The sequence below is a fragment of the Oscillospiraceae bacterium genome, from assembly GCA_015068525.1.
Taxonomy (GTDB): Bacteria; Bacillota; Clostridia; order UMGS1840; family HGM11507; genus SIG450.
Map to the genome: position 1 here is coordinate 1 of SVKJ01000005.1, position 103,301 is coordinate 103,301.

General features: G+C 30.3%; 97 protein-coding genes and 1 other RNA gene. 17 read left to right on the forward strand and 81 right to left on the reverse strand.

Going from position 1 to position 103,301, the window contains the following annotated elements; genetic code table 11:
• From E7419_02530 to E7419_02575, 10 genes are all read left to right on the forward strand, one after another.
• Nucleotides 1-126: hypothetical protein (locus E7419_02530; protein ID MBE7014067.1), on the forward strand; the 126-nt coding region annotated here is incomplete at its 5' end.
• Between the two features lie 12 nt (nucleotides 127-138).
• Nucleotides 139-771 carry an ATP phosphoribosyltransferase gene (locus E7419_02535; protein ID MBE7014068.1) on the forward strand — a complete coding sequence of 211 codons (633 nt, stop codon included), beginning with the start codon at nucleotides 139-141 and terminating at the stop codon, nucleotides 769-771.
• Nucleotides 764-2,038, forward strand: a complete 1,275-nt coding sequence (hisD, locus tag E7419_02540; GenBank protein MBE7014069.1) for a histidinol dehydrogenase — start codon at nucleotides 764-766, stop codon at nucleotides 2,036-2,038. The genes E7419_02535 and hisD overlap by 8 nt, the downstream gene beginning before the upstream one ends.
• Before the next feature lie 2 nt (nucleotides 2,039-2,040).
• The gene (locus E7419_02545) at nucleotides 2,041-3,114 is read left to right on the forward strand and encodes a histidinol-phosphate transaminase (protein MBE7014070.1); all 1,074 of its coding nucleotides are present in this window, start codon (nucleotides 2,041-2,043) and stop codon (nucleotides 3,112-3,114) included.
• Nucleotides 3,101-3,688: an imidazoleglycerol-phosphate dehydratase HisB gene (hisB, locus tag E7419_02550; GenBank protein MBE7014071.1), complete on the forward strand. Its 588-nt coding sequence runs from the start codon at nucleotides 3,101-3,103 to the stop codon at nucleotides 3,686-3,688. The genes E7419_02545 and hisB overlap by 14 nt, the downstream gene beginning before the upstream one ends.
• Nucleotides 3,688-4,302 carry an imidazole glycerol phosphate synthase subunit HisH gene (gene hisH, locus E7419_02555; GenBank protein ID MBE7014072.1) on the forward strand — a complete coding sequence of 205 codons (615 nt, stop codon included), beginning with the start codon at nucleotides 3,688-3,690 and terminating at the stop codon, nucleotides 4,300-4,302. The genes hisB and hisH overlap by 1 nt, the downstream gene beginning before the upstream one ends.
• 3 nt (nucleotides 4,303-4,305) lie before the next feature.
• Complete coding sequence (gene hisA, locus E7419_02560; protein ID MBE7014073.1) at nucleotides 4,306-5,022, forward strand: 1-(5-phosphoribosyl)-5-[(5-phosphoribosylamino)methylideneamino]imidazole-4-carboxamide isomerase; 717 nt, start codon at nucleotides 4,306-4,308, stop codon at nucleotides 5,020-5,022.
• Nucleotides 5,019-5,777 (forward strand): imidazole glycerol phosphate synthase subunit HisF, encoded by a 759-nt coding sequence (gene hisF / locus E7419_02565; GenBank protein MBE7014074.1) that lies wholly within the window; start codon nucleotides 5,019-5,021, stop codon nucleotides 5,775-5,777. Before hisA ends, hisF begins: the two co-directional genes overlap by 4 nt.
• A gap of 2 nt (nucleotides 5,778-5,779) precedes the next feature.
• Nucleotides 5,780-6,430, forward strand: coding sequence for a bifunctional phosphoribosyl-AMP cyclohydrolase/phosphoribosyl-ATP diphosphatase HisIE (locus E7419_02570; GenBank protein MBE7014075.1), 651 nt, complete (start codon nucleotides 5,780-5,782; stop codon nucleotides 6,428-6,430).
• Entirely contained in the window at nucleotides 6,427-7,212 is a 786-nt protein-coding gene (locus E7419_02575) for a histidinol-phosphatase HisJ family protein (protein ID MBE7014076.1), read from the forward strand. Before E7419_02570 ends, E7419_02575 begins: the two co-directional genes overlap by 4 nt.
• Before the next feature lie 684 nt (nucleotides 7,213-7,896).
• On the opposite strand, the gene E7419_02580 is transcribed toward E7419_02575, so the two are convergent.
• The 33 genes from E7419_02580 to E7419_02740 all read right to left on the reverse strand — a co-directional run bounded on the left by E7419_02580 (nucleotide 7,897) and on the right by E7419_02740 (nucleotide 42,641).
• Nucleotides 7,897-10,803 carry an S-layer homology domain-containing protein gene (locus E7419_02580; protein MBE7014077.1) on the reverse strand — a complete coding sequence of 969 codons (2,907 nt, stop codon included), beginning with the start codon at nucleotides 10,801-10,803 and terminating at the stop codon, nucleotides 7,897-7,899.
• Nucleotides 10,804-10,847: 44 nt separating this feature from the next.
• Nucleotides 10,848-11,843 carry a DNA replication protein DnaC gene (locus E7419_02585; GenBank protein MBE7014078.1) on the reverse strand — a complete coding sequence of 332 codons (996 nt, stop codon included), beginning with the start codon at nucleotides 11,841-11,843 and terminating at the stop codon, nucleotides 10,848-10,850.
• A gap of 14 nt (nucleotides 11,844-11,857) precedes the next feature.
• The gene (locus E7419_02590; GenBank protein MBE7014079.1) at nucleotides 11,858-12,802 is read right to left on the reverse strand and encodes a DnaD domain protein; all 945 of its coding nucleotides are present in this window, start codon (nucleotides 12,800-12,802) and stop codon (nucleotides 11,858-11,860) included.
• 2 nt (nucleotides 12,803-12,804) lie between these two features.
• Nucleotides 12,805-13,404 (reverse strand): recombination protein RecR, encoded by a 600-nt coding sequence (gene recR / locus E7419_02595; protein ID MBE7014080.1) that lies wholly within the window; start codon nucleotides 13,402-13,404, stop codon nucleotides 12,805-12,807.
• A 12-nt stretch (nucleotides 13,405-13,416) separates the two neighbouring features.
• Nucleotides 13,417-13,767: a YbaB/EbfC family nucleoid-associated protein gene (locus E7419_02600; protein MBE7014081.1), complete on the reverse strand. Its 351-nt coding sequence runs from the start codon at nucleotides 13,765-13,767 to the stop codon at nucleotides 13,417-13,419.
• A 12-nt stretch (nucleotides 13,768-13,779) separates the two neighbouring features.
• A complete protein-coding gene (gene dnaX, locus E7419_02605; protein ID MBE7014082.1) occupies nucleotides 13,780-15,600 on the reverse strand; it encodes a DNA polymerase III subunit gamma/tau in 1,821 nt (606 codons plus the stop codon).
• Between the two features lie 35 nt (nucleotides 15,601-15,635).
• Nucleotides 15,636-15,899: signal recognition particle sRNA large type (gene ffs / locus E7419_02610), an RNA gene on the reverse strand.
• 89 nt (nucleotides 15,900-15,988) lie between these two features.
• A complete protein-coding gene (locus E7419_02615) occupies nucleotides 15,989-17,506 on the reverse strand; it encodes a 2,3-bisphosphoglycerate-independent phosphoglycerate mutase (protein MBE7014083.1) in 1,518 nt (505 codons plus the stop codon).
• Between the two features lie 19 nt (nucleotides 17,507-17,525).
• The gene (locus E7419_02620; protein MBE7014084.1) at nucleotides 17,526-18,275 is read right to left on the reverse strand and encodes a triose-phosphate isomerase; all 750 of its coding nucleotides are present in this window, start codon (nucleotides 18,273-18,275) and stop codon (nucleotides 17,526-17,528) included.
• Between the two features lie 17 nt (nucleotides 18,276-18,292).
• Nucleotides 18,293-19,480, reverse strand: coding sequence for a phosphoglycerate kinase (locus E7419_02625; protein MBE7014085.1), 1,188 nt, complete (start codon nucleotides 19,478-19,480; stop codon nucleotides 18,293-18,295).
• Nucleotides 19,481-19,593: 113 nt separating this feature from the next.
• Nucleotides 19,594-20,082 (reverse strand): tRNA (uridine(34)/cytosine(34)/5-carboxymethylaminomethyluridine(34)-2'-O)-methyltransferase TrmL, encoded by a 489-nt coding sequence (gene trmL, locus E7419_02630; protein MBE7014086.1) that lies wholly within the window; start codon nucleotides 20,080-20,082, stop codon nucleotides 19,594-19,596.
• A gap of 5 nt (nucleotides 20,083-20,087) precedes the next feature.
• Nucleotides 20,088-21,182 carry an aminotransferase class I/II-fold pyridoxal phosphate-dependent enzyme gene (locus E7419_02635; GenBank protein MBE7014087.1) on the reverse strand — a complete coding sequence of 365 codons (1,095 nt, stop codon included), beginning with the start codon at nucleotides 21,180-21,182 and terminating at the stop codon, nucleotides 20,088-20,090.
• A 92-nt stretch (nucleotides 21,183-21,274) separates the two neighbouring features.
• Nucleotides 21,275-21,766, reverse strand: a complete 492-nt coding sequence (locus E7419_02640; protein ID MBE7014088.1) for an Lrp/AsnC family transcriptional regulator — start codon at nucleotides 21,764-21,766, stop codon at nucleotides 21,275-21,277.
• Nucleotides 21,767-21,782: 16 nt separating this feature from the next.
• Entirely contained in the window at nucleotides 21,783-23,219 is a 1,437-nt protein-coding gene (locus tag E7419_02645; GenBank protein ID MBE7014089.1) for a nicotinate phosphoribosyltransferase, read from the reverse strand.
• Nucleotides 23,212-24,972: a fibronectin/fibrinogen-binding protein gene (locus E7419_02650; GenBank protein ID MBE7014090.1), complete on the reverse strand. Its 1,761-nt coding sequence runs from the start codon at nucleotides 24,970-24,972 to the stop codon at nucleotides 23,212-23,214. Before E7419_02650 ends, E7419_02645 begins: the two co-directional genes overlap by 8 nt.
• Before the next feature lie 11 nt (nucleotides 24,973-24,983).
• Complete coding sequence (locus tag E7419_02655) at nucleotides 24,984-26,264, reverse strand: transcription termination factor Rho (GenBank protein MBE7014091.1); 1,281 nt, start codon at nucleotides 26,262-26,264, stop codon at nucleotides 24,984-24,986.
• An 18-nt stretch (nucleotides 26,265-26,282) separates the two neighbouring features.
• Nucleotides 26,283-27,206 carry a magnesium transporter CorA family protein gene (locus E7419_02660; protein ID MBE7014092.1) on the reverse strand — a complete coding sequence of 308 codons (924 nt, stop codon included), beginning with the start codon at nucleotides 27,204-27,206 and terminating at the stop codon, nucleotides 26,283-26,285.
• A complete protein-coding gene (locus E7419_02665) occupies nucleotides 27,203-27,883 on the reverse strand; it encodes a hypothetical protein (protein MBE7014093.1) in 681 nt (226 codons plus the stop codon). Before E7419_02665 ends, E7419_02660 begins: the two co-directional genes overlap by 4 nt.
• An 8-nt stretch (nucleotides 27,884-27,891) precedes the next feature.
• On the reverse strand, nucleotides 27,892-29,040 hold the full coding sequence (locus tag E7419_02670; GenBank protein MBE7014094.1) for a hypothetical protein: 1,149 nt from the start codon (nucleotides 29,038-29,040) through the stop codon (nucleotides 27,892-27,894).
• The gene (gene truA, locus E7419_02675; GenBank protein MBE7014095.1) at nucleotides 29,033-29,770 is read right to left on the reverse strand and encodes a tRNA pseudouridine(38-40) synthase TruA; all 738 of its coding nucleotides are present in this window, start codon (nucleotides 29,768-29,770) and stop codon (nucleotides 29,033-29,035) included. Before truA ends, E7419_02670 begins: the two co-directional genes overlap by 8 nt.
• Before the next feature lie 15 nt (nucleotides 29,771-29,785).
• A complete protein-coding gene (locus E7419_02680) occupies nucleotides 29,786-30,604 on the reverse strand; it encodes an energy-coupling factor transporter transmembrane protein EcfT (protein MBE7014096.1) in 819 nt (272 codons plus the stop codon).
• A complete protein-coding gene (locus tag E7419_02685) occupies nucleotides 30,594-31,463 on the reverse strand; it encodes an energy-coupling factor transporter ATPase (protein ID MBE7014097.1) in 870 nt (289 codons plus the stop codon). Before E7419_02685 ends, E7419_02680 begins: the two co-directional genes overlap by 11 nt.
• Nucleotides 31,464-31,465: 2 nt before the next feature.
• Nucleotides 31,466-32,305 (reverse strand): energy-coupling factor transporter ATPase, encoded by an 840-nt coding sequence (locus tag E7419_02690; protein ID MBE7014098.1) that lies wholly within the window; start codon nucleotides 32,303-32,305, stop codon nucleotides 31,466-31,468.
• Nucleotides 32,306-32,347: 42 nt separating this feature from the next.
• On the reverse strand, nucleotides 32,348-33,220 hold the full coding sequence (locus E7419_02695; protein MBE7014099.1) for an SAM-dependent methyltransferase: 873 nt from the start codon (nucleotides 33,218-33,220) through the stop codon (nucleotides 32,348-32,350).
• Between the two features lie 97 nt (nucleotides 33,221-33,317).
• A complete protein-coding gene (rnr, locus tag E7419_02700; GenBank protein ID MBE7014100.1) occupies nucleotides 33,318-35,423 on the reverse strand; it encodes a ribonuclease R in 2,106 nt (701 codons plus the stop codon).
• A 64-nt stretch (nucleotides 35,424-35,487) separates the two neighbouring features.
• On the reverse strand, nucleotides 35,488-35,733 hold the full coding sequence (secG, locus tag E7419_02705) for a preprotein translocase subunit SecG (protein MBE7014101.1): 246 nt from the start codon (nucleotides 35,731-35,733) through the stop codon (nucleotides 35,488-35,490).
• A 90-nt stretch (nucleotides 35,734-35,823) separates the two neighbouring features.
• Complete coding sequence (locus E7419_02710; GenBank protein MBE7014102.1) at nucleotides 35,824-36,483, reverse strand: ComF family protein; 660 nt, start codon at nucleotides 36,481-36,483, stop codon at nucleotides 35,824-35,826.
• Nucleotides 36,484-36,541: 58 nt separating this feature from the next.
• Complete coding sequence (locus E7419_02715) at nucleotides 36,542-38,770, reverse strand: ATP-dependent RecD-like DNA helicase (protein MBE7014103.1); 2,229 nt, start codon at nucleotides 38,768-38,770, stop codon at nucleotides 36,542-36,544.
• A complete protein-coding gene (locus E7419_02720) occupies nucleotides 38,764-40,404 on the reverse strand; it encodes an ABC transporter ATP-binding protein (protein MBE7014104.1) in 1,641 nt (546 codons plus the stop codon). Before E7419_02720 ends, E7419_02715 begins: the two co-directional genes overlap by 7 nt.
• Nucleotides 40,401-40,859 (reverse strand): hypothetical protein, encoded by a 459-nt coding sequence (locus E7419_02725; protein MBE7014105.1) that lies wholly within the window; start codon nucleotides 40,857-40,859, stop codon nucleotides 40,401-40,403. The genes E7419_02720 and E7419_02725 overlap by 4 nt, the downstream gene beginning before the upstream one ends.
• Nucleotides 40,852-41,118: a PqqD family protein gene (locus E7419_02730; GenBank protein ID MBE7014106.1), complete on the reverse strand. Its 267-nt coding sequence runs from the start codon at nucleotides 41,116-41,118 to the stop codon at nucleotides 40,852-40,854. Before E7419_02730 ends, E7419_02725 begins: the two co-directional genes overlap by 8 nt.
• Before the next feature lie 19 nt (nucleotides 41,119-41,137).
• Entirely contained in the window at nucleotides 41,138-41,989 is an 852-nt protein-coding gene (locus E7419_02735) for a hypothetical protein (protein ID MBE7014107.1), read from the reverse strand.
• Entirely contained in the window at nucleotides 41,979-42,641 is a 663-nt protein-coding gene (locus E7419_02740; GenBank protein ID MBE7014108.1) for a hypothetical protein, read from the reverse strand. The genes E7419_02735 and E7419_02740 overlap by 11 nt, the downstream gene beginning before the upstream one ends.
• A 185-nt stretch (nucleotides 42,642-42,826) precedes the next feature.
• Here E7419_02740 and E7419_02745 point away from each other — a divergent pair, with 185 nt between their 5' ends.
• Entirely contained in the window at nucleotides 42,827-43,843 is a 1,017-nt protein-coding gene (locus E7419_02745; GenBank protein MBE7014109.1) for a glycosyltransferase family 2 protein, read from the forward strand.
• Nucleotides 43,844-43,899: 56 nt separating this feature from the next.
• Here the strand turns inward: E7419_02745 and E7419_02750 are convergent, their stop codons facing one another.
• The 18 genes from E7419_02750 to E7419_02835 form a co-directional block, all read right to left on the reverse strand.
• Nucleotides 43,900-44,256, reverse strand: coding sequence for a hypothetical protein (locus tag E7419_02750; GenBank protein ID MBE7014110.1), 357 nt, complete (start codon nucleotides 44,254-44,256; stop codon nucleotides 43,900-43,902).
• Between the two features lie 40 nt (nucleotides 44,257-44,296).
• Nucleotides 44,297-45,040, reverse strand: coding sequence for an amino acid ABC transporter ATP-binding protein (locus E7419_02755; protein MBE7014111.1), 744 nt, complete (start codon nucleotides 45,038-45,040; stop codon nucleotides 44,297-44,299).
• Nucleotides 45,041-45,055: 15 nt separating this feature from the next.
• Nucleotides 45,056-45,700, reverse strand: a complete 645-nt coding sequence (locus E7419_02760) for an amino acid ABC transporter permease (protein MBE7014112.1) — start codon at nucleotides 45,698-45,700, stop codon at nucleotides 45,056-45,058.
• Nucleotides 45,701-45,994: 294 nt separating this feature from the next.
• A complete protein-coding gene (locus E7419_02765) occupies nucleotides 45,995-46,753 on the reverse strand; it encodes a transporter substrate-binding domain-containing protein (GenBank protein ID MBE7014113.1) in 759 nt (252 codons plus the stop codon).
• 139 nt (nucleotides 46,754-46,892) lie between these two features.
• Complete coding sequence (ligA, locus tag E7419_02770) at nucleotides 46,893-48,875, reverse strand: NAD-dependent DNA ligase LigA (protein MBE7014114.1); 1,983 nt, start codon at nucleotides 48,873-48,875, stop codon at nucleotides 46,893-46,895.
• An 11-nt stretch (nucleotides 48,876-48,886) separates the two neighbouring features.
• Nucleotides 48,887-49,900 carry a DNA polymerase III subunit delta gene (gene holA / locus E7419_02775; GenBank protein MBE7014115.1) on the reverse strand — a complete coding sequence of 338 codons (1,014 nt, stop codon included), beginning with the start codon at nucleotides 49,898-49,900 and terminating at the stop codon, nucleotides 48,887-48,889.
• Nucleotides 49,897-51,897 carry a ComEC/Rec2 family competence protein gene (locus E7419_02780; GenBank protein ID MBE7014116.1) on the reverse strand — a complete coding sequence of 667 codons (2,001 nt, stop codon included), beginning with the start codon at nucleotides 51,895-51,897 and terminating at the stop codon, nucleotides 49,897-49,899. Before E7419_02780 ends, holA begins: the two co-directional genes overlap by 4 nt.
• A gap of 77 nt (nucleotides 51,898-51,974) precedes the next feature.
• The gene (locus E7419_02785) at nucleotides 51,975-52,856 is read right to left on the reverse strand and encodes a hypothetical protein (protein ID MBE7014117.1); all 882 of its coding nucleotides are present in this window, start codon (nucleotides 52,854-52,856) and stop codon (nucleotides 51,975-51,977) included.
• Nucleotides 52,857-52,981: 125 nt separating this feature from the next.
• Complete coding sequence (locus E7419_02790; protein MBE7014118.1) at nucleotides 52,982-53,506, reverse strand: cysteine hydrolase; 525 nt, start codon at nucleotides 53,504-53,506, stop codon at nucleotides 52,982-52,984.
• A gap of 1 nt (nucleotide 53,507) precedes the next feature.
• Entirely contained in the window at nucleotides 53,508-54,038 is a 531-nt protein-coding gene (locus tag E7419_02795; GenBank protein ID MBE7014119.1) for a flavodoxin, read from the reverse strand.
• Nucleotides 54,039-54,056: 18 nt separating this feature from the next.
• Nucleotides 54,057-55,103 (reverse strand): DUF3048 domain-containing protein, encoded by a 1,047-nt coding sequence (locus E7419_02800; protein ID MBE7014120.1) that lies wholly within the window; start codon nucleotides 55,101-55,103, stop codon nucleotides 54,057-54,059.
• 5 nt (nucleotides 55,104-55,108) lie between these two features.
• Complete coding sequence (locus E7419_02805; GenBank protein ID MBE7014121.1) at nucleotides 55,109-56,137, reverse strand: galactose mutarotase; 1,029 nt, start codon at nucleotides 56,135-56,137, stop codon at nucleotides 55,109-55,111.
• Nucleotides 56,138-56,148: 11 nt separating this feature from the next.
• Nucleotides 56,149-56,682 (reverse strand): prolyl-tRNA synthetase associated domain-containing protein, encoded by a 534-nt coding sequence (locus tag E7419_02810; protein ID MBE7014122.1) that lies wholly within the window; start codon nucleotides 56,680-56,682, stop codon nucleotides 56,149-56,151.
• A gap of 5 nt (nucleotides 56,683-56,687) precedes the next feature.
• Nucleotides 56,688-57,569 carry a hypothetical protein gene (locus tag E7419_02815; GenBank protein MBE7014123.1) on the reverse strand — a complete coding sequence of 294 codons (882 nt, stop codon included), beginning with the start codon at nucleotides 57,567-57,569 and terminating at the stop codon, nucleotides 56,688-56,690.
• 18 nt (nucleotides 57,570-57,587) lie between these two features.
• Nucleotides 57,588-57,869 carry a hypothetical protein gene (locus E7419_02820; GenBank protein MBE7014124.1) on the reverse strand — a complete coding sequence of 94 codons (282 nt, stop codon included), beginning with the start codon at nucleotides 57,867-57,869 and terminating at the stop codon, nucleotides 57,588-57,590.
• A gap of 36 nt (nucleotides 57,870-57,905) precedes the next feature.
• Complete coding sequence (locus E7419_02825) at nucleotides 57,906-58,175, reverse strand: hypothetical protein (GenBank protein ID MBE7014125.1); 270 nt, start codon at nucleotides 58,173-58,175, stop codon at nucleotides 57,906-57,908.
• 21 nt (nucleotides 58,176-58,196) lie between these two features.
• Nucleotides 58,197-58,358, reverse strand: coding sequence for a binding-protein-dependent transport permease (locus tag E7419_02830; GenBank protein ID MBE7014126.1), 162 nt, complete (start codon nucleotides 58,356-58,358; stop codon nucleotides 58,197-58,199).
• 26 nt (nucleotides 58,359-58,384) lie between these two features.
• Nucleotides 58,385-58,903 carry a nitroreductase gene (locus E7419_02835; protein ID MBE7014127.1) on the reverse strand — a complete coding sequence of 173 codons (519 nt, stop codon included), beginning with the start codon at nucleotides 58,901-58,903 and terminating at the stop codon, nucleotides 58,385-58,387.
• Between the two features lie 132 nt (nucleotides 58,904-59,035).
• Between E7419_02835 and cadA the strand changes: the two genes are divergently transcribed.
• Nucleotides 59,036-61,486: a cadmium-translocating P-type ATPase gene (gene cadA, locus E7419_02840; GenBank protein ID MBE7014128.1), complete on the forward strand. Its 2,451-nt coding sequence runs from the start codon at nucleotides 59,036-59,038 to the stop codon at nucleotides 61,484-61,486.
• Nucleotides 61,487-61,622: 136 nt separating this feature from the next.
• Nucleotides 61,623-62,294, forward strand: coding sequence for a peptidylprolyl isomerase (locus E7419_02845; GenBank protein ID MBE7014129.1), 672 nt, complete (start codon nucleotides 61,623-61,625; stop codon nucleotides 62,292-62,294).
• 51 nt (nucleotides 62,295-62,345) lie between these two features.
• Here E7419_02845 and E7419_02850 read toward each other — a convergent pair whose 3' ends face one another.
• The 3 genes from E7419_02850 to serC all read right to left on the reverse strand — a co-directional run bounded on the left by E7419_02850 (nucleotide 62,346) and on the right by serC (nucleotide 65,128).
• The gene (locus E7419_02850) at nucleotides 62,346-62,804 is read right to left on the reverse strand and encodes a CYTH domain-containing protein (GenBank protein MBE7014130.1); all 459 of its coding nucleotides are present in this window, start codon (nucleotides 62,802-62,804) and stop codon (nucleotides 62,346-62,348) included.
• 68 nt (nucleotides 62,805-62,872) lie between these two features.
• Entirely contained in the window at nucleotides 62,873-64,027 is a 1,155-nt protein-coding gene (locus E7419_02855) for a 3-phosphoglycerate dehydrogenase (GenBank protein MBE7014131.1), read from the reverse strand.
• Nucleotides 64,028-64,045: 18 nt separating this feature from the next.
• On the reverse strand, nucleotides 64,046-65,128 hold the full coding sequence (gene serC, locus E7419_02860; GenBank protein ID MBE7014132.1) for a 3-phosphoserine/phosphohydroxythreonine transaminase: 1,083 nt from the start codon (nucleotides 65,126-65,128) through the stop codon (nucleotides 64,046-64,048).
• Nucleotides 65,129-65,293: 165 nt separating this feature from the next.
• Between serC and E7419_02865 the strand changes: the two genes are divergently transcribed.
• Entirely contained in the window at nucleotides 65,294-65,737 is a 444-nt protein-coding gene (locus E7419_02865) for a nucleoside deaminase (protein MBE7014133.1), read from the forward strand.
• A gap of 7 nt (nucleotides 65,738-65,744) precedes the next feature.
• Here E7419_02865 and hemW read toward each other — a convergent pair whose 3' ends face one another.
• From hemW to lexA, 12 genes are all read right to left on the reverse strand, one after another.
• The gene (gene hemW / locus E7419_02870) at nucleotides 65,745-66,842 is read right to left on the reverse strand and encodes a radical SAM family heme chaperone HemW (GenBank protein MBE7014134.1); all 1,098 of its coding nucleotides are present in this window, start codon (nucleotides 66,840-66,842) and stop codon (nucleotides 65,745-65,747) included.
• A complete protein-coding gene (gene lepA, locus E7419_02875; GenBank protein MBE7014135.1) occupies nucleotides 66,839-68,641 on the reverse strand; it encodes an elongation factor 4 in 1,803 nt (600 codons plus the stop codon). Before lepA ends, hemW begins: the two co-directional genes overlap by 4 nt.
• Before the next feature lie 83 nt (nucleotides 68,642-68,724).
• On the reverse strand, nucleotides 68,725-70,482 hold the full coding sequence (locus E7419_02880) for a Na/Pi cotransporter family protein (GenBank protein ID MBE7014136.1): 1,758 nt from the start codon (nucleotides 70,480-70,482) through the stop codon (nucleotides 68,725-68,727).
• Nucleotides 70,483-70,517: 35 nt separating this feature from the next.
• Complete coding sequence (locus E7419_02885) at nucleotides 70,518-71,240, reverse strand: DUF4886 domain-containing protein (GenBank protein ID MBE7014137.1); 723 nt, start codon at nucleotides 71,238-71,240, stop codon at nucleotides 70,518-70,520.
• Nucleotides 71,241-71,354: 114 nt separating this feature from the next.
• Entirely contained in the window at nucleotides 71,355-72,104 is a 750-nt protein-coding gene (locus E7419_02890; protein MBE7014138.1) for a SigB/SigF/SigG family RNA polymerase sigma factor, read from the reverse strand.
• Nucleotides 72,083-72,508, reverse strand: coding sequence for an anti-sigma F factor (locus E7419_02895; protein ID MBE7014139.1), 426 nt, complete (start codon nucleotides 72,506-72,508; stop codon nucleotides 72,083-72,085). The genes E7419_02890 and E7419_02895 overlap by 22 nt, the downstream gene beginning before the upstream one ends.
• A gap of 14 nt (nucleotides 72,509-72,522) precedes the next feature.
• Nucleotides 72,523-72,828, reverse strand: a complete 306-nt coding sequence (locus tag E7419_02900) for an STAS domain-containing protein (GenBank protein MBE7014140.1) — start codon at nucleotides 72,826-72,828, stop codon at nucleotides 72,523-72,525.
• 90 nt (nucleotides 72,829-72,918) lie between these two features.
• Nucleotides 72,919-74,136: a bifunctional folylpolyglutamate synthase/dihydrofolate synthase gene (locus tag E7419_02905; protein MBE7014141.1), complete on the reverse strand. Its 1,218-nt coding sequence runs from the start codon at nucleotides 74,134-74,136 to the stop codon at nucleotides 72,919-72,921.
• Nucleotides 74,133-76,745: a valine--tRNA ligase gene (locus E7419_02910; protein MBE7014142.1), complete on the reverse strand. Its 2,613-nt coding sequence runs from the start codon at nucleotides 76,743-76,745 to the stop codon at nucleotides 74,133-74,135. Before E7419_02910 ends, E7419_02905 begins: the two co-directional genes overlap by 4 nt.
• 305 nt (nucleotides 76,746-77,050) lie before the next feature.
• A complete protein-coding gene (locus E7419_02915; GenBank protein ID MBE7014143.1) occupies nucleotides 77,051-78,436 on the reverse strand; it encodes an ROK family protein in 1,386 nt (461 codons plus the stop codon).
• Nucleotides 78,417-79,559, reverse strand: a complete 1,143-nt coding sequence (gene nagA, locus E7419_02920) for an N-acetylglucosamine-6-phosphate deacetylase (GenBank protein MBE7014144.1) — start codon at nucleotides 79,557-79,559, stop codon at nucleotides 78,417-78,419. Before nagA ends, E7419_02915 begins: the two co-directional genes overlap by 20 nt.
• 367 nt (nucleotides 79,560-79,926) lie before the next feature.
• Complete coding sequence (gene lexA, locus E7419_02925) at nucleotides 79,927-80,559, reverse strand: transcriptional repressor LexA (GenBank protein ID MBE7014145.1); 633 nt, start codon at nucleotides 80,557-80,559, stop codon at nucleotides 79,927-79,929.
• 88 nt (nucleotides 80,560-80,647) lie between these two features.
• On the opposite strand from lexA, the gene E7419_02930 reads away from it, so the two are divergent.
• Nucleotides 80,648-81,130 (forward strand): superoxide dismutase family protein, encoded by a 483-nt coding sequence (locus E7419_02930; protein MBE7014146.1) that lies wholly within the window; start codon nucleotides 80,648-80,650, stop codon nucleotides 81,128-81,130.
• A 23-nt stretch (nucleotides 81,131-81,153) separates the two neighbouring features.
• Here E7419_02930 and E7419_02935 read toward each other — a convergent pair whose 3' ends face one another.
• The 3 genes from E7419_02935 to E7419_02945 form a co-directional block, all read right to left on the reverse strand.
• Entirely contained in the window at nucleotides 81,154-81,879 is a 726-nt protein-coding gene (locus E7419_02935; protein MBE7014147.1) for a hypothetical protein, read from the reverse strand.
• 398 nt (nucleotides 81,880-82,277) lie between these two features.
• Complete coding sequence (locus E7419_02940; protein ID MBE7014148.1) at nucleotides 82,278-83,414, reverse strand: chromosome condensation regulator; 1,137 nt, start codon at nucleotides 83,412-83,414, stop codon at nucleotides 82,278-82,280.
• Between the two features lie 1,096 nt (nucleotides 83,415-84,510).
• Nucleotides 84,511-85,266 (reverse strand): hypothetical protein, encoded by a 756-nt coding sequence (locus E7419_02945; protein MBE7014149.1) that lies wholly within the window; start codon nucleotides 85,264-85,266, stop codon nucleotides 84,511-84,513.
• Between the two features lie 175 nt (nucleotides 85,267-85,441).
• Between E7419_02945 and E7419_02950 the strand changes: the two genes are divergently transcribed.
• Entirely contained in the window at nucleotides 85,442-85,741 is a 300-nt protein-coding gene (locus tag E7419_02950) for a LysM peptidoglycan-binding domain-containing protein (protein ID MBE7014150.1), read from the forward strand.
• A 30-nt stretch (nucleotides 85,742-85,771) separates the two neighbouring features.
• On the opposite strand, the gene malQ is transcribed toward E7419_02950, so the two are convergent.
• The 6 genes from malQ to glgB all read right to left on the reverse strand — a co-directional run bounded on the left by malQ (nucleotide 85,772) and on the right by glgB (nucleotide 95,473).
• Nucleotides 85,772-87,205: a 4-alpha-glucanotransferase gene (gene malQ, locus E7419_02955; protein MBE7014151.1), complete on the reverse strand. Its 1,434-nt coding sequence runs from the start codon at nucleotides 87,203-87,205 to the stop codon at nucleotides 85,772-85,774.
• Between the two features lie 15 nt (nucleotides 87,206-87,220).
• Entirely contained in the window at nucleotides 87,221-89,626 is a 2,406-nt protein-coding gene (locus E7419_02960; GenBank protein MBE7014152.1) for a glycogen/starch/alpha-glucan phosphorylase, read from the reverse strand.
• Between the two features lie 15 nt (nucleotides 89,627-89,641).
• Nucleotides 89,642-91,063, reverse strand: coding sequence for a glycogen synthase GlgA (gene glgA, locus E7419_02965; GenBank protein MBE7014153.1), 1,422 nt, complete (start codon nucleotides 91,061-91,063; stop codon nucleotides 89,642-89,644).
• 162 nt (nucleotides 91,064-91,225) lie between these two features.
• Nucleotides 91,226-92,344, reverse strand: a complete 1,119-nt coding sequence (gene glgD, locus E7419_02970) for a glucose-1-phosphate adenylyltransferase subunit GlgD (GenBank protein ID MBE7014154.1) — start codon at nucleotides 92,342-92,344, stop codon at nucleotides 91,226-91,228.
• Nucleotides 92,345-92,356: 12 nt separating this feature from the next.
• Entirely contained in the window at nucleotides 92,357-93,568 is a 1,212-nt protein-coding gene (locus E7419_02975; GenBank protein ID MBE7014155.1) for a glucose-1-phosphate adenylyltransferase, read from the reverse strand.
• A gap of 18 nt (nucleotides 93,569-93,586) precedes the next feature.
• Entirely contained in the window at nucleotides 93,587-95,473 is a 1,887-nt protein-coding gene (glgB, locus tag E7419_02980; GenBank protein MBE7014156.1) for a 1,4-alpha-glucan branching protein GlgB, read from the reverse strand.
• 186 nt (nucleotides 95,474-95,659) lie between these two features.
• On the opposite strand from glgB, the gene E7419_02985 reads away from it, so the two are divergent.
• Nucleotides 95,660-97,495: a glycoside hydrolase family 13 protein gene (locus E7419_02985; GenBank protein MBE7014157.1), complete on the forward strand. Its 1,836-nt coding sequence runs from the start codon at nucleotides 95,660-95,662 to the stop codon at nucleotides 97,493-97,495.
• Between the two features lie 319 nt (nucleotides 97,496-97,814).
• Here E7419_02985 and E7419_02990 read toward each other — a convergent pair whose 3' ends face one another.
• The 6 genes from E7419_02990 to E7419_03015 all read right to left on the reverse strand — a co-directional run.
• Complete coding sequence (locus E7419_02990; protein ID MBE7014158.1) at nucleotides 97,815-98,579, reverse strand: YdcF family protein; 765 nt, start codon at nucleotides 98,577-98,579, stop codon at nucleotides 97,815-97,817.
• Between the two features lie 280 nt (nucleotides 98,580-98,859).
• On the reverse strand, nucleotides 98,860-99,795 hold the full coding sequence (locus E7419_02995; protein ID MBE7014159.1) for a tyrosine recombinase XerC: 936 nt from the start codon (nucleotides 99,793-99,795) through the stop codon (nucleotides 98,860-98,862).
• Complete coding sequence (locus tag E7419_03000; protein MBE7014160.1) at nucleotides 99,788-100,345, reverse strand: hypothetical protein; 558 nt, start codon at nucleotides 100,343-100,345, stop codon at nucleotides 99,788-99,790. The genes E7419_02995 and E7419_03000 overlap by 8 nt, the downstream gene beginning before the upstream one ends.
• A gap of 37 nt (nucleotides 100,346-100,382) precedes the next feature.
• Nucleotides 100,383-101,300 (reverse strand): glutaminase A, encoded by a 918-nt coding sequence (gene glsA / locus E7419_03005; protein MBE7014161.1) that lies wholly within the window; start codon nucleotides 101,298-101,300, stop codon nucleotides 100,383-100,385.
• Nucleotides 101,301-101,338: 38 nt separating this feature from the next.
• A complete protein-coding gene (locus tag E7419_03010) occupies nucleotides 101,339-102,976 on the reverse strand; it encodes an alpha-amylase (protein MBE7014162.1) in 1,638 nt (545 codons plus the stop codon).
• Nucleotides 102,977-103,104: 128 nt separating this feature from the next.
• Nucleotides 103,105-103,301, reverse strand: a 197-nt coding sequence (locus tag E7419_03015) for a putative sulfate exporter family transporter (protein MBE7014163.1), incomplete at its 5' end; no start/stop codon positions are given.

Sequence of the window (103,301 nt, forward strand, 5' to 3'; positions counted from 1 at the left end):
TTTATAAATGGTGTACCTGAGGGAGTTTTATCAGGTGGCCAATATGATAAACTTATGAACAAAATGGGTAAAAAATCTAATGCAATTGGATTTGCAGTATATCTTGATGTTTTAGACAGGATTTAAGGAGAATTTAATATGTTAAATATTGCTTTGCCTAAAGGTCGATTAGGCGAGAAAGTATATTCAATGTTTGAACAGTCGGGATATGATTGCCCGTCTATAAAAGAAAACAACCGTAAGCTTATATTTGAAAACAATGAATTGAAATTAAGATTTTTCTGGGTTAAACCGTCAGATGTTGCCATATATGTTGAACGTGGTGCTGCGGATATAGGTGTTGCCGGTAAGGATATTTTACTTGAATATACCCCTGATATATATGAACTTTTAGATTTAAAAATCGGTAAATGTAAAATGGCAGTTGCCGCTAAAAAAGATTTTTCTTACGAAGATAAAAAAACTATACGTGTTGCTACAAAGTTTAAAAATATTGCTAAATCTTTTTATTCAAAAAAAGGAATGGATATTGACATAATTCATCTTAATGGTTCGATAGAAATTGCACCTATTCTTGACTTGTCCGATGTTATTGTTGATATTGTTGAAACAGGTACAACTCTTAAAGAAAATGATTTATGTGTTGTTGAGGACATTATTCCGATTAGTGCAAGACTTATTGCAAATAAGGCAAATTTTAAATTCAAAAATGAAATAATAGAAAAAATAACCGCTTCCTTAAAATCTCTTACGGAGGAAAAAAATGATTAAAATATTAGAATATAACAAAGTATCCAAAAATGAAATATTTTCCAGAACTACTGATACTGTTGACGTGTCACAAATTGTAACTGATATTATTAATAATGTTAAAGAAAACAAAGATAAGGCTTTATTCTACTACTGCGAAAAGTTTGATAAAGCAAAATTATCTTCTTTAGAAGTTACAAAAGAAGAAATTGAAGAAGGTTATAATAATGTTTCTAAAGATTTTATAGATGTACTTAAAAAAGCAGCAAAGAATATTACTAAATTCCATTCAAAACAGGTAAGAAACGGTTTTATTATAAATGATGAAGATGGTATTGTGATGGGGCAAAAAATTATTCCTGTTGACAGCGCAGGCTTATATGTTCCGGGTGGAACTGCAGCTTATCCATCTACTGTTTTAATGGATTCAATTCCTGCTAAAATTGCAGGATGCAAAGAGGTTGTTATGGTAACACCTCCTGATTTAAATGGTAAAATAAACCCTGTTATACTTGCTGCTGCTAAAATTGCAGGGGTTGACAGGATATTTAAAGTAGGTGGAGCACAAGCTATTGCCGCTCTTGCATATGGTACAGAAACAATACCAAAAGTTGATAAAATAGTGGGACCGGGTAATGCTTATGTTGCCGAAGCTAAAAAACAGGTTTTTGGTATGGTATCAATCGATATGATTGCAGGGCCAAGCGAAATTTTAGTAATTGCAGATAAAAACAGTAATCCATCTTATGTTGCAGCAGACCTTTTATCTCAGGCAGAACATGATAAACTTGCCAATGCTGTTTTAATAACCGATTCAACAGAACTTGCAAAAAAAGTTCAGGAAGAAATTGAAAAACAACTTACATTTCTTACAAGGGAAGAAATTGCAAGAGAATCAATAGAAAATTATGGTAAAATCATAGTTTGCAATGATTTAGCATCTGCAATTGAATTATCAAATGAGATTGCTCCTGAACATCTTGAGTTATGCGTTGATAATCCTTTTGATTATCTTGATAAAATACGTCATGCAGGCTCAATTTTTATGGGAAGATATTGTCCTGAAGCATTAGGTGACTATTATTCAGGCGCTAATCATACTTTACCTACAAGTGGTACTGCTAAATTTTCAAGTCCGCTTTCAGTTGACGATTTTATTAAGAAAACACAATATACATACTATACTAAAGATGCACTTAGCAGGGTATATAAAGATATATCTTTGTTTGCACAAAAAGAAGGTCTTACTGCTCATGGTAAAAGTGCTTTAATAAGATTTGAGGAATAAAAATGAGTAAATTTTTAAGTAAAAGATTTGAAACACTTTCTCCGTATGTTCCGGGAGAACAGCCGAAAATTAACAATCTTATAAAATTAAATACAAATGAATCTCCGTTTAAACCATCAAAAAAAGCGAGTAAGTTTGCAAAAAAAGAACTCGACAAATTAAATTTATATTCAGATCCTGAATGTTCTTTTCTTGTAAAAAAACTATCTGAAGTACTTGGTGTTAAGGATGAGAATGTTATTGTTACGAACGGTTCGGATGAAATATTAAATTTTGCTTTTATGGCTTATTGTGATAGCAAAACTTCGGTTGTGTTTCCTGATATTACTTACGGATTTTATAAAGTTTTTGCAAAACTAAATGGAATAGATTTTTTAGAAATTCCATTAAAAGAAGATTTTTCAATTGATATAAAAGATTATTTTAATTTATCTAAAACTATTTTTATTGCTAATCCTAATGCGCCGACAGGTTTATATCTTACACTTGAAAAAATTGAAGAAATATTAAAAAACAATAAGGATAATATTGTTGTAATAGACGAAGCATATATTGACTTTGGTAATGAAAGTTCAATTAAACTTATAGATTATTATGATAATCTGCTTGTTACAGGTACATTTTCTAAATCAAGGTCTATGGCGGGTGCAAGGCTTGGTTTTGGTGTGGCAAGTAAAAAAATAATTGAAGATTTAAATATGATAAGATATTCGACTAACCCCTATAATATTAATCGAATGACGATGGCAGCAGGATATGGTGTTTTATGTGACGAGAAATACACAAAAAAGAATATTGAAATTATCTGCGAAAACAGGGAATATCTTAAAAATCAATTAGCTGATTTAGGTTTTTCTTTTCCTGATTCAACTGCTAATTTTATATTTGCAAAGCATAATGCTATAAGTGGAGAAACTCTTTATAACGAACTAAGAAAAAGAAATATACTTGTAAGGCATTTTAAAGATGAAAGAATTAGAGATTATTTAAGAATAACAATCGGAACGAAAAAAGAAATGCAAATTCTTGTTTGTAATATTAAAAAAATCCTGGAGGAGCAAAATGAGAACAAGTGAAATTATAAGAAATACAAATGAAACAAAAATTTCATTAAACTTAAATTTAGATGGTACCGGAATAAGCAACATCGATACAGGATGCGGTTTTTTAGATCATATGTTAACACTGTTTGCAAGTCATGGTAAATTTGACCTTACCATAAAATGCGATGGAGATACTTATGTTGATTATCACCATACAGTAGAAGATGTCGGAATTTGCTTAGGTGAAGCATTTAATGAAGCATTATCTGATAAAAAAGGAATATTAAGATATGGATATATGATACTTCCTATGGACGAAAGTCTTATTCTTTCTGCAGTTGATTTATCTGGACGTGCATATTTAGGATATGGACTTTCTATTCCTTCTTTAAGAATTGGTACTTTTGATACTGAACTTGTTGAAGAATTTTTCTTGGGATTTGTAAGGTGTGCAAAATGTACATTGCATATTTCACAGCTCGATGGTAAAAACTCTCATCATATTATTGAGGGCGCTTTTAAATCAGTTGCAAGAAGTTTAAGAAAAGCAGTTTGTTTGAGTAAAAAATATCGTGATGAAATTCCTTCAACGAAAGGGGTTTTATAATGATAGTTATAATTGACTATGGTGTCGGAAATTTATTTTCACTTAAAAGTTCTCTTGATTCAATCGGGGCAGAAACTGTAATTTCGGGCGATATAGATGTTATAAAAAAAGCATCAAAAATTATTCTTCCCGGAGTTGGGGCATTTTGTGATGCAGTAAAGAAATTAAAAGATTCTTCCTTGTTTGATTTAATAATTGAGGAAGCTAATAACAAAAAGCCGATTCTTGGTATTTGTCTTGGAATGCAAATGCTTTTTGAAAAAAGTTTTGAAAATGGAGAATATGAAGGACTGGGACTTATTAAGGGCGAAGTAAGACCTATAAAAGAAATAATTCCCGAAGATTATAAAGTTCCTCAGATAGGATGGAATTATTTAAAATTTAACAATGAAAAACATCCTTTATTTAAATATATTAAAGAAGAAGATTATGTATATTTTGTTCATTCATATTACGGTGCTTTTTGCGACTCAGTAATTGCATATACTGAATATGGCGCCCCCATTACTGCCGCTGTTGCCAAAGATAATGTAATGGGATGTCAGTTTCATCCTGAAAAAAGCGGTGATGTAGGTCTTAATATTTTAAAGGCATTTTGTGAATGGGAGGTATAAAAAGTGAACATTTTTCCTGCAATAGATTTATATGATAAAAAAGCAGTTCGCTTATATAAAGGCGATTATAATAATATGACAGTTTATAGTGATAATCCTTTATCCATTGCAAAAGATTTCGAAAACGAGGGCGCAAAATTCGTTCATATTGTAGATTTAGAAGGCGCAAAGGACGGAAATACACCAAATATTGGAATTATAACTGATATAGCAAAAAATACAGATTTATTTATTGAAGTAGGTGGGGGAATAAGAAGTATTTCAGTTATTGATAAATATATTTCTTCGGGTGTTAACAGAGTGATACTTGGAACTTCAGCAGTATGTGATGAAGAGTTATTAAAAAATGCAGTTTCAAAATATAAAGAAAAAATTGCTGTTGGAATAGATATTAAAGACGGTTTTGTGGCAATAAAAGGCTGGACCGAAAAATCTCAGTATACTATAGATGTGTTTATAGAAAAAATGATTAATTTTGGTGTAACTACATTTATTTGCACAGATATTTCTAAAGATGGAGCAATGCAAGGGACTAATTTAGAACTGTATAAAGATTTATCTTTAAAATATAATGCGAATATTATTGCTTCGGGTGGTGTATCATCAATTGATGATATTAAAAAACTATCTGAACTTGATATATACGGAGCAATCATTGGTAAAGCATACTACTTAAAAGCAATTTCACTAAGAGAAGCAATTGAGGTGGCAGCAAAATGATTACAAAAAGAATTATTCCTTGCTTAGATGTTCGTGACGGGCGTGTTGTAAAAGGTGTTAATTTTGAAGGAATTTCAGACGTTTCTTCGCCAATAGAACTTGCAAAGTATTACAGTAAATCTGGTGCTGATGAACTTGTTTTTTATGATATAACTGCATCTTTTGAGGGCCGAAAACTTTTTACTGATATTTTAAAAGAAGTTGCAAGAAATATTTTTATTCCTTTAACCGTAGGTGGAGGTATAAATACTATTGATGATTTTGACAGGGTTTTAAAGTGTGGCGCTGACAAAGTCAGTGTAAATTCGGGTGCGATAAAAAATCCTGATCTTATTAAAGAGGCAGCTAAAAAATATGGGAGTCAGTGTGTTGTTATATCTGCTGATATAAAACGAGTTGATGGAAATTTTAAAGTTTTCGCTAAAGGCGGAAGAGAAAATACAGGACTTGACGGAATAGAATGGATAAAAAAATGTGTTGACTTTGGGGCAGGGGAAGTAGTTGTAAATTCAATAGATACGGATGGCGTTAAACAAGGATTTGATTTAGAACTTTTGGATAAAGTATGTAATAATGTTTCGGTTCCTGTTATTGCATCAGGAGGTGCCGGAAAGGTTTCTCACTTTACAGAACTTTTTCATAATGTACCTAAAGTTGATGCCGGTCTTGCTGCTTCAATTTTCCATTTTAAAGAAGTAGATATTAAAAATTTAAAAGAAGAACTTAGACGAAATAATATAGATGTGAGGTTATAAAAATGATAAATATAGATAATTTAAAGTTTGACGAAAAAGGGCTTATTCCTGCCATAGTAGTTGATGAAGTAACAAAAAAAGTACTTACATTAGCGTATATGAACAAAGAAAGTCTTAAAATATCAATGGAGAAAAAATTAACTTGTTTTTATTCCCGTTCAAGAAATGAATTATGGTTAAAAGGCGAAACAAGTGGGAATTATCAACATATTGTATCTATTACTGCAGATTGCGATAATGATGCTTTAGTTGTTGTTGTAAACAAAGATGGTCCTGCGTGCCATTTGGGAAATGACAGTTGTTTTGAAAATGAAATTTATAAAAATGAAGAATTATCAGATTTCTCTTTAACCAGTCTTCTTGAACTTTTAAAATCCAGAAAGGCAGAAAAAAAAGAAGGCTCTTATACAACCTATCTTTTTGAAAAAGGAATTGATAAAATATTAAAAAAAATTGGAGAAGAATCTACTGAAGTAATCATTGCAGGAAAAGCAAATGATAAAAAAGAAACTATCTATGAAATAGCGGACCTTGCATATCACGTTATGGTTCTTATGGTAGAAATGGGCATTTCTTATGAAGATATTCACAAAGAACTCGCGTCCAGACATATTATCGACCATAAAGTTAAACAGGAGAAAATGACAAAATGATTTTACAGGATTTTCATATTCACAGTACAGCATCTGACGGGAAAAATATGTTGGAAGATATTGTGAAAGCGGGAATAGATCTAAAACTTCAAAAAATAGGTTTTTCTGACCATAGTTATACCGAATTTGATTTAAGTTATTGTGTACCTTTGGATAGATTGCAGGAATACAAAGAGGAAGTAAAAAGACTTAAAAGTAAATATAAAAGTAAAATTGATATTTATCTTGGTATTGAAATGGACTATTATTCCGATATCTCCAAAGATGATTTTGATTATATAATCGGTTCTTGTCATTATGTGTATAAAGATAATAAATACTTATCAATTGATTATAAAAAAGAATATACAATAAATTTAGTAAAAGAATATTATCATAATGACTATTTGTTATTTGCTGAGGATTATTATAACAATATGGCTGATATTGTAAATAAAACAGGCGCAGATATTATAGGGCATTTTGATTTAATAACAAAATATAATGAAAATAATGAGTTGTTTGATATGAGAGGGGAAAAATACCTCTCTATTGCACGAAATGCTATCGATAAGTTAATTTCCTATAATAAGCCTTTTGAACTTAATACAGGGGCAATTTCAAAAGGATACCGCACAAATGCTTATCCTGACTTACCACTTCTTGAGTATATATATAAAAGGGGAGGAAAGGTAATTTTATCAAGTGACAGCCATAGTAAAGATAATTTATGTTATAAATTTGATGAATATGAAAATTTAATTAAAAAAATAGGTTTTAAAGATTATTTATTTAAGATTTAAAACTTAAGTAATCTTTTAAAATAGAAATATTGTGTGAACGCCACCATTGTTAAAAAAATAACAATGGTGGCGTTTGCTATATATAAACATTAATTTTTTAGATAGTAGTATTGCTTATTGTGTTCGTTTACGGTAAAAAAAGAAAGAAAGTAAAATACAGGGCAGTATGATAACAACATAAAATATTATTTTATATAATAATTGAATGATTAAAAATGTTTAATTATATAAAAACTGATTTAAATAAAAAACAATTAAATCAGCAATTACATCTAATAAAAGGAAATAAAAAATCTGTTTTAAATTTTTTCTTAAATACCAATGGTTATTAAAAATTTTTTTATTTAAATTTTTTAATATTAAATTGTTACACATAAGTTAAAATTTATTTTAATTATATAAATATTAAATAAATTTTATCACTAAATTTTTAGATTTAATTTTATATCATAATAATATGTTATGAAAGGAAAGAATTATTTTTAGTACTATATTAAATGATTTATCTATATTATTTCAAAGGGAATTGTGTTTTCTTTAATATAAATTTTTATACAAAATAAAAATTTTGTATAAAAATATTAAAATGAAAAAATAGATTTAATATTAATATTAGAATATATTAAAAACAGCCTGAATATTATTTTCAGGCTGTTTTTTAAAAATATCAGTTATAGATTACAATTAGTTATTTGTTTTGATAACATAAACTGCTTTTAATGATTCATCAACAATATATGTGAACACATAATCCCATTTATCAGGATGATCTTTATAAGAAAGAATTGTTCCTAATACATTATTATCTTCACCTGAACCTTTAGTTGCAGTAATTTCATTTGAACTATTGATTGTGAAGAACATTGTTGACGATGATGCTGTTAAGTTAATTACATCTGGCTTATCATATACATTATCACTATCTAAATCATTATTAAATCCATTTTCGCCAGGAATTAATTCAGTTATTTCAAGTCCTGTTTCTGAAATGCTATAAGGTGTAGCAAAGATATACGCATATATGCCGTCTATTAATGAAATTGATCTATCGGGATCATAATAGGTGTAAGATGAACTTAACATAACTTTTCTAAGTGGATACTCAGAAGTTGTAGTTAATTTTTCCTTATCTGTATTTGTGTGACCTGTAATAAGCTGTGGTGCATTTCCTGCTTTTGCTTCGCTTATATCAAGATAAACATATACATTTTCATTAATATCGCCATTTGTTTCTTTACCAAATCTAATTACATCACCTATATCAACATTTGCAATATAAGATTTATTTGCTACAGGACAATATGCAGTCGCTTCATTTCCGTTCTGGAAGTTGATTAATGTTAACTGAGTTTTTAATTCATCACTTACTAAAACATCTTTCATGTCTTTTACAATATATGTAGGTGTTGAATAGTTAACATCTTTTTCAACATTAGGTTCATAAGCAATAACAATATTAGCAGCTCCTGATTCACTTTCACCGATTACTAAAACGTCATAAGTAAAGTTGTTTTTAAAGTTTGAATATGTACGTTTTGCATAATCATTTGCTGAGAATCTGTCATTAGGTACTTCAAATACAATTGTTTTAGAATCAACTAATTTGTTTCCACTATCTAAACTAAAATATTTATTTGTAGAATTATATTTTGCTTCGCCATCATTATCCTGATAAATAATATTCATAGATTTATCAGTAGCAGAATTAACTGTTATAATTTCAATGATTTTACCCTGATTATTAAGTACATATTTAATTGGCTGTGCATATGTGTAATTTGCAGCATCAGAATTATAACCAACAGTTGTTGCACCGTTTATTAATGCAGTCATAACGTCTTGCATATCTGTTGTAGGAGTTCCGTCAACAGTTACTCTTTGATAAAAGTCGTATAATACAGATGAACCTGAAGTATAATCAAATAGTCTGATATTTGCTTCATTTCCGTCACCTGATGTTTTTATACCTGCATTTATTACATAACCGTATTTATATGTATTACCTGTAGAAAATTCAGCATAAGCAATACTGTCAAAAGCATCTATATAAAATGTACCGCTTGCGTTATAAACAATTTTATTTCCTAAATCTGTTCCCTGAATAAATGGAGATATAGTATATTGTTTAGAATCTAAAACAACATAATCTGTACCTTCTTCAGTAATTTTACCGGTTTTTTTAGTATCTGAAACTAAAATTCCAATATTCTGAATACCTGCTTGTAATGTTGGTATAGTTTGTTTTACTGAAATAATATTTCCTTTTTTGATACCTGATAATGTTAAATTACTTGTTCCCTTTTTAATTGAAACTACATAATCTAATTTGTCATCAACAGGAACTTTAATTGAAGAAACATTTGTGTCCCCTACTGTATTATCAACATATACTAAGTATTCTGATGTATCAACAGATTTTACAAGATAGTTTTTATAACTTTCAATTTCAACATAATCATATCCTGAACCTGAGTCAATTATTTTTATTGAACCGATTGTTGGAATATGTAAGTTGTTAGAAAACAAATCATTTTTTGCGATATTTTTTCCGTTATACATATAAACCGCATTATCACTTAATTTATAATTTATTGTTCTACCGGTAGTTTCATTTGTAACAGAAATATTTGCGGCATTAAAAATATTTACGTCTTTTGGAGCAATAACTACTTCATTAAGTTCAGATTTAGACATAAAATGTTGAATAACCTGGTTAACATTATATTCATCATATTTAACATACGCAATTACAGATAAACCAACCATATCTTTAATTTCTTCGAAATTACCTACTTTATAGTCTTTAACAATTCCGCCAGATGTAATTTCGATTTTATCTTCAGGAAGTTGGCTTTCGTTGTTATCAAGTCTGGTAGTTGAATTTGCTGTTACCATACCTGTAACTTTTGAAATTTTCATATAATCAGTAAGTAAATTGTGACCTTGATTTATATAATAAGATTCTTCACCATTTTTCTTTTCCATTAAGTCAACTTCAAGTGCATTATAAAGAATTTGTGCTATGATTTTTCTTGGTGCAGGCTGAGTTTGTGCCATTTCTGCATTTTTAATAAGTCCTAAATCTCTGCCTTGTGTTACATAACCTTCAGGCCATCCACCTTTATCTATAGCAACACTTTCGTAACCAAGCATTGCAACAACCATTTTAACTGCCTGTTCAAAAGTAACAGGTGCTTCAGGTCCAAAAGTTCCGTCACCAAAACCTTTAATTATACCCATATTACTTGCTGTTTTAATATCATATACTGCCCAATGATTATTTGCAACGTCAGTATAACCTGAGTCAGCAACTTCTGTGCCTGTTATACTTAAGTTTAATAATCTCATAAGTAAAGATGTTAATTCAGCTCTTGTAACCTCTTTGTCAGGTTTGAACTGTCCGTCTTCGTAGCCTTTAATAATTCCAAGTGATGATAAAACGTCAATTGCTTCGCCGTTGTTGTTATCTTCTGCTACATCTGGAAAATTAAGTGCAAAAACCTGCATCGAGAAGAATAGGCTTACGCATAATAGAATTGATAAGAATTTTTTTGTTTTTTTCATATTGATCCTCCTTTGTATGTAAGTCATATTTATATGATATCATATAATACAGTATTATTCAATATATTTTTTTATTGATTATTTAGAAAATTTTTCATTCTTAAATCTTCACCAATAAATTCTAAAATATCAAATTCTCCTATAAATCTTGAAAACAATCTTTCGCTGTAAATATCTTTTAGTTCAATTATAGACAGATTTGTTGATATTATGGTTTTTTTGTTATTTACAATTCTGGAATTAATCAGTTCAAAAATCGCAGTCAGTGTGTATGATGTTTTGAATTCTGTACCAAAATCATCTATTATAAGCAAATCAATATCATAAATATCCCTAACAATATTAATTGTATCGTAAATGGCATTTTCTCTGTTAAATTTATATTCTTCTAATATTTCACATAATTTAGCAGAAGACTGATAAAGAACATTCTTTCCTTTATCAAGCATTTTTTTTGCTATACAACTTGAAAGATAAGTCTTTCCTACTCCTGTGCTTCCGGTAAATAAAAGAGATTTTGTGCTTATATTATCAAAATTATCTATAAATTTTTTAACAAAAGATAATATTTTTTTCATATTTTCTTTTGGTGAAATATCATTTTTAGAAGATATTTTATCAGAATATATATCAAGGTTAAAATGCTCAAAATTCTGTTCGTCTATCATATAAGAAAGACGTGATTCTTTTTTTGCAATTTCATTTAAAATCTTAATTAAACAATCACATTGTTTATTATTTATATATCCTGTATCTTTACAATCCGGACAATCATATATAGATTCAAGATAGTTTTCATTATATCCGTTATCTTTAAGAATTTTTTTTCTTTCGAGTTCACATTGCTTAATTTTTTCTTTAATTTCTTCAGTTTGTTCTTTAGAATATGTACTTGAATTTTTCATATAACCATTAAATAAAGACAAGGTTTTGTTTTTTACTTCTAAATACTGGGGTAATTTATTTGTAATTTCTTCTCTTCTTTTTTCAAGTAAATATTGATTTTTTTCTCTTTTGTTTTCTAAAACGGTTTTTGCCATTTGGTATATTTTACTATTGTATGGCATTAAAACACCTCTTTTTAACTATTTTGTTTTTTTCTTAAAGCAGATAAAACATCAGAAGAATCATACTCTCTTTCTGTAAAGTTATTTAATTCATTCTTCTTTTTGGTTTTATTTATTTTGACTTCTGTATTTTCGTTTGTAAGTATTGAATTCATATATGGAAAAGATAATTTTCCAGTATTTAAAATAGTTGATTCAAAAGCTTTTTTAATTTCATCAAGAGTTTTATTTTTATTATAGTACCAATCGTCAATATATTTGATTTCTACATCAAAAAAATCACGTGATAGTTTAAACATAAGTTTAAGGTTACGGTAAAGATTTTCATCTTTAATGTTTTCATTTGAAATATATTTTTCGCAACTTTCATAACTTGTTAATCCCAGTTCTTTCCAGTTGATAGCAATTTTTGATATATAATTGAAATTTTTTATATTTTTTGAAATAGAATATTCTATTGCACAAATCAAAACATCATATGGTACTTTATGTGAATTGAGAATTTCATAAATATCAAGCATATCATTCTGAGTTAGTTCTTTACCATATATATCTTCTATAAAACTTATTTTCTTTTTTAATTCTTCATCAAGTTTTATATTATTTACCTTGTCTTTTATTTCGCTTTTTGATTCCCCTAAAGATAATTTTGAATAATTTTTATAAAATTCTCCAAGATTTACAAGTTCAAAATCAGAAGTTTCTTTATTTAAAACCATTAAATTATTTTCTTTAAGTTCGTTATAACAATATGTAATATCCTTTTTTGTTAAGGAAAGTTTTTTTGCAATTTCTGTTTCATTTATTTCCACTTCGCCAAGCGTACAAAGATATGTAAGATATAAATAAACTTTAATAGTTTCAGGAGAAAGTTTCTGAAAATGGTTTTCAAAAAAATCAAAAGGAAGCTTTAAAAATGATATAGATTTACTTTTTCCAAGTTTAATTTTTGTCTGCATTTTTAAACCTTTCTCCTTCCTTCATAAGCGTTAAGAAGAGTCCCTTCATCTGCATATTCGATATCAGAACCAACAGGTAATCCATTAGCCAGTCGTGTAATATTATTGCAGAAATTTCCTAAAAGTTTTGCAATATACATTGCTGTTGTTTCCCCTTCTACATTAAGATTGGTTGCAAGGATTATTTCTTCGACATCTCCTTTTGCAACCCTGTCAACAAGTTCCTTAATCTTTATATCATCAGGACCTATTTCGTTAAGAGGGCTGATAACACCATGTAAAACATGATATACGCCTTTAAATTCATTTAAGTTTTCCATTGCAATAACATCTTTTGGATTTTCAACAACACAAATTACATTTTGATTTCTTTTAGGATCGTGGCATATATCACATATTGTTTTATCAGTTACATTAAAACATTTTTCGCAAAAATTAACTTTTTCTTTAACACAAAGTAATGCATCGGAAAAGTTTTTAACATAAGAATAATCTTTTGATAAAATGTAAAAAGCAAGTCTTTGTGCTGATTTCTTCCCCACTCCGGGTAATTTATTGAATTCATCAATAAGTTTTGCAAGCGGTGCTACAAAATAATTCATATTTCCCCCAAATTAGAATAAACCGCCCAAATTTCCCATTCCGCCGGTTAATCTGCCTAATTTTTCTGTTTTTTCTTTTTCAACTTTTTTTACTGCTTCGTTAAATGCACTCATTATAAGGTCTTCTAACATCTCAACATCATCAGGATCAACAACATCAGGGTTAATTGAAATTTTTGTTATCTGGTTATTTCCGTTGATTGTTAAGTTTACTGCTCCTCCGCCTGTTGAAATATCATAGGTGGCTTCTTCAATTTCCTGCTGTGCTTTAATTAAGTTTTCTTGCATTTTTTGTGCTTGTTTTATCATATTATTCATATTTCCTCCGGGCATTCCACCCATTGGGAATCTTCCTTTTGCCATAGTAATTCACTCCTAATCTTCTAAATTAAATATAATTTGATTTTGTTCTGCAAGTTTGAATAAATCGTCAATAGGGTCTTCGTTTTTTACATCTTCTTTAACAAGTGTAAGACCTTGAAACTTAACAGAAACGTTAATATTATATGTATCGAATATTGCCTCTTTTATTATAATATCATATTTATTATTACTTGCAATATCCAATTTTGTTTTATTATCAAAAATAAATATTAAACCTGTTTTGTCAACTGTAATTTTAGTTGATAACATTATATTATCAAAAGCAATATCTTTTTTTGATATATTAACACTAAAATCTTTAAAGTTAAGTTTAATATATGATAAAATATCATTGTTGTTATTTTCTTCTGCAGGTTCTTTGATTTCTTCTTTTATCGTTTCTTTTTCTTCTTCAAGTGTTATTTTTTGAGGCTCGTCTGTAATATTTACATCTTCATAATCTGGGAAAGAAAAATCAGGAATAGAATAACCTTCTATACTGTTTTCATCTTCCTCATACTCTGAAGAAAAATTATATTCTTCCTCTACATCATTTTCAGTATTTTTAATATCCTCAAAGATAAAGCCATCGTCTTTATCATTTTCCATAGTTATACCGGTTTCTTTTATTTCAACCTCTTCGGTTTTTATTTCAGGTTGAATGACAAAACTATTTGAAGTTAGTTTTTTAATTTTTTCTTCAAGAACAGAAATTCTTTCCAGTAAAGAATTTATATCCGTGTCCGTATTTTTAGAAGCAATTTTTAAAAGAACAGTTTCAAATGATAGTTTTGGAGATGCAGAGTATTTTGCAATATTCTGGCCTTCAAATAATATTTCTATTATTTTAAGTATTCTTGGCAACGTAAGTTTTTCGCATTGTGATTTATACCTATCTAAAACTTCTTGTTCATTGTTTATTATAAGAGAGTAATCATCAGATGTTTTAATCATCATAAGATCTCTGAAATAATCAATAACATCTGTATAAAGCCTTAAGGTATCAATCCCCATGTTTATACCGCTATCAAGCATTTTAAGCGCTTCTCCTAATTTTTCATCTATAATCAAATCACAAAAATCTGATAAAAATTCGGGATCGGAAGCACCAATTATATTTGCAACATTTTTATAGTCTATTTTAGATATACCAAGAGCAAGACATTGATCTAACTTACTAAGACCATCTCTTAAAGAGCCATCTGCCGCTTTAGCAATAAGTTTAACTGCGGACTCAGTTACATCAATATTATCAGCCTCTGCAACTTTTCTTATACGCATTGCTGTATCGTTATATGTAATTCTCTTAAAATCGAATTTCTGGCAACGGGAAATTATAGTTGCAGGTATTTTATGAAATTCAGTTGTTGCTAAAATAAAAATAACATAATGAGGAGGTTCTTCTAAAGTTTTTAAAAGTGCATTAAATGCTTCAGTTGTAAGCATATGAACTTCGTCTATAATATAAACTTTATATTTTGCATTTGCAGGAGGATAAACTACTTCATCTCTTATATTTCTTATATCGTCAACTTTATTGTTTGATGCACCGTCAATTTCAATAACATCAAAAATACTGTTATTTAAAATACCTTTACATGTATCACATTCGTTACAGGGATTTCCGTTTACAGGGTTTTCGCAATTAACTGCTCTTGAAAAAATTTTAGCAGTAGAAGTTTTCCCTGTTCCTCTTGAACCGCAAAATAAATAGGCATGAGCAATTTTCTTATTATTTATTTGATTTTTTAATGTTTCTACAATATGGTCCTGACCGACAACATCTTCAAAAACAGACGGTCTCCATTTCCTGTATAAAGCCTGATATGCCATATTTACCTCCCATATGAGTATATTAATATAAAAAACCGTACAATCAAAACTCGAATATCAATAATATGCGGAACTTTTGCAGCCGGCTCGGATTCGGCAACCTTAGGGCACATACTAAAAATTGCTTATCGCTGCTTCGTTCCCGACCTGACGAGGTTCACAACATAGTATTGCATAAGACCAAATCTTCATCACTACTTACAAACACCAGCCACACTATTAATACCCTCATAATGATATTCACCCCTGCTATAGCGGATTGCAGGTACAGGGCACCGCTAACTCCCCAGCTAGTACGGAATGGTATATTAACCTAATAAAATTAGGATAATATCATATTATAATTATACTATATATATAATATTTTTACAAGTTATTTATTAAAAAATTATTTAACAATTAAGGAAGTTCCTGTCATTTCTGCAGGTTTTTCAATACCCATTATATCAAGCATTGTAGGGCATAAATCAGAAATTCTTCCTTCTTTTAATTTTATATTATCTTCACCAATGATAATAAGTGGCACAGGATTTGTTGAATGGGCAGTAACAACTCCCTGTTCTTCGTTCCACATAAGATCAGCATTACCATGGTCAGCTGTAATTAATGCAACTCCACCTTTTTCGATAATTTTATCAATAACCTGACCAACGCAATCGTCGACTGCTTTTACAGCTTTTACCGCTGCATCAAAATCACCTGTATGACCAACCATATCACAGTTTGCAAAATTAAGAATTATAACATCATACATATCTTTTTCAATACGCTCAATAACATTATCCTTAACTTCATACGCAGACATTTCAGGCTGCATGTCATAAGTTGCAACTTTAGGAGATGCAATAAGGCACCTGTCTTCCCCTTCGTAAACTTCTTCTTTACCACCGTTAAAGAAGAAAGTTACATGTGCATATTTTTCGGTTTCTGCAATTCTTAATTGCTTCAAACCTTTTTTACTTACTATTTCACCGAATGTATTAATAAGTTCTTCAGGTTTAAATGCAACTGAAACATTAGGCATCGTTGCATCATACTGTGTGAAGCAAACATACTTTACAGGGAAAAATCCTTTTTCTCTTTTAAAACCATCAAAGTTTTCGTCAACAAAAGTTCTTGTAATTTCTCTTGCTCTGTCAGGTCTGAAATTAAAGAAAATAACAGAAGAGTTTTCTTCAATTGCTTCAGCGCCATCAATTACACAAGGAATAACAAATTCGTCCACCACTTCATTTTTATATGAATTTTCAATAGCAGTTACTGCATCAGGTGCGTTATCTCCTTTTAAAAGCACCATTGCATCATATGCTTTCTGAACCCTTTCCCATCTGTTGTCACGGTCCATAGCATAGTATCTTCCCATAATAGTTGCTATTTTACCTACGCCTGTTTCTTTAATTTTTTCTTCTAATTCTTTAATATAATCAATTCCACTTGAAGGAGGAACATCTCTTCCGTCAAGTAAAGCGTGAACATATACTCTTGTAAGGCCATTATCTTTTGCGAGTTTTAAAAGTCCATAAAGGTGTTGGTTATGAGAATGAACACCGCCGTCTGATAAAAGACCTATTAAATGAAGTGCAGTATTATTATCTTTACAGTTTTTTATTGCATCTAAGAACTCTTTCTTCTCAAAAAAATCGCCGTCTGAAATAGATTTTGTTATTCTTGTAAGTTCCTGATATACAACTCTTCCTGCACCAATATTTGTATGCCCTACTTCAGAGTTACCCATTTGACCATCAGGTAGTCCGACATCCATACCGCTGGCAGATAATAATGTATTAGGATACTTTTTTAAATATCCACTGATGTTACCTTCTCCTGCGGCAAAGATAGCATTTCCCTTTTCAGTTTTATTATACCCATATCCGTCAAGGATAAGAAGTGCTATAGGTTTTTTCATATTAATTTATCCTTTCAAATTAACAAAAGTCCACTATATTAGAAAAATCTTCTGATTTTAATGATGCTCCGCCAATCAAGCCACCATCGATATCAGGTTCTTTCAATAATTCATCTGCATTTTTAACATTCATACTGCCGCCGTAAAGAATTTTGATTTCATTAGCAATTTCTTCGTTATACAGATCTTTTACACATTCTCTGATATATTTGCAAACTTCATTTGCCTGTTCACATGTAGCAGTTTTACCTGTTCCTATAGCCCAGATCGGTTCATAAGCAAAGACTACTTTTTTAATATCTTCTATAGATACGTCTTTCAGTGCTTTTTCAACCTGACCTTTAACTAATCCAAGAGTTTCGTTGTTTTCTCTTTGTTCTAAAGTTTCACCAACGCAAACAATAGAAATAAGATTTTTTTCAATTGCTTTTAATACTTTTTTATTAACTGTTTCATCGGTTTCATTATAATATTCTCTTCTTTCTGAGTGACCGATAATAACATAAGTTACGCCAAGTTCTAAAAGCATATCTGCTGAAATCTCACCTGTATATGCTCCGTTATCAAGAAAATGCATGTTTTGAGCACCTACTTTAACAGGTGTTCCTTTTGTTAATTTTACAGCATCTGATATACTTGTATATGGTACACATATAACAACGTCACAGTTAGGTTCAGTAACTTTTTTTGTAATTTCCTCAACTAAAGTAACAGTTTCACTAACTGTTTTATTCATTTTCCAGTTTCCTGCAATTAAAATTTTTCTCATGGTTTTATTCCTCCGTCTTATTTGTCATTTAATACATCAATTCCAGGAAGAACTTTACCTTCTAAGAATTCCAAAGAAGCGCCTCCACCTGTTGAAATATGGGTCATTTTATCAGCAAAACCAAGTTGTTCAACTGCAGCAGCAGAGTCACCGCCTCCGATAATTGTTACAGCATCTGCTTCAGCCACAATTTTAGCAATTGATTTTGTACCATTTGCAAAATTAGAAAATTCAAATACGCCCATAGGTCCATTCCATATAATAGTTTTAGCATCTTTTAATGTTTCTTCAAATAAAGCAACTGATTTTTCGCCAATATCAAGTCCCTGATATCCGTCAGGAATTTTACCTGCATCAGCAAGTACAATTTCAGTATCATTGCTAAATTCTTTACCGCAAACATTATCAACTGGTAAAAGAAGTTTAACGCCTTTTTCTTCTGCTTTTTTAATAAGTTCTTTTGCAAGTTCAACTTTATCGTCTTCACAAATTGAATCTCCGATATTACCACCTAACGCTTTAGAGAAAGTATATGCCATACCTCCACCGATAACAAGTGCATCAACTTTTTCAATTAAGTTTGTGATAACACCGATTTTATCAGAAACTTTTGCTCCACCTAAGATTGTAACAAAAGGTCTTGCAGGATTAGATAAAGCTTTACCCATAATATCAATTTCCTTTTTAATTAAGTAACCGCATGCTGAAGGTAAAAATTCGGCAACACCTGCTGTTGATGCGTGTGCTCTGTGCGCTGTACCAAACGCATCATTAACATATAAATCAGCCATTGATGCTAATTCTTTTGAGAATTCTTTGTCATTATCAGTTTCTTCTTTGTGGAATCTGACATTTTCTAAAACAAGAACTTCTCCTTCTTTTAGTTCATTTGCAAGTTTCTTTGCAGAAGGACCGATAACATCTTCAGCAATTTTAACATCTTTGCCTAAAAGTTCAGCCAGTCTTTTTACTACAGGTTTTAAACTGTATTTTTCATTAAATTCTCCCTTTGGTCTTCCTAAATGACTGCAAAGAATAACTTTTGCATTATTATCAATTAAATATTTAATTGTTGGTAATGCACCGACAATTCTATTATCGTCAGTAACATTTTTGTTTTCATCAAGCGGAACATTAAAATCTACACGTACTAAAACTTTCTTTCCGCTAACCTGAAGGTCTTCTACTGATTTTTTGTTTAACATAATATCACCTCATAAATTTTTCTTTATTTAAAAATACATTTTTATCACACTTTTAATATTTTACTATATTTTTTCAAAAATTTCAACAAAATATGTTAAATTATTAACACATTTTAATATTTTGTCAATTTTCCGGTATTTTTAAGTTCCTTAAAATTATGCTGACGCATTGCTTCATAAGCAATAATTGCAACTGAGTTTGATAAATTAAGGCTTCTTGCATCAGAAATCATAGGTATACGCATTGCATATTTCATATTATCAAAAAGCAGTTTTTCATCAAGTCCTTTGGTTTCCTTACCAAATAAAATAAATGAATTGTCTTCATATGAAATATCACAATATGTTTTATCTGCTTTTGTTGTTGCGAAATACATTCTTTTATCTTTATTTATTTCCATAAACTCGTCAATGTTTTCATATACTTTAATATCAAGTAAATGCCAGTAATCCAGCCCTGCTCTTTTAACATGCTTGTCGTCTATAGAAAAGCCAAGCGGTTTTACAAGATGAAGTGTTGCTCCGATTGCTGCACATGTTCTTGCGATATTTCCTGTATTCTGAGGAATTTCAGGTTCAACGAGTACAATATTTATAGCCATATTTTTTACCTTACTTCCTGTTTAATATAGTTAACAAAACTTTCTATTTTTTTAAGTGCTTTCTTGATTTTGTCAAGTGAATATGCATAAGAAATTCTAACATAACCTTCTCCGCACTCACCAAATGCATTTCCCGGAATAACTGCCAGTTTTTCCTTTTCCAAAAGTTTTTCGCAAAATTCATTTGATGAAAGACCTGTTGATTTTATACATGGAAATACATAAAATGCCCCTAACGGCTCAAAACATGAAAGACCAAGTTTATTAAGCCCATCAACTAAAACACGTCTTCTTATATTATACTCTCTTTTCATCATTTCAATATCGCCGTCTCCGTATTTTAACGCTTCGATTGCTGCATATTGACTTGTAGTTGGAGCAGACATAATAGCATACTGATGTATTTTAATCATAGCAGCTATGATATCTTTGTTGCCAAGCGCATATCCTAATCTCCAGCCTGTCATGGCATAAGATTTTGAAAATCCGTTAATAACAATGGTTTTTTCTTTCATTTCAGGAAACTGTGCAATAGATGCATGTTCTTTTTCGTATGTAAGTTCTGAATATATTTCATCAGATATTACCATTATGTTTTTATCTTTTATTACTTCTATAATTTCCTCTAAGTCTTCTTTTGTCATTATAGCACCAGTCGGATTGTTTGGATATGAAAGAATAAGAAGTTTTGTTTTATCTGTTATTTTTTCTATCAGTTCTTCTTTTGTGAGTTTAAAATTATTTTCCTCTTTAGTAGTTATTGTAACAGGTGTTCCTCCTATAAGATTAACACAAGGTTTATAACAAACAAAAGAAGGTTCAGGAATTAAAACTTCATCACCCGGTTCAATTAATGCTCTTATTGCAGCATCAACTGCTTCACTGCCTCCAACTGTAACAAATACTTCATTTTTAGGATTGTATTTTATATTATATTTCCTTAAATAGCAATTAGCAATTTCTTCACGAAGTTCCATTAATCCCCAGTTGGATGTGTAGTATGTATGACCATCTTTTAAAGATTCAATCCCTGCATTTCTTATATGCCAAGGTGTAACAAAATCAGGTTCTCCAACTCCTAAAGAAATAGCATCCTCCATTTCATTTACTATATCAAAAAACTTTCTTATTCCTGACGGAGGTATATTTTTTACAACATTTGAAAGAAAGTCTTTTGGTTCTTTAATATTGCTCAAAGCGAAATCACTCTTCTTTCATCAGTCTTTTTTTTGTTTAATACTATTCCATCTTGTTTATATTTTCTTAAAACAAAATGTGTTTTTGTTGAAATAATTCCCGTCATTGGAGAAATTTTTTCAGCAACAAAGAGGGCGATATCTTTCATACTGTTTCCATCAATTTCAACTAAAATATCAAAACCACCCGACATAAGAGTCACAGATGAAACCTGAGGAAATTCTCTTATAATATTATCAGCAATTTTTTCAAACCCCATACCCTGTTCAGGAGTAACATTCAGTTCTATATATGCAGTAACTCTGTCATCTCCTATTTTATCCCAGTCAATTAAAGTTTTTGAACCGAAAATAATTTTTTCTTTTTCAAATTCATTCATTATTTCTTCAACAGTTTTTTCATCTGTTGCAACCATAACTGCAATTTCTTCATTAGTAAGTTTAGCATCTTTTTCAACAATGCTTAAAATTTGTTTTTTTAGTTCCATAATATTTACACTCCTTTTATTTTGAATTTTCTTCTAAAAGATTTTGTTTAATTTTCCATAAGTTTTGAGATAAGTCTACATAATACTTATGAGGATTTTCAAATCTTTTAACTTCATCCCAAATCTTAGAAAGTTCATTTATACTATATTCTCTTATATCATCAAGTTTGGGAACATCATATATAAGTTTACCCTTATCCATTATTTTTACAAGCAATTTTTCTGCTTTGAAATCAACTATGGTTTTTTTCTTCCATGTATATTCCGGATCAAATAAAACATAAGGTGATTTTTCATCTATAACTTCGTCATGAAGTGTTATAACATCAGCTATTGCATTTTTTGTTTTATTGTCGTAAAGTCTGTAAAGATTTTTAAAAGAAGGATTTGTAATTTTACCTACATTTTCGCTGATTTTAATTTTCGGGATTTCTTTACAATCCTTAAATACTGATACTAATTTGTATACACCGCCAAAAACAGGTTCTGACTTTGATGTAATAAGCCTTTCCCCAACACCAAATGTATCAATTTTAGCTCCTTGATCTAAAGTGTCCCTTATAATTATTTCATCAAGAGAATTTGACGCAATAATTTTCACATCATAAAAACCATTTTTGTCAAGTTCTTCTCTGATTTTTTTACTTAAGTATGTTATATCTCCGCTGTCAATTCTGACACCTTTGGGTCTATATCCTTTTTTAACAACAACTTCATTAAAAACTTTTATTGCATTAGGAAGACCTGATTTTATGACATTATAAGTATCAATAAGGAGTGTGCAATCATTCGGGAAAATATTTGCGTATGTTTTAAAAGCCTCATATTCACTGTCAAACATTTGAACCCAACTGTGTGCCATTGTTCCAAGCGCAGGAATATTAAACATTTTATCAGTTATTGAACAGGATGTTCCAACACAACCCCCAATGTATGCTGCTCTGGCTCCGTATATTGCACCGTCTTTTCCCTGAGCACGTCTGGAACCGAATTCCATAACTGCCCTGCCTTTTGAGGCTCGTACAATTCGTGATGCTTTAGTCGCAATCAATGATTGGTGATTAACAGTTAAAAGCAGCATTGTTTCAATAAGTTGAGCCTGAATGACAGGTCCCCTTACAACAACTAATGGTTCGTTAGGAAAAACAGGAGTACCTTCTTTAACAGCCCATATATCACATTCAAACTTAAAATTTTTAAGATATTCTAAAAAACCTTCACTGAATATCTTTTTACTTCTTAAGTATTCTATGTCATCATCTTCAAACTTTAAATCTGAAAGGTATTCAATAAACTGTTCTAAACCTGCAAAAATAGCATATCCGCCATTATCCGGCACTTTTCTGAAAAACATATCGAATGTAACAATAGTATCTTTATGTCCGCTGTCAAAATATCCTTGCGACATTGTAAATTCATAAAAATCTGCAAGTAATGTTAAATTCTTAATCATTTAAATCTTCTCCGTTTTTCTGGTTTTGTTTTTTAGATACAATTATTGTTTTATAATTAGTATATGTTACCATCCCGGGTTTTCCTCCGGGAATCTTTTTAACATATTTTATATTGGTATAATCAACTGTTATTTTATCATTAGAATCTTTTGAAAAGAAACCTGCATATTCTGCAGCTTTTAAAATTGCAGATTCTGAAAAGTCACAACCTTTATATTTTAAAAGTACATGAGAACCGGGATAATTTTTTACATGAAACCATAAATCATTTCCTTTAGATAGTTTGAATGTGATATATTCATTCTGTTTACTGTTTTTACCTACTAAAATTTCAAAACTATCTTCGGTAATAAAGGACATTATATCTAATTTTTCCTGTTTTTTTCTCTTATTTATATTCTTTTTGTTAGTTTCTATATATCCCTCATTTGATAATTCATCTTTTATATCATCAATATCTTTTTGTGACTGAGCTTTTTCTAAGAAAGCAAGTTCGCCTTCAAGATATATCAATTCATTTTTTGATTTTTCTATTTGTAAAACTGCTGTTTCTATTGCCTTTTGCCCTTTTTTATATAGTTTATAATATTTTTCAATATTTTTTGATGGCGAAAGTTTTTCGTCAAGTTCTATTGTTATATCTTCATTTGAATAATAATTATAAAGGTTTACAGACTTTTCTCCTCCTTTTAACATATATATGTTAGCAGATAAAAGTTCTCCTTTCAACTTATATTCATCATACTTATCTTTATTTAGAATTATATCGTTGTGTATATCAATTTTTTTCTTTATTTTTTCTATATGGTTATTTATAAGTTTAGTTAAATTCTGACTTCTTATTTTGATCTTTCGTGAAAAATGAAGTTCATTATAAAAATTATCAATCATTTCACTTGGACTGTCAAAATAAACTCTTTTATAAAGTTCTCCGTATTGTTCAAGTTTTATTACTGAAAAAAACTTCGGTGTACCAAATGAATCATATAATATGTTAGGTGTATAGTTATTGTTTTTAAATTCAGCTAAAGACATTTTTATTTGATTAAATAAGGTTGCTTTCTTTATAAGGTCATTTTTTAAAAGAATTTCTTTACAAGAGTTTAAACCTTTGTACGCGATTTCTCGCGAAACAATGGGAGATATTCCAACAAAATTATCAATCATAAATTTATCGGCATTAATCTCATTGTCTGAATATAATATATCTCTTATTTCATCTTCGTTATATTCACTGAAATATTTTTTATCCTGCTCGGGTGCGTTTTCATATACAAGTCCCGGCAACAATTGCCTTTTAGATGACACAGTAAAGTCAATATGCTTTACACAATCAATTATAGTATTATCACTATTTAAAAGGATTATATTACTGTGCCTTCCCATTATTTCTACAACAAGATATTTTGTTACAGCATCGCCAAGTTCATTATAAGAACTTATGCCAATTTTTAATACTCTGTCAGTTCCGGCTTGGGTAAATGATAAAATTTTCCCCGATGAAATATGTTTTCTAAGGAGCATACAAAAAAGCGGAGGTGTGTCAGGATTTACATAACTGTTTTTTGTTAAATTTATTCTTGGATAATTAGAATCGGCACTAATGAACAATTTATAGTTTTCCTTATAACCTCTTAGTGATAAAACTATTTCGTCTTTTTCGGGCTGATAAATTTTATCAATTCGTAAGTCTTTTAATTTTATATTAAATTCATTTATCAGCGCTTTTAAAACCAAACCGTCAAATGCCACTTTGTTTCTCCTTATAAATTAAAATTTTTGTTAATTTCTAAAACCATTTCCTTATTGTCTTTTGAATTGATAATTCTATTGATTAAATTTTCAGTTACATCAAAAGAATTTTTATCACTCATAGCTTTTCTTAAATTCCACATAGCCTGCATTTCATCTTTATCAAGCAACAAATCTTCTCTTCTTGTGCCTGATTTAGTTATATCTATTGCAGGGAAAATTCTTTTTTCGGAAAGTTTTCTGTCAAGATGAACTTCCATATTTCCTGTTCCTTTAAATTCTTCAAATATAACATCATCCATTCTGCTTCCTGTTTCTATTAAAGCAGTAGCAAGAATTGTTAAAGAACCTCCGTTTTCTATGTTACGTGCTGCACCAAAAAACTTTTTAGGTTTATATAAAGCAGCAGGATCAAGACCTCCCGATAATGTTCTTGCAGAAGGTGTTATGGTTAAATTATAAGCACGTGCAAGTCTTGTCAGACTGTCAAGAAGTATAACGACATCTTTTTTATGTTCTACAAGACGCATTGCTCTTTCCAAAACCATTTCGGAAACCACGGTATGATTTTGAGGAAGTTCATCAAAAGTTGAATAAATTACCTCTGCATCAATACTTCTTTTTATATCTGTAACTTCTTCAGGTCGTTCGTCAATTAAAAGAACAATCAAAGTTATTTCAGGATTATTTTTTGTTATACTGTTGGCAATATCTTTTAAAAGCGTTGTTTTACCTACTTTAGGAGGTGCAACAATCATTCCCCTTTGTCCTTTGCCAATTGGTGCAATAAGGTCAATAAGACGCATTGGATATCCATTCTTAGATACCTCTAATTTTATTTTTTCATCAGGAAAAATTGGTGTCAGAGAATGAAAATCCTGTCTTTTTATAGCTGCAACAGGAGAGTCGTTGTTTATTTTATCTATATATATAAGAGCAGCAAATTTTTCTCCTTCTCTTTGCATTCTTGATTTTCCTAAAATCCAATCCCCTGTTTTTAGGTTGAATTTTCTTATAAAGGTAGGAGAAACAAAAACATCATTTGGTCCTGATAAATAGTTATCACTTCTTACAAACCCATAACCATCCTCTAAAACTTCTAAAATTCCTTCAACATGAGAAGAAAAATCATTTTCGTTATTTTGTTGTGGTGTTTTTAATTCCTGTGCTTTTAATATTTCTTCTATAAGTTCTGCTTTCTTATATTTTGAAATATTTTCAATAGACAATTCTTTCGCATATTCTTTTAAATCACTAAGTTTTCCGTTAAGTAATTCACTTTTTGTTTTCATTTATTATTCCTTTCTTTATTATAACATACCTCGTTTATTTAAGAAAAGTGCAACTATAACTGTTGTTGCAAGCGATAGTCCAAATGGAAACCAAAAATTTGCTAAAGGTAAATTAACAACATTCATTCCGTAAAAAGATGCAATCATAGTTGGAACAGCCATTAAAATTGTAATTGATGTTAAAACTTTCATTACAATATTTAAATTGTTTGATATTACCGAAGCAAAAGCATCCATAGTTCCGCTAAGAATACTGCTGTAAATGTTCGACATTTCGATAGCCTGCTTTGTTTCAATTAAAACGTCTTCAATAAATTCCTGATCGTCTTCATACATTTTGATATATGAACCTCTTTGAAGTCGTTTAATGGTTGATTCATTTGCTTTTAATGATGTTGAAAAGAACACAAGGCTCTTTTCTAAATCAAGCAGTTGAATTAATTCTTTATTTTTTAATGATTTATGAAGTTCTTTTTCAATATTTGATGATCTTCTGTCTATTTGTTTAAGATAAAAAAGAAATCTTGTTGACACTTTATAAAGAATTTGCATAATAAAGCGTGTTTTTAAATTTGTATAAACATTTCTTACAGTTCCTGAGATAAAACTGTTTATGGAAGATGTATCTTTAATGCAAACAGTAACAATACACTGAGGAGCAGTTATTATTGCCAGAGGAATTGTTCCGAAAATAACTTTATTGTCTTCATTTTCCAAAGTTGGAACGTCAATAAGAATAAGAGTTTGATCATCTTCTGACTCAACACGGGAAGTTTCTTCAATATCCAATGGAGCACTTAAAAATCCCATATCGAGATTATAACTGTCATTTAAAAAAAGAAGTTCTTCTTTAGTGGGTTCAACCACGTTTATCCAACATCCATTTTCAAAGTCATTAATTTCTTCAATTTTTAAATCTATTGTTTTGTAATACTTAATCACTTAAAATCACCTCTTATAATCGGATATGTTGGTTTAAAACCTAATATATCAACATTTTCATTATACATTATTTTACAAATATATGATTTTTCCATATCTTTTCCCACAAAATCGTATATTTTTGTTGTCGGAAAATACGAAATAACCATAATTATAAGATAACAAATAAATATACCTTGTACAAAACCGAAAAAAGCACCTAAAATCATATTTATTGGGCCTATAATAATTATTTTATTTATAAAAGTCCCTAATTTCCGAACAAAGAAAGCAAGTATCGACAGACCAATAAATAGAATAATTATACTTATAACATTTACTGTCAAGACAGCAAGTGCGTCTGTTGCCGTTGATAGAAGATTATCTATAGCATTTTTTGAAGATACAACAATTGACTCTTTTAAAAATGACGGAAGTTCAGAAAGAAATTCGGGTATTGATGTAAAAAGAAGATTGTTGTTTTGCAAAGTAGAACTAAGCCAGTTATGTATTATATCATATAAAGAAGTAGAAATTAAAAATTTCGATACAGTTGGATACAAAAACCAGGTCAGAATTCCAACAATAAAAAACGAAAGCAAATCAAATATTGCTTTTACAAGACCTATTCTCAGACCTCTTATTACAAAAAATGCTATAATAAGTATAATTATTATACCAATAAAAGATACATTCATACTATCACCTAATTAACAATTCTTATTTCTGAGTTTCCTATCAAAACAAATTTATTTTTTAAAAAGAATGCTTTTTGCAAATCTTTATTATAGTCGATTTTTCGAAGTAACATTCCGTTTTTTGATAGCAAAATAACTTCTCTTAAGCTACATATTAAAATATTTCCGTTGTCAGAATCAATATTTAATATATCATATTCCGATTCATAGGAACCAACTAAATTTCCTTTGTTGTTAACGACCTCAACAACGGTACCGTTACCACTTTTACTTCCAAAAGAAAGTGCTATGGAACCATTACTTAATTGTTTATAACAAGTAAGCATTTTATTGTTAAAATTATATGAATTAATAAGTTCTCCGTTTACATTAAAATAGTATGTTCCTACATCACTAAGAACTATAATATTATTTTTGTTATAAAAATTTATATTAGTGAAAAAAGTATTTTCAAAAGTCATTTCACTATAAGGATCAGCATTTGAAATATCAAAGAAAATAATTTTTGAGTTAAAAATACCGGTTGATAATTCAGAGGTAACTATGACAAGTTTATTCGTTGCAGCAGAATATGTTGCATCTAAAATGTTATTAACGCCCGAATGCCATTTGAATTTTTCTTTACCGTCATAAGAATATAAAATTACCTGGTTTTTTGCATTTGAATCTTCAGCAATAACCAAAAACTCTCCATTATTAAAAGGTTTGGCAAAAATGATTTTGGAATTTATATTTATTGTTGCAGTTATTTTATTGTTATTAAATACAATTGCTCCCACGCCACCTTTATCATATGCAATAACATAATCGTCACATGCTTTTAAATTAAGATTATTATAATGGGAAACTGAAGCGGAAATAGTAGAAAATTTATTAAATTCTACCTGTTCGCCCTTTATATTGTAAGCTGTAATATTATTTCCTGAAGTGGTTATGAGTACATTTTTAAACCTTATAAATTTTGGAGAAATACTTTCATTTAAAGTAATTATAGGATTATTATCAGATATTGGATTGCCTGCTTTATAATATAAACCTTTAATAAATTGATTATTAACGAGAAAATATCCTATTAGAACAATAAATATAATTAAAATAATACTGATTATTCTCTTTTTCCTTTTTTTCAGTCTTTTTGCTCTTCTTTCACTAATCATAAACAACCTCTTTTAAAAACAAACCATGAGCCGGAACTGTCATACCGGCAAGTTCTCTGTTTTTATTTAGTATAATTTTTTTTATGTCATCAGGATTAAGTTTGCCGTTTCCGACATTTACAAGAGTACCTACTATTATTCTTACCATATTATATAAAAATCCGTTTCCGCAGACCTCTATTTCAATAAATTCATCTTTTACTATAATGTCTATATTATATATAGTCCGGACTGTATCAATAATAGGACTTCCCTGTGCCATAAAACATTTAAAATCGTGTGTGCCTTCAATGAATTTTTTTGCAAGAATCATTTTTTCAACATCTAATGGAATTTTATAATGATAAGTAAATCTATTGTAAAAAGGATTTTTGATTTTAGCAGTGCTTATTATATATTTATATGTTTTATTTTTTGCAGAAAATCTTGAATGAAAATTTTCATCAGCCTCAGTACAAGTCAGAATTGATATATCAGGAGGTGTAACAGTATTTAGCGCAACAGGAAATTTATCGCATGGAATACTTGAGTTTGTTTTAAAGTTAAATGTATAACATATAGCGTGAACACCCGCGTCGGTTCTTCCGCAACCAATTATATCAACATCTTCTTTGGTAAGTTTAAAAACTCCGTCTTTTAGTGCTTTTTCAATTGTAATATCCTCTTTTTGAATTTGAAAACCATGATAATTTGTACCGTCATAAGACATGGTAAATTTCAAATTTCTCATAATATTACCCTTTCTTTAAAATCCTTTGAATTCAAATGGAGTATATCCTATATAGATAGCAACACCCATAAATAAAATAAATATAAGCGATGCATATAAATCTCTTATTCCAGGTTTAGAAGTACGAAGTCTTGTTCGGTTTACTCCGCCGTTATAACATCTTGACTCCATAGCCACAGCAAGTTCGTCTGCTCTGCGAAATGCGCTGATAAAAAGCGGAACAAGAACAGGGATAACTGCCTTTCCCCTTTTAATAAGTCCTCCTGATTCAAAATCAGAGCCTCTTGCCTTCTGGGCTTTTATAATTTTATCAGTTTCTTCAATTAAAGTAGGAATAAATCTTAAAGCAATGCTCATCATCATTGCAAGTTCATAAGCAGGTACACCTATTTTAACAAACGGTTTTAAAAGTTTTTCTATACCGTCAGTAAGCATAATGGGTGATGTGGTATATGTTAAAAGAGAACTTCCGATTACAAGAAAGATAATTCTCAGTGCCATAAAAAGCGATGTAAAAATACCTTCATAAGTTACATCCCATATAATAAAAGTGAATGCTTTTTCTCCTCCGGTCATAAATAAATTTAAAATAACCGTGAATATTACAAAGAATAAAATCGGTTTTATACCTTTTATTAAAAATTTAAAAGGAATGTTAGAACATTTTACTGTTAATATCAGAAATATTAAAATAATTAAAAATCCAACAAAACCTTTAATAAAGAAAACTGAAATCATAAAAAGCAAAGTTAAAATAATTTTAATTTGGGCATCTAATTTATGAACAATAGATGACACAGGATAAAATTGCCCTAGTGTAATATCAGAAATCATTTGATTTACCTCCTTTTTTAAGAAGGTCTTTTATAACTTCTTTGGCTCTTTCTACAGTATAAACATCATCGGGAATATCGTATCCTTGTTTTTTAAGTTCTAAAAAAACTTTTGTAACAGTCGGGATACCTAATCCTATTTTATTTAAATCATAAGCTTTTGAAAAAATATAGTTGCGAGGGCCATCCATTACTACTTTACCTTTATTCATAACAATAATTCTTTCAACATTATTTGCAATATCTTCCATACTGTGAGATACTAATATAACTGTCATATTAGTTTTTTTATGAAGTTCTTTAATACTCCTTAGTATATTTCTTCTTCCTCTAGGATCCAAACCTGCTGTTGGTTCATCTAGAATTAATATTTCAGGCTTCATAGCAAGAACTCCTGCGATAGCAACTCTTCTTTTTTGCCCTCCTGAAAGATCAAAAGGAGATTTTTTTAAAAGTTCTTCTTTAACGCCTGAAAGTTCAATGGCCTCATAAACTCTTGAGTTTATCTCCTCTTCATTGAGTCCCATATTCTTAGGGCCAAAAGCAATATCATCAAAAACAGTTTCTTCAAAGAGTTGTGATTCGGGATACTGAAAAACAAGACCAACTTTAAACCTTAAATCTTTCAAATCATTTTTCTTGTCAAAAATATTTTTACCATCAACTAAAATTTCACCCTGAGTGCCTTTTAAAAGGCCGTTAAGATGCTGAATTAAAGTTGATTTTCCTGAACCGCTATGACCAATTAAGCCTATAAATTCTCCTTGTGAAATTTTTATATTTATATCAGATATTGCTTGTTTAGAAAAAGCAGTATCCGGCATATATGTATGGGATAGATTTTTGATATCTAAAACCACTTCTATTCCTCCAGTAATTTCTTAAGTTCTAAAACACATTCTTTAACAGTTAAATTTTCAAACGATACTCTGATACCATCTTTATACAGTTCATATAATAACTCTGTTGTTTGAGGAACATCTAAACCAATAGATTTAATCAGCGTAACATTTTCAAAAATTTTTTTTGGAATATCATCAAGTAAAATCTGACCGTTATCTAAAACAACAACTCTATCCGCTAAAATTGCTTCTTCCATATAATGTGTAATAAGAACAATGGTAAGCCCATATTCTTTATTTAATTTAATCAAAGTATCAATAACTTCTTTTCTTCCCAAAGGATCCAACATTGCTGTTGGTTCGTCTAAAACAATACACTCGGGTCTTAATGCGATTACTCCGGCAATAGCAACTCTTTGTTTTTGCCCACCCGATAATTTGTGAGGGGCATCTTTTCTATAATCAAAAAGACCAACAGATTTAAGAGCATAATCAACTCTTTCTCTTATTGTTTCAGGTTCAACTCCTAAATTTTCAAGTGCAAAAGCAACATCATCTTCTACAATAGTAGCAACAAGCTGATTATCGGGATTTTGAAATACCATACCAACATTTTTTCTGATATCAAAAATTTTTGATTCATCTTTGGTATCTATTCCATTAACATAGCAAGTTCCGCCTGTAGGTAATAATATTCCGTTAAAATGTTTAGCCAAAGTAGATTTACCGGAACCATTATGCCCTAAAATACACAAAAATTCGCCTTTTTTCACACTAAGATTAACGTTGTCTAAAACAAGTTGTTTTTCTTCTTTATCATAAATATAAGATAAATCATTGGTTTTAATTAAATTGCTCAACTAAAGTCCTCCAAAATTATTACAAAAACTATATATAGATTATTAATTCACAGCTTCCCATCTTCCTGTAGAGCCACAAGGAAGTATATATGGACTGTTTTCAACAGGTATTCCTAACTCTTCTGCAGTAACTTTGCCTTTAAATTTTTTATTAACCGTCATAGATAAAATATTATATAAAACGGTGGGGGCAAATCCTGTAGTATAAGAATTTACAATAAAGAACAAAGGAGTATCGGACAATACATCTGTAAGTAAATTAACAAGGTCGTATATTTTATCTTCAAGTTTCCATATTTCACCGTTAGGACCTCTGCCATATGACGGAGGATCCATTATTATAGCATCATATTTATTATTCCGTCTTATTTCTCTTTCAACAAATTTAACAGCATCATCAACTATGTATCTGATTTTTTTATCTTGAAAATTATTGGCATAAACATTATCTTTACACCAGTTCATTATTCCTTTTGATGCATCAACATGACACACTGATGCACCTTTTGATAAAGCAGCAATAGTAGCTCCGCCTGTATATCCAAAAAGATTTAATACTTTAATTTCTCTATTGGCATCTGATATTTTATCCATTATAAAATCCCAATTTGCCGCTTGTTCAGGAAATAAACCTGTATGCTTAAATCCGGTAGGTTTAACAATAAACTTAAGATCTTTATAAGAAATTGTCCAGTTATCAGGCAATTTCTTATTCTTCATATCCCAATTGCCCCCGCCTTTATTACTTCTTATATACCTTCCGTTTGCATTTTTCCATTCTTTTTCATTGTGTTTAATTTTCCATATAACCTGAGGGTCGGGGCGCACAAATATATAATCTCCCCATTTTTCAAGTTTTTCACCGTCACATGTATCAAGTATTTTATAATCTTCCCAATTATTTGCTAACCACATATTTATAACCTCATAAAAAATACAAATACTTTATAATATATCTTCAAAATATTATAACATAAAAAAGCCTTAATTAAAAGGCTTTTTTTAAAAAATATTATACTTTTTTTACAAGTTCAAAATTTACTTCCATAAGTTGAGGATTAGCATCTTTTACTTTTACTAAAACATTATCTCCGATTGTATATTTTCTTCTGAATTTTTCTCCTGAAGCAACATAATTTTTTTCATCAAAAATATAATAGTCATCTCTTAAATCTTCGTATCTTATAAGTCCTTCGACAGTATTTTCAAGTTCAACAAATATACCGAAGTTAGTAACCGATGATATAACACCGATAAATTCTTCACCTATTTTACTCATCATATAAATTGCCTTCTTAATATCTTCGGTTTCCCTTTCAGCATTTTCTGCAATTCTTTCTCTTTCTGATGTGTGATAAGATGCTTTATCAATATACGAGATGTATTCTTCGGTTATATCCTCGTCAAACTCATTATTTAATATCATTTTAAGAATTCTGTGAACTATTAAATCAGGATATCTTCTTATGGGTGACGTAAAATGACAATAAAACTTACTTGCTAACCCAAAGTGACCTTTGTTTTCAATTGAATATTTTGCTTTCATTAAAGAACGGAGCATAATTGTCTGAATAATTTTTTCGTTCTTATCCCCTTTTATTTTATCCAGCAGTTCAAGTAATGTTTTAGGATGAATACCGTCATTTCCTCCTTTAAGAGTATATCCCATATTTTTTATAAAAATTTTAAACTTATCCATTTTTTCAGGATCCGGTTCTTCGTGAATACGATATATTAAAGGTTTATTCTGCCAATATACGTATTCTGCAACGGTTTCATTAGCAAGGAGCATAAATTCTTCAATAATATAATTTGATACAGATAAAGTATATTTCGTTATTTCAACAGGATTGTTGTTTTTATCATAAATTATTTTACATTCGGGAAAATCGAAGTCCAGACTTCCTCGTTTTTGCCTCTTCTTCCTTAAAATCATAGCAAGAGATTCCATGTTTAAAAGAAGTGAATTTAATTTTTTGTCACACTTTTTATTTTTTGTAAGAATTTCTGTTACTTCATTATATGTTAATCGGTATTTAGAATTTATAACAGACTCTTTAAAGTCATAATCAAGAATTTCTCCTTTTTTATTTACGGTTATAAAAACAGACATAGTAAGTCTGTCAACTCCTGGATGAAGACTGCATATTCCGTTTGACAACTCTTTAGGAAGCATCGGGACCACCCTGTCTGCAAGATATACACTCGTTCCCCTTAAATATGCTTCTTTATCAATATTTGTGCCTTTATGAACATAATGGCTTACATCAGCGATGTGAACACCTAAAATATATTTATCTTCTATTTTAAAAAGTGAAATGGCATCATCTAAATCTTTTGCATCTTCACCGTCAATAGTTATAACAAGTTTATCTCTTAAATCGAGTCTGCCCGTTAAATCCTTTTCGGAAATAGTTTCACTAAAAGAATTTAATTCATTTAAAACTTTTTTAGGAAAAATATAAGGTAAATCATATTTTTTTATTACAGACAAAACATCATTTCCATCTTCAAAAAAATTTCCTAAAACCTCAGTAATTTTACCTTCAGGTTTTTTGTCATAATTACCGTAACTTAATATTGAACATACAACTTTATCGCCATCTTTAGCAGTCAGCCAATTTTTCTTTGAAATAAAAATATCTTTATCAAATTTTTTATCATCAGCAATTACAAAACCAAAATTTTTATTTTTCTTAAAAGTTCCTACGACGGATATATTTTTTCTTTCAAGAACATCTGTTATAACTGCTTCGGCACGTTTATCGGCAGTTTTTTCTTTTACAATCTTAAATTTTACTTTATCGCCGTTTAATGCATTTTTCTTTGACTCTTTTGCAACAAAAAAATCATACTCAAAATCGCTTGATGATATAAAACCAAACCCTTTATCATGACCTATAAATTCTCCCTCATATAAGTCGGCATTGGTATTATATTTATATCTTTTCTTCTTGGTTAAAATTATTTTCTTTTCAGAAAGCAAAATACCAAGTAATGTTTCTAGTTCAGTTATATCTTCATCTTTTACATCAAGCATTATAACAAGTTCATTAAATGAAAAGGGTGTAATTTTATTTTCTTTTATAAAATTATATAATTTTTCCTTACGTGTCATTTTTTCTCCTTATAAATTAAAAATCTCGCCCAGCAGGACGAGACTTAATATTATGACATATAAATTAATATTTAGATACAAAAGTAAGCACTAAAGATAAAACAACAAATAATACTGCTGAAATCTTAGTAATTGTTCTAAGTATGCCATTTAAAGTTCTGCCTTTACCTTTGCCGAAAAATGTTTCAGCACCTCCTGCAATACTGCCGGATAAACCATAAGAATTGCCTTCCTGCAATAATACAGTTACTATAAGTACTAAACAAACTAATATTTGAACTACATATAAAACAGTTTTTAATGTTTCCATTATATTCCCTCCATAATTTTTTTCAACTTAGATCATTTTACCACATATTTTTTAAAATTACAAGTAATTTTTTAAAAATTTATAAAAACCTCATTTAACTATACATAGTGTAGATGAAATAACAGATTTTGCACCACTTAATTTTAACATTTTTGCACACTCATTAACTGTTGCTCCTGTTGTCATAACATCATCTAAAAGAAGAATTTTCTTTCCACTTATAGTTTGTTTATAACTATTGTTAATTCCAAAAACTCCTCTTACATTTTTATATCTTAATTTTCCTGATGTCAGACTTTGTTTATCATTTTCTCTGGTTTTATAAATGCAGTTTTTAAGCATTTTAATATTTAAAAGTTTAGACATATCTTTGGATATAAGTTCCATTTGATTATATCCTCTTTTATAAAAAGTCTTCTTATTTACCGGAGGGTATACTATGTAATCAATGTCAGAAATTTTATCTTTAATATTTTCATACATCAGTTTGGCAAATGGTTTATAGTACCACATTTTCCCGGCAAACTTAAACTTTTTTAGTGCTTCTTCAATGTTTCCGGAATAAGTAAAAGCGGGATAATTTACATCAATATATGTTTTATGTGTTCTGCATGATAAACATATTTTATGTTCGCCATAAATTTCTCTTCCGCAAATAAGACAAACTTTATCTTCTGTAAACGGAAGCTTGTAGTAACATTTTTTACAATAGTATTTATTGTTATTATCTAAAGGTTCATTGCAAAACATACATTTTTTTGGATAAAAAATATTTAAAATAAAATTCAGCAAATTATATCACTCATTTTTAAAATATTTTGTTATTTATCAATTTATCTTTAAGGGATGTAAATCTTTTGGTTTCAGTTTCATTATCAACCATATTTTTAACAACATCATTGCTCCCAACAATAACCACAAGACTTTTTGCCCTTGTTATAGCAGTGTAAAGAAGATTTCTGTACATCAAAGTTTTAGGTCCGTAATATGAAGGAATTATAACTGCATCAAATTCACATCCTTGACTTTTATGTACAGTTATAGCATATGCAAGGTCCAAATCTTCAAGACGGGAAAATTCATATTCTGCAATTTTTCCGTCATAAAACTCTATGGTAATATATTTTTCTTTATTGTCTATACTTTTTATTACACCTGTATCGCCATTAAAAACGCCAATTCCCTTTTCACCATTTGAAGTTTCCCAGTCTATATCATAATTATTTCTTGTCTGAATAACTTTATCACCTTCACGAAAAGTATATAAACCCCAATGCTTTTCTTTTTTATATCTACTTGGAGGATTAACTTCGTTTTGTATAATATTATTTAAAGAAATGGTTCCTAAGCCTGTTTTTTTCATAGGAGATAAAATCTGAATTGAAAGGTCAGATTTGTTTTCGAAAAAAGCAGGTAATCTTTCTTTATAAAGAGAGATTATTTCATTAAGAATTTCTTCAGTTCCAAGTTTTTTTATCATAAAATAATCAGAATGTACGCCCGAACTTTTCGGATATTCACCTTTTAAAATTCCATGTGCATTATTTACAATCATACTTTCTTTTTCCTGCCTGTATATCTCATCAAGATATATACAAGAAAACTTTTCGGAATTTATTATATCTTTTAAAACGTTTCCTGCGCCAACCGAAGGTAATTGGTTAACATCTCCGACAAGAACTAATTTCGTGCCTGTTTTTACTGCTTTTAAAAGTGAGTTGAATAATAGCACATCAACCATACTCATTTCATCAACAATAATCATATCGCAAAAAATAGGATTTTTGTCATTTTTTGAAAAATTGTCATGGGATAAGCCACCGCCAAAATTAACTTCTAAAAGCCTATGAATAGTTTTTGCTTCTTTTTTGCAAACTTCTGCCATTCTTTTTGCTGCTCTTCCGGTAGGAGCAGTTAATATTACTTTTTTCCCCATTTTCTCCATAACTGAGATTATAGAATTTATAACAGTTGTTTTTCCTGTTCCAGGTCCTCCTGTTATAACAGTAATTTTATTAGTAAGAACTTCTTTAATCGCTTCTTTTTGTTTGTCATTTAGAATAATATTGTTTAGTGAAAAAATATCGTTATACACATTGTTGTAAAATAGATTTTTTCCACTATTTACATTCATAAACAGCAGTTTAGTTGCGATTTCATTTTCTGCACTGTAATATAAAGGTAAAAAATATATTTCTTCGTCTTTAATCTCTTTTATAATCTCGTTTTCATCAACAAGTGTTATAAGAGCGTTCTGAATTTCCGTTTCTGATACATTTAACTGATTTGTTCCGTAAGAAAGAATTAACTCTTCATTTAAATATGTATGCCCATTTAACGCACCCTTATGGAAAATATACTTTATTCCTGCTTTTATTCTTTTTATGTTATTATTGCTAAATCCCATATTCTTAGCAATACTGTCAGCTGTGACAAAAGAAATCCCATCAATTTTTTCACAAAGAATATATGGATTTTCTTCTATTCTGTTAACTGAACCATTTCCAAGCGCTTTGCTTATTTTCATAGCAAGATTTATAGAAATATTATATTTTTGTAGAAACATTACAATATCTGTAACATTTTTCTTTTCTTTATAAGACTCTCCGATTTGCAATGCTTTTTCGTAAGAGATGCCTTTTATTTCAGAAAGAAGTGCAGGATTTGATTCTATAATATCAAGTGTGTTTTCCTCAAATTTATCAACAATTTTTTTGGCAGTAGCAGTTCTTATACCTCTTATTATTCCTGAAGATAAGAAAGCATAAATAGAACTTTTTGTTTTAGGAATACTTCTTTCATAATATTCAACTTTTAGTTGTTCGCCATAATCAGTATGGTTAGTAAAATAACCGTATATTTTAAGACTTTCGCCTTCGTAAATATACGGCATTATACCAACTATTGTAACAGTTTCATCTATGGTTAAAAAAGATGCAACTGTATATCCGTTTTCTTCATTGGTATATATGATTTCATCAACAATACCTTCAAATTCTTCTAATTTTCTGTCATTCAAAATATCACCTGTTAAAATTCAATTGTTTTATCGCAAATATCAAATGCAGCCTGTTTATGCGAAACAATTAAACAAGTTCTTGTTTTAATATTTTTAATACTTTCCAAAAATTCTTTTTCAGTTTGTTCATCAAGTGCAGACGTAGATTCGTCTAAAAGTAATAACGGAGAATCACAAATAAGCGCACGTGCAATTGCAACTCTTTGAATTTGTCCTTCGGAAAGTCCTACACCTTTTTCACCTATAATAGTTGAAAGACCATCAGGAAGTTCTTTGATAAAATCATAAATACGTGCAATTTTACATGCTTCAAATATTAAATCATCCGATACATCTTTTTTGAAAAATTTAATATTATCTCTTATAGACCCTGATAAAATCATATTCCCTTGCGGTACATAAGAAAATAACCCTCTGGTTTTTTCATCAATTTTTATTTTTTTGTTGTTATTTAATTCAATGTAAATTTCACCGCTATCAGGTTTAATTACACCTAAAAGTAATTTTAATAAGGTGCTTTTACCTATTCCTGAAATACCTCTTATAGCGATAAAATCTCCTTTTAATATTGTATACGAGAAATTGTTCACAACAACATTCCTGTCGTCATATTTAAAGGAAACATCTGAAAATACAATGCTTTTCATATCTGAATAAATATCAGATAAGTATTGGTCGTCATACCCTTCCATATCTTCCTTTAAATTTTCAATTTCAATTATTCTTTCAGTTGATGCTATAGCATGATAGAACTGAGGAATAATTGATGAAATTCCTCTAAATGGTGTTTGAACTTGCGACACAAGTTGAAGCATCGCAGTTAAAGTACCAACTGTTATATAACCGAAAGATAATTTGTATGCACCCCATCCCAGTGCAAGATAATATCCGAAAGTAAATGCAATATACACTAAAATATTTGCAATTATACTTATAGTATTTCTCTTTATTTTGAAATTAAAGTTTATCTTTTGTAAGTTATAAGTTTCGTTTGCAATTGCCTCTTCGTTTTTAAATGCTTTTATAACAAGAATATTCGAAAGTGCTTCCTGTATGTACGATTTAACTTTGCCGTCAGATTCCTGGCATTTTTTGTGAAGTGATTTCATTTTCCTGCTGTATATCTGAGTAACTAAAATAAATACAGGCCCAAAAATTAAATATATTAAAGCAAATGAAGGATCTAACCAGAATAACATTGAAAAAGCACCGATAAGTTTTGTGATAAGTGAAACCACAACAGGCACAATAGATGTAAAAGCAGTGGTAACAACAACAACATCACCGGTTAATCTGTTTAAAAGTTCTCCCGTATGATATTTATATATATCCGAAATATCTTTTTTTAAAAGTCTGTTAAAAACACTTGTTTTAATAGACATTTCCATTTTACCGCTTAACTTTATATTTAAACGGCTATACACAACTTGCAAAATTAATTCAAGTATAATAAAAAATGCAAGAAGTATTATTTTGTCCCAAAACGCTCCATGATATGCTCCGGTTGCTATATCAACTATTTGCTTTCCCAAATATGTCAAAGCAACAAGACACAATGACATAAATGCGCTTATAACAGTAAGCAAAATTAAATATGGTAGTGTTTTTTTGGAATTAGAATATATCCATTTTAAAGAAGATAAACTTTTCACTTTTTAATTATCCTCCAAATTTTTAGTGCAAATATAAGTAATGGTTTTCTGATTTTAAGACTTAAAACCCAAAATCTTGCATAAAACATACTTAAAAAAGAATTAAAATCATAAACCTTCCCTTTTCGCGTAAATGAAACTACCTTTCCAATTACCTGATTCGGATATATAGGATATTCAATCAGAGTCTGGTTATCTCCACATAAATAAAATTCATTATTTTTTACTTTCACAATTCTATGTAAAACAAGATCTCCGTTGTTTCTTACATACAGTATAATATCATATTTTTTATATTCATTAAATTTTTTTACAGTAACAGAATCTCTTAAATGAGAAAACAAAGGGAACATACTGTTCCCTGTTACTGTAAGATTAACCTGTTTATCTTTATTTATCATTTCTTGAATAAACGGAGTTAATTCTTTTGTTGTTTTAAAAATTCTATTATTCACAGATTGCTCCTATTGTTTTTAATTTTTCAACAAACTCATCAATATCAGCGCTGACAACTTCTCTTTCAACGTCATATTCTTTTAAGAAATCTTCTATTAATTCATCTTTTGTAATATCATTTTGAAGTTTATTCCACATGAAATTTCCTGTTTCATTAAGTGTTATCATACCGTTTAAATCAACAGTTTCGGTTCCTGTAGGGATGACAATATAACTTCCGCCTATTTCACTTAAAATAAATGAATCTTTAATTTTCATTTTGTTCTCCTTTTATCTATCACAAATTTAATTCTTTTTTAACTACCTTAGGGGCTTCTTCTGATATGGTACATCTTAATCTATATATCGGAACATCCTCTACTAATTTTGAAATATTAGACATAACTTTTTGTGCCAGTTCTTTATATGCTGGTAAAAAAGTCTGCTTTATAATTCTTAATACTGAGTCAGGAGCATATATTCTCTCAATCTCGTTAACCTTTCCTCTTTCTAAAAACACCAACGCTTTTAGAGGAACAGATACATTAGCGTTAATTTCACTTTTACCACTCCACGGACATCCGAATAAATGCCATACATCATCAACTTTTTTAATTACAGGCATATCATCATTAACAATTGTTACATCATCAAAAACTTTTTGCCAAAGTCTTGTATGTGTTGACTTGCCTGTACCTGAATCAGCAGAAAACATTACACCGTTATTTTTATATGATAACGAGGAAGAATGAAGAGACATTCCGTAAGAATTAAGCATTATATATTTGATAACAAAGCCTATCATATTAAATTGCCTTATATTTAGTGATGCACCGCCTAAATCTTCTACATCCATAAGTTCACATTTAATATTTGCCCACTCTTTATCCGAACTGATTATTGCAGAACATTCATTTTCTTTTAACAAATCATACTGATAATACGTATCTTCTGTTTCTCCGTATATTCTAAAATTATCTTTTTTTACAATATCACATAACGGAACAGGAATAGATTTTTTTTCTTCGCATAATATTTTCACACTGCATAAAGCATCATCAGGAATAGTATAATTCCTTACTCTATATTTAAAGTAATCATAAATCGTTCCCTGAACATCAATATTGATGCCACCAATACTAATCTTCATTTTTGAGTTCTCCGTTTTCGTCAATTGACATCATTGGATTTTCTCCTTCTTTAAGTGCCTGGTCAAATTTCTTTTCAGCTGTTTCAACACAGAATATACCAATTATAACAAAAACTTGTGATACCATGGTTGAAACCAAAAGAGTAATATTATATTCATTCGATTGAGATTCAACGGCAATCTGAATACTTAAGCCAACAAGAATAATAACCAGTACAATACAAATACGGATTAAAACATCTAACTGGTATAATTTATCCGCATATTTTTTTTCTCTTAATGCAAATCTTTTCTGGTTTATAATACTTGATATTAAAATAAGTACAAGTAATGTTGAAACCGACTGGAACAGTAAGTAATATGCAATTTCTTTATCAAATATCAAAACAATTATACTTACAAATATAAAAGGTATAAGATATTTTGAAAAAGTTCTTGTAGATTTGTCATACTCATATCCAAATGCAAAATATAAACACCATATAATTAAAAATATTTTAGAAATCAGGCAAGGAACAAGAACCTGAGTTACATAATAAAACTCTAACCTTATCATACCTGTACCAATACTTAAGAGTAAGAAATTAGTTAAAATCGTTGTCACGCAGGCTAATATACCTGATATTTTGTTTACCTTTTTTAAGAACTCCATAACATTACCTCTCCAATACATAATAAAACAGTTTCAATTCAGATTAAATAAATAATCAGCATTATTATAACATTAATTTTATTATTTTTCAATATATAAAACTTATTTTATTTACTAAAATTGTTGAAGATTTTTTTATATTGTGTTAAAATGTAATAAAATTAAAATTAAAGGAGAATTAATATATGAAAATCAGTATTATAGTACCTGTTTATAATGCTGAAAAAAGCATTCATAAATGCATAGACTCAATACTAAATCAAAATTATAAAGATTATGAAATTATACTTATAGATGACGGCTCAACTGATAAAAGTGGTATGATTTGTGATGAATATACTATGAAGGACCTTAGAGTTTCGGCCGTTCATATTCGTCGAAACGAAGGATTGTCAAACGCAATTAAAACGGGCATAAAAAAAGCGCAGGGTGATTTAATAACAATAGTTGACAGCGATGATTTTTTAGACAGATTTTATTTAGAAAGAATGCATAACGCATTTGTTATGAATAATGCAGATATGGTTTTTTGTGACTATGTTAAGCATGATGGTACAAGAAACATAAGAACACATTTATCTTTGCTTGAAAGTGGAAAATACGAGAAAGAAAGAATACAAAAAGAAGTAATTCCAAAAATGCTTAATACTTCTTTAAACACATACAGCCCTGTTATAAGTACTAAACATTGGGCGAAAGTTTTTAAAGCGGAACTTTTAAAATCTGCTTTAAGAATATACTCAAGGCATTCTATAAACGATATTTCTGATTTAATAACAGTTTCTGTACTTCTTAACAGTGAAAGAGTTGTTTATTTAAAAAACGAGTATCTTTACTACTATAGATTAAGTCCTATTCTTTTCGAAACACAATTTTACGAAAATAAAATTACATACTATAATAATTTATACACTATATTAAGCAAAAAAACAGATCTTGACAAAGAATTTTATTATTTTAAAATCAACATAATTACAGATTCCCTACTCCATTTAACTAACTACGTCGAAACTATAAGTAAAAGAAGAATTATAAATAAAATCAAAGAAATTAAAGAATCATCCTTTTATAAGGAATTAAATATCAGTAAATTAAATCCCTTAAATAATAAGCAGAAAATTTATCTTTTTTTACTAAAACACAATATGCTTAGAACAATATACTATATTTTAAGATATATATCTAAAAAGAAAAAATATTAAAATTAAATGCGTCTTATTTAAAAAATATAAGACGCATTTAATTTTAATAAAAAATTTCATTTTATGTTATCAATTTCTTTTAAGAATTCTTCTTTGGTATAAATATTAAGATGAGGTTTATCGCGTTTTAAAATTGTAAGTATCTGAGAAGTATTGTCAGTCGACCCTAAATCAACTATCCCTACCCTGTTGTCATAAGCACCGTTATCATCTTTTAAAACTTTTAAAAGCAATGAATTGGCAATTCCTTCTATTCTGTCGCTATCATTTTTTACAAAAGCAATAGTATATACTCTTTTATCTTTTAAAACTCTGCTTTCCCCTATGTACGCAAAAACATTAAGTATTGTCTGAACCAATCCGTAAATTGCAAAAAAACTCAAAAAGATTCCTACAAAAAAATCTGATAACATAAAAAACACCTCCATATTCTAATATATGAAGGTGAAAAAATTAAGTTACTCTTTTTAAGAATTGTCTTGTTCTTTCATTTTTAGGGTTATCAATAACTTCTGATGGTGTTCCTTCCTCTATAATATTTCCTCCATCCATAAATATAACCCTCGTTGCAACTTCTCTTGCAAAAGCGATTTCATGAGTTACAACCAGCATTGTATTCTGCTCTTTTGCAAGTTTAGTCATAACATTTAAAACTTCCCCTGTAAGTTCCGGATCAAGTGCGCTTGTAGGTTCGTCAAACAAAAGTAATTTTGGATTCATAGCCAAAGCTCTTGCTATTGCAACACGTTGTTGTTGCCCTCCTGACAACTGTGATGGATAAGCCTCGCTCTTATCACTAAGCCCGACACTTTCAAGTAATTTTTTCGCGTTATTAATTGCTTCTTCCTTAGGCACATTATTAACCACCATAGGAGCATCTATTATATTGTCTAAAACCGATTTATGAGGAAACAGATTAAATTGCTGGAATACCATTCCCATATTTTTCAATAATGGTCTTAGTTCTTTATCAGTTTTATAAACCCCATTTTCAACAATAGAATCTTCAAATAAATAAATGCTGCCATCGTCAATTTTTTCAAGTTTATTAAGGCATCTTAAAAAAGTACTTTTTCCTGACCCTGAAGAACCAATTATAGCGATAATTTCTCCTTCCAAAACAGTCATATCAATTCCTTTTAAGACTTCTAATTTACCAAACTTTTTCTTTATATTTTCAACCTTTAAAATACTCATTGGTAAACCTCCTTTTTACTGATAATAGTCTAATTTTTTCTCAATATAATTGAAAATGACCGTAACTATACCACATAAAATAAGATAAAACAGCCCTGAATAAAATAGTGGCCACAATATATGTTCGCTATTCATCATTCTTTTTGCATTCCATGTAATTTCATAAATCATAATTGTATTAGCCAAAGAGGTATCTTTAATCAGCGTCAAAAACTCATTTCCCATTGGCGGAATAATTCTTTTTATTACCTGCGGAAGAATTATTCTCATAAAAATTTGAATTCGAGTATAACCTAAAACTGCACCTGCCTCATATTGCCCTTTTGATATGCTTTCTATACCTCCTCTGAAAATCTCAGCAAAATAACAAGCATAATTAAGCACAAAAGCAATAATTACAGCAAGAAACATATCCATTCCAACAATTCCGATAAGACCCGGTCCAAGACCAAATATGATAAGCTGTAACATAAGTGGTGTTCCTCTGATAACCCATATAAGCATTTTCAAAGGAAATTTAATGACTTTAAATTTACTCATTGCACCAAGAGAAATTAATAATCCAAGCGGAAGTGCCATTAAAAGTGTCAGGGAAAATATTTTCATTGTAGTGCCAAGTCCCTGAATTAAACTCATTGTAACTTTAACAAATAATTGCATATCTACACCTATAATTAAAAACTTATTAAAAAGGCAGATAAAATCTGCCTTTTTAGATGATTTTATTGTGAATTAACACAACAAGGTTCTCCGAAAATCTTAAGCCTTTGGCTTTTAGATTTTCGTGAGGTTCTTATTGCGGGTTAACGCAACAAGGTTCTCCGAAATTCTCGAGCTTTAGTTCGTTAGAATTTCGTGAGGTTCTTATTGCGGGTTAACGCAACAAGGTTCTCCGAAATTCTCGAGCTTTAGTTCGTTAGAATTTCGTGAGGTTCTTATTAATTAACTATTTTATTATAAAGCAAGTGTTAAACCATATTTCTTAGCTAATTCAGTTAATTTGCCTTCAGAATTAAGTTCATCAATTGCTTTGTTAACAGAATTTAAAAGTTCTGTATCTTCTAATCTGAAACCAATACCATACTCTTCAGATGTAAGTTCAACCAAATAACCATATTTTTCATAACTTGTTCCTTCTGCAGTTGAAGCCTGAGCCATTGTAATATCAATTACACATGCATCAGCCTGACCCCCTGCTACTGCAAGTAATGCATCAGTCTGAGCTGCTACCGGAGTATATTTTTCATCTAATCCATTATCTTTTATAGCGGTTTCTCCGGCAGAACCTGCTTCGGCAGCAAATCTTAATCCCTTCATACTTGCCGCATCTTTATATGTATCTAATTTATCCTTAGCCATTACAACTACCTGTGCATTTTTTACATACGCTTTGGAAACTGCACAATTCTTTTTAACTTCATCTGAAATTGTCATACCATTCCATATACAGTCAATTTGCATTGCATCAAGTGTAGGAAACTTTGTATCCCAGTTGATTTCAATAAATTCAGGAGTTTTTCCTAATTTTTCACAAACTGCTTTTGCAAATTCTGTATCAAATCCTGTAAGTTCTCCATCAGCATCAAGGAAATTCATTGGCTCATAAATTGTATAACCAATCTTAAGTGTATCGGAATTTTCACTGTTATCCGCACATCCTGCAAATCCAAGCACTAACGCTAATGATAAAATAATAGCAATAATTTTTTTCATTTTAACAACCTCTTTCATTATTTTATAGTTCTATTATACTTTATCAATTTAGCAAAGTAAAGTATTATTTTGTTTTTTTGAAATTTTTGTAAAAAATGCACAAACATAAATTAACAGTTTGTGCATTTTAGTTGAAAAATTATTTAATCATTTCCATAAACTCTTCTTCTGATATAATATTAATTCCTAATGTTTTTGCTTTTTCAAGTTTACTGCCTGCTTCCTCTCCCAAAAGAACATAATCTGTTTTTTTAGAAACCGAAGAAGATGTTTTCCCTCCAAAACTTTCTATAATTTTAGAAGCCTCGTCTCTTTTTAATGTTGGTAGAGTTCCTGTTAGGACAAAAGTTTTTCCTTTAAATCTCTCATCAATAATTTTTTCGAGCGATTGCATATTGACATTGGCACTTTTAAGTTTTTCTATAAGCAATATATTAGAATTATCTTTAAAGAAATCAATAATACTTCCTGCAACCTTTTGACCAATATCATCAATACTTATCAAGGTTTCATAATCAGCTTTTATAAAATTATCCATTGATTTGAAATGCTTTGATAAACTCTTTGCAGTTTTCGCCCCTACAAAACGTATTCCAAGACCAAATATAAGTTTTGATAAATCATTTTGTTTTGATTTTTCTATTGCATCAATAATATTTTTGGCTGATTTGTCACCCATTCTTTCAAGATGTGAGATATCTTCTGCATTTAAATAATACAAATCAGAAAAAGATGAGATGATATTGTTATCTATAAGCGCTGAAACAACAGCAGGTCCCATGCCTTCAATATCCATTGCATCTCTTGATGCAAAATGTATAATGGTTCGCATAAGTTGAGCAGGACATGAAGAATTTATACATCTTGTTGCTGCCTCGTCAGTAAAACGAACAGTTTTCTCCCCACAGGCAGGACATAGTTCAGGCATTTTATAAATTTCAAGTTCTTCAGTTCTTTTATCCTTAACACTGGAAACAATTTCAGGAATAATATCTCCTGCTTTTCTGACAATTACTGTATCTCCGATTCGAATATCTTTATCTAAAATATTATCGATATTATGAAGAGTTGCTTTTCTCACAGTAGTCCCTGCTAATCGAACAGGCTCTAATACGGCATTGGGAGTCAGTACTCCGGTTCTTCCAACCTGAACAACAATATCAATAAGTTTTGTTTCTTTTTCTTCCGCAGGGAATTTATAAGCAACAGCCCACCTTGGAGTTTTTGAAGTGCTTCCAAGCACATCTCTTTGACTTAATGAATTAAGTTTAATTACAACGCCGTCAATTTCAAAAGGAAGTTCTCCTCTTAGTTCACTTATTTCTTCTATTCTTTTATATACATCTTCTATATTATCTATAACTTTATAGTAAGGAACAACTTTGAAACCACATTCTTCCATATATTTTAAAGTTTCAAAATGTGTATTAAAAGATATGCCGTTAACAGCCTGAATATTAAAAACAAACATTGAAAGTTGCCTTTTTTTTGTAACTCCACTGTCAAGTTGTCTTAAAGACCCGGCGGCAGCATTTCGTGGATTTGCAAATAATTTTTGTTCATATATTTCCTGAAGTTCATTAAGTTTATTAAAAACTTCAGTGCTCATGTAAACTTCTCCTCTTACTTCGAGAGAAGAAATATTTTTATTAAGAGTTTTGGGGATATCTTTTATTGTTTTTAAATTTTCGCTGACATCTTCCCCTGTTACCCCATCTCCTCTTGTGGAACCTCTTTTAAACTTTCCGTTTTCATATTCTAATGAAACAGAAAGCCCGTCAATCTTAAGTTCAACTACATATTCATATTTTTCATTAAGTGAAGATTTTATGCGATTGTCAAATTCAATAAGTTCTTCTTTAGAAAATACATCCTGAAGACTTTCCATTGGAACACTGTGAACAACAGGACTAAATTTTGATGAAGCAGTACCGCCTACATGGGATGTCGGAGAATTTTCCGATTTGTATTCAGGAAATTGTTTTTCTAAATCTTCAAGTTCTCTTAAAAGTTTGTCATACTCCATATCGCTAATCTCAGGCGAGTCGTTATTATAATATAAATTGTTATGATATTCTAAAACTTTTTCTAATTCTCTAATACGTGATTCGAAAAAATCCATTTTTATCTCCTTTAAACAATTGAAATAATTTTTTCAATAGCAAAATAAGGTTCTGTAAGACCATTTTTAACTTTATAATCAAGTTCATTTAATTCGGATATTATTTCTCTTAATTTTTCTGTTTTAATTTTATCTTTCTGTCTTAAATATTTATTTATTAAAAATCCTCTGCCATTAAGTTCGAGTAAAGATAAGGTTTCATTATTAGGTATTCTTTCCATACTATTAGTAATTACTACATACATATTTATAAAATGATCACATACAATAGAGAAAATTTTACCTGCCGGATGCTGATTTTTCATAAGACGCAAATCATTTAAAATATCATAAGCAGTTTTCTTATCCTTGTTTATAATCGCATCAGAAAGTGAAAAGACTCTATCCTCTATAGATTTTTTAACAAGCAGGTCAATAATTTCTCTTGTAACCTCATCACTGTCATCAAGATAAGCACATATAACTTCAACTTCTCTTAATATACTGTTGATAGAAGGCTCGCAAATAGATATGAGATACTCTAAATCATCACGTCTTATTTTTTTCTTATTTTTTGCAAACTGACGATTTATAAATGATATCATATCAGAAAAACTTAATTTATCACATAAAATATCATTACCGTTTTCCTGCACAAGTTTTAAGAGTGGCTTTGATATTTTCTTCACATCTGTTTCGCGTTCTCTTATTATAATAACAGTATAGGAAGGAATATCATTAAAAAGTTCGTTAATTGTTTCTTTTATTTCTTTTTTTGAAGAGGTTGATACAACATTAAAACCATTTAAATATACAATTTTTCTCTCGCACATAACAGGAACTGATTCAATTGCTTCAATAAGTTCATTCTTTGATGGTTCTTCATCAAATTGAGTAAAATTCATTCCCATTATATCGTCTTTTAAAACAATCGACTTAATTTTTTCTATATATGTATCTTTTATATAATCTTCTTCGCCGTAAAACAAATATAAATTATCTATTATTCCCTCATTTAGTTTCTTGTTTAACTCTTTGGAATTCATAACCTAATCCTTTCAACTTCTTCTTTAAAACAATTAAGAACATTTTCATTTCTTATGTATCTTTCAAGCATATAATATGAAACTATATATTTTGTATCTTTATCAAAAGATGAAATTTCACTATTTGTAGTAACAATCTTGTTATCTTTGCATAAAATATCAGCCTCTAAAATATTATAACTGTCATATGGTTTAAGTGTCAAGTTAAAATCGTAAAAACTTATATTAATATCTTTATCAACAACAATTACTTTTTCGCTTCTTTCACGAATTATTTTACTAAAAAACTCATTGTGTAAAAATCCCGAAGGAACATACAGTTCTTTAACATTTATTGAATTATTTTCAATGAATTTAATTGCATCTGCACCAAACGCTACATAAACATCAAAAATATTGTTACATTCTTCTTTTATAAGACTATAATCAAAAGTTCCGTTTTGTAATGATGCATTTATAAATATGCTTTTATCTTTATATGTTATTATACTCTTACCGCTGTTTTTACCACACATTACATACATAGTTCCATAAGGAAGTATCGCCCTGTCAAGCGGGTAAAAAAGATTAATACATATGTATACTATTATTGATATCGCAACTAAACTTTTAAATTTTTTATAGAAATTTATATTTAAAATATATATAAAAAGATAGTATAAACTGATAAAATATATATCTAAACTTAAAGTTTTAAAATATCCAAAAGGAATTTTACTAAAATAGATAATAAACTCAACACAAGCTGATGTTATAAAATCAAGAGGATACCCTAATACTTTTCCCAAGTCAATATATATTAATGCCAATAAAACACATATTAGTCCATATATCATTATAAAAGAAACCAATGGAACAACTATTAAATTTGCAAAAACAGATAAAATTGGTAATCCCCTAAAATAATATAATACAAAAGGTAAAGTAAATACGTTCGCAGACAAAGTTGTTGATATAATATCGCGTATTTTATATGGTATTTTCTTAATTTTACTCATTATAGTCTTATGATACATTAAAATTCCCGCAACTGAGGAAAAAGACAATATAAACGCAATATTATGAATATAATATATATTAAACAAAATCATTAATAAAGCGGTTAGCAACAACAAATATATATCAGACACTTTGTCACGGTCAAAAAGATCTGCAAGTGATAATACACTTGTCATAATAAGTACCCTGACAACCGATGGCGTAAACCCAATAAATATAGCAATTATAAACGAAACAGGAATTGTAAGTAATGAGGCTGTTTTTCTTCCAATCATAAGCCTTCTCATCAGAAAAAGTAAAAATGTAGTAATAATGGAAAAATGCATACCTGATACTACAACAACATGTGTCAAAGAAAGTTTTTTCAAAGAATCACTAAATTCTTCGGTTCTGAGAGTATCATCACCTATTAAAACACCTTTTATGAGCATAGAAGTATTATAAGAAAATATATTATCAATTAAATATAACATTTTCTGTTTTACATTGAATATAAATTTCAAAAGGCCTTTCCCTGATGTAACGATAACATTTTTATCATAAGAAACAACTTTATAGTATATACCCTTAGAATAATAATTTTCTTTATTTGATGATACAGAATATATATTTCCTTTAAGTTCTATTGTATCATAGCATGAAAAATATGGAGTATCATATAAAGTAACTATCGCTTTCTTGTTATACCCCTTAATTTTTCCTTCAAAAGTAACTTTATTATTTATATAATCCGGTTCTGATAATACAACAATAGAAACGTTTTGATTTTTTATATCAATATTTTCATATTCAAAAATTGTTATACTATTAAAAAAATAATAATATAGTCCACCAGCTACTAATAATAATAAACAAATGATAATCTTCTTATAAGGATATCTTTTCCTGGAGTTTAAAATAAAAATAAGAACTCCTAAAATAACAATAATAGACGAGCATAAATCGTTAAAAAGTCCAATGAATGCGACACCTATAATAAAGAATAATATGTATAGCATTTTCCTACCAAAAAACGGATTTTGTATTACTAACTTAAACACAAAATCCGTCTGTCTTTCAATCTAAAAAATATTTTCTACAACACTCTTCTTGCAGTATAATAATGATTGTTGTAATAACCGGATGTTATAGAATCATACTTTACATAATCACCCGGACTTGAAGCGTGAATCATAACTCCGTCTGCTATATAAATACCAACGTGGCTAACCGATCCACCACTTTTAAAGAAAACTAAATCTCCTGCTTGCAAGTTATCTTTTGATACATAATAACCTTCATTAACCTGTGAATAAGATGTTCTTGTAAGATTTATTCCAAAATGACCATACACATATTTAACAAACCCCGAACAGTCAAAAGAATTCGGACCATTTCCCCCATATACATACGGTTTACCTAAAAATTGTTTCGCATATTCAACTATATTAGTACCAGAACTATTTGGAGAATACGGCGCTTGTCCCATGGCAACATACTGACTTGAAACATATCCTGTTGTATCATTAAAATAAATCTTATACCAACCGTTTGCAACATAATCTATTACCCAGAATTGTGTATATTTGGGAATTTTATGTATTATACCTGCATCGGTATTTGGTGCAGTTCTAAAATTTAGTATAGAAGCAGTAGAGTATCCCGTTGCTTCAATTGAAACAGGTCTTTCAGCATTTCCTCTGTTTGAGGTATCATTATCCTGTCTTATACTAAGATATTTTGTAGCGACATATCCTATACGTCCGTTAAAATTAACTTTTGACCACTCACTGTCAACAGTTTCAACAATTTGCATCATTTCTCCTCTTACAAACTGACCGAGAAGTGTATATCCGGTTCCTGGACCTGAACGAAAATTAAGTACATCTGTATTAACAACACCAATGTTGGCTGCAATTGCTGACACACTAAACATCAATAATATAGCAGTTGCTATAATTATCTTTTTAATATTCATATCAAATGCTCCTCCATCTTAAGTATATTGGTATTATATCATAAATAAAACAATAAGTCAACCTTTCATTTTTGTTAAAAAATACAAAAGGAGGATGTTTAAATGTTTTAAGCATCCCATTTAGATTATATTACTTCTATATGACATGATTTTAAAACATCAATTGCAGAATTATGTTTGGAAACATTGACACCTGCCATACACAGAGAATGAGCTTTAATTTTTACTTCAGGAAAATGGGCTTTTAATAAAAGTGCGTTTGATATTACGCAAATATCGGTACAAAGCCCTATAAACTCAATTTCCAAATCTTTTAAATCGAAATTTTTTGAAATAATTTCAGGCAACTTAGTTGAACCAAATGTGTTTTTTTCAATCGTAATATAATTTTTATCATTTAGAGCATTTTGAATTTGTAAGTTAAGTTCCCAACCTCTTGTACCTTTTATGCAATGTTCAACCGGAAGGTATTTCCCTTCAAGTGTTTCCATATAATTTTCAAAGTGAGTATCTAAAGTTACCAAAATATCTCCATCAAATTCTCTAATAAGTTTTGCACATGGATTAACAATATTTTCTGCCTCAACTGTACCTAATGCTCCATCAATAAAATCATTTTGCATATCTACAACAACTAAAACTTTATTCATATTATTCACCTTTAACATATTTTATCAGTTCGAATATTGCTTCTTTATCAGAAAAATCTCCGTTTGCATCACATAGTTTAATAAGAAGTTTCTCCATATCGGTTGGATTTTCCTTTAAACTCATAATTTTTTTTAAGCCCTTTATGGCAGTTCTATGCACTGGAGACAATTCTTCAAGAATCATTTTACCAAGAAAATTAAAAACCTTAATCTTCCTTGTTTCATCTGTTTTAAAGTTTTTTTCATAAACAAGTTTATCATAATAATCTCTTACATCAAGAGGTGTAATTCCTGTAGTAAAAACTACTATTTTTTTATCTTTAAACTTATCAAAATTCTTTGTTATAATATAAAGACCGTTTATTATCTCAGCATACAATCCTCCTCCATATATTATAACATCATATTTTAATAAAAAATCAACAGTTATATTTTTCATATCAAAAATATCACATTTGAGTTCCTCTGCAATCCATTCTGCATATTTTTTTGTTGAACCATATTTTGATTTATATACAACAACAGTATTCATAATTTGATCTCCTTAATATTAATTTACAGTTAATGTATATGATGGACTCAAAACATTTATAATAGTTTTTCCGGGATTAATTATCAGTTCGGTTCCATCGGTTTTTCTATAAATGGTATTTGAACTTCTTTTATCTTTTTGCCAGGTTATTTCCTCGTATAAACCGTTTGTAAAATAGTATCCTTTACCTTTCCCTACTGTGTTAATATTTCGTCTTGCAGTCCCATCTCCAAGTGCAGTATCATATTTTAATTCTATTATAATATTTTTAAATTCCAATATTTTTCCGTTTTGCATTTTATGAGGATTATTACCTATGTACTTTTCATATATTTTTTTATCCTGGTTATATTTATATCCTGTGGAATAATTACCTGAATATTTAAGATTTATATTAGTAGCAGTATTTTCACTTTCCAAATCAAAATAATCCGAAGAGAATTTAATACTGTTACTATGGGAAGTTTCAAGAGCGTAGTTTTTCTTTTCTGAAATTTCATTAATATTTTTTATACTGGTATACGCACTGTGCCAATCTCCTTTGAATTTTTGTTCTCTCCAGAAGATATATCCATCTTCTCCAAGAACACCGTTAATCTTATCAATATTAAAATATGATATATCAGTTATCGCCTTAGGACTCCAACCAAAATGTGTGTATATCGCATCATTTTCCATCACATAATCTAAAAAATAATGTCTTGACGAACGGACAGGACCTATTTTTTCAGTTTCAACATTGCGAAATAACGCCATAAATCTTGTTGCTCCGCCTTCAACAATTAACTCATATATAAGATATGCATCATCCATTCCTGATTGTGGTCTTGCATTGTCATCATCGTTATCTATCATAACGGCAACAGGTCTTTTGCTTGTATTAACATATCTATTAAAAAAAGCATCAATTTCTTCCCTGTCTGGATCAATTTTTATTTCTTCAATTTCATCTATTATATCATTGGAGGAAACCGGAATTTCTTCTTTTGCACAACCTGAAAAAAATGTAATTAAAAAAATGAATACAATAATAAAATTCAATACTTTATTCATACGTTCCTCCATATTTTTTATCCTTCAAATTTGTATTCTGTGGTAGAATCAAATTTTTCATTACATTTAAGTATTCCGTTCGGATAGTGATTGTATTTAAGTCCATTAGGAAAAGTTTGTGTTTCAAGGCATATTGCCCCATGCTTAGTGTAAATGTTTTTTCCTTTACACACTCTTTTGGTATCTATAACGTTACCTGTGTATATTTGAACGGCAGGTCTGTCAGTATATATATCCATTTCAATATTTGAAATATCTCCCTTAAGTTTGGCAACCAATCTATATCCGTTTTCATTTAATGAAAAATTGTGATCTATTCCTTCAAACATCCTTATTTGTTCACAATCTGAATTAAAACTTTCTTTCAATGTTTTAGGAATAGAAAAATCAAATGGAGTATCTTTAACACTCAATACTTCTCCAAACGGTATACATTCTGAAGTATTAGGTGTATAAAAATCTGAGTTCAGCCATAATGTGTGATTATCAATCGCACCTGCAGAGTGACCATTTAAATTAAAGTAACTGTGATTTGTTAAATTCATAACTGTATCTTTATCACATAAAGCTTCGTAATGTATTTTTAAAGAATTTTCTTTAGTAAGAGTGTATGTTACCTTAATATTAGCATTTCCAGGAAATCCTTCTTCACCATCAGGGCTTGTAAGTTCCAGTATAAGCGACGGTTCATCGGAATCAACCGTTGTTGCACTCCAGACTTTTTTATCAAAACCTGATTTACCTCCATGAAGATTATTTCTTCCGTCATTATTATATAGTTTGTATACTTTTCCTGATAGTTCAAATTCAGAATTTTCTATACGATTAGAGTTTCTGCCTATTAATGCACCAAAATATCCATCATTATCAAGATAGTCTTCTAAATTATCTCTGCCAAGAACGACGTCAATTCCTTTATAGACAAGGCTTTTTATTATTCCACCATAATTAAATATTTCAGCAACAAGTCCGTTTTCGTTATTTAAAGTAAATAAAAAAACTTCATTGCCATCTATACTGGATATTTTTGTTTTCGTAATACTCATAAAATTTCTCCTCATAATTTTACTACTGTATATTCATGGGCTGTTGCCGGTATAATTTTTTCTATCATATCTTTGGTTTTTATTTTAAGGCTTGATGTATTAACCAAAGGATGACATCCGATATATTGGTCATTGAGAATATCCTCGTCAATTAGAAGTTTCACATTAAACTCTTTATCATTAATAAGACCTAAAACGCTAACCGAACCAGGTAGAACATCAAGATATTTTTCCATATATAAACTATCGGCAAAAGATAACCTTGCAGAGCCTATTTGTTTTGATAAATCTTTAGTTAAAAAAGGCTTGTCCCCTGGAAGAAGCAAAAGATAAAAATTTGTTTTCTGCCTGTTACATAAAAACAGATTTTTACAAATTTTACAATCAAGTACTGTTTCAATATCTTTGCACAAATCCATTGTATCAGCAGAATTATGGTCAACTCTTAAATATTCAATATTTAATTTATCTAAAAATTCATATACCTTTATTTCTTTTTCTAATCTGCCATTTAAATCACAAGGCATCCCTTTAAATAATTCCATATAAACTAATTCCTTTTTATTATTTGATTTTTAATTTCCAATATTTCCTGTTCGTTTTCTAAAATTTTCTGACCTATAACAACTATTCCAAGTTCTTTGTCGTCGTAAAAAGCAATAAGATATTTTTTTATTTCATCAGTTTTAAAGTTTTTTACATCATACAAGGTTAATTTCATTGTATGAGGCGTAGCAGTATAATGACTTAACTGAGGTCCAATAATATTTTTAAGTATTTCGTAATCATCAGTATTAAACAAATTGTCAAGTTTAATATCACACGAAATGGCACTGTTTGTTACAATTTCGTAGTCATTCCCTAAAAATTTAAAAATTTCAGAAAGCAATTCACTAAGTGAATTTTCAAATTTAATCTTTAAAACTTCATCGTAATAGTCTTCAAATAAATCAATATTTTTTGTCGCATTATTTATGTATTCAGGCTTAAAAATTTCCATGCCTTTTCGTTCGTAAAGGAAATTTCTGCTGTAATAAACACCCGAAAAGGCAGTTCCGGAATAATTATCAAAAAATAAATATGTAATTTCTTCCAAATCATCTATAAGAGAAAATATTAAAGCAACATTTTTATTAAGATTTAGGTAATCTATATTTCTGTAATTCGACCTGTCATATACTTTAAAAGAAATAGTTAGTCTTATAGGGAATGTATTTTCATCAACTGAAATATCCTCTGCTTTATAAGAAGAAAAATTTGTTATATCTACAATTTGCCCGACCACTTCAATATTTTCAAGTTTAGTATTTCTATATGAATAAATTTCTTCTAAGCCTGTTTTAGCACTGTTATAATATTTAGCAGAGATAAAAAAAGCAAAGATTAGTCCAATAATTATAATCGGAATAAAAATATATAATAATTTTTTCATATAAATACCCCTCTTTACTTAATAAACATACTTACAAAACGGACATTTGGGGTAATCACAATCATGTAGTTTCCCGCACTCAGGACATTTAACCTGTGCAATTTTACTGTCTGAACTTTCGTTTGCATGATAAAATTCAATCTTTCCACATTCCGGGCAAGAAAAAATATCAACATTCATTGAGCCTGCAAGCAAATTAGGTAAATCACCTAAAATCCATCCTGTTTCACCAAGTTGTATCTTCTTTTGGCCACTGTATTTCATTTTATTATTACATCTTAAACAAATAAGTTCTTTCATATTCTACTCCATTAATGTTTTTATAAAAAATTTATCTTAATTAACTTCTTTACCACATTCAGGACAGTATTTTGGCATTTCTACTACAAGTCGTATATCTTCAATTCCTGATATAGTTAAAAATGAGTGTGAACAATATGGACATCTGCAAAAAATAAAAATCTGCAGATAAGATATACCTAATAATATAAATCCAGCAATTTTAACTATAGATGTATATTCCTCAACAAAAAATCCAATACAAATTATTATAACTGAAATTGCAGTACCTATTATCCATGCTATTCTGCTTTTTTCGTGTTTCAAAGCACACACCCTCTTTTTATATTACTTATTCTTCTCATTAAAATAAATGATAAATGCTCCCATAACGGCAATAGCAACAATAGAACCTACTTCTGAAAACCCATTCATTTCATCATATCCAAAAGCAGTCCCAAATAACCCTAAAACAAGCGTAACTATCAATGCTAAAAATGCTTTTCCCATTTTATTTACCACCTCATAAAAATAGTTTAAAATGTATCATATATTACAGTTTCGTTAATAGGACGATTCTTTATATGAAACTCATGAGGTACCGATGTATCAGACGGATAACCTAACATCAAAAGAGCCAAAGGTTTTATATTGTCCGGAATATTAAACTCTGATTTAATGGCTGACGGATCAAAATGCATTACCCAGCAACAACCGACTCCGATATTATGTGCCTCAAGCATCATATGTGTAGCAACAATGGCAGCATCAACAGGTGCTGAAATCGCATCATCATATTTCCTTTTCCAAGTTTCATCTTCATTATAACATACAAGCATTGCGCATGGTGCGTCAAAATGACACTTTGTGCATTTTTTGAGTTTTTCAATTGTATTATCAGTATTCAATACAAGTATTCTTTGCGGTTGAAAATTACAACCTGTCGGCGCTTTGTGTGATGCATTTAAAATTTTGGTAATACATTCGTTTGACAAATGTTCAGGTTTAAATTGTCTTACAGAGTATCTTTCTTCAATAAGTTTTTCAAATTCCATATGTAATACCTCTTTTTTTTAATTAATTGTATCACAAAATATTTTGTATGTAAAGATGTGCATTTGACAAAGGAAAAATAATTTTATATAATAAAAATAACATAAAACAACAAATTATAATGGAGGGATAAAATGGAATATAATGTTTCAGGCATGAGTTGTGCTGCATGTTCTCAAAGAGTTGAGAAAGCAGTTTCTTCATTACCAAATGTTGAATCATGCACAGTAAATTTGCTTACCAATTCAATGAATGTTTCAGGAACTGCAACTGACCAAGAAATAATAGATGCTGTAATTAAAGCAGGTTATAGCGCAAGTAAAAAAGGTGAAAACGATAATAATTTTAAAAAAGAAGAAACTACATTAGATGAAACAAAAACTCTTAAAAGAAGAATTGTATCTTCCCTGTTCTTTTTAGTCATCTTAATGTACTTTTCAATGGGTAATACAATGTTTGGATTACCACTTCCTGAATTCTTAAGTAAAAATTCTCTTGCAATATGTTTAATTCAAATGCTTCTTGCTATTATAGTAATGATAATCAACAAAAAATTCTTTATAAGCGGTTTTAAAGGAATATTAAACAAATCTCCTAACATGGACTCTCTTGTTGCACTTGGATCTTTTTCATCTTTTGCATACAGCTTATGTATTTTGTTTTATATGACTCAATTATATGTAGAAGGTAATATAACACTTGCAAACCATCAATTGCACGAAGTTTACTTTGAGTCAGCGGCAATGATTTTAACGCTCATTACTGTTGGTAAAACATTAGAATCAGTTTCAAAGAAAAAAACAACTGATGCAATTAATAGCCTTATAAATCTTGCACCGAAAACTGCAACAGTAGTAAGAAACGGCAAAGAAATGGTTATACCTGTAAAAGATATTATAAAAGGTGATATATTCTTAGTTAAACCGGGAGAAAGCATTCCTGCTGACGGAGTAATAATTGAAGGTCATTCTGCCGTTAATGAATCAGCACTTACAGGAGAAAGTATTCCTGTTGATAAAGAAATTGGTGATTTAGTATCGCAATCAACAATAAATGAGTATGGTTTTTTAAAATGCGAAGCGCAAAAAGTCGGTGAAGAAACACTATTTTCTAAGATTATTAAAACTGTAAATGATGCATCATCTTCAAAGGCTCCGATTGCCAAAGTGGCAGACAAAGTTTCAGGGATATTTGTTCCCATTGTTATTATAATAGCAATTATAACATTTTTTGTATGGCTAGTCTTGGGTGAAAGCATCGGATTTTCTCTTGCAAGAGCAGTTTCCGTACTTGTAATCAGTTGCCCTTGTGCCTTAGGCCTTGCAACTCCTGTTGCAATTATGGTCGGTAACGGTGTAGGTGCAAAGCACGGAATACTTTTTAAAAATGCTCAGGCGCTTGAATATACCGGTAAAATTAAAATAATTGCACTCGATAAAACAGGTACAATTACAAAAGGAAAACCTGAGGTTACGGATATTATACCATTTTCAACAAGCAAAGAAGAATTATTAAAGTATGCATATTCTCTTGAACTTAAAAGCGAACATCCTCTGGCTAAAGCCATTATTAAAAAAGCACAGGAAGATAATATAACACATTTTGAGAGCGAAGATTTTAAAATTCTTCCGGGAAATGGATTAAGTGCGACAATAAATGAAAATAAGGTTTACGGAGGAAATTTAAAATTTATAGAAAAATTTATTTCAGTAGACGATAAAATATTAAACAAAGCAAATGAATTATCAGAAAATGGTAAGACTCCCCTTTTCTTTTCTAAGGAAAATGTTCTTTTGGGAATTATTGCAGTAACTGATACGATAAGAGAAGACAGTTTCTTTGCAATAAAAGAATTAAAACAAATGGGAATTAAAACTGTTATGTTAACAGGTGATAATATTAAAACTGCATCTGCAGTAAAAAAACAGGTTTTAGTTGATGAAGTTATAGCTGATGTTTTACCAAATGATAAAGCAAGTAAAATATTAAACCTTAAAAGTTACGGGAAAACTGCAATGGTTGGTGACGGTATAAACGATGCACCTGCACTTATATCAAGTGATGTTGGAATAGCTATTGGCGGAGGGACAGATGTTGCAATTGAAACTTCTGATGTTGTCCTTTTGAAAAACAGTTTATCAGATATACCTAAATTAATTAAATTAAGTAAAAAAACTTTAAAAATAATACATCAGAACTTATTTTGGGCATTTATATACAATATAATTGGAATACCTCTTGCTGCAGGCGTATTTATACCATTTTTCAACTTAAAACTAAATCCTATGTTCGGTGCTTTAGCAATGAGTTTATCCAGTTTTTGTGTTGTAACAAATGCTTTAAGATTAAATAATATAAAATTTAACAAAAAGGAGAAAAAGAAGATGGAAGTAAAAATGAACATTGAAGGTATGATGTGTATGCATTGCGAGGCAAGAGTGAAGAAATGTTTAGAAGAAATAGATGGTGTTTCCGAAGCTATTGTAAATCACGAACAAAACTCTGCAATTGTTAAAATGACAAAAGAAATTCCATTTGATACATTGAAAAAAACTGTTGAAGCGCAAGGCTATAAAGTTATATAAGATTATTGATTTTATTGTTATTTTATGATACAATGTAATAAAAAAGAAAATGGAGATTTTTAATATGGAAATTAAAATACTTGCAAAAGTAAACGGAACACCTGTTACAAGTCAGGATGTTGATAATGAAATTAAAATGCTTGGTCAAAGAGGTCAGGAATTTAACAATCCACAAGGAAGAGAAATAGTTTTGGAACAAATTATAGCAAGAAAATTATTCTTACTTGACGCTATAAAAAACGGATATGAATATAATCCTGTTTTTAAAGATGAACTTCAAAAACTAAAAGAAGATTTACTTGCCAACTTTGCTATTACAAAAGCAGTTGAAAATGTAAAAGTTACCGAAGAAGATATTAAAGAGTTTTATAACAATAATAAAGATAAAATGATTGCGCCTGAAACTGTTAACGCAAGTCATATTTTAGTTGATGATGAAAATAAAGCAAAAGAACTTTTAGAAGAAATCAAATCAGGAAAAATTACTTTTGAGGAAGCGGCAAAAAATAACAGTTCCTGCCCATCTTCTCAAAACGGAGGTAGTTTAGGTGAATTTGGAAAAGGTCAAATGGTTCCTGAATTTGATACATTTGTTTTCTCAATGAATGTTGGCGAAATATCAGGACCTTGTAAAACTCAGTTCGGTTATCATTTAATAAAATTAAATTCAAAAACCGAAGCAAAAGAAATACCATTTGATGATGTTAAAGAAAATATTGCAATGCAACTTACTGCAGAAAAACAGCAAGCTGCTTATCAGTCAAAAATTAATCAAATGAAAATATTATATCCTGTTGATAAGTTCTAAAATATTTACTGTTTGTATTTTTGATATAATAAATTTTAAAAGCCTGTTCATTCAAAGAACAGGCTTTTTTGCCAAATTATGATTTGAATATCTCTTATCATCAGTTACTTCTTTTTCAATAAATGGAGGAAGAGAAAATTCTTCTTCTTCACTTTCAAGTTCAATTTCTGCTATAATTATCCCCTTGTTTTTACCTTCAAAAACATCAATTTCCCACATTTTTTTATCATAAGGATAAGTGTATCTCGTTTTTTCCAAAACTTCGCCTGAACAAGCATTTTCAAGAAGATTCAATGCATCATCATAAGGGATTTCATATTCAAACTCGCCTCTTGATAACTTACTTTTTCTATATTTAACTGTAAGAAATGCTTTGTCATTAAAGGTCCTTACTCTGACAACTTTCCCATCTTGTGATGAAATATACCCTTGCTTTATTTTAATCTTTTCTATAGCTTTTTTTACATCAAATTCTTTTACCAAAAATTTTCTTTCAATTTCAATATTCATATACTATCCTTTTTATCAAAAAAAGGGCTAAAACATAACCCTTTTTTAACTAATTTTAAATTCTTATTTTATATTACTCTTACTCTGATTATACCTTCAATACCTTCAATGTCTTTAACAACACTTTCGCTGATATCTCCTGTAACGTCAACCATAGTGTAAGCAACATTATTCCTGCTTCCGTTAATCATACCTTCAATATTTATACCATCTTTAGCAAGTTGATTTGAAATCTGACTTAACATATTAGGAATATTTTCGTGAATAACAGTTATTCTTATATCTGTTGATCTTGGCATTGTAACTTTAGGGAAATTAACAGAATTAACAATATTACCGTTTTCCAAAAAGTCCATAATTTGTTTAACAGCCATAACAGCACAGTTATCTTCTGCTTCAGGTGTTGATGCACCTAAATGAGGAATAGCAACAACATTTTTATATGTATGAAGACTGTTACATGGAAAATCGCAAACATATTTTGCAACTTTTCCGTCATCAATTGCTTCTTTCATTGCGTCAGACTCAACAAGTTCTGCTCTTGAGAAATTTAAAATTCTTACTCCGTCTTTCATTTGCGCAATTGTCTGAGTATTAATCATAGACTGAGTATCTTTGTTGAATGGAAGATGAAGTGTGATATAATCACAGTTTTCATATATTTCTTTTAAATCAGTTGCTCTTTTTATTGATTTCGAAACACTCCATGCAGCATCAACTGAAATAAAAGGATCGTAACCTATAACTTCCATACCAAGATGAGATGCAGTATTTGCAACTAAAACGCCGATTGCTCCTAAACCTATAACCCCTAATTTTTTACCCATAATTTCAGGACCTACAAAAGCCCCTTTTCCTTTTTCAACATCTTTTGCTATCTGGTCTGAATCAAGAGTTTCTGCCCATTTGATACCACCGACAATATCTCTGGATGCAAGGAAAAGCCCTGCAATAACAAGTTCTTTTACAGCATTAGCATTTGCTCCGGGAGTATTGAATACAACAATACCCTCCTCAGCACATTTTTCAACAGGGATATTGTTTACCCCTGCACCTGCTCTGCCGATTGCAAGTAAACTTTTAGGCATATCATATTCATGCATATTAAAACTTCTTAAAATAACAGCATCAGGATTTTCTATATTATCTGAAATTTTATAATCAGATGTAAACTTACTAAGACCAATCTTAGAAATTTTATTAAGAGTTAATATATTGCTCATTTTAATCACCATTTATAATTATTTATTTTCCATTTCAAATTTTTTCATAAATTCAACTAATTTTTTAACACCTTCAATTGGCATAGCATTATATATACTTGCTCTCATACCGCCAACACTTCTATGCCCTTTTATGTTAACAAAACCATTTGCTTTAGCTTCTTTTACAAATTTATCATCAAGTTCAGGATTTCCTGTAACAAATGTTGCATTCATTATAGAACGGTCTTCTTTTTCGGCACAACCTTTAAACAAGTTAGACTCATCTAAATAGTTATATAAAATACCTGCTTTTTCAATGTTGATTTTTTCAATAGCAGAAACACCGCCAAGGCTCTTTATCCATTCTAACACTAAACCACACATATATATACTGTATGTCGGAGGTGTGTTATACATAGAATCATTTTTAGCATGAACACTGTAATCAAGCATTGTAGGTGTAATAGGCAATGCATTTCCGATTAAATCTTCTCTTATAATTACTACAGTTAAACCTGCAGGACCAATATTCTTCTGAGCACCTGCATATAATAAACCAAACTTAGAAACATCTAATTTTTCAGATAATATACATGAAGAAATATCAGCAACCAAAGGAACATTTCCTGTATCAGGAATATAGTTATATTTTGTTCCATAGATTGTATTATTAAGTGTTATATGTACAAAATCTGCGTCTTTTGAAAAATCACTGTTTGAAAGTTTTGGAATATATGAAAAAGTTTTATCTTTACTTGATGCAACAATATTTGCTTCCCCAAATTTTGCACCTTCGTCTGCTGCTTTTCCTGCAAACTGACCAGTAACAACATAATCGGCTTTCATATTTTTACCATATAAATTAAGGGGAACCATGGCAAACTGTGTAGAAGCTCCACCTTGCAAAAATAACACTTTATAATTTTCAGGTATGTTCATAAGCTCATAAAACATACTGTTTGCTTTAAAAATAATATCTTCATAATCTTTTGAACGGTGACTCATTTCCATAACTGACATACCACTATTGCCATAACATGTAAGTTCAGATGCCGCTTTTTTCAAGACATCAAGTGGTAATGAAGATGGTCCGGCCGAAAAATTAAATACTCTTTCCATAAAAAAATCCTTCTTTTCTAAATATATATTTTTTCTATAATTATACATCAAAAGAAAAACATAGTCAACTGATTTTATCATATTTCTCAATATTGTTAAAAAATTATCAACTTGTATTCTATTGACATACTGTAAAAATAAATATATTATTAGATTGGTGATAATATGAATGAAAATTTTATGAAAGTTGCAATAGAGGAAGCAAAAAAAGCTTTTAAAATAAATGAGATTCCTGTTGGAGCAATAATTGTTAAAGATAATAAAATTATAGCAAAAGCACATAATTTAAAAGAAAAAAATCAAAATCCCCTTCACCATGCCGAAATTCTTGCTATAGAAAGCGCCTGTTCATTACTTAATAACTGGCGCCTTAACGACTGCGATATATATGTTACATTGGAACCATGTGTAATGTGTGCAGGTGCAATACTCAGTGCAAGAATTAAAAATTTATATTTTGGTGCTTATGATTTTAAACTTGGTGCATGTTATTCAAACGATAATATATTTAAAACAAACAAAGAAATATGTCATACAACTGTTTATGGCGGAATAATGGAAGAAGAATGTAAAAAAATAATAGGTAATTTTTTTGAAAACAAAAGATAACTACCTATTATATAAAATCACTTAAAATATAATTTGAAACTGAAAAACCTTTTTCGGTAAAGAAAAGGTTTTTTTCTTTTAACTCCATAAAACCCATATCAATATATTTTATTAATTTAGAATTATTATCTTTAAAAAAATCCTTTGAAAATCTCTCTTTGTAATCATCAAGGTTAATCCCTTTACACATTCTCAAGCCTGTAATAACATAATCTTTGGAAAGTTCATTAGTATCTTCTTTTACTGTTTTTTCAACCGGCTTTTTATTATTATTTAAAGAACTGATATAGTCACTCATATTACTAAAGTTGGAAAATCTTGTATCACAAATAAAAGAATGTGAATTAAGTCCAAGTCCAAGATAATCTTCCATTTGCCAGTATTTTACATTATGACGACATTCATACCCTTCTTTTGCATAGTTTGAAATTTCATATCTGTTATATTGACTTAATTCTTCTTTTAAACATTCAAACATTCTCCTTTCAGTTTCCTCATCGGGTAAATTTAAATCCATAGAATAAAAAGGAGTGTTTTGTTCTATAATCAGTGAATAAGAAGAGATATGCGTAGGATTAAGTTTTTTAACTTCATACAGGGTATTTTTAAAACTTTCAAAAGTTTGATCAGGAATTCCAAACATTGTATCTATATTTATATTTGTAAAACCTGAATTTATTACAAGCTCGTAACTTTTTAAAAAATCATAAAATGTGTGAATTCTTCCTAAAATTTTAAGTTCATTATCATTTGCAGACTGCATTCCTATACTGATTCTGTTAATTCCCGAGTCTTTATATGCTTTTAATTTCTCAAAAGTTAATGTTTTAGGATTAGTTTCTATAGTTACTTCGCAATCAGAAGAAATATCAATTTTAGATAAAATCTTAGAAATATAGTTATGGGGAACACAAGACGGTGTTCCCCCACCTATAAATACTGAATCAATTTTTCTTTTATTTATTAAATCAGAATATAAATCTATTTCTTTTTCAAGAGCCTCAAAATAATTAATAAAATCAGAATTTGAAAATGAAACAAAATCACAATAATTGCACTTTTTCACACAAAAAGGAATATGAATATAAATTCCTAAATTCATCATAATTTTAAAACCGACATAAATGCTTCCTGAGGAAGTTCTACCGAACCTACCTGACGCATTCTTTTCTTTCCTTCTTTTTGCTTTTCTAAAAGTTTCTTCTTTCTTGTTATATCCCCACCATAGCATTTAGCAAGAACGTCTTTCCTCATTGCTTTAACAGTTTCTCTTGCAATAATTTTATTGCCTATTGCAGCCTGGATAGGAATTTCAAAAAGTTGTCTTGGTATAACTTCTTTAAGTTTTTCTGCCATCTTTCGACCTCTTCCATAAGCTTTTTCACTATGAACAATGAAAGATAAGGCATCAACAACATCGCCGTTTAAAAGTATATCCAATTTAACAAGTTTAGACTCTTTATATCCGCATAGTTCATAGTCGAAAGATGCAAAACCTTTAGTTCGTGATTTTAGAGCATCAAAGAAATCATAAACTATCTCATTAAGCGGCATTTCGTAATGAAGTTGAGTTCTTGTACTGTCAAGATACTTCATATCAATATAATTTCCCCGCCTTTCCTGGCAAAGTTCCATTATATTCCCTACAAATTCAGTTGGTGTTATGATTATCGCCTTAACAATCGGTTCCTGCATAGATGCAATTTCTGACGGGTCTGGTAAATTTGTTGGATTATCAATATCCATTTGAGTACCATCGGTTTTGTTTATTTTATATATAACACTCGGAGCAGTTGTTATAATATCAAGATTATATTCTCTTTCCAATCTTTCCTGAATAATTTCCATGTGTAATAAACCTAAGAAACCACAACGGAATCCAAATCCTAATGCAATTGATGTTTCCGCCTCGAAAATAAGAGCAGCATCATTTAACTGCAATTTATCAAGAGCATCTCTTAAATCATTGTATTTTGAACCATCGGCAGGATAAATACCACAAAAAACCATTGGATTAACTTTCTTATAACCTGGCAACGCTTCACTTGCAGGATTAAAAGATAAAGTCACAGTATCGCCCACACGGGTATCTTTAACATTTTTTATACTCGCTGCAATATATCCAACTTCACCTGCTTTTAAAGAACCGTGATTAAAAGTTCCATCAGGCTCTAAATATCCTGCTTCAGTAACAGTAAATTCTTTTTTTGTATTCATAAGCCTGATACTGTCACCAACAGAAACACATCCGTCAACAACTCTTACCATAATAATTACTCCTTTATAACTATCATAATAAGAATCAAAAATCAGCGCTTTTAAAGGTGCATTTTCATTACCATTTGGTGCAGGAACATATTCAACGATTTTTTCTAAAACTTCCTCAATATTCGTTCCCATTTTAGCAGAAATAAGCGGTGCATGCTGTGCTTCTATTCCTATAATGTCCTCAATTTCATCTTTAACTTCCTGAGGTCTTGCGCTTGGTAAATCTATTTTATTTATAACAGGTACAATTTCCAGATTATCTTCAACTGCAAGATAAGTATTCGCTAATGTTTGTGCTTCGATACCCTGAGATGCATCTACTACCAGTATTGCGCCCTCACATGCTGCAAGACTTCGTGACACTTCATAGTTAAAGTCAACATGCCCTGGTGTATCAATAAGATTAAGTGTGTAAATATTACCATCTTTTGCCTTATATTCCATTTTTACAGCACGTGCTTTAATTGTAATACCTCTTTCTCTTTCAAGTTCCATATTATCCAAAAGTTGTTCCTTACTTTCTCTTTCAGTAACAACACCTGTAAATTCTAAAAGTCTGTCTGCAAGAGTTGATTTACCATGGTCAATATGGGCAATTATAGAGAAATTTCTAATATTTTCTTGATTGTATGACATATAAATTCCCTTTCACATTATATAATAATTTATTATATCAAATAAATATAATTTTGTAAACAAAAAAGTCCTTCCGGACTTTTTTATATACTGTATTTTTCTTTATATTCTTCATACATTTTACTGAATTCTTCATCGTTTCCGGTTTTAACTGCATTAAGATATTCGTGAACTTCAAATGAATCATTGTGTATTTCAATAAAGCAAACAGCAATGTTTGAGCAATGGTCAGCAACCCTTTCGTAATTACTTAGTATATCCGAAAGAATAAAACCAAGTTCCATTGTACAGTCGCCCTGAGTTAGTCTTTCAATATGACCACTTTTAATTTTTCTGTTAAGTCTGTCAATAACCTGTTCTAATGGTTCAACACTTTTCGCTATATCTATATTATCATCAGATAGTGTAATGTATGATAAATCAAGAATTTCAATAACTGCAGATGTTATAACTTTAATATCTGCCCATGCTTTTTTAGAAAAAGATACTTTTTTATCAAATATTTCTTTTGCACTTTCTGCAATATTTAACGCATGGTCGGATATTCTTTCAATATCACCTATACAATGTAAAAGTTCAGTAACAACTTTACTATCTTTTACCGAAGTATCTGACGCAGCGATTTTAACAAGATAGGTACTTGTTTTATCTTCATATTTATCAACTAATGTTTCTAATTTTTTAATTTCTTCAAATTTATTTACATCAAAGTTATATAATAATTCAGTTGCACTTTTGAATGTATCAATAGAAATTTTCGCCATATCACAAACGAGGTCTTTACACTTTTCAACAGCAAAGGATGGCATTGATAAGAAACGTTCATCTAATGTATCAAATACATCAACTTCTTTTTCATCAGTACTTTGTTTAACAGTTTTATATGCAAGTTTTTCAATAAATGAACAAAATGGTAATAAAATTACAGTAGAAACAATATTAAACAATGTATGGATAACTGCAATATCGAAAGCTGATGCCCGATTATCCATAAACGAAAAACCAACAATATTATTTAATAAGTAAAAAATACCTGCTACAATAACGACGCCAATCATTTTAATATACAGACAGGACAACGCTACCCTTTTTGACTCAGCATTTCCGCTTATTGAGGAAATAATAGGAGTTATTGTAGTACCTATATTCTGCCCAAGTATAACAGGGAGTGCAGTAGAATACGGAATTATACAAGATAAGGACAACGCCTGTAAAACCCCGACTGACGCTGATGAAGATTGAATAATCGCCGTAAACAATGTACCAACAAGAATCCCCATAATTGGGTTATCAGAAAACATTGTAAGAATATTTATAAAACTTTGATTATCTCTTAACCCTTCTACAGCACCACTCATTGCATCCATACCAAACATAAGTATAGAAAAACCAATCAGAATTGTACCTGTATTCTTTTTGGAATCCTTTTTTGACGTCATAATCATAAGCAGGCCAATAAGTGCCAAAACAGGTGTAAAAGACTCAGGCTTAAATAGTTTTATAATTGTTGCCGTTCCCTGAATATCTGCTGTACTAAGCAACCATGAAGTAACAGTTGTACCAACATTTGCACCCATTATAATACTTATAGTCTGGCTAAGTTTCATAATACCCGAATTTACAAAACCAACAAGCATAACGGTTGTTGCAGATGATGATTGAATAACTGCAGTAACTATAAGACCAAGAAAAAAGCCTTTAAATCTTGTAGATGTAAGTCTTGCTAAAATAGACTCTAACTTTCCTCCTGCTAACTTTTTAAGTCCGTCCCCCATAAGATCCATTCCATACAAGAAAAGGACCAATCCGCCTATAAGGTTTAAAACGCTAAAAATATCCATTTATTTTCTCCTTATTACACAAAAAATTTTATATACTATTTTGTAATTTCCTCAACGCATTCTTTTATAAGTTTGATATCTTCTTTAAGTATTTCCTCATCAAAATCAGAAAATGTATTATTTAATACGCTGTTTCCTGTAATCATTTTATACCATAAAAGCCCGGCTGCATATCTTCCAATACCTAAACTTAAATGGAATGAATCTCTGTGAATTTTTAAAATACCTCTTTTAATAAGTTTTTGCATCAATTCTCCTGACGGAATCAAAAAGTCAGCATTAATATCTTCTGCTGCTTTTTTATATGCGTTTTCTATATCTGAAAACATATCAATCTGAGTTAAATATCCCATTTGATTAGTAAGTTTATCACTGCCTTCTTCGTAAGCCCAAGTCTGATGAATTGCAATTTTTGCTTTTGGACAACACTCGCTTACATATTTAAAAAGCATATCAAGATAAGGCTGATATGAATTATAATCAGTACTGAAATTACTTGCCTGTTGTAAGGTTATAATGTCCCAATCTCTGTTAAGAAGTGCTTCCTTTAAAGAAACTTGAAATCCGGTACTTTCTCCATTCATTTCGAGCATATATTCTCTTTCTTCACTAAGCATATTTCTATAATGACGGGACAATGGACATCCCCCGATATATAAATTAAAAGTTGTTAAATCAACTCCATCACATTTTGCAATTCTTGATATATATCTTTGTGCATCGCAAGAAAAACTGTTTCCAATTGATAAGACATTCATTTCAATTTCCTCCGTACTCACATGACATTTTAGATTTTCGATTATTCTACAAATTATTATAACATATTTTATTTTTTTTTCAATAAAAAAAAGGCTTTTTTTGCCTTTTTTTATCTATGTTGAAGATATATACATATTTTTAAGTTCTTTTAAAACTTTTTTTTCTATTCTGCATACCTGGACTTGTGAAATACCAAGTATTTTTGCCACTTGCTCCTGAGTCATTTCATTAAAAAATCTGAACATAATTACTTGCCTTTTTTTACCGTCAAGTTTTGATAACATTTCTTTTAAAGCAATTTTATCAACTATCTGTTCTTCTGTTATAGCTTTATCATCAGCAATTTTATCTTTTAAATATAATTTATTTTCATCTGAGTCAATCGTTTCTTCTAATGAATATACTGATTCTGATGCATTCAAAGTGTAAATTATGTCTTCAATGGATACGCCTAACTCATTCGCTAAATCGCTCATTTTAGGAGCTTTTGAAAATTTAGTTTCAAATTTTGATTGTGCATATTTTATTTTTATATATAGTTCCTTTACATTTCTTGAAACCTTTACCATACCGTCATCACGTAAAAATCTTTTTATCTCTCCTGAAATCATAGGAACTGCATAAGTGGAAAACTTAACATCGTATGACTCACTAAAATTCATCATTGCTTTATAAAGACCTATCATTCCAAGCTGTATTAAATCTTCATTATCTGTACCCCGTCCGACAAATTTTTTTACTACAAGATAAACAAGTCCCTTATTCTTCAAAAGGAACTCATCCTGAGCATCTTTTTCTCCATGTTGTGCTTTTTTTAGCAATGAATTGTCAAATTCAATAATCAAGAAAGATACCTCTTTAATGTCACAGTTGTCCCCTTATTAACCTGTGAAATAATATGTACCTCATCCATAAAAGTTTCCATAACAGTAAATCCCATTCCTGATCTTTCGTCTGTGTTTCCAGTTGTATATAAAGGCTGTCTTGCTTTGTTTATATCTTCTATTCCTTTACCCATATCCTTGATTGATATTTCAATTATCCTGTCTTTATATATTCTGGTTGTTAAAGTTATAATTCCAACTGTATTTTCATATCCGTGAATTATGGAGTTTGTAACCGCTTCGGAAACTGCAGTTTTTATATCAGTAAGCTCGTTGAGTGTCGGATCAAGTTGTGAAACAAAGGAAGAAACAGCAACCCTTGCAAAACTTTCATTAGCCGAACGGCTTAAAAACTCTAATTTCATTTCATTTAAAATTTCCATATTCCCCATCCTTTCTATATAATTTCGGCAAAATTATGTATTCCTGCCATTTTAAGTATTTTTATTATTTTATCATCTCTGACCCTTATTTTTACATAACCCGAAACCGCTTCCATATTCTTAACTCTGCCCATAATAAGAGCAATTCCGGAACTATCCATAAATTGTAAATTTGTAAAGTCAAATATTAACACATTATAAATTCCTGATGCCAGTTTTAAATCTATTTTTTCTCTTAAATTTTTGGCATTATGATGATCGAGTTCTCCCGAAATTTTTGCGGTAAGAACTGTTTTTCTAACCTCAAAAGATAAATTCATTCATCTCGTCCTTTCCATAAAAAAATATCTCCTGTATAGCATACAAGAGATATTTCTATAAATATTAAGTTTTTCCTTTGTTGAAATTTATCAAGTTTTATCGAATAAGTTCTTAATTTGAGATATTTGATATATTGAACCACAAAAAATATAACTTTCGTCATTTTTCTTTGTTTTTATATCATTTACAATCTCATACAATGGCATTGTTTTAAAACCAAATTCAGTAGATAAAATTTTAGGATCGTGACTTAATTCTTCAGAAAACGAAGTAAGAATTACTTCACCGTGATTTTTTAAATTCTTTAAAAATCCTATTGCATCTTTTTCTTTAAAAACCGATACTATATAAACAGGTTTTTTAATATTGTGATAGCAAACTGTTTCAACTATACTTTTTGCACCTTGCGGATTATGCCCTCCGTCTATAAATACTAAAGGATTATCAGAAATCTTCTCAAATCTACCCTCAAATTTCATTTTTGAAAGTCCGTTTTTTATATATTCATATTCGATGCCAAGTTTTTCACTTGCCTCAATTGCAACACATGCATTATAAACCTGATGTTTTCCAAGCATGTTTATATTATATTCCTTTTCTTTATATAAAAATTTACTGCCGGAAAAATCTCTGGAAATTATAACAGGTTCATCTATCGTCTTATATTCGCTCATTTTTATTTTACATTCTTTAATTAAAACATCTTCACAGTCAGTAGGATAATACACTAAAGGAACATTTTCTTTTATTATGCCTGCCTTTTCATAAGCGATTTTTTCTACCGTGTCACCTAAAATTTTAGTATGATCCAAATCTATTGTAGTAATAACAGAAAGTTCGGGAACTACAATATTTGTGCTATCTGTTCTTCCGCCCATTCCTGCTTCCAATACAACATAATCGCATCCTTTAATATAAAACCAGTACATTGCAATAGCAGTAATTATATCAAACTGTTTTACTTCATGTGGAAGTGCCTTTGCGATATTTAAAATCATACTGCCGATTTTTGCAAGTTCGTCATTTTCAATATTTATATTATTTATCTTAAATCTTTCGTTGAACGTATGAATATAAGGCGAAGTAAAAAGACCTACTTTACACCCTTTTTCAATAAGTATAGAAGAAATATAATTTGATGTTGATCCTTTACCGTTAGTACCTGCAATATGTATAAATTTAAGTTTTTTATGAGGATTCCCAATCTTTTCTAAAATTTCGCACATCACTAAAAGGTTTGGTGTTTTACCAAACCTTTTAATTTTGAATAATTCATTTAAAAAATCATTATAACTTAGTTCAATCATTTCAACTTATCTTCAATTTGTCTTAACATTTCTTCAAATTTTAATTTCTTTTCTTTTTCTTCGTCAATAAGTTTTTGAGGCGCCTTATTTACAAACCCTTCATTTGAAAGACGTGAATCAACTCTCTTTATTTCACTTAAAATGTGTTCTTTTTCCTTTTCAAGTCTTTCTCTTTCTTTTTTAAGATCAACAAGTTCTCCTAAGGGCATAAGAATTTGTGCGCCCTCTACAACTAAAGATACAGCGTTTTCAACAGTCAAGTCTTTGTCAGTTGTAACAACAACTTCCGATGCTCCACCAAGTTTTGTAAAGAATCCTGCCCCTTTAGTAAATGTATCCACATCATCAGTAACAATGAACATTTTAGCTTTTTTTGACATTGGAACATTCATTTCTGCTCTTAAATTTCTAAGTGCTTTAATTGCTCCGATAATCATTTCAACTTTCTTTTCATCGTCTTTAAAACTAAGTTCTGAAACATATTCAGGCCATTTTGAAATCATAATACTTTCTTCATTTGTCGGTAGCGCCATGAATATTTCTTCAGAAATAAACGGCATAAACGGATGAAGAAGTTTAAGTGAACCTGATAATACATACGATAAAACATTTTGTGCAACACGTCCGCTTTCTTCTTTTGCATAAAGACGCATTTTTATCATTTCAATGTACCAGTCACAAAGTATATCCCATATAAAATCATATAATTTTGATACAGCAACACCAAGTTCAAATTTATCAAGATTATCAGTAACTTCTTTTACTAAATCATTATACTTAGATAATACCCATTTATCTTCAATTTCCAGATTTTCAGGAATTTCAATACTGTCAATATCAAGATTCATTAGTGTAAATCTTGATGCATTCCAAATCTTATTGGCAAAGTTTCTTGATGCTTCAACCTTTTTAATAGAAAATCTCATATCATTACCGGGAGAGTTTCCTGTAGCCAAAGTAAATCTTAATGCATCTGCACCATATTCATCTATAATTTTTAATGGATCAATACCATTGCCTAATGACTTACTCATTTTTCTGCCAAGTTCATCACGAACAAGACCATGAATAAATACATATTTAAAAGGAACTTCATTCATTTGTTCCATACCTGAGAATATCATTCTAGCAACCCAGAAGAAAATAATATCATAACCTGTAACAAGTACGCTTGTAGGATAAAAATATTCTAAATCTTCTGTTTTCTCAGGCCATCCTAAAGTTGAGAAAGGCCATAGTGCAGAACTGAACCAGGTGTCAAGGACATCTTCTTCCTGTTTCATTTTTCCATTACATTTAGGACAAGCCAAAACATCTTCTTTAGAAACAACCATTTCACCGCAATCAGCACAGTAATATGCAGGAATTCTATGCCCCCACCATAACTGACGGGAAATACACCAGTCATGAACATTTTCCATCCAGTTTAAATAAGTCTTTGAAAATCTGTCAGGAACAAACTGAATTTCTCTATCTTTAACAACCTCAATTGCTCTTTTTGCCAACGGTTCCATTTTAACAAACCATTGTTTTGATGTAATAGGTTCAACAGTTGTACCACATCTGTAACATTGACCAACATTATGTTTATGAGGTTTAACTTTAACTAAGAAGCCTCCGTCTTCCAAATCTTTTACGATTTGTTTTCTCGCTTCGTATCTATCCATACCCTGATATTTACCACCAAATTCATTGATAGTAGCATCATCATTCATAACTCTTATTTGTTCTAAATTATGTCTTAATCCTACCTCAAAGTCGTTAGGATCGTGAGCAGGAGTGATTTTAACACAACCTGTTCCAAATTCTTTATCAACGTATTCATCGGCTATAACCGGAATTTCTCTGCCAACAAGCGGTAGAATTAAAGTTTTGCCAACAAGGTGTTTATATCTTTCATCTTCCGGATGAACAGCAACAGCAGTATCCCCAAGTAAAGTTTCAGGTCTGGTTGTTGCAATTTCCAAAAAGTCTTCAGAATCTTTAATAAAATATCTGATATGCCAGAAATGACCGTCTTGTTCAGTATATTCTACCTCTGCATCAGATAAAGCAGTTATACAATGAGGACACCAGTTAATAATTCTGTTACCTCTGTATATAAGACCTTTTTCATAAAGTTTAACAAAAACTTCTTTAACTGCTTTTGAGCAGCCTTCATCCATTGTAAATCTTTCTCTTGAAAAGTCACAGGAACTGCCAAGTTTTTTAATCTGGTCTAAAATATAACTTCCGTATTTATTTTTCCAGTCCCAGACAAGTTCCAAAAACTTTTCTCTGCCAAGATCATGACGTGTAAGTCCTTTTTCTTTTCTTAAATTTTCTTCAACTTTAATCTGAGTTGCGATACCGGCGTGATCAGTACCCGGTATCCATAACGTTGGATAGCCCTGCATTCTTTTGTATCTTACTAAAATATCCTGCAATGTTTCATCCAGAGCATGTCCCATATGAAGTTGACCAGTAACATTCGGAGGCGGAATAACAATTGTAAAAGGTTCCTTATTCTTGTCGATTTTTGGAGTAAAGTAACCATTATTCAACCATTTTTCGTAAATTTTATCCTCAACCTCATTTGGTGAATAATTTTTTGCAATATCATTTTTCATAACATAAACTCTCTTTCTATACTAAAATTTCATAAATGTAGTAATTACAAGTATAAATTTTACCATCTTTCAACTATTTATAATAACATTTTTTTAGCCGAAAATCAATATTTAATATTATAAAATATTAAAATATTGTTAAAAATTCTGATAAAAATTAAAAACACACTCTGATTTAACTCAAAATGTGTTTTTAAAAAGATTATATCTAAACAAAGTTAAAGAATAATGTATTTAAATATAACTGAGGCACACTCAATTATAAAGTGTGCCTCGAAAAGTTCTCTATTATACCAAATTATATATTATTTAAGTTCAGGTAAACTTGCTGCCGCAACAGATTGACCAACTCTTCTTGAACTTTCATCAGGAATATGAAGATTAATCTTTTTAGAAAGTTCTGGGAATTCTTTATCTAAAACTTCCTGAGCACGGCTAAGCAGGATTGTTCCGCCTTCGCCTGATGTAACACGACCCATTATAAGAACATGTTTAATATCATAAAATTCTGAATAGAAAGCAATCGCATATCCGAAATATGCACCGATTGTGTCATAAATATCAGCTGCTCTCTGGTCTCCTTCTTTCATAAGCCCCTGAACAACCTTTAATTTTTCTGCAGGAGAAAGATTTTCATCAAGTTCAATTCCGGCATATGGAGCAAGTTTGATAACTCCATCCTGTGAGAAATATTTAACTCCGCATCCGTAGTCGCCCGACCATTCGTCAACCATAGCATCAGAAGAGAAGTCAACAGGAACGAATGCAAGTTCGTTAAGCCATCCTGTGATATTTCCCTGAGGGTCAACATAACCACCTGCTTCAGATGTACCCATTGCAACACCTAAAACTGAGTTATCATTTAAATCCATAGCACCTGCAAGAGCAGTAACATCACCATCATTTGCAACTTCGATAGGAATATTTTCTCCTATTTCTTTTGCAACATCTAAGTACATATTTTTAACTTTTTTATCAAATTCTTCATCACTAACTTTTAAGAACAATGAAGCAACCATAATTCTGTTATCAACATATACACCGGCACTTGAAACACCAATAGCATCAACTCTTGGCATATGAGATGCAGCTGTTTTCATTGCTTCTAAAATTCCCTGATAGTGATAATCCGGGTCAGAGTTTATTTTAGGGAACCAAACAACTTCTTCAGAATAAACGCTTTCGCCATCAATAACAGCACTAACTTTTCTGTCACTTCCGCCAGCGTCAAAACCGATTCTGCAACCATCAAGATGTCTTCCGATAGGAGCAGCAGCAGATTTATCTTCAGGAGCTTCTTCTAAAGAGCATACAATAACTTCAAATTTTTCTTCATACACTCTTTCCATAAAGTGAACATCAAAATCTCTTAAACCGCCATATGTATATGCTTCTTTGATTTTATTACCAACAACTTCGCTTCCTGCGATATAAATTTTATATCCACCTGCAACCCATAAAAGAGCCTTAGCTATTCTTTCAACAAAGTTGAAGTTTTCTTCATCGTGATCGCATCCATCTTTGAAAACTCTTGTTTTATAGGTAACAGTATAACCTTTGTTTCTTTCAATCGCAATGATAATGTCCTGACCGTCATCTTTGGTCTTTTCTTTCATATCTCTTACGATTAAAGATAATGGTTGAAATTTAGGATCTAATTTTGCATTAACTTTAAGATTCATATTTAACATCTCCTTTTATAATTGTTTTTAATACATTAAATTCATTATCTAAAACTACAATATCGGCATCTTTACCTACATCCAAAGAGCCTTTTTTATCGTCAATTCCTAATGTTGTAGCAGGGTTAAGTGATGCACCGTTAACACATTCCCATAATGGTATGGTTGAATTTGTGTAAACATTCCATACACCTTTATTAAGCTTAAGAACGCTTCCTGCAACAGTTCCGTCTTCCAGACGACAAACAACATCTTTGTATATAATTTTTTGACCGCCAAGAGTATATTCTCCATAAGGCAACCCACCTGCAGGAAGACAGTCAGTAATAAAGCAAAGTTTTCTTCCTTTTATTTTCCATAAAATATCATATAAACTTGCTGATACATGGAAAGCATCAACGATAACTTCGCAGGAAACATCTGAATTGAATGCCGCAGTAACAACACCTGGCGCACGATGTGCAAGCGGTGTCATAGCGTTAAAAAGATGTGTGACATGTTTAACACCGTTTTTTGTACTGTTATATGCTGTTTCATAATCGGCAGATGTATGCCCCATAGATACAATAACATCAGTTTCGTTGTTTATTTCTCTTATAGCATCGAAATTCTTTGTATCTTCTTCAGGAGCCAAAGAAATGATTTTAATAATATCGGCATATTCTTTTACAAACTGCGCATCAGGCTTAAGTATATATTTAGGGTCCTGCGCACCTTTTTTAGATTCGCTGATGAACGGTCCTTCAGCATGAACACCTAAAATTTCACTGCCTTCCCATGTTTTGCTTTCTTCTTTTAAATTTCTTAAAACTTCAAGCGATTTTTTTATAACTTTCATATCTTCGGTCATTGTTGTCGGAAGATAACCTGTAACCCCGTTTGCAACAATACCTTTTGAAATTACTCTTATACTTTCTTCTTCCCCGTCACAAACATCTTTTCCGAGATAGCCATGTATATGTAAATCAATAAATCCTGGAGAAACATATCCTCCGTTTGCGTCAATAACCTCACAATCGCAAGGCACATCACATTCAGGAACTATCCCGCAAATTTTGTCTTCATATAACAAGGCGGAGTTTTCTGAAATTCTGTCTTTTAAAATAATTTTACCATTAATTATTGCTTTCATTTTTACACCCCTTATTAACTTTATTAAATAATTTAATAAAGTTTTTTATTTATTATATCATACTATTTTTTTATATGCAATAGATTTTAATTAAAAAATTCAGTGTACAATTTAGATGCCAAATGTTTTGGCGATATACTCACATCCAATCAATTTCTTTCAGCTAAATTTTGAGCTAAAGCTCAAAGCTAAATTATCTCATTTCATTCAATAGCTAAATTGTTTCTTTGAAACAGCTAAATTAAATTCGCTTTTAGCTGACTGCAATGTCAATTTAGCTACGAAGTAATTTAGCGTGCATTAGCACATTTAGCTCGCCGTCAGGCGAATTTAGCCGAATAGATTTAACTTTGTTAAATCTATTCTATTACATCATTCTTATAAGACCTATTACTCTTCCGAGAACTTTAAGTTCATTTACAATAATAGGCTCCATATAGTCATTTTCAGGCTGCAATCTGAAATATCCGTTTTCTTTATAAAAAGTTTTTACTGTAGCACTGTCATCTATAAGAGCAACTATAATATTTCCGTTTGATGCAGTATCTTCCCTTCTTACTATAACATAATCGCCGTCAAAGATACCTGCATTTATCATACTGTCACCTTTAACTCTTAACATAAATACATCTTTGTTTTTTGCAAAATCCATTGGTAAAGGGAATGTTCTTTCCACATTTTCTGCCGCCAAAATCGGCTGACCTGCTGCAACCTGCCCGATAACAGGAACTTCAAGATAATCTATTCCATTTTCTTTTCCTTTATATATATCACTTTCTTCTCTGTAGTTATCCGATATTGAAATCGCTCTTTTTTTAAGAAGGTCTTTTTTAAGATATCCCATTTCAACAAGTGAATTAATATGAGCATGTACTGAGGAGGGAGAACTTAAGTTTACACCCTTACATATATCACGAACTGCTGGCGGATAACCGTTTTTTTCTATATAGTTTTTAATAAAATTAAATACTTCCTGTTGTTTTTTTGTTAAATCATGCATTTTATTACCTTCTTTCTTTTTTTATTAAAATTCACAAATTCTAATAAGCAGACATATTATATATAAAAAAGTTTTTCAGGTGATTTATATGTTCAATAATTCTATAATAAATATCAAAAAAAGACCTTATGCGATTTCAAGAATAAAGGGAAACAATAATAACCCGCGTATCAATGGTATTGCTTACTTTTACAAAGTACAATCAGGTGTACTGGCTTCTATTCAAATTACCGGTTTGCCTTTATCAGACGATATTTGCAAAAAACCTGTATTTGCAGTTCATATTCACAGTGGAAACAGTTGTACCGGAAACAATACCGACCCATTCGCAGATGCATTGACACATTATAATCCAAATAATTGTGCTCATCCCTATCACGCAGGCGATTTACCACCTATATTTGGTGCAAACGGGATTGGACTTTCTGTATTTTTAACAAACCGATTTTCCGCCGAAGAAATAATAGGAAAAACAATTATAATTCACTCTGCACCTGATGATTTTACATCTCAACCATCAGGTAATTCGGGAACAAAAATTGCATGCGGAGTAATTTTGCCTAATTATTAAACTCTTCTTATTTAATAAATATATTATGTGTCATATTCAAAGTAATACATTATATCTGTATCACAATCATAAATGGCTATTGAAAAATTGAAAGAATATCTATCAAACAATTCAGTATCGTCTTTACTATCCTTGCTTTTATAATGTCTGTCTTCAAACATAAAATAGCCATTTTTTATTTTAGGAATATGTGCTTCTTCCTGTAACTTATATCCATATGTAACACCATCTTTTTCTCCGCCATATATAATGAGATTAAGATTTTCAGACAAAGGGAGTTTATTCCAATTACTGACTATTTTCAATGCTTCTTCTTTGTTATCAGAGCAATCTAATATTAAATAATAAGAGCCATCTCCATGAAATCCCCCATGAGTGTCAAGTTCTTCAATTACTGTAAAATCTCTTTTTGAAAACTCAAAATATTCTCTAAAATCCGCAATATAACATAAAGTATAGTATAACGATAGCAAAAACAAAAATGCTACTAAACAGTGCATAACAGGGAAAAAAGTTTTAAATGAAATCTTTTTATTTTTCCATGTTTTATATAATGAATAGATATATGTAATAATATATGTTGCACCAATCATCATACCCAAAAAGGACATAAAAATTTCAACAAATGATAATTTTGTTATAACTGAACCAATAAACCACAGTAGCATCATCAAACTTCCAGACATTGCAATAGGTATTGGCAATGCGAAAAGAATAAATAAAAATATAATCAAAGGTTTATTTTTCATATTACCTCTCCTAAATATCATTTAACATAATTCGACTTTTGTCAAGTCAGGAGAACAGTGAATAATAAGAACCATCACGAAATATAACGAAATCAAAGATTTCTATATTTCGGAGAACCTTGTTACTCCGTAATAAGAACCATCACCCAACACGAAATCACAGATTTCTATTGGGTACCCGAGAACCTTGTTATGCTAACGCATAATATGGACCTACTATTTTTCCCTTAATTTTTCACTGCATTTTTTCTGAACAAAATTCTTTAGAACCTGCGAGAATACTGGATTTTCTCGCTCCCGATAGTGTATGTAAATATCAAAATCGGCAAACTAATCTTTTAAATTGTATGGACTTGACACGAGTAAAACTCGATGAGTTTTCTCTTGCGTCAACACCATCAATAATCTTTTTTCTTTCCGCACCCTGTACATTTTTTACTAAAAAGCCCTTCAAATTCACTGCCACAATATCGGCAAACATTAGCATTTCTTTTTTCATTTTCCAATAATTTTTCGATTGAATCACTATTTGGAGGCATAAGAATATTATTTATACTTTCAATTTTTGATTTTACTCCAAATGTCGCACCGGCAACAACAAGACTTCCTGCCGAATTTAGGCCTATTGTTGTTATTAAGCTATTTGAAATATCAACTATTCCTTCCCACTGTAAAACATCACATTGGTTGTTGCTATTATAACCAGTTGCAATAACTGTTCCATCTTTTTTCAATCCTATAGTAAGCTCCATCCCTGCAAAAACCTTAACAATGTCTGTCCATTCATGAACATTGCATTGACCTTTTGAATTATTTCCAACAGCAACAACTTTACCGTCTTTTTTAATACCAACAGTATGACCAAGCCCTGCGGAAATTGATACAATATTTGACCATTTTGAAACATCACACTCTCCATGTGAATTTGAACCAGCCGCCACTACAGTTCCGTCTGTTTTCAAACCAACTGTATGAGAAGCTCCTGCAGAAACAGCTAATATATCTTTCCAATTTGCAACATTTGTATTTTTACTTTGTTGGTAACCCGTTTCAACAACGGTACCATCTTTTTTAAGACCCACCGTGCGGCCTCTAGAAGCAGAAATTGAAATAATGTCTGTCCATTTTGATACATTACATTGTCCCTCCGGGTTGAAACCAGTCGCCAAAACTGTTCCATCAGTTTTTAATCCCACTAAATGAGATCCACCTGAAGAAATGGAAACTATATTTTTCCAATCTCTTACATCATAGTCTTGTCTTATAACAAAGTCAGGATCATATCCTTTAATAACTACAGTTCCGTTAGCTTTTAACACAGCAACATTATTACCTAGAACAGAAATATACGATCGAAGATTATATACACATTTTTGTTCAATTAATTGTTTAAATTCTCGATTATTTTTTTCAATGAATGCTATGCGGTTTTCAATGTATGTATTCACCAATTTTTTAGCATTTTTCCAATCAGAAATTGATTCTAGTAACTTGATTGCATTTTCATATTCTGCTACTCCTATATTTGGATTCATAAGGATATCCTTTGCCGAAAAATAGATCATGTTATTCTTGTATTCTAGACTATTATTAACTTCTATATTTATTTTTGGAACTTTATAATATGTTTCAATGGCCCATAAATTAATAGGCACAAAAACAATTTCAATTTCTTTATTTTTAAATTTTTCTGTTTCGATACAATACCCATGAAGTGAGTTTTTCTGTATAGAACCATTAAACGGCAATACAAATATCACATCACCTACGATTTCTTCATCAACAACCACAAGTGCCTTAAAAGAACCATCAACAGTAGCATTTACATCATCATAGATCAGAATGCCTGGTGTGGGTTGTGTTTCAACAGTTAACTCTAGTGCTCCTGTTTCCGTATATTTTTTCTGCACAACACGTGGATTAAGTTTTGCAAGCAAATCATACATTGACAACTCTTCTACCAATTTTTTGCTAAAATCTTTTATTTCTGTTCTTAAGTAATCGATTCTTTCTTTTGCCTTTTTTATAGTTTCATCAATGCTGAATGAAGCATCCATTTGCATTTTTACAATCGAACTCATCAATTGTTGATTATGTTCACGTGCTTTTACATTCTGTTGCTGAATATCCAATGCAGTTGCTAACCCAGCTGCGCCTCCAGCTATTCCGCTTGCAACACCTCCAAGAATAGCCCAATCCTTTTCCTTAATTTCCCCGGCTTTGTATATCGCCTTTCCTATGTTTTGAGAATTTTCCTTTTGCTTTTCATAAAGGTTGATTTCATATTGTAATCTAGATATTTCATCTACTAGCACGGAAATAGGCTTATCGCTTCCTGTATACCAAGCAAATTCTTTAACCGTCTTAATATGTAATAATTCTTTTGATCGTGTTTTTTCTATATCTTCATTCTTTGGTTGGTCCTCTTTTTCTTGAAAAAAAATATCCTTTCCTTTATTAAACATTTCAACAAGTTCAGTTTCTGAATAGTCGAATCTGTTATTTTTCGCAGCAAGAACAATTCTTGCGATATCAGCTTTTGTGTCTAACTTTACAATGCCATCTTCTTGACAAATCAAATAAAAGTTTTTTGCGGTATTATTATCCATATTAAAAACTCCTTATAGCCATTTATAATCTTATATCATTAATTATCCACATTAACCCATTTGTTAATGAATTGCGATAATTAACAACTCGTTTATAAGTATCAATATAAGTTTCCATTATTTTTATTAATTCACCCTTTATGTACTCGTCATTGTAGATTACTTCCCCTTGCGGTTGCTCAATTTCTTTTTGTTTTCTTGTTAAATATGCTCCCGGTCTATTGATAGCATAATTTTCAGCAAAATTTCGTAATTCAAGTTGTTCTATTTCTAGCAGTAAATCAACTGTTCTTTTTCCTAAAATGTTTAATGAAATTAGTTCTAATATCTCATTATGTATCTTTTTTTCATTTTCCATCAAAAAATCTATAATAACAATTTCTTTTTTATTTCTTACAACGTACGTACCTTCAGAAAATATATCAATATTTTGAATATTGTTCTCAATCTTTCTTTTTATTTTTTCGTAATCACTAACAAAATGTTCTTTTGCAAAAATATAGATAGTATCGCTCATGTATGTTTCTATTTCAGCTAACTTTACATGAATATATTTATTATATTTCGTTTTTCTTTTTAAAAATGAAGGCAATGTTTGAATTACATAAAATATGTAAGCGCCTATTAAGCTAAGGCATACATTATAAATCAAAATATTATTATGCACAAAAAAATCTATATTGCAAATAGCAGGCGCATCACAACAATAAAGAAAGCTTATTGTAAATGCAATAAATAATAATATATCCGTCATAATATCTCTCTTTTCTTCAAACATTTTTCGACATAATATAGTTCGTGTCAAGTCAGGATTAAAGAATAATTTCATCCTTTTCAAAGTCATTATACCATCTTTTTTCAAAAAAGTCAAACAAATGTTCGAAAAAGTATTGACAAAAACATTTGTTCGATTTATAATATAATTACTTCGAACAAATGTTCATTTAGAAAGGATGGATATTATGAAAAAAATAGTTATAAAAAACAAATTCAGATTTATATGTTTCTTACTTGTTGTATTTACACTTTTATCAATATTATTAGTTTCAGTTTCAGATTTTGGAAAGGTTTATTCCAAGTCTTATGACAGATTTGCTACATACTTTGTTGAAAGCGGAGATACCTTATGGGAAATTGCTGAAAAAAATAATATAAATAACAAAGATTTAAGAAAACTTATTTTTGAAATAAGAGAACTTAATGGCATTGATTCCAACCTTTATATAGGTCAGGAAATTATAATTCCACTTTAAAGTAAAAAAAAGACGCATCAGCGTCTTTTTTTAACATCTTTTATATAATTCATTAAATCGTTTAAATTTGTCTTTATCGATACTTTGCAGTTGTTCTTTGGTAATTCTGTACTGCCAGTTCCCTTCTGCACGCCCAGGAACATTTATTCTCGTGTCACTTCCATAACCCAAAAGGTCTTGTATAGGCAAAATAACAATCCCTGCATTACTTGCAAAAATACTTCTTAAAATACTATCATAACCTTTTTCCCAATCATCCAGATGATAATTACAGTATTCAAGCATTCTTCTTTTATTATCCATAGGAAGTTCCCATAAATGTCCAAGAAGAGTATTATTATCATGTGTTCCCGTATATGCTACGGAGTTATTGATATAATTATGAGGAATATGAGGGTTATCAGAATCATCTAAAAATCCAAACTGAAACACTCTTACTCCAGGATATCCGCTGTCACTTAAAAGTTTTTTAACATCATCGGTTATTTCACCTAAATCTTCTGCGATAATCAAAGTATCGGAAAACTTTTCATTAAACTTTTCAATAAGATCCATACCAGGTCCTTTTACCCATTTTCCTCCTCTGGCAGTTTTATCGCCGTACGGTACTGCCCAGAATGACTCCAAGCCTCTGAAATGGTCAATTCTGACACCGTCAAACAGTTCCGTCATATAGGTCATTCTGTCAATCCACCATTTATAACCATTTTTCTTCATAGCATCCCAGTCATAGAGTGGATTACCCCAAAGTTGCCCGTCAGAAGAAAAATAATCAGGAGGAACACCGGCAACGCACAAAGGGAAATTATTTTCATCTAATAAAAATTCTTCTTTATTTGCCCATACATCTGAACTGTCAAGTGCAACATACATAGGTATATCCCCTATGATTTTTATTCCCTTTTCATTTGCGTATTTTTTTATGTCTGCCCACTCATTCAAGAATTCATATTGAATAAATTTCCACATAAACAAAGTATCGTCATCTATTTCGTCATTTGTCCATTCATACCATGGTTTTTCGCTATTAGCCTCTTTTTTTGCCATGAAGATACAAAAATCTTTTATATGTGGTCTTAATTCAACAAACTCATTTATTTCATCTTTATTTTGAACTCTTTTAGATGCAATTTTCAAAAGATCAAAACGCATTTGATATAATCTTTCGTATTCAGCGCTATATGGTTGAGTCTGATGATTAAGTGTAAGTTCTTCTTTAGTTAAAAGGCCTTTTTTATAAAGAATTTCCAAGTCAACAAAATAAGGATTTCCTGAAAATGCACTGTATGACTGATATGGTGAATTAAAGTCATCTGCCATTAAAAAAGGTAAAACCTGCCAGTATGTGAATTTAAGTTCACATAAAAAGTCTACAAATTCTTTAGCACATTTTCCAAAACTGCCAATAGAATAATCTCCATACAGTGAAGAAATGTGCATTAAAACACCACTTTTTCTCTCCATTTCGAACCTCTTTAATTATACAACAGGATCAATATTCCAGATTTTTTCGGCATAATCAGTAACACTTCTGTCAGATGCAAACATTCCTGAATTTGCAATATTTCTTAAAGACATTTTTGCAAATTTATATTTATCAGAATATACTTCGTCAATTTTATTATGAATGTCACAATATGCCTTAAAGTCAGCAAGACACATAAACGGATCCTGATTTAATAAATTATTGTATATAGTATCAAAGTTCTTACCGTTTATACCACCGTTTTTAATAAATTCTAAAACATCACGGATATCTTTATCATTATCATAATAATAACGAGGATTATAGCCTGATTTATATAAGTTTTCAACTTCATCTGCTCTTAGTCCGAAAATAAAGATATTATCTTCTCCAACACATTCATAAATTTCAACATTTGCTCCGTCCATTGTTCCACAGGTTACTGCTCCGTTAATCATAAATTTCATATTTCCTGTACCGGACGCTTCTTTTCCTGCCTGAGAAATCTGTTCGCTTATATCTGCTGCAGGAATAATTATTTCTGCTAAAGATACCCTGTAATCTGCTATAAATACAACTTTAATGTAATCTCTGACATCAGGGTCTTTTTCTATCATATCAGAAAGAGCGCAAATAAGACGGATAATCTCTTTTGCCATATAATATCCTTTTGACGCTTTTGCAGCAAATATAAATGTTTTAGGATGAGGTTTTAAACCTTCAAACTTTATTTTTCTATACATATAAATTATATGAAGAACATTTAAAAGTTGACGTTTATATTCGTGAAGTCTTTTAACCTGAATATCAAAAATAGAATCACAGTTTATAGTAATACCATTTGTTTTTAAAATATAATCTGCAAGACGTTTTTTGTTTTCATACTTAATATCACAAAGTTTATCAAGAACTTCTTTATCATCATAGAACTCATTAAGTTTTGAGATTTTTTCTAAATCTTTTTCAAATCCGCCACCGATTTTTTCTTCAAGTAAACTTGTTAACAGCGGATTAGACTGACAAAGCCATCTTCTGTGTGCAATACCATTTGTAACGTTGGTTAATTTATCAGGAAAAACACTGTGAAACTCTTTAAAGGTATCAGTTTTTAATATTTCAGAGTGAAGTTTTGATACACCATTAACACTAAAACAACACGCCATACATAAATTTGCCATTTTAACAACGCCATCAGAAATAATAGACATTGAGTTTATTTTGGCTGCGTATTCACTGTGATTTTCATAAATCATATTACAAAATCTTCTGTTAATTTCTTCAATAATTGAATAAATTCTCGGCAAATGAGATTTAATCAAATCAACCGGCCATTTTTCAAGTGCTTCGCTCATAACTGTATGATTTGTATAAGCGAGAGTTTTACATGTAATATCCCATGCTTTATCCCATAAATATCCGTAATCGTCCATAAGTATTCTCATAAGTTCAGGAACACATAGTGACGGATGAGTATCGTTAATATGAATAATTACTTTATCTGAAAGATTATCTAAGGTATTATATTTCTTAAAATGCTTACTTGTTATTTGTTGCATAGACGCACTTACAAAGAAGTACTGCTGCTTAACTCTTAACGATTTACCATTGTAATTATCGTCTGCAGGATATAATACTTTAGAGATAGAACTTGCAATTGCTTCTTTTTCAGATGCCCTTCCGTGTTCACCCTGTGCAAAAAGATCCATATCAAATCCCTGTTTACTGTTTGCACCCCAAAGTCTTAAAGTGTTTACAGCATCAGTATCGTATCCTGATATTAAAAGGTCATAAGGAGTTGCAGTAATAGGCACATAGTTCACATGTTCGGTTTTAAGACCTTTATCAGTCCATATTTCATTTATATCTCCAAAGAATTTAACTTCAACTGCTTCATCTTTTCTTGGAATAAGCCAATGACCTCCAAGATCCATCCAATCGTCAGGAAACTCTGTCTGCCATCCGTCAACAATAACCTGTTTAAAAATACCAAAATCATATTTTATAGAAAAACCTGTCGCTTTATAACCTAAACTTGTAAGAGAATCCATATAGCAAGATGCAAGTCTTCCAAGACCTCCGTTACCAAGTCCTGCATCAGGCTCCATTTCGTACAGTTCTTCAATGTCAAAATCATTTTCTTTAAGCATTTTTCTTATATCATCTTCTATACCAAGATTCCAAAGGTTATTTCTTAAAGATGTTCCAACTAAAAATTCCATTGACATATAGTAAACTTGTTTTGCTTCTTTTTCACTTACTTTTTTATTAAAATTATATCTTTTTTCTGCTAAAATTTCGTTAGTCACGCCAAGAACTGCTTGATATACCTGTCTCTTACCCGCAGAATTTAAATCACATCCGAAGTTTAATTCAATATATTTTTCCAATTTTTCTTTAAAGTAATTTGTGCTTATTTTCATATTTTTCTCCTGTTCCTATATTAGTTCTTTATACATATTTATATACTGCTCTGCCGGATAATTCCAACTAACGTCTTTTGACATTGCATTCTTTCTTAGTATCTTCCAGTTTTTCTTATCGTAATACAAATCAACAGCACGCTTTATTGCATCAAGCATATCAAAACTATCATAACTTTGGAATGTAAGTCCAACGCCTTCTTTTGTTTCAGGATTAAAAGGAACAACTGTATCTTTAAGCCCTCCGACTGTGTGAACTATCGGTATTGTTCCATATCTCATAGCAATAAGTTGAGAAAGACCGCATGGTTCTGATTTTGACGGCATAAGAAGTATATCGGCTCCTGCATATATCTTAGAAGCAAGGGCAGATGAGAATTTAATAACACTTCGTATTTTATCATGACGGTTATATTCCCAGCCTCTTAACATGTTTTCGTATTCCTCATCTCCTGTACCAAGAATAATAATCTGCACAGGAAGATTTGCTATCTCGTCCATTACAGGATAGAACAAATCAAGACCTTTTTGTTTTGTAAGCCTTGAAACCATAGCAATAATAGGTACATCTTCTTGTCGTGAAAGTGCCATTTCATTTTGTAAATCAATTTTATTAAATCTCTTATTCTGAAGTCGTGAAATATCATAATTAGTTTTGATGTCTTTATCAGTAGCAGGATTAAACACATTAGTATCAATACCGTTTATTATACCACGAAGTTTATTTCTTCTGGCATTTAAAATATGACACAGTCCAAAAGAATGTTCCTCATTTAATATTTCATTTGCATAGTTATTGCTGACTGTTGATACTAAATCAGCAGATTCTATCCCTGCTTTTAAGACATTAACATCTCCGTCATACATCATAAGAGGTTTATATGAAATATCAAGTCCGAAAAGCTGGCCTAAAATATATGGGTCAAATTTTCCCTGAAATTCAATATTATGAATTGAAAGTACAGTTTTTATATTCCTGTATTCTTCCCTTTCTCTGTAAAAAGCATTAAGGTATACAGGTATCATTGCAGTATGCCAGTCATTTGCATTAATAATATCAGGAATAAAATCAATAATTGGCAATACATCTAAAACTGCTCTTGAGAAGAACGCAAAAATTTCTCCATCATCATACGAACCATAAACTTTTTCACGATTAAAATACTGTTCATTATCAATAAAATAATAAGTAACATTATCAATTTTGGCAGTAAAGATACCACAATAGTTATTTCTCCAACTATTACTAACATAGATGTTTGTTACATATTTTAATTTTTTTCTCATTTCGGGTTTGATAGCAGAATATAAAGGTAAAATTACCCTTGCATCAATGCCCTTTTTATTTAACTCTTTGGGTAACCCACCCATAACATCGCCAAGTCCTCCTACCTTTATAAAAGGAGAGGCTTCAGAAGCGGCAAATAATATTTTCATATACATCACTTTCCTATCAATTTTAGCCATCGGAAAGTTATCTAAACCCTCCAATGGCTTTTTAGCCTTTGCTATTTTAGCAAAGGCTAAATATAAATTCAATATTTTTTTATAATTATATCATAGTTTTAAACTTATGCCTATATATATTTTGAACAAAATTTATTCAACAATCTTACCTTTATTTATCATAAATGGCATGGAATTTGTTCCCATAAGAACTTTTCCTTCAGTTACTAAAACATCTGCATCTGTTATAACACAATCTAAATTTGCATTTTCAGAAATAATAGTTCCCTGCATAAGTATAGAATTTTTAACAACAGCACCTTTTTTTACTACAACATCACGGAATATAATACAATTTTCTACACATCCGTCAATCTTTGCTCCGTCAGCAACCAGAGAATTAGTAACTTTAGCATCCTCGCCATACATCGTAGGTACAGAGTCCTTAATTCTTGTTAAAATATGATTTTTTCCATGAAATAGTTCCATACGAACCTCTTTATTCAAAAGATCCATATTAGTTTTATAAAAATCTTCCAAAGATTTTATCTGCGAAACATATCCGTCAACTTTATATCCATATATTTTATAATCATTAAAACTGTTTGCAATAACATTTTTCTTAAGAGAATACCATCCGTAAGTTATACCCTTTTCAATCAAAGAAATAAGTAAGTCTCTCTTTAAAATTACCATATCAAGCTGGATATTAACTTCCTTATCAGACGCATACTGATGAAACATTGTATCAACAAGACGGCCATCATCACTAAGTGTAACTTCAAGTTCCATTTTTTTAGGGATTAAATTTTTGTAAGCGAAGGTAATATCAGCACCTTTTTGTTCATGAAACTCCATAAACTTTTTAAGGTCAATATTCATCACAATATTAGAATCACTCAAAATGCAATATTCAGGCAAAGAAGTTTTAATATATTCCATAACGCTGTTTATTGCTTCAATTTTATTTGTAACCATGCCAGTACTATCATTAGTAGAAAAAGGAGTTAAAAATTTAAGTCCGCCATTTTTCCTGTTTAAATCCCAGTCTTTTCCCCATCCTACATGGTCCATTAAAGAACCATATTTATTACGGGTAACAACTCCTACGTTATGAACATTTGCACCAACCAATGCAGAAAGAATAAAATCAATAAGTCTGTATCTTCCTCCAAACGGAATGGAAGCTAAAGTTCTGTTGTTTGAAAGTTCGTTAACTTCCATAGAATCATAGCCGTAACTATCAGCAAATAAAACACAAAAAGCATTCAAAATATTCTCCTCCTATCCTCTTACACTATTCGGTTCAACCATTTCGCCCGGTAAAACAACCTGACCTGATTTTACACGTGCACCCTGACCGATAACAGCAATTCCCCATTTATCAGGATTCTTATAATCTTCAGGTGCCGCACCAATAATTGCACCGTCTTCAATAACTGCGTCGTCTGCAATTATCGTATATTTAACCTGCGCACTTTTTCCGATTTTGGTATTTCGCATTACAACTGAATATTCAACTGTTGCACTTTCTTCAACCTCAACATCGGAAAAGAGAATAGAATAATTAAGTTTACCGTCAACATAACAACCCTCTGTTACCATTGAATTAACAACATCAGCACTGTTATGTATAAAGTGTGGTGTTGTAACATCATGACGGCTGTATATTCTCCAAAGAGGATCCCATATATTTATAGCAATACTTGGATTTAACAAATCCATATTTGCTTCCCATAAATTATCGATAGTACCAACATCTTTCCAATATCCGTCAAACGGATAAGCAAACATTCTCTGGTTATCATTAAGCATTGCAGGAATAACATCTTTACCAAAGTCGTTAGAGGTATTTTCCCCTTTTTCTTCGTCTAATATAAGATACTCTCTTAATTTTTCCCATTTAAAAATATAAATACCCATTGATGCTTTTGTGGATTTAGGAACTTTAGGTTTTTCTTCGAATTCTCTTATCGAATAATCATCATTTGTATTCATTATTCCGTAACTCGACGCCTGATCAATAGGAACATCCATTACCGCTATTGTAGCATCTGCATTTTGTTTTTTATGAAAATCAAGCATTTTAGCATAGTCCATTTTATAAACATGGTCTCCTGACAAAACAAGAACATATTCAGGATCGTATTGTTCTATAAAATTCATATTCTGGTATATGGCATTGGCAGTTCCTTTATACCACGATGCAGAACTACCTGTATAAGGAGGCAAGATATAAACACCACCGTTCATTCGGTCTAAATCCCAGGGTTGACCGTTTCCGATGTATGAATTAAGTTCAAGAGGACGATACTGAGTCAATACTCCTACTGTATCAATCCCTGAATTAGTACAGTTAGATAAAGTAAAATCTACTATTCTGTACTTACCTCCAAAGGGTACTGCAGGTTTTGCACGTTGATTTGTAAGAACATACAACCTGTTACCCTGACCGCCTGCCAAAAGCATGGCAATCATTTCTTTTTTCTTAGCCATTATATTACCTCCAAAAAATTATTTTTTTCGACTTGCTTTTTTATAAAAATATGTCGTTGAAAAGGCAGGAATATTTAGCTTGATATACTGTGCCTTTCCATGCATTTTTCCACTTAATGCACGGACTTTATTATTTTTTATCACTTTTCCTCCATATTTTTCATCATCCGAAGAAAAAATTTCTTCATAAATTCCTTTTCTTGGAACACCTATTTTATAGTCCTTCTGAGAAACAGAAGAAAAATTACAAACACATAATATACTGTTCCCCGCTTTATCATATCTTAAAAATGAAATGATATTATTATTATCATCATCCAGCGCAGCCCAATCGAAACCATCCCATGTATTATCAAGTTCCCATAAAGGTGTTTTACTTTTATATAAATTATTCAATTCCTTAACATAATTTTGAAGTTTTGAATGTTTATCAAAGTTAAGCAAGTTCCAATCAAGTTCTTTTTCTTCATTCCATTCAATAAACTGACCAAATTCACTGCCCATAAACAAAAGTTTTTTACCTGGATGGGCATACATATAGCCAAGATATGCACGAAGATTATCAAATTTAACATCATAATCACCGGGCATTTTTGACAAAAGTGATTTCTTCCCATGAACAACTTCATCGTGCGACAAAGGAAGAACAAAATTCTCGGAAAAAGCATAAGTTAAAGAGAATGTAAGATTATTGTGAACACCTTTTCTGAAAAACGGATCCTGACTCATATACATAAGTGAATCATTCATCCATCCCATATTCCATTTATAGTTAAATCCAAGACCGCCGTCGCTGACCGGATATGTAACCATAGGCCATGCAGTCGATTCTTCTGCAATCATCATTACACCGTCAAATTGTGAAAAAATGCGTGTGTTCAACTTTTGTAAGAACTCTTTTGCTTCAATATTTCCGTTGCCGCCATATTTATTTGGACGCCACATGCCATCTTTTCTTCCATAATCAAGATAAAGCATAGATGCAACTGCATCAACTCTCAATCCGTCAATATGATATTTATCAAGCCAGAAGCATGCATTGGAAATCAAAAAACATAAGACTTCATTTTTAGAATAATCAAAAATTCTGGTTCCCCAATCAGGATGTTCTCTTTTAAGTTCGTCCTCATATTCATAAAGACATGTACCGTCAAATTCATATAGACCATGTGCATCTTTAGGAAAATGGGCAGGAACCCAGTCTAAAATAACACCAATATCATTTTTATGGCACAAATTAACAAATTCCATAAATTCTTTAGGTGTGCCGTAACGTGATGTAGGTGCATAATAGCCTGTAACCTGATATCCCCAGGATTTATCGTAAGGATATTCAGATAAAGGCATAAGTTCTATATGAGAAAATCCCATTTCTTTTACATAAGGAATAAGTTCTTCTGCCATTTTAGAATAACTAAAGGGATTACCGTCAGAATATGTTTTCCATGAGCCAAGATGAAGTTCATATATATTAACAGGTTTATTATAAGGAGCAACTCTTTTATCCATCCATTTTTTATCACTCCATTTATAACCTTCTATATCATATACTTTAGATGCAGTTCCCGGACGTGTTTCAGTATGAAAAGAATAAGGGTCTGTTTTATACAGTTCTTCCCCATTTTTTGTAACAATAAGATATTTATATGCATCAAACTCTTTAACATCTTCAATAATACATTCAAATATACCACCGCATGTTATACGATGTGCTTTATGTGAATATTTTTCCCAATTGTTAAAAGATCCTGTAACGTAAACTTCCTTCGCATTAGGAGCCCATACCCTAAATATACAGTATCTACCTTCAAGGTGAGCGCCTAAGTATTTATACGCTTCGTAATTTGTTCCCTCGTGGAAAAGATATTCCGCGAGAGTATTGTCTTTATTTAGTAAAATTTCCATAAGAAACTCGCTTTCTTAAATAATCAAATGTTTAAAATTTCTATACTATAATTATACTATAACACATTTTTTATAAAAAGTACACTATTTTATTAAAAAAATTTCCAAAATTATCATATAATTTTACCATTGACTTTTTTAAAAAATAATAGTATCCTAAAATGATATAAAATTCAGGAGGCAACCATGAGAGATATAATTTATAATCCAAGATATGAAAAATACAAAAAACCGTTTGGTGCAGTTAAAACTTGTGAAACGGTTATATTTTCAATTGATGTAAACAACTCTCTTTCTCCTGATGAAGTTTATTTTATATATAGAGTGGACGAAAGCAACGAGTCTATATATATTTATATGGACAAAACCGAAAGTTATGACGATTACAGTGTTTTTTCATGTAAAATTAACTTTGATAAAGCAAATTTATATTTTTACCGATTTGAAATAAAAACAGGAGGAATTACAAAATTCATAGGAAAAAACGGTAACGAGGCAAAAATTGAAGACTGGCTACCCGAATGGCAACTTACAGTTTTCGATAAAAACTTTGATACACCTGAATGGACACATGGTGCGACAATGTATCAAATATTTCCTGACAGATTTGCAAAAAGCAACAAATTTAATCCTCCAACTGCAAAAAATGAAAGAAAAATTCATAAAGACTGGTTTGAATTACCTGAATTTATATATGACACTATAGATTATAAAGCCAATGATTATTTTGGAGGTAATATACAGGGTGTTATAGAAAAATTAGATTATTTAGTAGATTTGGGAATTGATATAATATATTTTAATCCTGTTTTTGAAAGTCCTGAATATCATCGTTACAGTACAGGAAATTATTTAAATATAGACCCTTATTTCGGAACAAACGAAGATTTTAAACTACTTTGTGAAGAATGTAAAAAAAGAAATATAAAAATAATTATTGACGGAGTCTTTTCACATACAGGTGCCGACAGTTTATATTTTAATAAATATAATCATTATGACTCTATTGGAGCAGCAAATTCATGCACCTCCCCTTATTACAACTGGTATTCATTTATTGAATATCCGAACAAATACCACTCATGGTGGGGGTTTGATAATCTGCCTAATGTTGATGAAAACAATCCCGAATATACAAATTTTATTACAGGAAAAGACGGTGTTATTGATTACTGGCAGAATATGGGATGTTCAGGATGGCGACTTGATGTTGCAGACGAACTGCCTGATGAATTCATATCAGCACTTTATAAAAGGTCAAAAGAAAATAACAAAGAATCTTTTATAATAGGCGAAGTATGGGAAGATGCAACCAATAAATTTGCATATGGCAAAAGAAGAAAATATCTTCTTGGCGGTCAGATGGACAGTGTTATGAATTATCCGTTCAGGACTGCAATTCTTGAGTTTATCAAAGAAAAAGACCATATTCTTTTTAATGACAGAATATATTCTATTTTGGAAAATTACCCTCCCCCTGTTGTAAAATCTCTTATGAACAGTATTTCTACTCATGATACTATACGTGCAATAAGTTATTTTGGGGTATCAGTAAATGTAGATAAAAAAGACCACGGAAAATATATATTGTCGCAAGAAGAATATAACAAAGGAAAAAAACAACTTTTATTTGCAACATTTTTACAGTTCACTTTACCTGGTATCCCCTCTGTATATTATGGTGACGAGGTCGGACTCGATGGATTATCCGACCCATACTGCAGAAAAACATATCCTTACGGAAAAGAAGATTTTGAAATACTATCCTTTTATAAAGAATTATCAAAAATAAGAAAAAATAACAAAGAAGATTTTTCTTCCAATTTTTCTCATATAGAAAGCGATTATGGGTTTTATGTATATAAAAGAGGAAATTTAATTTGCGGAATAAATTTAAGCAATGAGGATAAATTTTTAAAACTTGAAAATGAAGAAATAATATATTCCTTTGGGGATATAAAACAAGAAAATGATACATTGAAAATAAATTCTGAATCAATATTCATTGCAAAAAGACAGTAATTTTTACTGTCTTTTTGTAAATTAAGATATTTAAAATGTGAGGCATAAGGTTTAGATGCAAATCCTTATAGCGATATACTCACTTCGTTCGTGCGATATATTTTCACTATGTTCAAATGCGATATAACTCCGCTTTGCTCCGTCGCGATATAATATAAATTCCCTTTTCTCGTCCCGAAGGGACATATCGCACCTTTAGGTATATCGCATCCATAAGGATATATCGCAAATTCCGTCAGGAATTTATATCGCTGCGTTGCTTATGCAACGCAATTGTTCATGATATGTTAAAAGTAAAAAAACTCATATCTTATACTATTTAGTCTAATATCCACATTTTAAAAACAGCAACACTTTCCCTTAAATAACAAGGCATAAGATTATACCATTGCAAACCTGCATGTATATGCGAAACATCCTTAAATCCTGTCTTTATCGCGACACTTGTTGCACGAAAAACATGAAAATCATTCGTAACAACAACAATGGAGTAATTATCTTCGAAATATTTATCAAGTAGCTCTTTAGAAAATTCTATATTTTCTGTTGTAGACGTTGCTTTCTCTTCTTTTATAATTTTATTCCCTGCAACCCCATGTTCAACAAGATACTTTTCCATAGCATAAGCCTCTGTCACAGTTTCTTGAAACCCTTGTCCACCGGTAACAACAATTATAGCTTCAGGATTTTTGCTATGATATTGAATCGCCTTATCAAGACGCATCTTCAATGGCAAAGTTATCTTATCCCCTCTAATGCCCGCCCCCAAAACAATAACTGCATCTTCATTATAACTAATATTATCTACATTGCCGAATACTGCCATGAAAGATACTAATATAAATTCAATACAAAAAACTGCAATCAAAAAGACTTTGAAATATTTGAAAAATCCCGACTTAGTCAGTTCTTTAATCTTTTCGTAAAATATCCCTATGTTAATTGCAAAAACTCCCAGAATAACTACCAATACAACTCCGAGGTTAATGTTTGACATTATACACAATATAAATCCATATATAGCAACAATTATTCCAGCAATAGTTATTAAGACAGATATATTCATCTTTTTATTATGTATCATTCAAGCAACCACCTTTTCGTCTAAATGCGACTTTCTTTATGTTGATTCGTCAAGTTTGAGAGAAAAAATTTGACGATATACTCGCTCACGCTCGTTCGATATATTTTCGATTCTATTAAATGTTATATAACCTCATTTTATTCAGTTGCAATATGACATATCTCGCCTTTGGCAAGAATATTCTAAAATAGATACAGTGTATAAAAAGGTATATCGCAAATTCTGCAGGAATTTATATCGCTGCGGTTGATACTCAACCGCATAAAAGCAATAATAAATTTTAATCTTTAATTTCCTTTCCAAAATTGGAAAGAGGATTCCTGTCCACCGCTTCTTTTATCATATCATTTGACACATGGGTATAAATCTGGGTTGTACTTAACTGTTCATGTCCCAAAATTTCCTGTAAGGCTCTTACATCAACTTTTCCATATTTATACATTAAAGTTGCTGCAGTATGCCTTAATTTATGAGTAGAATATTTTAAAGGATCAAGCCCTGCTGCCGCAATATATTTCTTAACAAGAAACTGAACAGTTTTAAAATATATCCTGTTATTTTGCCCACTTATAAAAAGTGCTTTTTCATCTTTAAGATTAAGTTTAGGGCGCACTTTAAGATAATCGTCAAGAGCAGACCTGCAAGCAGAATTTAAATAAATAGTTCTTTCCTTGTTCCCCTTACCTTTTACAACAAGACTGTCTTTTTTAATATCAGTTAGATTTATTCCTACAAGTTCAGAAAGACGAAGACCACAGTTTAAAAACAAAGTAAGTATTGCAAAATCTCTCTCTTTATGGCGCCCGTCAATACAACTAAGTAACCTTTTACTTTCATCAAGTTCAAGATATCTTGGCAGTGCTTTTATAGTTTTTGGAGCATCCAGCGCTTCGGTAGGATTATTCTCAATAAGTTTAACTTTGATATGAAGATATTTAAAAAAAGATTTAATGGAAGATACGCGTCTGGACCTTGTACGAGCACTGTTATTTTTTTCGGTACTTATATACATAAGATAATTATAAATATCATTAAGTTCAATAGTTTTTATAAAATCAATATCAATTTCACCACTATGCCCTTTAATCTCTTTTATGTAACTCAAAAAACCGCTAAGGTCGTAATAATATTCCTTAACAGTATTCGGGCTTCTGCCCTCAATTGTAAGTTTTTGTGTTAAAAAATTTTTTAAAATTAAAGGTGCATCATCATACATAAAAATTTTCTCCTATATCTACTATGTAATATTTCATATTATCGCTTTTGTTTTCCCAAATTATATTATAACATCCTTTAAGTATCACTGATTCCATTATATTACCTGTCGGTTTACATATTTCTCCGTTAAGTACAGCGCCGTTTCTAAAATAATTATATATTCCATCTGTTTTTTTACCTGAATAAAAATTTTTATCATTTACCATAGTTAATGAGTAACAATTTTTAAATCCATTATTTTTTAGTTGCTCCATAAAAGCAATATCTTTAACAAAAGAAAACATCTGTTCAGGATATTGACCATTTTGAGGATATTTTAATTCTATCGCAAATTTTGATGTTTTGTTATATACAACAATATCAATCTCATGCTTTTTAAGACCATCTATCCCAAAAAACTTGGTATTACGCTCAAATTCCACCTTATATTCAGTGAGTCTGTTTCTTAGAAATATTCCTAATTCATGCTGAAAACTAAACTCATTGTAAACCTCAACTTGCCCACTCGCAACTAATTGCATAAATTCACGCAATAAATCTTTTATCATATTTACCCCTTTGGCAATTAATTTCTTACGCTATTTTTTAAAAAATACTGAGTTCTAATTCTTGGCTTAATAATTCTAGTGCTTTAATTCCTGCAGAACTATTCCCCTTACTGTCTAATGCAGGCGAATAGATTCCTATACCCATTCTATTTGGCACTACTGCCATTATACCACCACCAACACCACTTTTTGCAGGTATGCCAACATTAATAGCAAATTCTCCTGAACCATCATACATTCCACAAGTCATCAAGACTGCATTAATGTATTTGATATGCTTTTTTTCGAACATCTGCACACCTGTAATCTGATCTTTTCCTTTATTTGCCAAAACAAAAGCAATCTTCGCCAAATCTACACTTGTAACTTTTATTGAGCAAGCCCGAAAATAACAATCAAGTACCTCTTCAGCATCGTCGCTAATAATTCCATATGCCTTAAGCATATATGTAAGAGCCCTGTTTTTGTTACCGGTAGACTTTTCAGACTTGTAAACATCCTCATCGATATTAAGATTGGGATTACCGGCAATTTTTCGTGTCAAATCAAGTAATCTTTGAAATTTCTCCTTATATGTTTCACCATCTATAAGTGTACACAAAGCTATTGCGCCTACGTTTATCATAGGGTTGATGTGCTCACTATTTAAATCCTGATCACTATAATTAAAAGCATCAAATGGTTTTCCTGTAGCTTCTACTCCAACCAGACTTCGAACAACATCGTTGCCTTTATCCTCAAGCGCTTGTAATAATATTATTGCCTTCACAATGCTTTGCATCGTAAAACTCTTTTTATAATCTCCAACACCAATTATACCATGTTCGCTTGATATCGTGCAAATTCCAAAATCATTTGGATTGGATTTTGCCAGTTCAGGAATATATGTAGCTACCTTACCATTTTGTATATAAGAATAACACTTACTCATAATTTTGTGTAATAATTTTTCCATATATAATCTCTCCATTTTGATATTTTTCGACATATTACCTAGTTAAAACTCTTGATCCATGTTACCAAAGAATCGTGATAGATATTCTCTAAGACATCTTTTTTCATTCGTTCTGTAACAGGTCCATTTCGTTTCATTCGTTCCAATATCGCTTCCTGCAGTTCTTCTATGGTCATTTCTTCAAAAGTTTTATTTTGTTTAAAGACAGTTTTTTCTATTTTAACAGCATCTTCTGCAAGGGTGGGAGTTTCAATAGTTTCCTCTGAAATTACCGATTCCTTATTTTCTTCAATATGAATTTTAATTGGCTTTATTTCTTCACACGAAATGTCAACAGGCAACCATATTTCCCCTGAATTAGCCTTTACATTCACGAAAATATGCCCGTCTTTTACAGGGACTCTTTCTCCAGAAAGTCCGCCAACATACTCTTTAACATTGGAAGATGGAAGATTCATCATAAAATCATTATCATCATTATTAACTGTAACAAGTACAGACTTACCATTATAATTTCTTGAAAATGCATACTGACCGTTTGTTAAAACCAGCTCTTTATATTCGCCATAAGATAATGCTTTTGTTTCAAATCGTATTTTGCCTAATCTTGAAATCAAATTAATCTTTTCATTGTTTTTAGTTAAATTAACATACTCGTTATATGAAACAGCAGGTCTTAAAGAATCATCAGAGCCGTATTGTTTTTGCCCTTCAATGCCAAACTCTGAGCCGTAGTAAACAGACGGAACACCCGGCAGAGTATAAAGCAAAATATGAACAGGTATAAAATGGCTTTTATTATTAAGTTTAGTGTAAATACGTTCAACATCATGATTATCCACAAAGTTGTATAGTTTAAGTCCGTCAGGTCGATTGCCGCCCATTTCATACAAGCGTTTTACAGTATGAGCAATTTCAAAATAATTATGGTCATTATGACCTGAATATAATGCTTTATGCAAATGATAATTAGTTACAGAGTGCAATGTTTCTCCGTTTACCCAGCGAATATAGTCGCCATGAATTACTTCTCCCATAAGCCAGAAATCAGGCTTAACCTCATTTGCTACCTGACGGAGCATCTTAATATAACTAAAATCCAATACATCTGCAGCATCAAGACGAATTCCGTCAATATCAAATTCCTTTACCCAGAAACGAATAACATCACCGATATATTCACGAACCTCATTATTGTGCTGATTTAACTTGGCGAGCAAGTCATAACCGCCCCAGTTATCGTAAGAAAATCCGTCATTATATTCATTATTGCCATTAAAATTTACATTACAGTACCAGTCAATGTATCTTGAAGATTCTCTGTTTCGCCTGATATCATCAAATGCAAAAAAGTCCCGCCCTGTATGATTAAACACACCGTCTAAAACCACGCGTATGTCATATTTATGACATTCCAAAACAAAAGTTTTTAAATCTTCGTTCGTGCCAAGTCTTGTATCCAGTTTTTTATAATCAGTTGTTTCGTAACCATGCCCTACTGATTCAAAAAGAGGACCAATATAAAGAGCGTTAAACCCAAGTTTTTTTATTTGCGAAATGAAAGGAAGTAAACTATTTAATCTATGTTCAATCTTATCATAAGAATTTTGTTTAGGTGCTCCTGTCATCCCCAAAGGATATATGTGATAAAATATTGCTTCGTCATACCATGCCATATAAAATTCTCCGTTTCATATATTTCTAATAAAGTTCAACAATCTTTATATAAAGACTGTATAATTTAGATGCCAATGTTATTAGAGGCATGTTCGTGTTAAGTTAGGAATAAAAAATCATTCTTAAATTACACTAATCCCATACACCACTCAACACAAATGGCAACAATGACTACAAGTGCTGATATTATAAATCCATGAATCATTGGATTTATTCCGGACTTTTTCATATCCTTAAAGCTTGTGTTTAATCCTATTGCCGCAAGTGCAGTAACCATCAAAAATTTACTTATATCTTTAGCAACTGATGAAACATTTGCCGGTA

Excerpts from the sequence above, each read along its gene's own strand:
- E7419_02535 (MBE7014068.1), top strand. The coding sequence starts at position 139 with ATGTTAAATATTGCTTTGCCTAAAGGTCGATTAGGCGAGAAAGTATAT.
- hisD (MBE7014069.1), top strand. The coding sequence starts at position 764 with ATGATTAAAATATTAGAATATAACAAAGTATCCAAAAATGAAATATTT.
- E7419_02545 (MBE7014070.1), top strand. The coding sequence starts at position 2,041 with ATGAGTAAATTTTTAAGTAAAAGATTTGAAACACTTTCTCCGTATGTT.
- hisB (MBE7014071.1), top strand. The coding sequence starts at position 3,101 with ATGAGAACAAGTGAAATTATAAGAAATACAAATGAAACAAAAATTTCA.
- hisH (MBE7014072.1), top strand. The coding sequence starts at position 3,688 with ATGATAGTTATAATTGACTATGGTGTCGGAAATTTATTTTCACTTAAA.
- hisF (MBE7014074.1), top strand. The coding sequence starts at position 5,019 with ATGATTACAAAAAGAATTATTCCTTGCTTAGATGTTCGTGACGGGCGT.
- E7419_02570 (MBE7014075.1), top strand. The coding sequence starts at position 5,780 with ATGATAAATATAGATAATTTAAAGTTTGACGAAAAAGGGCTTATTCCT.
- E7419_02575 (MBE7014076.1), top strand. The coding sequence starts at position 6,427 with ATGATTTTACAGGATTTTCATATTCACAGTACAGCATCTGACGGGAAA.
- E7419_02580 (MBE7014077.1), bottom strand. The coding sequence starts at position 10,803 with ATGACTTACATACAAAGGAGGATCAATATGAAAAAAACAAAAAAATTC.
- E7419_02585 (MBE7014078.1), bottom strand. The coding sequence starts at position 11,843 with ATGCCATACAATAGTAAAATATACCAAATGGCAAAAACCGTTTTAGAA.
- E7419_02590 (MBE7014079.1), bottom strand. The coding sequence starts at position 12,802 with ATGCAGACAAAAATTAAACTTGGAAAAAGTAAATCTATATCATTTTTA.
- recR (MBE7014080.1), bottom strand. The coding sequence starts at position 13,404 with ATGAATTATTTTGTAGCACCGCTTGCAAAACTTATTGATGAATTCAAT.
- E7419_02600 (MBE7014081.1), bottom strand. The coding sequence starts at position 13,767 with ATGGCAAAAGGAAGATTCCCAATGGGTGGAATGCCCGGAGGAAATATG.
- dnaX (MBE7014082.1), bottom strand. The coding sequence starts at position 15,600 with ATGGCATATCAGGCTTTATACAGGAAATGGAGACCGTCTGTTTTTGAA.
- E7419_02615 (MBE7014083.1), bottom strand. The coding sequence starts at position 17,506 with ATGAAAAAACCTATAGCACTTCTTATCCTTGACGGATATGGGTATAAT.
- E7419_02620 (MBE7014084.1), bottom strand. The coding sequence starts at position 18,275 with ATGAGAAAAATTTTAATTGCAGGAAACTGGAAAATGAATAAAACAGTT.
- E7419_02625 (MBE7014085.1), bottom strand. The coding sequence starts at position 19,480 with ATGTTAAACAAAAAATCAGTAGAAGACCTTCAGGTTAGCGGAAAGAAA.
- trmL (MBE7014086.1), bottom strand. The coding sequence starts at position 20,082 with ATGGCTATAAATATTGTACTCGTTGAACCTGAAATTCCTCAGAATACA.
- E7419_02635 (MBE7014087.1), bottom strand. The coding sequence starts at position 21,182 with ATGGAGGATGCTATTTCTTTAGGAGTTGGAGAACCTGATTTTGTTACA.
- E7419_02640 (MBE7014088.1), bottom strand. The coding sequence starts at position 21,766 with ATGGAACTAAAAAAACAAATTTTAAGCATTGTTGAAAAAGATGCTAAA.
- E7419_02645 (MBE7014089.1), bottom strand. The coding sequence starts at position 23,219 with ATGATTAAGAATTTAACATTACTTGCAGATTTTTATGAATTTACAATG.
- E7419_02655 (MBE7014091.1), bottom strand. The coding sequence starts at position 26,264 with ATGAAAACAAAAAGTGAATTACTTAACGGAAAACTTAGTGATTTAAAA.
- E7419_02665 (MBE7014093.1), bottom strand. The coding sequence starts at position 27,883 with ATGAATGTATCTTTTATTGGTATAATAATTATACTTATTATAGCATTT.
- E7419_02670 (MBE7014094.1), bottom strand. The coding sequence starts at position 29,040 with ATGATTAGTGAAAGAAGAGCAAAAAGACTGAAAAAAAGGAAAAAGAGA.
- truA (MBE7014095.1), bottom strand. The coding sequence starts at position 29,770 with ATGAGAAATTTGAAATTTACCATGTCTTATGACGGTACAAATTATCAT.
- E7419_02680 (MBE7014096.1), bottom strand. The coding sequence starts at position 30,604 with ATGATTTCTGATATTACACTAGGGCAATTTTATCCTGTGTCATCTATT.
- E7419_02695 (MBE7014099.1), bottom strand. The coding sequence starts at position 33,220 with ATGTGGTTAGCAAATAATTGGGAAGATTATAAAATACTTGATACATGT.
- rnr (MBE7014100.1), bottom strand. The coding sequence starts at position 35,423 with ATGACACGTAAGGAAAAATTATATAATTTTATAAAAGAAAATAAAATT.
- secG (MBE7014101.1), bottom strand. The coding sequence starts at position 35,733 with ATGGAAACATTAAAAACTGTTTTATATGTAGTTCAAATATTAGTTTGT.
- E7419_02710 (MBE7014102.1), bottom strand. The coding sequence starts at position 36,483 with ATGTTTTGCAATGAACCTTTAGATAATAACAATAAATACTATTGTAAA.
- E7419_02730 (MBE7014106.1), bottom strand. The coding sequence starts at position 41,118 with ATGAAAATTAAAGATTCATTTATTTTAAGTGAAATAGGCGGAAGTTAT.
- E7419_02735 (MBE7014107.1), bottom strand. The coding sequence starts at position 41,989 with ATGAAGATTAGTATTGGTGGCATCAATATTGATGTTCAGGGAACGATT.
- E7419_02740 (MBE7014108.1), bottom strand. The coding sequence starts at position 42,641 with ATGGAGTTCTTAAAAAAGGTAAACAAAATATCAGGTATATTAGCCTGC.
- E7419_02745 (MBE7014109.1), top strand. The coding sequence starts at position 42,827 with ATGAAAATCAGTATTATAGTACCTGTTTATAATGCTGAAAAAAGCATT.
- E7419_02750 (MBE7014110.1), bottom strand. The coding sequence starts at position 44,256 with ATGTTATCAGATTTTTTTGTAGGAATCTTTTTGAGTTTTTTTGCAATT.
- E7419_02755 (MBE7014111.1), bottom strand. The coding sequence starts at position 45,040 with ATGAGTATTTTAAAGGTTGAAAATATAAAGAAAAAGTTTGGTAAATTA.
- E7419_02760 (MBE7014112.1), bottom strand. The coding sequence starts at position 45,700 with ATGCAATTATTTGTTAAAGTTACAATGAGTTTAATTCAGGGACTTGGC.
- E7419_02765 (MBE7014113.1), bottom strand. The coding sequence starts at position 46,753 with ATGAAAAAAATTATTGCTATTATTTTATCATTAGCGTTAGTGCTTGGA.
- ligA (MBE7014114.1), bottom strand. The coding sequence starts at position 48,875 with ATGGATTTTTTCGAATCACGTATTAGAGAATTAGAAAAAGTTTTAGAA.
- holA (MBE7014115.1), bottom strand. The coding sequence starts at position 49,900 with ATGAATTCCAAAGAGTTAAACAAGAAACTAAATGAGGGAATAATAGAT.
- E7419_02780 (MBE7014116.1), bottom strand. The coding sequence starts at position 51,897 with ATGCTATACATATTATTCTTTATTATAGGTGTCGCATTCATTGGACTT.
- E7419_02785 (MBE7014117.1), bottom strand. The coding sequence starts at position 52,856 with ATGAATATTAAAAAGATAATTATAGCAACTGCTATATTATTGATGTTT.
- E7419_02790 (MBE7014118.1), bottom strand. The coding sequence starts at position 53,506 with ATGAATAAAGTTTTAGTTGTTGTAGATATGCAAAATGATTTTATTGAT.
- E7419_02795 (MBE7014119.1), bottom strand. The coding sequence starts at position 54,038 with ATGAATACTGTTGTTGTATATAAATCAAAATATGGTTCAACAAAAAAA.
- E7419_02800 (MBE7014120.1), bottom strand. The coding sequence starts at position 55,103 with ATGGAGGAACGTATGAATAAAGTATTGAATTTTATTATTGTATTCATT.
- E7419_02805 (MBE7014121.1), bottom strand. The coding sequence starts at position 56,137 with ATGAGTATTACGAAAACAAAAATATCCAGTATAGATGGCAATGAAGTT.
- E7419_02810 (MBE7014122.1), bottom strand. The coding sequence starts at position 56,682 with ATGGAATTATTTAAAGGGATGCCTTGTGATTTAAATGGCAGATTAGAA.
- E7419_02815 (MBE7014123.1), bottom strand. The coding sequence starts at position 57,569 with ATGAAAAAATTATTATATATTTTTATTCCGATTATAATTATTGGACTA.
- E7419_02820 (MBE7014124.1), bottom strand. The coding sequence starts at position 57,869 with ATGAAAGAACTTATTTGTTTAAGATGTAATAATAAAATGAAATACAGT.
- E7419_02830 (MBE7014126.1), bottom strand. The coding sequence starts at position 58,358 with ATGGGAAAAGCATTTTTAGCATTGATAGTTACGCTTGTTTTAGGGTTA.
- E7419_02835 (MBE7014127.1), bottom strand. The coding sequence starts at position 58,903 with ATGGAATTTGAAAAACTTATTGAAGAAAGATACTCTGTAAGACAATTT.
- cadA (MBE7014128.1), top strand. The coding sequence starts at position 59,036 with ATGGAATATAATGTTTCAGGCATGAGTTGTGCTGCATGTTCTCAAAGA.
- E7419_02845 (MBE7014129.1), top strand. The coding sequence starts at position 61,623 with ATGCTTGGTCAAAGAGGTCAGGAATTTAACAATCCACAAGGAAGAGAA.
- E7419_02850 (MBE7014130.1), bottom strand. The coding sequence starts at position 62,804 with ATGAATATTGAAATTGAAAGAAAATTTTTGGTAAAAGAATTTGATGTA.
- E7419_02855 (MBE7014131.1), bottom strand. The coding sequence starts at position 64,027 with ATGAGCAATATATTAACTCTTAATAAAATTTCTAAGATTGGTCTTAGT.
- serC (MBE7014132.1), bottom strand. The coding sequence starts at position 65,128 with ATGGAAAGAGTATTTAATTTTTCGGCCGGACCATCTTCATTACCACTT.
- E7419_02865 (MBE7014133.1), top strand. The coding sequence starts at position 65,294 with ATGAATGAAAATTTTATGAAAGTTGCAATAGAGGAAGCAAAAAAAGCT.
- hemW (MBE7014134.1), bottom strand. The coding sequence starts at position 66,842 with ATGATGAATTTAGGAATTTATATTCATATTCCTTTTTGTGTGAAAAAG.
- lepA (MBE7014135.1), bottom strand. The coding sequence starts at position 68,641 with ATGTCATACAATCAAGAAAATATTAGAAATTTCTCTATAATTGCCCAT.
- E7419_02880 (MBE7014136.1), bottom strand. The coding sequence starts at position 70,482 with ATGGATATTTTTAGCGTTTTAAACCTTATAGGCGGATTGGTCCTTTTC.
- E7419_02885 (MBE7014137.1), bottom strand. The coding sequence starts at position 71,240 with ATGAATGTCTTATCAATTGGAAACAGTTTTTCTTGCGATGCACAAAGA.
- E7419_02895 (MBE7014139.1), bottom strand. The coding sequence starts at position 72,508 with ATGGAAATTTTAAATGAAATGAAATTAGAGTTTTTAAGCCGTTCGGCT.
- E7419_02900 (MBE7014140.1), bottom strand. The coding sequence starts at position 72,828 with ATGAATTTATCTTTTGAGGTTAGAAAAACAGTTCTTACCGCAAAAATT.
- E7419_02905 (MBE7014141.1), bottom strand. The coding sequence starts at position 74,136 with ATGATTGAACTAAGTTATAATGATTTTTTAAATGAATTATTCAAAATT.
- E7419_02910 (MBE7014142.1), bottom strand. The coding sequence starts at position 76,745 with ATGAAAAATGATATTGCAAAAAATTATTCACCAAATGAGGTTGAGGAT.
- E7419_02915 (MBE7014143.1), bottom strand. The coding sequence starts at position 78,436 with ATGTTAAATATGAATCTTAAAGTTAATGCAAAATTAGATCCTAAATTT.
- nagA (MBE7014144.1), bottom strand. The coding sequence starts at position 79,559 with ATGAAAGCAATAATTAATGGTAAAATTATTTTAAAAGACAGAATTTCA.
- lexA (MBE7014145.1), bottom strand. The coding sequence starts at position 80,559 with ATGCATGATTTAACAAAAAAACAACAGGAAGTATTTAATTTTATTAAA.
- E7419_02930 (MBE7014146.1), top strand. The coding sequence starts at position 80,648 with ATGTTCAATAATTCTATAATAAATATCAAAAAAAGACCTTATGCGATT.
- E7419_02935 (MBE7014147.1), bottom strand. The coding sequence starts at position 81,879 with ATGAAAAATAAACCTTTGATTATATTTTTATTTATTCTTTTCGCATTG.
- E7419_02940 (MBE7014148.1), bottom strand. The coding sequence starts at position 83,414 with ATGAATCCAAATATAGGAGTAGCAGAATATGAAAATGCAATCAAGTTA.
- E7419_02945 (MBE7014149.1), bottom strand. The coding sequence starts at position 85,266 with ATGTTTGAAGAAAAGAGAGATATTATGACGGATATATTATTATTTATT.
- E7419_02950 (MBE7014150.1), top strand. The coding sequence starts at position 85,442 with ATGGATATTATGAAAAAAATAGTTATAAAAAACAAATTCAGATTTATA.
- malQ (MBE7014151.1), bottom strand. The coding sequence starts at position 87,205 with ATGGAGAGAAAAAGTGGTGTTTTAATGCACATTTCTTCACTGTATGGA.
- E7419_02960 (MBE7014152.1), bottom strand. The coding sequence starts at position 89,626 with ATGAAAATAAGCACAAATTACTTTAAAGAAAAATTGGAAAAATATATT.
- glgA (MBE7014153.1), bottom strand. The coding sequence starts at position 91,063 with ATGAAAATATTATTTGCCGCTTCTGAAGCCTCTCCTTTTATAAAGGTA.
- E7419_02975 (MBE7014155.1), bottom strand. The coding sequence starts at position 93,568 with ATGGCTAAGAAAAAAGAAATGATTGCCATGCTTTTGGCAGGCGGTCAG.
- glgB (MBE7014156.1), bottom strand. The coding sequence starts at position 95,473 with ATGGAAATTTTACTAAATAAAGACAATACTCTCGCGGAATATCTTTTC.
- E7419_02985 (MBE7014157.1), top strand. The coding sequence starts at position 95,660 with ATGAGAGATATAATTTATAATCCAAGATATGAAAAATACAAAAAACCG.
- E7419_02990 (MBE7014158.1), bottom strand. The coding sequence starts at position 98,579 with ATGATACATAATAAAAAGATGAATATATCTGTCTTAATAACTATTGCT.
- E7419_02995 (MBE7014159.1), bottom strand. The coding sequence starts at position 99,795 with ATGTATGATGATGCACCTTTAATTTTAAAAAATTTTTTAACACAAAAA.
- E7419_03000 (MBE7014160.1), bottom strand. The coding sequence starts at position 100,345 with ATGATAAAAGATTTATTGCGTGAATTTATGCAATTAGTTGCGAGTGGG.
- glsA (MBE7014161.1), bottom strand. The coding sequence starts at position 101,300 with ATGGAAAAATTATTACACAAAATTATGAGTAAGTGTTATTCTTATATA.
- E7419_03010 (MBE7014162.1), bottom strand. The coding sequence starts at position 102,976 with ATGGCATGGTATGACGAAGCAATATTTTATCACATATATCCTTTGGGG.